This is a genomic window from Longispora albida DSM 44784, from assembly GCF_000379825.1.
Taxonomy (GTDB): domain Bacteria; phylum Actinomycetota; class Actinomycetes; order Mycobacteriales; family Micromonosporaceae; genus Longispora; species Longispora albida.
Window position 1 is genome coordinate 166954 of record NZ_KB903835.1, and the last position, 115343, is coordinate 282296.

Below are 115343 nucleotides of genomic sequence, written 5' to 3' on the forward strand. Positions count from 1 at the left end.
GTCCACGCGCCGACACCGGCGAGGAGAGCTGCGACCGGCCAGCCGGTAGCGACGCCGACTAGCACCGCGACCGCGCCGGTGACGCTGAGCCGGACCACCGGCAGCGGGCCGCGCGCCCGCAGACGCTCCGCCAGCCCCGGGCCGCGTTCGGCGGGGGCGGCGGGGCGGCGCAGGCCGGAGACGACCAGCAGGACACCTGCGGCGACGCCGATGCCGAGGATCGCTGCGAGGGGGCCCATGGTCACCACCCCTCGATCTGCTCGGGCCGGAACCCGGCGGCGACCAGCTCGTCGAACGTCGCCGAGCGCAACGGTGCGGCGGGGACGGCCCGGCGGTCGAGGCCGGGCTTGAACAGCTCGTTGGAGATGACGTCGGCGCCTTCGTGGTGCAGCACCTCGCGGATGCTGGAGACGACACGGCGGCGGTCGCCGGACCAGTCCAGGTGCACGACGAAGTGCACCGCGCCGGCGATCAGCGGCGCGGTCGCCTCGAACGGCAACCTCTCCACGGCCTGGGCGGCATACGTCTGCAGCCGCACGAACGCCTGCTTCGACGAGGAGGTGTGGATGGTGGCCAGCGAGCCGTCGTTGCCCTGGCTCATGGCGTTGAGCAGCGGGATGACCTCGCCGCCGCGGGCCTCGCCGAGGATGACCCGGTCCGGGCTCATCCGCAGGCCCCACCGCACCAGTTCGGCCTGGTCGATGGCGCCTTCGCCTTCGATGTTGGCCTCGCGGGCCTGCAGGGCGATGCAGTCGGGGTGGTCGGGGTCCTGGTCGAGGGCGAGCTCGTCGGTGTCCTCGATGGTGATCAGCCGCTCGTGCGGCGGGATCTCCCGGGCCAGCGCCCGCAGGAAAGTCGTCTTCCCGCTGTTGGTGCCGCCGCAGATGATGATGTTCTTGCGCGCCTTCACCATCGCCGAGAACAAGCTGATCATGCCCGGGGGCATGACGCCCTTGTCGTGGGCGAGCTGCTGCAGCGACGTCTGCAGGAGGGTGTGGCGGCGGATCGACACGCTGGGCTCGCGGGAGAGCATGGTGGCGAACATGCGGGATCCGTCGGGCAGCCGAACGGACACCTTCGGCACGCCGCGGTCGAAGCGGCGTTCGTCGGTGCCGGCTCTGGCGGCGATGTCGCGGATCAGCTCGATCAGCTCCTCCGAGCTGCCCGCGACCGGCGGCACCTGTTCTTTACGGCCGTCGACGCGGGTCACCCACACGGTGCTGCCGTTGATGAAGATGTTGGTGATCGATTCGTCGTCGAGGAGTGGCTGGAGGCCGCCCATGCCGATGAGGGAGTCGGCGATCGCCTGCGCGATGGCTTTCTCCACCGGCGGGGCGAGAGCTGCCCGTCCGCCGGCGAGTTCGCGCTGGGCGTGCTCGTCGAGGACGGCCTGGATGACGGTGTGCACGCGCTCGGCGCGTTCCTGCCCGCTGGGGGCGACGCCGGCCGCGGCGACGCGGCGGGCGACCTCGGTGCGCAGCGCGGTGGTCAGCGGATCCGTGCCCGCCGACCACGACGTGGCCGGGTTGGTGAGGGCCGCGGTCATCGGCTCGCTCCCGTCCGAGGTGCGGCGTGCCGGCCGGCGGGCGCGGCCAGGTCCGCGGCGAGGGCGGCGAGCTGCTTGGCCAGGCGCATCGACTGCCAGAATCGCGATGTCGTCCGGCCGGACAGGACACCGGCGGTGTTCTCGTGCCAGGACAGGTGCGCGTGCACCTGCAGGCCGTAGGAGTCGGAGATCTGCCGGGCGGTGTAGGGCCCAGCCCCCGACAGGACCAGGCCGAGGCGTCCGGCGGTGGAGTCGATCAGCCACGGCAGGCGCGCGGCGAGCTGCGCCTGCTCGTCGACGGTCGGGCGGATCACCAGCAGCAGCAGGTCACTCGCCGCCGCCAGGACCAGGCCGGGGCCGCCCTGGGTGAGACGGCCGACGTCGGCGATCACCGGATGCCCCGCTTGCGCGAGGACGGTCCGGCTCGCAGACGCCAAGGCTGTCGCCGCGGCGGTGGCGGTGTCACCGGGCGGGGCGAGGACCGCGTGCGCGCCGATCCCGGCGAGCTGCTGGGCGTGGTCGGCCAGGCTGGTGTGGGTGCCGGTGCGGCTGGCAGCGGCAAGTGTCGTCAGGCCCGGGTCGACGGTGCCGGCGAAGCGCGCCGCGAGGTCACCGCCCGCAGGGTCCGCCTCGACGAGCACGGCCTGCCCGCCCGGCCACAGCGCCGTCAGTCCGACCGCGACGGTCGTGGCCCCAGGGGAGCCCTTGAGGGATCCGATCGTCAGGAACATGGCCGTCTACCGCCCGGCGCCGAGCTGGACGACGGACACCTCGCCGGAGGCGGAGGCGATCCGGGGAGCGTCGTTGACACCGACGAGGACCGAGACCACGGTGGTGCCGGTCTGGTCGGCGGCGGCGTGCACCTCGGTCACGGTGCCGTCGGCGGCCACCACACCCGCGGCACCGCCCTGACCGCCGGGGCCTCCGGCGGGGACGACGAACACCGACACCTTCGCCCCGGCGGCAAGGCCCGAGGGAATCCGGCCCGGCTTGACCGGCAGGGCAACCACCGACTGCCCGGCCGGCGGCCAGGCCGCGGCACCCAGCTGTCCCGGCGCGAGCAGGGCGCCAGCGGCGACCGGCACCGACACCGTCTGCCCGACGACCGAGGCGCGCTGGGCGGCCGGCAAGGTGGCGACCTCCGAGCTCGCCGCCAGCTTCACGACCTTCACGTCCGCATCGGTGACCGTCTGCCCGACACCGAGCGGGCGGGCTGCGGCCAGCACGGGAACCCGGGTGTCGAGGGCCTTGGAGGCCACGACGCTGGCCAGCACGCAGACGAGCACCAGGCCCGCGCCGAGCAGGATCCGGGGCATGCTGATCCGCCGGGTCGCGCCAGCGCTCGCGACGCCGGGAATGCGCGTCTTGTCGGCTGCTGTGGCCGTTTTCTGGGCAGGCTGTGCCGCCATGGGGTACCCCCGTGCGCTTTCAGATCGAAGAGGTGGAAGGGACTACTGGTTGAGGGCCTGGGACTCGTTGACCGTCAGCCGCACCTGCGACGAGGTCGTCATCGCGGGCGCTGTGCCGCTGGTCCCGCCACCAGCCCAGGAGATGTTCCAGGTCACGGTCGCCGTCAGCGTGTAGACGCCAGCTCTGGTGTAGGTATGCCCGCAGGATGTGGAGGCTGCGCTCGGGTCGGTGCCCGGCGTCCACGCCGCTCCCGGCCCCTGGCAGGTAACCGTTCCGCCGTCGCCTGTCGTGAGCGTCATCGTCACCGGCTTCGCGATCGCGGTGACCGCGATGCCCCCGGCTGACGCGGTGGCCGGCTGCGGCTGCTTCCAGGACGAGGCGTCCGCCCAGATCCACGTCGGCACGTGCACCAACTGCGGGAGGTTCACCTTCGGGCTCGTCGAGATCGTCAACGCCGGGAGCGTCAGCCGGGCGATAGCCTGCTCGGCCAGCTGGGCCGGGGTGACCTGTACCGGGTCTGGGATGTAGTTCCAGTAGCCCATCTGCTCCCGGCCCCACGGCGCGGTGCAGGTCCGGAAGTACCAGGCACCGGCTGGCGCGCCTTCAGGCTTGGGGAACGGGGCATCGCTGCTCGGGCCGTCGTAGTAGCAGCCATCGGACCCGAGCCAGCCTCGGCCGGGGATCGAGCAGGGCACGACCGTGCCTGCCGGGTCCTGGCACTCGCCGGAGCCTGATCCGCCTCCGCCACCGTTCTTGCCGTCACGGCCGGGGAGGGTGACGGTCACGATGCAGGTCGGGCTGGAGGGGTTCTGCTGGCAGTTGACGGGGTCGCCGAAGTCAGCTGCTGCCGGGGCGCCCGCGGTGACGGTCGCCGCCAGGGCGGCACCGGCCAACAGCAGCGCGGCGAGTCTTACCCGCATGTGCCCACCTCACGGAGGGCAAAGTCGGTGACCTTCCAGCTGCCATCGACGGATTTTAGGGTCGCGGTCAGGGCGCGCTTGCCGCCCGGAGTGTCGCGGTACGGCGAGCCGTCCGCCTTGTACAGCTCGGTCTTCGAGGTGTCGACGCAGTCGCTGACCGTCGCCGCAGTCAGATTCCCGCCCGCGCCAAGTCCGCCCACGCTCGGTTGCAGAGCGACGTCGCCACGACCGCGTAGGCCGGCGTCCGCTGTCTGCTTGATCGCCTTCGTAATCAGCGCGAGAGCGTTGTCGGAGGCGAACCGCGCCAGATCCGGCTGCTGCGGGTCGGCCTGCTGCAACCCCTTGACGTACGCCGCCCACATGCCCCGGTAGGCGTCCTCCGCCTGCTTGCGGGCGACGGCCACCGGGTCAGCGGATGCCGAAGGTGTCGCGGCAGTGCTGGGCTTGCCGTCCGGCGTGTCCGCCGAGGTGCCGCAGGCGGCCAGTGCCGGCAGTGCGCCGATCACTAGTACCGCAGTGGCCAACTTGAATGCTGTACTCATACCTCACCCCGTCTGAGCTGCGAGTCGGACCAGTAGAGCGCACCGACCCCCAGTTACCGCAAGTGCACTAACTGCGGTGAGCTGGCACGGCATCCGGGCCGACGAACCAAGGCAAATCGGATCTCTGCATACATACCATCCGCGCTTTGCAAGGGACTGGTAAGCGGTGTCCGATTTTCGTTGCCCCAGTGCTGAAATATTGCTCTGCGTAGTGTCCGATTTTCCGAACCATTCGTAGGACCGTGCTCGAACCAATCGGCCGACGGCAGCGTGGAGTGGATTTCGGGAATGGGGGCCGGAACGCCGTCGCCGGCGAGAATTTCCCAAACAACTCAGGCGACGGAAAACTGCTCGCCGAGGCGGCAATTCCCTTGGGCTCTCTGGGGTGCGAGAAACATCTCCCTATGCGTATCTGTGCAGGTCAGATAGAGTCTGCGGCGCTGAGTAGCCTCGCTCGGCGAAGTCATGGGGGAGGTGCACATGCATGTCGTGAAATCAAATCGCAGCCCGATGCTCGATCTGTGCGGGCGGCGGCACGCGATGGAGATCCTGGCTGAACTCGCCGCCGGTCCGGCGCGCTACACGAGCGTGAAACGTGCATTGGATAAGCCTCACGCGAGGACGCTGACCGACACGCTGCGTTACCTACAGGGTGAGGGGCTCGTCGTGCAGTCGGAGTCGGTGTACGCGCTGACGGAGGCGGGCGTGGCGCTGGTTGCGATCCTCGCGCGGCTTCAAGCCGATCTGGACGCCTGGCACCGCGAGCACGGCCAGGTCCCCTTCCAGCTCCAGGCCGCGTAGCCGCGACACGACGATGATCTTCTCAGTCATGCTGGTCGCCGTCGGCGGGCTGTCCGGCGCGCTGTCGCTGCGGGTCGCTGCTCGCTGGTCGGTGCCTGCGGGAACGCCGGTGCGGGCGGCGTGCGCCGCGTGCGGGGCCTCCTTCGCCGAGGGCTGGCGCGGCTGGGTGGCGTTCACCTCCTGCCCGGGCCGTTGCCGGCCCGCTGCCCGCGACACCGCGCTCGCCGTGGCGGCAGGGATGGCGCTCGGGGCACTGCTGGGTTGGCGCATGCGGCCGGAGGCCGCGCCCGAGGCGCTCCTTGCGGCGGCGTGGTTCGTCCTGCTGGCCGCCGGGCTGATCCTCGTCCGAATCGACCTCGCGGTCCGCCGCCTTCCCACGCCGATCGTCTGGACGGCCACAGCCGGTTGCCTGCTGCTGGTTGCCGCAGCTGCCACGACGGCGGGCTCAGTCCGCCTGCTGCTGGCAGCTATCGCCGGCGGCGCCATCTACGGAGGGGTCTACCTGCTGATGGCCTGGGCCAGCGCCAAGGCCAGGCGGGCGCGGATCGGGCTCGGCGACGTCCGTCTCGCAGTGCTCCTCGGCACGGGCCTCGGCGCGATCAGCGGCACGGCCCTGTTCCTCGGAGCGCTCCTGCCCTACATCCTGGCCGTTCCAGCCTGGGTGTTCCTGCTTCGGCGGGGCGAGGGCCGCCACTCATTGTTCGCGTTTGGCCCGTTCATGTTCGCCGGCGCAGCCATCGCCGCCCTCACCTGACCCGCACTACCAGCTAGGAGTACCGGCACCATGACCACCCTGCCCGATCCCGTCCAGCTCGCCGAAGCCGCCAGCCAGGCCAAGGTCGACCTCGTCCGTGTGGCCGCCGAACGCCAGAACACCATCCGGGACCTCGCTGCCCGGCTGGCTGAGGCCCGCAGTGGGTACGCACCCGAGTACAAGGCCGTACTCGCCGCGTGGGGTGAGACCGAGACCAGCCGATTCGGGCTCCTCGACCCCGACAAGGTCGCCGAGGTCGCAACCCCCAAGCGTGCCCGGCCCAGCGGAACCCGCACCGTGAAGAAGCCTGCGGCCACCCCGGCCGCAGAGCAGTGAGATGAACATGGAAACGCCCGAGGAGATGGGCGGGCCGACCCCGGTCACGACACGCATCCAGGCACCCCGAAAGCTGCGGCCCACGGTCCGCCAGCTACCTGCCCTGGCGCACCGCTACGCCGCCGCGTTCCCCCGCCACGGCGACCGCGACGCCTACCGGCCCGGTCCTGCGGCGCGGTTCGCGGCGCTGATCACCCTGCTTCCCGGATGGCTGACGAACACGCTGGCCGCCGTCGGGGATGACGCGCTCCTGGACGTGCGAGACCTGTCCCGGCCAGCCCGGCGCCGGTGGGCGCTGGCGACGGTCCTGCTGCTCCTCGCAATACCGGCGATCGGTGTGTACATCGCCTACTTCGCCGGAGCGGACTTCGTCGTGATGGTGGGAGGCATCCTCACCCTGGGATGGCTGGCCTGGATCGCCTGGGGCCTCAATGCCCATCGCCGAGGTGAGCGCAGACTCGCCTCCGAGGTGGCCGCGGCCCGCCGCCTGGCCGCAGAACACGCGGTGCCGCTCGTCGAGGCTATGGCGCTCGCCGGCAACCCGGACGTCCCGCTCGCCTCCAGCAGCCTCCTGAAAGCCGTGCTCGACGAACCCGCGTGGCAGGACGTCGCGGTGCTGGCGTCACCGGCGAACCTGCGTGTCGGACGCTTCTACCAGCGGATGGGGTTCCGGCCCGTCAGCCCAGGTGCCCACCTGCTCATCCGACTGCCCGCCTGATACGCGCCCCGCGGCCGGCTCCTGCAGCGAGACGGCGCCCGCCAGCTCTCCAACACGACGCTCGCCGACCATCGGAGCCTCGGCTCGGGGGAGACGGCGAAGCTTTCTCGGGGCGGTACGGGGGATCCGCCCCGAGACAGCTTGAGCTGCAAAGATACGGCCATCATCGTTCTATCGCTACCGGCTTGCGTAAGACCTCAGACACTGGGCGGCAGACGTCAACCCAGAAGCCGATGCGTCAGCGGCTCCTACATAACCGTTCGAGCCGGGTTGCGGCCAGCGCGGACTTGCTCAAGCAGCCGGGGCTGGGTCGGGCGGGGGTGCCTCTGCCGTGGTGCCCTGCTGAGGACAGGCTCGCTCGGCGGCGCCGATGAAGATTCGGCGTGAAGGATCCCGCGTTCAGGGTGATCAACTAGACATTGTGGACGGACTACGCCTACGGTCAGGAGATGCTGGATTTCTCGCCTACGGGCTGGATTGCACTGTATGAGCCCACTGACCCGAACCGGGACCAGATTATGCCGGTGGAGTCATGGTCGGCAGACGGCCTGCCCCAGGTCGTGCACGGTAATCGGCTCGTCAGTGCCGACACAGTTGACGGGTTCGTGCGCCTGGAACGGGTGTCGCGGGTGGCGGTGGCGTTCGCAGCGGCGCCGGGCTGGAAGATCCGGATCTGGGAGAACACCGAAGACGACGCCTCTGCATTCACTGAGCCGATCGCTGCTTGGATCGTCGACGACGGCGGTGCGTTGCAGGCGGTGCCAGGCGGCACGAACGACGGATACCTGGAACCATTCGAGGGTCGGCGGCGAGCGAAGATCCTTCCTCCGGACGGACCCGCCGGAGAAGTCGGCGAGCGGCTGGCCAGCCTGGAATCGCTGGCGTTCCGGACCGGCAATCATCTCGCTTTCACCGACGAGCAGATTGCCGGGCTGTCCGCTGAGATCAAGCACCTGTCCGCAGGCGCGGAAAGGGCAGGCAGAGCGGATGGCCGGTAGGCCCCTGGATGGCCGACAACCTTCATCCCGGTCGGCCGGACACGGCCGATCCTCCGATTTCCAGGCTGGACCGTGGAGGCCGCGCCACGCCCATTGAACTGCAACAATATGACCAGGGCGGCGAATGCCAATGTCTGGCAAGAAAATGCTCGACATGGGCAAAGACACCCTCGCCGGCCTGGTTGCTGATATCACACGAAAAGCCAAGGCCGCAGACCTGCTGACCGTACCAACCACCCCGGAAGCCGAGAGTGGCTTCTTCGTCGAACTCACCGACGACGAACTCAGCGCGACACAGTTCCTCGAACTGGCCCGCGCTTCCGGCGCGCGGCTGTTCTACACCGAGGCAACCCCGTTCAGCGCCGAGCCATTGTTTTCCCACCTCGACCCCGGCGAGTACAGCGAAGAGTCCTGGTCGGCCATCGCCAAGCTCCGCGCACAGGCCGACCGCCAGACCGGCAAGATCTGCCACGTCGAACTCGCATTCGTCGCCGGATCAGTCCTCCATTCCTGGACAGCGACCCCGGACTGGTTCACTGACATCAACGAGCGGCTCACTGAACTCGAGATCGACGAGGACGGCGACGAGGACGACGACGAACCGAACGTGCGGGCCCGCGCTCAGGCCGACGCGGAAGGCCTCGCTCACCAGCTCGCAGATATCCCGGCGTTCCGGCCCATCAAGTTCCCGGCCCGCCTGACCATGGCCACCGACAGGCTGCCCGAGCTCCGGGCGCTCGCGAACACTGGCGACCCCGGCGACGCCTATGAGGTCCGGCGCGTGGTACAGCGGGCAAGCGAGCTTGTCATGGAGCGACGCGGCGCGGTGTACGAGAAACTGCGCCCGGCGTTTCCTGAGCTCGCCCAACTGCTGGCCGCGGACCCGGCCTGGGTGAACGCGGGCCGGGCGACACTGCGCAAAGAGGCCGCCGAGCTGTTCCTGGCTCGCCACGCCGATGGATATCCGCCCACGGAACTCGAGCGGGACCGGCTGATGGACATGCCACCCCTTAGGAAGCCCCGCAAGGTGCCGGAGCAGAGCCCGCCGGACTCGATTTTCGACTGAGGCCGGTACTGCCCACCAGATTTCGCGGACCCGGCGCCGCCTCGCCCTGCCTTCCGGTACGGGTACCGGTACCGGAAGGCTACGGCGGTGAACCAGGCAGGCAAGATCACAACTGCGCCACCTGCGTAAATAGTGATCACTTCGGATATGTCGTACCGTTCGGGTACGGTGCGCGGCATGGTCGAAGATGAGCCGCTCTTCCCTTTGGTGTCCACCCCGGCTGGGCTTGAGCTGCCAGAGGAGTTGCAGACGTCGTTCGAGTTCATCTCGGCGCGACGGTTTGAGTCCGCCGCAGTCGGGCGAGCCGTGGCTGTGGTGTCGCCGCTGCTGAAACATCTCCACGGTGTCGATGACAGTGACCGGGCACGTGAGACGAAGCTGACGGTGCTGGCCGTGCTGGCCGACCATGGGGGCGACGGCCTGACGTTCGTACAGATCTGCCAGACCCTGCATGGCCGGTTCACCCGTGGTGAGGTCGAAGCGGCATTGCGGGTGATGCAGGCGGCGGGCACGGTCCAGCGGGCACGGAAGAACGACACGCGGATCACGCCAACGATCCAGGCGGCGCTGTCGATCGCGCTGATGCCGACGCTCGCGGATCTCAGCGGCCACCGTGCGTTGCTGGAGATGTTCGACCGCACGCAACTCCTGGCCGGCGAGGACGTGTCAGCCCCCGTGCTGGCGGATGCGATGGTGCGGCTGCGGTACATGTTGTCGATCTACACGACCGACGCGTACCGGGTTGCCCAGACGGGTTCGGCGGAGGAAGTCCTGACGCACACTAGGGCTGATGACCACGTCCTGATCAGCCGGTTCAACATGCTCAGCGCCGCGACGCCGGAGGGCGAGCCTCTGCTGATGCGGGAATTGGAGGCGCTCAACCGGGCCGTGTACGGCTATGTGGACGCGGCGAAGGAGCTTCAGGCGCGGGTGCAGTCTTCGCGGCGGCGGCTGGCCGATGCCCGGCTGCTGCCGGTGGAGGACTACCAGCGGGCGGTGAAGGTGGCCAGCGTGGCGCGGCTGGCAGCGCTGTTCGACGGCATCTTGTTCGACACGCCGCCCTCCTGGGTCGATCCGGAGGTGGTGGAAGAGGTCACGGCCATGGCTGTCGGCGCCGCCCAGCCCGTGGTCGTGCCGGAGCCGGTGTCGGCGGACGGCGAGCACATGCCCGCTGCGCTGACGCTGCTGGAGCGGTGGCGGCTGCGCGCCGACGAAATGCTGCTGGCCGACGGGGGCGAGGTGGATCTGGTGACGGCGCTAGCCCCGGAGCCTTGGCCTGGACCGGCCGTGGTGGTGGCGGAGTTCGTGGCGTTGTCGCTGGCCGATAACCGCTACCACCTTGACCGGTCGGGCGTCGCATTGGCGATTTCGGCGGGCCGGGACGCAACCATCCTGAGCCCCGGCACGCTGACCTTCGGCAAACGGCCGATCCCAGCTCAGCGGGAGCTGCCCGACGACCAGCCCATGACGGCAGACGGGGTTGTGGCGTGACCGGCGGCGATCGCAAGGTGGCGATGGTTTTGGCTCTGGCCCGTCTGGAAGGGGCCGCCGAGCTGGGCGGTGCTGACCTTGCGGCCGTGGAGGATGCCGCGGCGGCGATCGGCCGGGAGGTATCGACCGTCGAACAGCCCTGGGGCAGTGCGGTGGCGCTGGGGTGGCCGACGGCGTGCGACCCTGAGCCGCTTGCCCGCCGGTTCACTCGCCGGGAGCTTAGTGAGTCTGCGGTGCGCACCTTCTTGGCGGCGTATGCCATGCTCACCGACCCAGCGACCCCCGATGTCACCGCCGTGGCGATCGTGGACGTGTCCGCTCGCTGCGCCCTGCTTTTCGGGCCGAGTACTCACACCGTCTCGGCGCTGCGGCGGACCCTGCAGGTGGCCCACCTGCTCACCGAGGCGAATCCGGGCGAGCTTGCCCTGGGGCCGGCGGCATTGGCCTGGGACCGCTACGACCTGGAGCGCATGGAGGCCGCAGCCACACGACTGCGGACATCGGCACTGTGGCGCGGGGAGGACGTGTGAGCGGGGCTGCGGAGGAAGAACTGCGTGAGCTCGCACGGCTGCTGGAGGCTTCCGATGCCCCGATGTCCCCAGCAGCGTATCCGCTGCTGGGCGACGAGCAGGTCCGAGCCGAGCTGGCCGTGCGGCTGCGCGCCGCGGGCCGACAGCTTGTGGAAGTCCGTGCGCCCGGCCAGGGCGGCGCGATCGAGGGATATGTGACCAGCTGGGACGATGAGATCGCCGAGGCGATCCTCGCCGCCGGACGTCAACCCCTGCCGGTGATCGACCAGGCGGTGCTGGCCCTTGTGCTGCTGCAGTCAGTGATCATCCCCCAGGCAGCCGGGATGGCATCCCCGCACGGGTTCCGTGCCGGGTTACCGGTGAACGCCCTCGCGCTGCGCCAGCCTGGCCCGGACGGCCAGGGAATCGACGTCGCCGACATCGACGACGCCCTCAAACGGCTCCGTTCACGCGGCATCATCACCCGCGACAACCGGCCCGGGCCGGCCTTCCTGCGGCTCAGCTCGGTCCAGCAAGCCCGGCTGTGGCAGAACCTGCTCCGCTTCGCCCGACCCGCCTTCGGCGGCCACACACCGCCCGCACAGGAGACGACCGCATGACCGACGCCTTGTTCTCGACTCCGCCGGCGAAGGCCGACGGCCTGCTCGATGGCAGGCTGCTGCAATCGGTGCAGCTGCTGCGCATCGCACGCCACACCGGCCACGTCATCCGCATAGCCGGCGGCGGGCTGACCGTGCTGACCGGCCGCGGCCCCGGAGGCGCCTCGAACGGGGCGGGAAAGTCCACGGTGGCCGAGTCGCTGCTGCTGCTGTCGGCCGACCGGCAATGGACCCGCGGCGGCGCCGGGGCCAAGGCCATCGGCATGCTGTTCAGTGAGAAAGACGCCCAGCAGCTCACCGGCAGCCTCGGCAACGCTCCCCACGGCTACATCGTGTCGTTCTGGGCTCCAGCGGACCGGCCGGCGTCCGCGCCGGTGACGGTATGGATGCGCGTGCAGAGGGAAGGAACCGGTCCCAAACTCCAGGTCCGGGTCGCCGAAGGCGAGCGGTTCGCCCGCGGCAACAGCGAGCAGGAGATCCTAACCTCTGCAGAGCGCATCTGGGAGGAGCTGAGAGCCACCACTACCTCCTACACCCCCGACAAGTTCGGGCTTGCTCTCTTCGGGTCGGCGCCTGGCAGCATCGGCTACGTCCGCAACCGTGGCGCCGACGACACCCCTGACACCGGCCTGCTGTCGATTGTGGACGGCCGAAAGTTCCACCCGGCGGCACTGGCCCGTGAGCTGATCGACTTGTGCGGGCTGACTGACCAGATCAGCCTCGAGCAATCCCACCGGCGCGCCCAAGCCGAACTCGACGCGCAGCTCGCCGCCGAAATCACCGACGCCGAAAGGCAGCACTCCTTCGAAGAGATCCGCCTCAACGACATCAAAGCCCGCGCGAGAGCACGCGAGGCCCGCACGACCGCTGAAGGAACCTGGAAAATCTACCTGGCAGCCGGGGTCCGTTACTACACCACCGAGCACGCCAAGCTCACCAGCCAGATCGACGCAGGCGGCTCCAAGCTCACCAGCCTCCGCGAACGCCGCGATCAGCAGCAGCGTATCGCCGACGGCACCGACCTGCGCGAAGCCAGCCGCATGGTGGCCGAAGCCAAAACCGGCTTCGAAGCAGCCCAGAAGACCCACACCGCTACCACCCAGGAATCCGCCAAAGCGGACATGCGCCTGTCGACAACCCGGACCCAGCTCGCGAAACTTGCGCCTGCGCTCGCCCTGGCGGGGACCACCACCACCACCGAGGCCGCCCAGCGCGTGCAAGCAGCACAAGCCGCGCGCGATGCCGCCATGGCCGGCAAACACCACACCGATACCCTCCTTTCGCGGGCACGCCAGGAACACGCCGCAGCAGCCAAGGGTCTCGACGGCGCAGCCGGACAGTACAAGGCCCGGCTGGCCGGCCACGGCATCAGCGCGGTCCCGCTGTCGGACCTCCTTGACCTAAGGGACGATCAGCGCGATCACTGGGAACCGCGGCTGGCACCGCTGGCCGACGCGGTCACGATCGGCAGGGACGATCTCAGCCGGGCGCTCGAAGTGCTGGGTGACCAGCCAGGAGCCGTCCTGGTCACCATCGACGACGCCGACCCTTCCCGCATTCCCGCCCGCCGTCCAGGCGGAGCCGGCCAGCACCCGCTCGACGCCCTGCTGGACGACCTGGCTCGCCGCTGGCAACCCGCCTCACCCGCGGCAGTGCAGGACCTCAGCGCTGGAATGGTCATTCTTGGTGGGTTCGACAAGCCCCAGACCGGGCGGGCCGCGCGCCTGGCCGCGCTGCAGGCACGGGTCCAGGAACTGGAGGCGGCAGCTGGCACGGCGAGCGCGAAGCTGTCCGCGGCCGAACAGACACTGGCCGCCGCAAGCAGGCTTGCCACCGCTGTGAAGCAGGCCGCCCAGCACAGCCAGCTCAAGGACGAGGAGTCTGAGCTGGCAGCCACGGCGGCAGCCCTCCAGGACAAACTCGCCGCCGAAGCTGAGGCTCTGAACACGGCACAGGGAGCACACGCCACCGCCGCCGGGCGTCTCCAGGCGCTCACCGGACAGCGTGAGTCCGCCCAGAAGGAAGTCCGCCGGATCGATGAGGAAATCGAGCAGACCGGCAAGGCACGCCAGCTCGCCATGCAGGCCCGCAGTGGACTACCCCTGGAAGAATTCCGCGTCGCGTTCGCCCGCCAGGCTGGCACCGGAGCTGACCCCGACCAGGTCCCTGGATCCGCGTCTTCCCCTCACCGCGCCCGCACGCAAGCAGCCCGCGAACTGCTGAGGACCATCGACCTGCTGCCCGACCTCGGCTCTGCCGGCGACTCCCCGCACGGCGCACAGCTGCTGGCGCTGAGGGCCTGGTGTGAGAACACTCCCGACGAGGAGACCATCACCGACTTCGACACCCATGCCGGGCCGCTGGACACGTGGCTGAAGCTGCGCAGCGCCGGCGACGAGGCTATCGCCGCCGACATCGCAGCCGTGCGCGCCGAGCGCGCAGAACACCTCGCAGTCGCGGCCCAGCGCAGCAGCCAGAACAAGGCCCTCGCCCGCACCGCCGAGGAAAACGCCAAGAAGATCATCCGGGCGAAGTTCCGCGACGTCGAACAGCAGCTGCAGGCGATGTGGCAGCGGGCCGGCAGGCACGCGATCAAACTCAAGGTCTCCGAGGGCAAGCCAGCCAGCCCAGATGAGCCCATCACCTGGCAATTGGGCATCACCTGGCAAAACGCCCGCGACGTCCCTGCTCGCTCCTACGGCGACAAAGCCAATACCGCCGAATACGTCCTCGTCCACACTCTGCTGGCCGCCTCAGCGCTGTCCAGCATCGCCAACCCCCGCGGCCGGCTCATAGTCATCGACGAGTTCGGCCAGAACCTCGACATGGTCAACATCCCGGCCGTCGCCGACGTCCTCAAGCAGATCGCCACCCAGTACCAGATCACCATCGTGCTCGCCTGCCAGGATGTCGCCGCCCCGCTCATCGCCGAGTACTGCGACGTGCTCATCGAGGTTCAGCACGTCAGCTCCGCTGAACCCCTCAACCGCCCGCCCATGATCACGGCCGGTCCCGCTCACCCCGAACTCATCCACCTCCTCGCCGACGCCTGGCGGGTCGGCAGGCCGCTGCTGTGAGCGCCACGGACCGCAGACCCGTTCTGCCTGCCGCCGAACCTGTCGAGATCGCAGGAGTTCCGGACGGCCTGGCCGCGTATCCCTTGCGGCTCTGGAAGGTCGATGCCGAAGGCGAGCCCACCGTCCCCGCAGATCACCGGGTCCGAGGCCTGCATCTACGCCCGCCCCGGCGCCCAGCTGAGCCCGATGTCCAGGCGTTTCTCGCCGAGCATCCGCAGGACCAGGCGATCGCCCGTGCGGGATGGGGCACGCTCAAGCGCCGCCAGCCGGCAGCCGCGTGGGATATCGCAGTCAGGCTCGCCCGAGCTGGTGTCATCGACCTGGTAGCGAAGCTGGACCCCGGCAACTCCGCGGCTATCGGAGCTTTGACGAAGTGGAGGCTCACGCAGCCTGCCCTCGATGTCCTCGCTGAGCAAGCCTCCGGCCGGAGGGAGGTTTCGGCGCGCACGGTGAGCCTGGCCGCCGAGGCGGCCGACCGGCTCGCACAATCCTGCCTTGATGCCAACGCCGCAAGTCTGGTCCAGGCACTGCGCCGCCTCGCCGCTGAGGAGCGGCCGTCACCGACAATTGCGGCGATCCTGGCCGCCTCGGCCGAAGCCATCATGACCGGTCAGCTCTACGCTGGTGGAAAGGCGTTCAGCCAACGCCACTTCGCGGACTCCAAGGCCGTCGACGCCGATAGAGTCCTCGAAGCCGCCGGCGTCGAACCCGCCATCCGCCAGCAGCTGGGGATTTACCGCTACGGCGACATCAGCATCGCCGGCCCCATCACCATCAGCAACCCGGCCGACCCCCTCGCACGCGCGAGCCTGCGTGGCTTTCCCGGCCCGTGGACAGTCCCCGCTGACCCCAATGAGATCGCCCTGTCCTGCCACGGGGCACCGCTAGTAGTGATCGAGAACAAAGATCCCGCACAGCACCTCAGCCGCACCCGCAGAGACCTGGCCATCTGGTTTCTCGGTGGCTACAGCGGCCCCACCCAGCTACACATGCTCGCCGCCCTGGCAGCCACGGCTACCACTACCGTCGTCATCACAGACTCCGACCCCCACGGTGTGAACATCGCCGGCCAAGTGGTGACAGCGATCCCCGACGCCCGCCTGATCGACCTCGGCGAGCATCCGCACATGCCCAGAAGCAGGCCCTACGACGCGACTCGAGCAGCACAGGTGCTGAAACCCATCCTCGACACCGAGGACTCACCCGAGCCCCTGCGCTCATTTGCCCAAGCTGTACTCAGCCGCGGATACGAAGTCGAACAAGACGACGTGACGGCACCAGTCCTCGACGGCCTCCTGCCTACGCCATACACGGTGCAGACGAAGGTCGAGCGACCAGAACATCTGGGCCTCCCGTAGCGAAAGGGCCGATATGATGAAGACCCGCCAGTGGGCTGTGGAGATTATTCTCAAAGAATTCCCCTGGGCTAAGCACCTCCACCCAGCAGAGCTCGCGTGCTTTGCCGATGAGCACTGGATGGCCCACTCCTGGGAAAAGAAGGAGATCGAATCCCACTGGAGTTACATTGTCACGGCACGACTCCGGGACCGCCGCGACGGCCGGAACTTCCAGCTCGTCAACCTCAACGACGGATACCTGCAAGAACAGCGCCTCCGCCGGAAGATGAAGCGCCACTACCAGTGGGACGGATTTCCCTACGAGCAGCCATTCATTACGGACAACGATCGCTGGCGCGAATTTCGATCCGACCTTGAAAAACTCGCTGGCATCTTATATGCACGGTGGCGCCACGACCGAAAGCTCCTCGGCGAACTGGAGCAGTTCCACTTCGTGGCCGAGATACTGAATGCACTGGGATGGGAGTATGCTCCCGAACCAGCACGACGGCACGCCAATCTGCTCTTCGGCGATGAGTTTCGGCGTGACTGGACTTACGAGATGATGGCTCTCCACGACGAATCACTCGACCTTGAACTGTGCCCCCGATGCTACAAGCGGCGCGACCCCGATGCGCCGCACCGGGTGTATTTAGCCCACTACCCCAGCTTTCGCGTCTACAAGATCGGCGTGACAACACAGAGCAGCGATCGCCGGTTGCAGACACATCGCAGCGCAGGAGCCAGCATCGTTGATGCTTTGCCTGCTGCGTCGTTTACGGCTGCTCTCTCGGTCGAGAAGATGATTCTCGAAAAGATGAAGCCGTGGAGGAGGTCCGTCCCATATATCTCCGGGGGGAGTGAATGCTGGTCGGACAGTGCTCGATACGTGGGGCTGCGGAATCTCGCAAAGGTCGATTGAAGGTGCCAGGGCGAGGTGCACGAATGAACGTCGGGAGGTCAGACGTGCTCACGCTGGCAGAGGTGTGGCCGTGGCGCTGGGAGTTGGGCGCATGCCAGGTACTCGGACCACGACGATCTTCCGAGGTGTTTCCTCACTGGAGACCTGCACGGTCTCGACCCAGACGCTGGAGAAGAGGTCGGGGTTGCCGGTCGGGTGGCTAGTGAGGTCGAGGACGAGGAGCAATCCCAGTGCGACGTTGGTGACGCTGTAGGCCCGTGTCTGCCCCAGGTATTTGTGCAGTCCTTGCCTGGAGGCGTCGTCTTGCTCGCGTTTGCACTCGACGTAGAAACTCATCCGGCCTAGGTCTATGACGACGTCGGCGCGGCCGGCGGCGACGTCGGGGACCTCAGCTCGGACGGTTGCGTAGTAGGGGCCTTGCTTGAGCCAGTCGAGGTAGTCGGACTGCAGGCGGTTTTCCTTTGGTACGGGCTCACCGGTTGTGGTGCCGAGGTAGGAGGTCCGCAGCCCGCCTGTGGTTGAGCCGATGTTGAAACACCGGTAGGCAAATAGGACAGTCTCTTCGACGAGCACCCGGAACTCCGCGCCGCCGACCGGCCAGTCCGGTGATGTGGCCAGCTGGGCTTCGATCTGGTCCAGAAGTGCTGCGACCTTGGGGTTCCCGTGCTCCTGGCGCGCGATCTTCTTGTCGTAGAGCACCGTCTCCAGCTCGCGTTGCAGCCAGGGTGGCGCTTGGAGGATGAGGTCGAGGCTTTCAGGCTTCAGGTATCGCCGGAGGGTGGGCACCCGGCTGCTGTCTTTTCCCAGATCGCCTCCGCCACCGCCTGGCGCTGGATGCCGGGTGGACTGGCTTGCTGCAGTGATCGCTTCGAGGAGCTGCTGGGCGTCTTCGTCGTGCTGGAAGCGTTCGTCACAGGCGAGGGCCTTGCGGAGCAGGGACAGGCTGTGGGAATTGTCGAGGAATGCTGACTCGATGGCTGGCCGGATGGCGGCCTCGACGCCTCCGGTCGTGTTCCTGCGGGCTGTCCAGCGAGTGATGGCGCGGCTCTCACGGTACGCGCTGACGAGAGCGCTGATGGCCTCGTCTGCGTGGTACCAGACGTCGTCAGCCAGCGATGGGGTCGCAGCGGCGAGATACACCGAGAGGTTGCCCCATGCCCGCTCCTCCTGGGTGCGGTGCACCATCCAGGGCGGCGTGTAGCAGCCTGATGTCCAAGCAGCCCGGCGGCGCAGAGCCTGGTTGAGACGAGCCGAGGCATCGGCAGCTTCCTCCGGTGCCGGCTGATTGAAGGCGAGGACCGCGTCGATGGCCGCGGCGTAGGCGTCGGCGTCGGGCCGGGTCTCGGAGACCTCGGAAGCGGCGGCGAACCCGCGCCGGGCGTTGAGAAGGCCATCCAGGATTCCGCTGAGATCCGCTCTGCTGAATGCTGTGCGCAGATCCAGCAGAGCGAGTTCGAAGGTGGCGTCGGCATCAAGGGCCTGGTCGTCGGCGAGTTTCCTGAGGATCTCGACGAGTTCTTCTTCTGGGTGCCATTCGTGTAGCAGCCCGATCAGACGGGGAGCACGCCGCCTGAACTCCAGGGGTGTGGTCTCAACCCGCTCGGCGAGATCCGCGCACAGGCCCAACAGCCGATGGGGACGGACCTGGCTGGTGGTGACAAGGTGGACCATGGTCTCCAGCGCCGTGGCCGCCATCGCTGCTGACCGCGGATCTGCCTGCGGTCCACTGCCGGACTCGATCTTGGAGATGAGCGCCTTCTCCAGCGGGACCTTGGCTTGTGCGACCAGCGCCGGATAGCGCAGCAGCCGCGCTGCCGCACTGGCGTACGAGGAAGCACGTTCATGATCGCGGAAGCCTTCGGTAATCGCCTCGATCACCGGTGCCGGTGTCGCTGGCCCATGACCGGCGACGTCAACGAGGTAGACGAACCATGGGCTCAGGGCCAGGAGTCGGGCGGCGGGCTCAACAGCGTCGAAGCCACCGAGGTCAGCCGCGGTGGGACCGTGTGTGAGCTCGCCTGGTCCCGCGCGGTCCGGCCAGGTGGTGACGGCGGCGGTGATCCCTTCGGGTAGCGCCGCCTGCCACATGGTGTCTCCACTCGTCTGCCGATCTCGCCAGCCTCAGAACAGGTGCTTGTTGTCGGGTCCGACAATAAGACGTTCTGGGCGGAATGTCTCCCAGGCCGCGTCGTGGCCGGTCGTCATGATCACCTGTAGTCCGTGTTCTTCTCCCAGGGCCGCGAGCTTCTCAAACATGATCTTCACATCGCCAGGGACGATTTCGACATCGGCCGGAGAGTCGATCAGCAGCAGCCCGGGGTGGGAGTGGATGCCGTGACGACGGCCGACGGAGATGAGGCTGACGATGATCGCGATGCGCAGCCGGACGCGCTCTCCCGGACTGAACAGCTTGAATGCGGTGGGTTTCGCGGCCCCGGATTTGCGGGCGTTGAGCTGCCCGCCCAGCGCCAGCTTGACGGAGTCGAGGTTGGCCACACCCAGCTCCCGTGCCAGGTCGACGATTTCCTGGTTGAGCTCGTCGAACAACTCCCGGGTGGTGTCAGCGGCCAGCTGGTTCAAGGCCGCCTTCGCCGCAGCGAGGATCACAGGAACGTCGTCGTACTCGACAGGCTGGGGTTCGGCTAGCTGGTCGAGGAGCTGCAGCGCACCGGAGAGCCGGGCAACTTCCAGCTCGGCAGCGGTGATCTGCTCCTGGACGTCAGGGCCGCCCAGCGCAGCATCGAGGGCGGCCTGGGCGGCCCGCTGCCGGTCCCGGGCGGACAGCAGGGCGGCCTGAGCGGCCTCCTCGTCCCGGGTGGTGGCAGACTCGGCCGCCCGGCTGGCCCGCAGTCGCTCGGATGCCTGCGACAGCGCTGCTTGCCGTTCCTCTTCGCTGGACTCACCGATGACCATCGGCGTGGTGCAGACCGCGCATTCGTGGGTGGCCTCTTCGCGGGCCTTACGCTCGCTGTCGATGGGGTTCTCGCAGCGCGGGCAGGCACGGGGGTTGAGGGCACCGAACATTGCCCTGGCTGCGGCACTTTCGGAAAGCTCACGGTGACGGCGTGCGTCTTCGATGCGGGCGGTGCGGGCCAGCTCCCGCAACCGGGACAGTTCGGAGGCCCGGCGCTCCAGGCGGGCTACCTCCGCTGCTGCCCCGCGTGCCGCCGTTCGCAGGCCGTCGACGGCGGGTACTGCGGCACGCAGTCCGGCAGCCCGCTCACGGGCCTGGGCCAGCTGCCCAGGCAGGTCACCGAACCGGGCGACACGGACCTGGGCGTCTTCCCTCGCTCTGCGCTCAAGGTGGCGCACGTTCTGGCTGGCCGTCTTCTCGCTGGTTCCGGCGGCGACCACGTCAGCGACGAACGGCACGTCGAGGAATACCTGCATGAGCCGGGTCGGGAGCTGGTCGACGGCAGTCTTGCCGAACAGCACTGAGTCGCCGGCCGAGCACAGGGCGATCATCGGGAAGTAGGCGGGCCAGCGGTGAGGCTGCACGACCCCGTCACGCACACCGTTTTCCTCCACAGGAGCCGTGCCGCTGGCAGCGAAACTGTCCAGCGGGCGGAGGCCGAGCCGTTCCATCATGAAGCGGCTGACCAGTTCCGCCACGGCGCCGGGACCGTCGGCCCGGTCGGCCACCCGGACACCGGCACCTGTTGTTGCGTCCGCGTCCAGCGCTGTCAGCTGGTCGATCGACTCGGCCGTGAGCAGGATGACGCTGTAGTCCCGGGCATCGTGCACGGTGAGGCGGATGGAAACAGGGACCCCTGAAACTTCAAGGTCCACACGGATGTAATCGAACCAGTCGAAGGACTCGGCCCGCCGGTAAACGTCGTCGGATTCTCCGCGCAGCGCGAACACCAGCGCCCACAGCAGGCTCGACTTGCCGGCGGAGTTCTTGTCCTTGCTCGCGATCGCCCACGTCCCGGTGCCGAGACGCACGTCCTTGGCGAATGGGCCGTCAACCCCGTCACGAGTGCCAGACTTCACGCCGCGGACGAAGTAGCGGTGAATCAGCAGCTGCCGGCGAGCAGGCAACGGCGGGCGCAGGCCCACGCCGGCCTCGGTCAGCACGGCACGTGCGCGATCCTCCGTCACGCCGGCATCCTTGGCGATGGCAGCCAGCAACTCGTCTTCACCCGGCAACTCGTCGATCATGAAGTCACTCCCGCTTCCGCGCGCAGGTCGGCGAGGCGCTTGCGTGCCTTAGCCGCGATTGAGCCGATCTCCTCGTTGAGGCCTGTGTCGGCGTAGTCTCCGACCAGGTACTGGCGCTTGCGCAGCGCCGTTCCGGTCAGCCCTGTCGCATCGGCCAGTGCGACGACGATCTTCATCCGCTCCCCGTACCAGGACAGTTCAGGGAAGTCGGCCACCACCGACCGCGCAACTTTGCGCCCCAGGCCGGTGAGGAAGTAGTTGTTCCTGCGAATCCGGCGACCGCCGATCAGCGGATCACGGGCGACGAGCCCTTCAGCGACCAGGATCGACAGCGGCATGTCGAGGGGCTCGAACGCTCCGAACTTGTACCGCAGCATCGGGATGGACCTCAGCTCCGGCTCCTCGGAATCGAGGATTTCGCCCGCTAGCTCCAGCAGGAACTCCTCCCGGCTGGTCTCGTAGTCCGCGAGCAGCTCATAGGCGAGGTAGTCGGGGTAGCGCAGCCAGAAGTCGAGCTTCTGAAGGCGCGTCTCACCTTCCAGCACCGCGACTGCGCCAGCGGGCACTCCTTCCGCCGCCGGATCGGCGATCGGGCGCGCTGCCGCTTCAAGTAACAACAAGATTCGTACCGCGTCGAAGTACGGATCTCCCTCACCACCCGTGGCTGTCACACGTCACAGGGTATCGAGACGCATGCTTCCGAGATACCCCGTAACGCACGGTGGTCGCCCGGCCGCGTAGCGCGCGATTCAGGAGGAGCCACAAGACGGCCGGAACTGTCGGTTCCCCGACAAAACGCGAGCAGGGCATCCAAAGATGTCGGCGCCTGCTGATAGATGAATGTCATGCCAAAAACGGGTAAGCGCAGACCTGCCGTGAGGAAGCGGAGCAAGCCGAAGTCCCGGGTCGATCGGGTCCTGGCGCACTTCGAGGACCACATAGGACAAGCACTCGCTTGGCTGGCGGGGTTGAGCCTCATCCTGTGGTGGGCTGTGGCTGAAGTGACGGCATGGGCCCGACGGCACCCGGTCATGGCGACCCTGCTCGTGATCGCCCTCGCGGCAGCGGCCACGCTCGCGATCCGGAAACTGCTCGCGCGGCGCGCGGAACGCCAAGCCGAGGCCGCAACCATCGCTGCGACGGACGGCATGAGCGGGACGGCATTCGAACACTGGACCGCGAACCTCCTGCGCCGCAGCGGATGCGGCAAAGTCGAGGTGCGCGGCGGCAGCGGCGACCTCGGCGCCGACATCACCGCCCGGCTACCCGACGGGCGCAAGCTCATCGTCCAATGCAAACGGTGGGCGAAGCCAGTCGGCAGCGGCGAAGTCCAGAAGGTAGCCGGCACCGCCCGAGCCGTCCATGGTGCTGATGTCGCCGTAATTGTGACGACTTCACGATTCACCGCCGGCGGCATCGACCTAGCCAGCCGCGTCGGCATCGACCTCATCGACCGTTCCGCTCTCGCCACCTGGGCGGCGAGTGGAATGCTCCCGCACTACCTCGCTGCCGCAAAGTCGCCCAGGTAGGCAATACACAGTCGTTCGGGGCTGGCACTCGCCGCCGCCGGCCTCAACGATCACCCCACCGCCGGGTTGCCCAGCGGCTGTGGGGGATCGTGTATGGGCTCATGGATTGTCAGCCGGGCACCGGAGTCGCAGTATGTGGCTGGCCGGAGCGCACGAACGCGGCTTCACTACCGATATCGATCCCGATCGGTCAGAGCGTGGCTGCGATCTGCACGCCGTGTCATGCGGTTGACAGTACGATCGCGTCAGATACGGCTACAAGTTGTTTCCGCACCGCCCAGTGCCATATTGCCCACAGTGTCTGCTTGCGCGTGGTGCCCAAGGTCGGCAGGTTCGGTTCAGCGATGGTACGAGGTGAGCCGCCAGGCCAAGTCCCGAAGGTGTAACCATTCGTGAGCGAAGCCGCCTTGGGAGAAGCCGAAGTCGTCGAACTCGGTCGGGTACACGGCTTCGGCTTTCTCGTGAGCAATCGCGGCGAGATCTCCGATGATGGCCGCCAGGTCCCCGATGATCGGGTCCGGGATCGCCTGGCTCCGCTCGGCGGCCAGGCGCAAATACTCCACTCTTTTGGCCATGACCTGCTGAAGTTTACGAAGCCTTGAGATATCTTCGAACTGTTGCGGGTAATTACCCGCAAGGCCAGCCCATGCCCTCGTAATGTCCTCGAGTAGCTGGGCGCATTGGCGAGCGCGTGCCCGCTGGCGGCGGCCTACCCCGTTGGCGAGCTGACTGATGCCGTTGAGCTTGTAGGACTCGTAGTAGTCAAGCATCGCAGCCGGATGCCGCTTGCGGTAACGGACGAACGCGAGGCGAGTGTCAGCCCAGGGTCTGCCTTCGACATGGTTGCAGCCTTGGCAGAGGTATCCCCGGACCAAACCGCTCCAGTGATCGTGATCGACGACGAGCGCGTCGTCCTTCTTGCCGCAAACGGCGCACCGGCCGCCATGGAACTCAACGAATCGCGCAACAGCCGTTGCTCCTCCACCGGACAGCAGGCGTTGCGCACGGCGGGCGATGTCCGGATCAGCGGAGCCGGCCAACCCGGTCGCCACCGCCTCGTGGCCGGCGATGGAATCGCGCAGTGGCGGAATGGCCCAGCCCCAGCATGCGGGCTCTTCGAGATTCTTGGTCATCGGCTGCACACGCCGTCGAAATGGGAGCAGGTGCCTCGCCTCGACGGGTGGTCGAGGGAGAGCGGTCCAAGTCGCAGGAACACGGGGTGAGTGTGCCCGAACGGTACGACACAATGACCCCTAGCGTGCCCGTCCGGGTTCAGCGGATTTCTCTTCTAGGCCGCCAGGACCTGCCCGAGTTCGTCCCTGGCCAGTCGCAGGAAGTCGGGCATGGAGTGAGCGGTGATTCGCTGGCCGCGCCAAGGCTCGTCGTGGGTGAAGACAAAGCCGAGTGACCGCCCGGGGAGATAGGTGCCTAGCGCCCCGAAGGTGTCCTGAGTCCCTACGGCCATCAGGTAGCCTCCGTAGAACGCGGTCGGCTGGCCGGTTAGCCTGGCCTCTCCATCCGCTGGGGCGAGCTTCTTCGCGAGGCTTCCGCCGAGGAGCTGCGTTGGTGTGGCCACGAACTGTGTGGCCTGTGTGCTGACGGTGACCCGCAGGGTGTAGCCGCCGACGAACTCCGCCCGGTAGACATTGATCACGCCCTGCATCGAGGACTGCATCAAGAACTCGGTATCCATGCCCGGCGGCCATTGGCGATAGAGCCTGCGGTACACGTCGTAGGCGGGCTCGTGGCCGATCCACGCCGTGCCCACAGTAGTGCGATCATCGACCTCCCGACGGGAGACCCTCCACAACCGAGGACCTGCGGCGCTCACAGAGCCCAGTACGAAGTCGACCTCGTCGAACTCGGTCAGGACGTCGAGGATGTTCTGGGGATCTGCGCCGCGCATCGCGACAAGTTCGCGGGCCGCCCAGCCCAAGTCCGCTCCGGCCATGCCGATCACGAGGTCCTTGCGGAGGATGATCAGCTTCGGCAGCGCGTTACCGAAGACGTCCTGGGTCTTCTCCTCGTCGAAGGCACCGGTCGCCTCGTCCAGGCCGAACGTGATCATGGTGTCGGAGATGAGCGAGATCCTGTCCTCGACCACCTGAGCAACAACGAGAGTCACGGGCTCCAGTATCCCAGGGGCCACGGCAAACGACCGCAGTGGCTAGCCGAGTGCAGGAAACGGTCCGCGTTCGCTAGGGGCCAGGCCAGACAGCACGGCGAGCATGCTCTCAAGACCCCAGCGCGGATCCAGGATCGGCCGGTCCGCCCAGAGCGGTGCCTTCTGCTGCAGGTCTCTGCGAAACCTCTCGTGGTCGTATTCGGGAGCCAGGATGGCGAACGTCTGGGCCGGGTAGATGCGGTAGTCGCCTATGTGGCGCCACTCCCGCTCCCAGAAGAACTCCTTCCTGCCTCCGTCGGTCAGTGGCCCCATCTGTTCGAAGAACGGGGTCAGCTTGAAGATCGGCTCCCCGGCCAGAAGCGCTGCGTCGATCCCTCCTGAGGTTCGCGCGCGATCTTTCGCCTCGGTGACGAGCTCGTTGATGCCCTTGGCCGGCCAGTCCCTTCCGCCGCGAGTCGTGATGTCGGTGTACCAGACCGGATTGACATGGCTCTTGCGGCCGGTGGTCTTGGTGATCGCGATCCCGTAGGGCTGGAATCGCTCCTGCCTCCCCGTGATCTCCTCAACCATCATCCAGGCGTGCTCCAGCGGGGTTTCGGTGAAGCAGACAGCGCGCTGTGTGGCGCCTGTGGCTGCGAGGTAGCTGTCGAGATCCTTGGCGGGGCCGAACGGGCTACGGGCGAGAATGCTGCCCGTGGATGCGATCGACAGCAGGTTGTCACGTGCCACCGGCCCGCCAGGCGTGTCTTTGGTCAGGTGGATCAGGAACGTGGAGAGATCGGTCCGGCGATGGAGTAGATCTTCGATCGTCTTCGGCGGCACCAGGTCATCCTGAGTCATTGCGCGAACCCGGCCATACGAAGACACGCCGTTGAGCTGGGATAACAAGGATTGAGCATCGAGCCTACTGCCCGCCATCCCCTCCCGCAGCCCAGCTGCGCTCCTGGCTCGCACGCGGCCAGCGGCAGAAGGTCACCGGACGAAGCTCAGCTCCCAGCGAGCGCCTTTCGGATACGGTGGTCGACCTCAGGCTCATCCGCCAGCGCCTGGAAGTGCGGGATCGAGCCAGAATGGGCCTTCAGCGCTCGGGCGGCAAGGGATGCGGCATCACCTCTGAGCGAGGTCAGCCAAGCGCGGATGTTGCGCTGGGGCGTCCATTGATCCCAGCTTTCGTCGAGGTCGAACAGGACGTCGGCAGTCCCTTCGAAGAGGTCCCATTCACTGAACTCGCTGGCTTGATGGGCCACGCGAAGCAGCCAGTACAGGAACTGGTCGATGTCGGTGTACTGCAAGCTGATGTAGCCGCCACTGCTGACCTGGAGGACTCCCTTGACCACGTCCAGAACAGTGGCGGCGTCGGCGTCGATCGCACGCCGGATGGCGTCGTCGTCGAGTTTGACGAGGACCTGGGTGTAGAGCTCGTGGTCACTGTCGCTTGCAGCGGCGAGACGAAACAGCTCCACAGGTGCGGAGGTGTCGCCAGCCTCGGCGGCGGCCAGCAACCCCGCGCCCCGGCTCGCGGGCTCCTCGGGCAGGGGGTCGAGTTCGTGGCTGATGAGTGCCAGCAGCTCGGTGATCGTGGCGGGCCGCTGGCCTGGTTCAGGACGAGTGGCGGCGCGGGCGATGGTTCGCCACGGACCGCTGTCGGGAAGAAGGGCGATGTTGGCTTGGGGTTGTTCCTGGCGGATCGCCCAGCCGATGATCTGGCCGACGGCGTAGATGTCGGCTTGTGGCCCGGCTTCGTGGGCGTCAACGGACAGTTCCGGGGCGGCAAAGCCTTTGGTTCCGTACTGCTCGCCGATCCGGGTGCGCCCCGGCTTGGTGGTCTGGCCGCGTGGGCGGCGGACGAGCCCCCAATCTGAGACCACCCAGCGGCCGTCGAGCCAGAGGATGTTCTCCGGCTTCAGGTCGCGGTGCACCACGTCGAGCTGGTGAGCTGCGTCCAGCGCCGCGCAGACCGCGGTGACTAGCTCGCGGAGGTTGCCCGTATCGCGCAAGCTGAGAGCCACAGCTTCCGCCGAGTGGGCGGCGCGGGGCATCACCATCCAGTTCTTCACGGCCGTGAAGCTGGAGTCCAGGACGGGCATGACGTTCGGGTGCCCGCGCAGAAGGCTGCCGACATACACCTCCCGGCGGAGCCGGGCGACGCTGTCGGGGTCGTTGAACCGGAGTTCCTTGAAGGCGATCGGCAGGCCGGTCTGCTTGTGGACACCGGCGAGGACCTTGGCCTGGCCGCCGGTTCCGAGCCGATGCCCGCCGTCAAGGCGGTAGTCCCCCCGCTGCCCGCGCCCTGCGAACTGGACGGCGTCGTACGGACTGAGGTCCGCGTCCGGTCGTGGCTCAGGAGTCGGGCCCTCCGCGCTGGTGACAGCCTGGCGGGGCACCTGCTGGTCGGCGGGCGACATCGCTTGAAGCGGGGCTTCCCGGAGGTTCCCCTGAGTGAGCTTGATGAGGACAGGGCGGGGGTGCTTGAGATCGTTACCTCGCACGTCGCCGAGGATCAGTAGCGGCCCGGTGGGTGTCGCGGCCAGGCCATCGATGCGGTTGACCTGGAGGTTGGCGATCAGTTCGCTGGTCCCGGAGTCGATGGTTGTGCGGAAGACGTCGCCGCGGATCCCGGTGTGGTTGCCCGAGGCGGTGATCACCTCATTCGGGCCGACGATGACCAGGTGGTGCGGCGCGTTGGGGGAGACGATCCAGTCTTCTTGCCGAACCAGGGTGCTGCGGGTGAGGTCGATGACTGCCGAGTGGCCCTGAGCGGCGAGGAAGAATCGCAGGTCGCCGAGCCATCCGGCGTTCAGGACATCAGCGTGGAAGGAGATCGGATGACGTTGCTGTTCACCCACCACCCTGCTCAGCTGAGCCAGCCCCAAGGTCGCGCCCTCCGCTTCCAGCGGACCGCCTCGGCCGCACAGGACCCACGGCTGTTCGCCGGGCCCCCAGAACAGAGACCGCGCGTCGTCGAGTTCCCCCGCGATAGCCGACAAGCGTCCGTTCTCCCATTCGAGGACAGCCGGACCCCGGCGGATCAGCACGCGACCGTCAGACGCGATCAGCGGGGCGCCCGTGCACCCAGCGACCTGGAAGACCCAGCGGGAAATCCCGCTGCGCCGGTCGATCTCGAAGACGCCTTCCTCAGACGACACCAGGATCCGGTCGCCGTCCACCGCGATCCCCGACAGACGCGCGGGCAAGCCACGCTCGCCGCTGAGCACATGGCGCACCTCCACGTCCTCTGGGCTGGAGACCTCCAGATCCCACGGTGCTGGATACCGCGTCGGTGAAACGAAACTCGGTGGCTCGGAGTCGGAGAACTCCGTCAGCAGCTCCGTCACCGAGGTCAGTCCTGTGCCCTGGAAAGCAGCCCGCCCTGCGGACTTCTCGATGATCTCCGGCAACGACATCAACCCGCACAGCGCCGCTTCCACATGCGAGCGATCCAGCAGCACCAGACCAGGGCCGGCTGCTGCTGCGCATTCAACAGCGTCGGGCGCGAATTCGGACATGGACACGACAGCGACCAGCAGTCCAGACCTGTCCGCGGCGGCCCGCCTCCACTCCGTGACCTGTTCCACCGACATCGCCTCGTCGGACCACGCCACGCCCAGCAGCGTCCTGCCCCCAGGCACCTGAAGGCCGATGCAAGGGGTCGCTCCGACCAGGGGTCTTGCCGGGCGTGGGGTGGCCCCAGCCGCCCCTAGAAGATCATGGACGATGTCCAGCAGATGGTCGTCCCGGTCGCCTCGAGGGAGATCGTCATCGCGGAGCTGCCCGTACCGCGCGATCAGCGAGGAGGCCAGCTCCGGTCGAGCCACTTCTGATGCCACCTAGCCCCCTCCCTCGGACCTGCCGCTGGAACGATTCTCCCGCACATGCGGGACTACCTCGGGTACGGGACCAGCCGGGTCCATTCGCGCTACGGAACCTGGGCTGCCAGGTCAGCCGCTCCGACCTGTGATAGCCGAATCTCCCATCGCTCGTTGGGCTCGATAGGCCAGTACGCCCATCGAGGATCTGAGTGGCGGAACTGGTCGGTGTAGCGGAGAGCCCTGAGGCCGAAGGGCCGCTTCGTGCCTTGTCTCAGAACAAAGGCGCGTTACGGATGCCGGACCAGCTTGCCCAGACCGAGCCGCCGACCACGATGACGAGTCCCGCCGTCGACAGAGAGTCCCAGAACGTCCAGAGATACAGAAGCAAGACCCCCAGGACCAGGAGCATCCCCTTGCCCATACCGTTGTAGGTGGCCGTGACCGTGTCGACGACGGCCGTCAAGACGAACACCGTGCTCCACAACAACATCGCCCACAGACCCAGGCTCCACCAGTGCCAGCCCGCCGAGCCCCACTCGGGCAGGCCCATGAACCAGTCCGTCACGCCCTGCATCCGCTCACCCAGAGCCGTCGAATGCTTCGAGGCAGGCGCGGACTGGACCGGGGCCGGCACCGCGACTGCCGAAGGCGCGAGCGGATCCGACGGACCCTTCTTGTCCCAGCCGAAGAACGTGGCGACCGCGAAACCGAGTCCGCAGATCGTGGCGATCTCACCAAGCCGCGTCAGAAACGGCCGACGTGCCGCACCATCACCAGCGCTGTAGATGTCGTCACCATCCGTCACCCGGTTCACGATGACAGTCGATGCCTTTCGCCACAAGGCCCAACGTTTCGGAAGCACTGGGCAGCCGTGAGCGCAAGCTGCTGCGCAGCACGGAGGGCTCCAGTCCGGATCAGCGCTCGATGGGAGCCGCTGGGTCGAGCTGGATCGCATCCGGATCGCTGCTGATGCGATAGGCGACTTCGAACCGGCCGGTCAGCGCGGACAGGTCCTCCAGCGTCAGGCTGATGGCGGTCGAGCGGTTCTTGAGAAACATGACCAGTTCCCAGACGGGCCACGCCAGCCGATCGGTGTACATCGGGAAGTCTCGCCCGCTCGCCTCCGCGTAGTCGAGCGTCCTTTCGATATGACGCCATCCATCGCAGTCTCTGCGGTAGACCGTTGCCGCCAGATCGAGATCTCCGAGCTGTTCCACGGAGTCGTCGAGGTAGCTTCCGAACACGGCAAGCTCCCCAACAGCGAGCAGGTGACTCGGATCCCGGTTGTAGACACGGACCCTGCTGACCGTTTCGTTGAGTAGCCGGTAGGCGGTTGCCCGGGTGATGGGCTTGCTGAATCTCGCTCGCGCAAGCGAATTGCCTTTGATCGTCGTCCTCCACTGGTGTTCACCGCCTGCCCATCGCTGAGAAGGCTCGAGGAAGCCGTCGGCACAGAACCGTTCAACGACCCTGCGTGCCGTAGCCTCGTCTAGCTCCAGGACTGCGCGCGCAGTCTTCAGCGGCCTACCACGTGACTGGTAGGCGCGCATCAATTCCCGGGCCAGTGGCGCGGGAACCCCGCAGACAACAGCTGCCTTCGCGATTCGCATGGACCGCTCCTTCGCATGCTTGGCTTCCCGCCTGCAGGAGGCTTGAGCATCGCCCTCGCCTCAATTGTCAGGCACTGGCCCACTCGTGCGCGCTTGCTGCTTGCTCGACCAGAGGTGAATCACCGGCGACATGGAAGCAAACGCTCGGTGTGGAAAAGATCCTCTGCGACGGAAGTTGACCACCGGACGGCCAGGGAAACAAAACGGACACCATTAGTGCCGCCTGACGAGCAGATAATGCCAGCTCAGAACATGTTTTTTATAGATGGCGATCACGGTTTGCGGGTCCAGGCCGGGAACCTTTTAATCCATTGGTTCAGGGTTCGAGCCCCTGGCGGCCCACCACCCGCGTCATTGCGGAAACCGTGTTTGTGCTGGCCCCGGCGGAGGTTGTGTCCTCTGCCGGGGCTTCGTCGTTGCCGTGGGGGATCTTGAACATGGGGATGATTCCTTCGTCGGTGATGCGGATTTCGTCGATGAAGCTTTCGATCATGGCTTTGCGTTCTCCGGGTGTGCCGGCGGTGATGGCCTGGCTGATGTTGGCCTGGATCTCGCCGAGGAGTGCTGGTGCCGGGGCGGTGGGTTCCGTGGCGATGGCGTGGGTGAGGTCGTCGTGCCGGTTGGTGAGTTTGTCGATGTCGGTGCGGAGCTGGGTGAGCCGCTGGCCGGTGGTGGTGCCGTCGAGGGTGCCGTTTTCGAAGGCGGTCAGGTAGCGGTTGACTGCGGCGTTCTTGGTGTGGATCTGGCTGGCGATGGCGTCGCGTTCGGCGCGCAGGTCTTGCTGGCCGTCTTGGTGCTGGGTTCTGGCGTGGGTGATGGCTTCGGCGATGAGTGTGTGGTGGCGAGTGAAGAAGTCGTGGAGGGCGTGCAGGACGGCGAGGTCAAGGTCGTCGGCGGGGAGGCGGGGTGCGTCGCAGCCGGCGGTGCCGTAGCGGTTGCGGTTGTGGCAGGTGTAGTACCGGTAGGTGCGGCTGCGGCCGTTGGCTGCGGTGCCGATGTAGGCGCCGCCGCATTTGGGGCAGGTGAGCAGTCCGGTGCAGTGGTAGTCGGAGCCGCTGGCGGCGCGGTGGGTGGTGGCGCTGGCGCGGGCTTCGGCGATGTCGTTGGCTTGGCGGAACGTGTCGCGGTCGATGAGCGGCTCGTGGGCGTTTTCGACGTACACGTCGCGGTAGGCGATGTCGCCGGTGTAGGCGGGGTTATCGAGGATGCGGTTGATGGTGTGCCCGGACCAGGGTTTGCCGGTCCGGTTGGGGATACCACGCCGGTTGAGTTCGGCGGCGATGGCGCGGGTGCCGATGCGGTCGCGGGTGTAGAGGGTGAAGATGTCCTTCAGGACGGGCGCCTCATCCGGGTGAGGGATGAGTTTGCTGGTGGTTTTGTCGACGAGGTAGCCGTAGGGCCTGGTGCCCCCGGCCCATTTGCCTTGGCTTGCTTTCATGGTCATTCCGTTGATCACCCGATCGATGATGGTTTCGCGTTCGAATTCGGCGAACGCGCCGACGAGCTGGATGAACATCCGCCCGGCGGGGGTGGATGTCTCGAAGGGTTCGGTGGCTGACGCGAAGGCGACGCCGGCCTGATCGAGGGCGGCGAGGAGTGCGATGACGTCGGCGACTTTGCGGGAGAGCCGGTCGAGGCGGTAGACGAGGAACACGTCGTACCGGCCCGCGGCTGCTGCGCGGAGTGCGTTCTGGAGTCCTTCCCGGTTGGTGGTGGCACCGGACGCGTCGTCGGTGTAGGTGGCGGCCAGTGTCCAGCCGGGCTGGGAGGCGATGTAGTTCTCGAGTGCCTGGCGCTGGGCCTCGATGGTGTAGGGCTGGTGCTCGTCGTCGGTGGAGCGGCGCAGGTAGATCGCGACCCGGCGCGGGCCGCCGGTAGCAGACGCAGTGGCTGGGGTGGCGGGTTTGGGCTGGCCTCGCCGGCGGAGGCGGGGTCTGGGGCGGGAATCGGGCGTGGACAAGAAGGACTCCGGAGGGGCAGGGTGATGGCGGGTGCCCGGGTGCGGGCACCCGCCATCGCTGGAAGGGGTTATTCGGGGGCGGCCGGTTCCGGAGCCGTGTTCATGTACCGGTTGATGAGTACCGCGAGTGCTTGCACGGCGTCGCGGTGCTCGGTTTCGGTCATGGGACGGGTCTCGATCCGTACCACCCGCATTGGGATGGACGTGCGGGCACGCACCTTCGCCTTCGTGCTGCGGCCAGGGGTTTTACCTGTGGCCTGGGCTGCGGGGGTACCGGGCGCGGCGTGACGATAGCTCGACTCCGCGCGTGGTGCGTCATGTTGCGGTGGGGGCTGGGAGGACATGGATCTCCGGTGAGGGACAGGCGGGGACGGACGGGCGCGCACATGGCAAAGGGCCTCCTTCAGGCAGGACGGATTGCTGACGGGATAAAGGTTTCCGGGGACGGCACGAGGCCGGGCCGGATCGCGGAGTGAGCCAGGCGGGCTGGTTCACGCTCCTGGGCGGGTACTGGCGGGACGTGCTGGGGACGGCCGCTGTTCAGCGGCGGGGGTCTGCGGACGGGAGTTCGATCAGCTTTCTCCGGTGCCCTGTTTCGCTGCCGGCGACCTGCCAGACGGTGCCGGCGGGGTGGCCGTCCTCGCTCATGGTCGCGACGGTGAGGAGCCCGCTGGCGACGGCGGGATGAGCCGCGAGTCTTTTGGTGAGTTCGGTTTCCTGCCTGCGGGTCTGCATCTGGTAGCAGATGACGTGGCCGAGCCCGGTGGCCCGGTGCAGGCGGGCGTAGCCGTCGAGTTTGGCGACCACCCGGCTGGTGTCTTCGGTGGCCCTGTCGTACTCGAGCCAGAACTCGCGGACCTGTTCGCCTTCCCGCCATGCGCCGTGCCCGTCGGGGCGGACGAGTTCCCCGGTGGCGTTGCGGCGGCAGGCGTTCTCTGACCACCACACCTGCAGTTCCGCGTCACCGCCGGTGGTGCGGGCGTGGATGGCGAGATCGGTGAAGAACGCGTTCACTCCGAGGAGGTGCGCGAGGCGGGGTGAGGTGGAGAGCCGGTCGGCGCGTTTGAGCGTGGTGGCCCTGGTGGGTACGGGCTGCCCGTCGCGGTTGGCGATGTAGGCGGCGCCGATGGGGCCGAGGCACCACCGCCAGGATTGCGATCCGGGGCGGACGAGGTCCCGGAACCGGATGAGGACGTCACGGGAGTGCAGGAGCGCTAGGCGGTTGCGGGCGGTGTGGGGGTGGCTGAACCCGAGCCCGGCGATCTGGGCGGTGGTGAGGACCTGGTGCTCGGCGAGAAGGCCGAGCAGCCACCGGTCACGCTCACCGAGCCGCCGCAGCTCACCGGCCACGGACGGCTCGGACGGCCTGCGGGCAGAAACGGCAGGACTCCCCGGACCTGGGCGGGAAGAACCGCTGCGGGCGGACGCGGAATCAGGTTGCCCAGCGGGGCTGGGGAGACGGTTTGCGGGATGCATGTATCAGTCACTCTTTCCAGGGGTGTACGCGGCAGGGGCACTGACCTGCGCTGTTAGAGGCGGGCGGGCCGGAGGTTCAGCCGGATGTTCGTGCACGGGGGACGGTCCGGATGAGGTTCCGGGTGAGTGTCCGGGTCCATCGGCGCGGCGATCGCGCTGCTGGGGGACACCGAAGGCGACCGGTAGCCCGGGACTGGCTGCGGGCTGGCTGCCGGAGCCGGCTTGATCGGGCCGGCCCGCAGGGAGCAGCCGTGCCGCGGCCAGCGCCCTGCGGGTATCGGCGGGCAGGCCCCGGCCCCGAGCCGCAGTCCGGAGGAACTGGTCGCGGCCGGGGGATGGTGGCGGAGCTGGCCGGGTGGTGAGGCTGAAGGGCTCTGCGTCGCGTCCGTCGATGACGAGGCGGGTGACGATGCCGTAGGCCTCACGCCGGGCCAGGTCTTCCGGCTCGAAGTACGGGGCGGTGTGATGAGCCCAGGCCTTGGCGTCTGCGGGGGCGAGGGAGAAGTACACCTTGTTACGGGCGTTGGCGTCGATCGCCGCCGCCATAGACGGTGTGAGCTGGGCTCCGTGCTGGTGCGCGAGGATCCACGACAGCCGCAGAGCCCGGGTCTCGGCGAGCGCTTCGTCGATGGCGATGGGCAGATTGAGGAAGTTGTGGCACTCGTCGATCACGACAGTGGCGTCCAGCCGTTCATGTTCGGGCAGGTCACCGCGTTTTCCCGCCGCACGCAGCACCGACGCCAGGAGCAGCGACCCGGTCAACCGGACCGTGTCATCACCCAGGGTTCCCTTCGGCAACCGCGCCAGGAGAATCCCTCCATCAAGGACATCCGTGAGGCTGAAAGTGGAAGCGGCGGTGCCGAGCAGGTCAGCGGCGAAACGTCGTGACAGCACCGCGCGGAGTTTCGACAGCAGAGGGCCCGCGTGGCGGTTCATCTCGCCGGGTGACTGCTGGTCATGCCACGCCCAGAAGGCCTCCAGGCTGGCGATGTCCAGGGGATCTGCGGTACGGCGGACCCTGGCGCGGACGCTGTCGCGGAACGTTTTTCCGGTGAGCAGCGGCGGGATGTCGGCGAGGGTGGAGCCTGGTACGTGAGCGAGGGTGGCCACGGCGTGGCGGGCGAGGTCTTCGAGCCTGCCGCCCCACGACGATGCCCACACTTTCGCCATCACCCCGACAAGCTGATCGGCCGTGTCAGCTGGATCGTGGCCGAGGTCGAACAGGTTGAACGCGGGCGGTGCTTCCTTCTCGTCAGGGTCGATCAGGACCAGCCGGCCAGCCGCCTCGGCGGGAAGGCGGTGCAGGGCGTCGCGGATCAGGTCACCTTTCGGATCGAGGACGATGATGCCGCGCCCGGCGCGGGCTTCGGTGATGATCAGGTTCAGCAGCAGCGTCGACTTACCCGTGCCCGTGGGGCCGGGCACGTGGAGGTGATGACGGGCGTCAGCCACGTCCACGCACACGAGGTCTGCTTTCGGCTCGAAGGGCGGGAACCCGAGCGGTTTCGGGTCGGATCGGCGCGGGGACGATGCCGGGACGAGGTCCAGGGGGACGGGGACGGGCCGGGACGGCCCCGCCGGCGGGGACGAAGTGGCAGAGGAGCGGGACGGCCGCACATCGGCGCGGCCGTCCATAGCAGAGGGATCGTGGAGGTGTCGCATCAGGAAGAATCCTTGTCGGTAAGGGTTTCAGGGGTAGTGCTGGAATCGGCCGGGCCAGCGGGCTGGGTCCAGCCGCCGTCGTGCCAGTCCGGATCGGCTCCGCTGCCGGTGGCGGGCTGGCCGCTGCGGCGGGCATCAGCGGCGACGGGCCGGTGGGCGGCTGCGGTGGTGATGCCGTAACGGGCGGGGTCCGCGGGCAGGCGGGCGAGGCTGCCGAGTTCCCCGGCCGTGACCAGGAACCAGTCGGCTGGCCGGGCACGCCGGTACCGGATCCATCGCCCGGCACGGCGCATCCTCACCGGGGTGAGGGCCCGGGTGACGGAGACGAACCCGTCGGCTGCCCGCCTCGCTTCCGCACTGCCTGCGGGGCCTGGGGTGCTGATGCGGATGGTGGCCAGGAAATGCGGGCCGGCCGCGAGCTTGCGGCGCGAGGCCTCCATGCCTTCCTTCTCCCACGGCTGCACGGGGCGCGGCCCCGCGTTCCGGGAGGACGCGGGGGCGCCTTGGCCGGGAAGGAAGATCGACAGCAGCCCGCGGATACCTTCCGCCAGCAGACCGATCGCCCCGGTGGCCAGACGTTCGAGAGGGCGGCGTGGCCTCACCGGATGGCGAGACGCCTGCCGCAGCGCCCGCAACCTGCGTGCCGGTGCTGGCCGGACGAGGACCTGCACCATCACCGGTGCTTCCGCCTGGGTGATCGCGGACAGCACCGGGCGGAGAAGATCACCGTCGGCACCACCGCGTTCCGAACGCAGCCCCGGTGGGCTGTCATCGTCGGTGAGCGGGCCGTGGTCGGCAACGGTGGCCCGTAGCCGCCACGCCACTGTCCCGCCGGCGAACACCGGACCGGATGCTGCTTCGATGCCGGCACCCGGCCATACCCGGCCCAGCTCGGCGGCAGCCGCGGCCTGCGGAACCCCGGCCGGCAGCCACACCCCAGCAGCCATCCGCCCGCTCACAGGATCACGGCCGAACTCGAACGCCAAGGGCAGCGTGACGAGTTTCGAGGTTTTCGCCGCGCGGGCCGCGAGTGCGGCCAGGAGCCGCCACGCGGTTACTGCCCGGGCGGGGTCGGTGGCCCTCGGCGGGGTGACCTTCAGCCAGTAACCCCGTGCGGCGGCTTTCTCATGCACCGCCCGGCGGGCGGCCCTCACGCCGATCCGCACGGCCAGCAGCCCGCACACCAGCGGCGGTACCCACGGCGACCACTCCGCCGCGAACGACTCGAGCGCAGGGAACACCGACTGTTCCCACCACTCGCCCGTACCCGGCGCAGGACTCGCGGCCATCATCGCACCGGAGTGGTACGCGGCGGGAAGAAGAGCACCTCCTTGCTGAACGAACAGTGAGGGCGCGGCAAGTGCCGCGCCCGGGACGAGAAACATCAGGGACAGGGATTCAGCCAAGAGAAGAGTCCTTAGTGGAGACAACCGCAGCGGGTAACACCGCGGCGCGGGCAATAGAGACAGCGGGATCGGGCAGGGGCATGAGGGCTCCGGGTCGAAGAGAGGAAAGGGGCGCGGCGAGTGCCGCGCCCCAGGACGGAGGCGAGAAGGTGACAGGCGTCAAGGTTCGATCTTTCTGGCGGACGTTGCCGTGCCGCGGGTGCGGCACAGCGGGAGGGGCTGCGTTTCTCCCCTTCACATACAGAAGGGGAAGCCGGCCCCGGGTTTCATCACAACTTCCGGGAAAGAACCTCCAGATTCATCCGTCCGGCTGATCAAGGGCCGGTGATTGTGCCCGGTCTGCTACCGGACGCCGGTTTCCTCGCCGCGCAGCACGGCCAGCAGCGCCGACGCGCGGGCGTTGCGGACGGTGTGCCCGTCGGTGCGCATCTGCGCGACGAGACTGTCGCGCGTCAGCGGAGCACCTCGGGCGCGCAGCCGGGCGGCTGCGACTCTCGCGGCTGGCAGCAGCTCCAGCTCCCGGCCGCCTTCACCTGGTGGCGGGGTACCAGGACGGGCCTGTTCCGGCGGTGCTGGGGAGGGGCCGGCCTCCTGCGAGCTGGCAGGTTGGGGGTCGAGGATGCCGGTGAGGAGCTTGACCGCGATCAGCAGCGCCAGGGCGGGCCAGCCCGCCACGACCTTCCCTACAAGGCCGTGCCCGCCGACCGCGACGTTCGCGGCCATGCTCGCCGCCGTTCCCGCGGCCAGGGCCGCCCACGGCAGCCAGCCGGAGATGCGGCCTGCCCGTTTGTCGGCGAACAGGACCAGGGAAGCGACGACCTCGATGCCGTCCACCGAGACGGGAAAAGCGTGCGACCGCCAGCCGCTTTCGCCGTGCGCGACCGCCAGGGTCCGCATGTGGTCATAAGAGATCGCCGCAGCGACCCCCGCGAGAACGGCGACCGTCGCGGTCGCCGCGATCCGCACACCCCGCGCCGGAGCAGGCGGCGAGCCATCACCGGGAGGGCGGGTTCCGGCGTTCATGAACCTCCCGCACGATCAGAGGAAACCGGGCGATAGGCGTCAGCGGCCATCGCGCCGGTGAGGGCAAGGGGAAACAGCAGGCAGCGCATGGGATTCCTTCACGGTGTGCGAACGGGAACCGCCCCGCAGGGAACACCTGCCACCAGGGCAGGGACACGGGGACGGCAGGGCCGGTTCTCTCAGCCCTCACCTACAGAAGGGGAACCCGGACCCCGCAATCATCACAACAACCCGGAAACTACTTTCCGTGACCGGGCCGGTACGGCAGGCCGTACGCTCGGAATTGCCGCCTGCCGGACGCCCTGCCATGTGCCTGCGGTCTGGCTGACGCGGCTGGCGACGCGGGGAAAGGGGAGTGCTGCTGGTGACCGCAGAGCCCGCGCCCGCTCCCGCTGAGCCGGAACCGGGGAATGAGCCGGACGGGGCTGCGGGGGCCGATAGCGCGCCGGGTCCGAATGCTCTGCCGCTGGTGGTGACGGAGCATCAGGCCCTGCAGGTCAGGGGTACCGGTGTGGCGCGGGGCTGGTTCGGAGGCAGTCCTCCCGGGGAGCTTCTGAAGCCCCTTGAGCTGCGGGCGCTGGTGCTGGACGAGAGCACCCCCCTGCAGGTGCGGGACACCGTGTGGCGTCACATCGTCGAGCGGGTCCGCGATGAGGGAGAAGACTGGTACCTCGTCGCGTTCGCGGCGGCCTACCCGGGCCTGTACCGGGCGGCGTGGAGACTACGGCCCGGCAGGCTGTGGCCCGCATCGGTGATCCGGGACGTGCACCGGCGGATCACCATCGAGTTCTTCGGCGTGCTGTCGGAGATAAAGCCCGATGGCGCACACCGCCTCGACATCACCCGCCCGCATGTCGCGTCCCGCGCGATCGGGCAGGCCCGCGACCACACCAAGGCATACTTCGAACGGCAGGTCGAAACCCGCCCCGCCGAAGACGACTACCTCGAGAAAGCGATCGACGCCGCCTGGCAGGCGTTCCGGCGCCGCGACCACACCTCCGCCCCGCCCCGGCACCCAGCGGCAGAGCACCCCGATGTCACCCTCGCTGACCTGGTCGCTGCGACCGCCGGCAACAAGGGCGGGTCTCGGCTGACCGCACAAGACGCCGAACTCGCTGCCCGTACCCGCTACGAATACACCGACGCAGCCGCAGGCGGCCTGAAAACCCGCACCATCCCCGCCGTCGCCGACGAACTCGGCATCCCCCGCACCGCCGCGATGATGCGCCACAAACGCGCCCTCGACCTCATCGCAGCACTCCTCGGCCACACCCGAACCCCCGCCACGGCACCAGAACCGCCAGCGGGAAACTAGACAAGCGGGCCTGCGGCACTCGCCCGGGGAAGGCCGCCTGACCTGAGCCGGTCCAGCAGCACACGCCGCTCAGCATCACCAGACCGGGCGCGGGCTTCAAGAATCCCCGAGACCATCAGCGCGACCCGCCGTGACCCGTCCCCGGACAGATCCTCATCCACGCGCACCGCGAACCCCGGAATGCTGTCCGTAAGAACCAGGACCGGTGCCCAGTCCGGGACGAAGCGGAACACCACCGAGAACTCCTCGCCCTGCACCAGTACGACGTTCCCGCCAGGTCCGGCGGTCACCCGCACCCGGTGCGGCAACCTGTCCGCCAGCCCCGCAGCACCCTCCACCGCCTCACGCACCGCAGGTGAGGACATCACCGGCAGCGCCACCGACACCGCCGACACCAGATCATGACCTGCCACAGCCGCAACCACCCCGCTGGCCAGTTCCTCGGCGAGTTCGGCCGCCAGAGCCCACCGCTTCCGCGCCGCCTTCCCCAGCCGGGGCGGCGCGGCCAGAGGCGGTCTCGGCCACGCCAGACGCGGGTCATCCACCGGAACCAGCAGCAAGCCCACGTCAGGCGCGGCAGGCTGTGCCTTTTCCTCCCGGGCAGCAAGCCATTCCTGGCGAGCATGAGCTGTCCGCGCTAGCCACCCCGTCCGTGTTCGCGGTAAACCCGCACCGTGCAGCACCAGCCCGCCACGGCGCGCGGCCACTCGCGCCCGCTGGCTCCGGGTCCATCCAGCTCGTGCCACCCTCACAGCCTGCCACCTTCACGTGCTGTCCGGGAGTTTTCGCGACCGCTGGCAACCCCTCTGACCTGCGGATGACGGCAGTGGAGACGATGAAGACGGCTGGCAGGTACGGGTCGCTGAGGGCCTGCCGATCATGACTGGCGGACAAGGCGGCAGCGGGAGATCACCTAAGAATTGATCATGTGTCAGCATGTCGGGCATCTGTACTGTGCTCGGCTATGTCGTCTTAACAATCCGGTTGTATTCTGTCTAATCCGCGTGAATCTGCCGAAGAAGGGGTCGCGTGTACGTCTCGGCTTCCTTGTCTAGCTGTTCCGGGCCTTCACAGTGGATGGTGGATCAGCTACGTTCGGTGCTCAGATGTCGAGCGGGGGGATCGATGAGCGGTCTGACCTTCACCCAGAAGATGTACGTGAAGGCGATGTTCCGAGACCGGATGGCCGACCTGCACGGCACCGCGTTCGAGACGTTCTTCCATCAGGTCATGACGCTCCGCTATCCCGACTTCGTCGCCGTCCGGACTCACGGCAACATCGGAGACCTTTCCGCGGATGGCCTGAGCCTTCATGATCGCAAGCTCTATGCGTGCTATGGACCCGAGGTCTTCGACGCAAAGGGCGCTAAGGACGTGGAGAAGAAGTTCGCTGGCGACCTGGCCGGAGCCCTGGCGAAGCGCAAGGCGGAGTTCGAGACCTTCGTATTCGTCTACAACGACCCACGGCAGGGCCTGCATCCGGTGATCGCTGGTCTTCTCGCTCAGGCCCGTGCCGCTCACCCGCAGCTGCGCTTCGAACCGCTTGGCCCTGAGCGCCTGCTTCGCAGGCTGTACGAGCTGCCCAGAGGACAGATCGAAGAGGTCTTCGGAGCCGAGATCCCTGTCAAGGAGGTCGTCCACGCCATCGGCCTCGCTGACTTGGAGCCGCTACTTGAGCACCTCGTTGCCAACCGGACCCCCGCCAACGGGCAGCACCGCCCAGCGCCGCTGCCCGAGGTATCCGGGACGAAGATGGACTACAACCAGCTCACCGAGGACGACCGCGAAGTACTGCTGCGCGGGATGAGGCACACCTACCTCCTCGACGAGTACTACGCCGGACGCGCGGACGTGACCGCCCGCGACGAGACCGCAAAAGGATTCAACGCCTACTACCGCCAAGTCGCACAGGTCTGTACGACTCCCTCCGAGATCATCTACGAACTCGGCAGCTACGTGCTCGGCAATCAGCGCCCTCCTCGACCCCGCGAGATGGCCCTCGGCGTAATCCTCGCTTACTTCTTCGAGAACTGCGACATCTTCGAGGCACCTCCCGCCGACTGGGTATCACACGTTAGGGAGGTGGCCTTGTCATGATCGTCCCGACCAAAGGCATAGCCCCACAGCGGTCGCTGCTGGCTGTCGGTGCCCAGATCCTGGCGGTCATGGACGGCCCGTTGACGGTGAGCCAGGCGTGGGCGCGGCTTCGCAGGTGGCGTGACGATCATGGGCACTCCGCGCCGGTACCGTTCTGGTGGTTCGTCCTCGCACTGGACACCCTGTACGCGCTGGGTGTGGTGGAGATGGACAACGACGTGCTGATGAAACGGAGGGCGGATGCTGCGGCAGCTCAGCGCCAATGATCCACGGTTCAAAACCCTCCGCTTCCACGAGGGGCTCAACATCCTCGTAGCTGACACCACCGGGGCGTCAGCCGACACTGACAGCCGCAACAGCGCCGGCAAGTCCAGCATGATCGAGCTCTTGCACTTCCTGCTCGGCGGCAGCGGCGACAAGAGATCCCTCGCCGGGCAGCCTGAGCTACGCGACACCGCCTTCCGCCTGCACCTGGACTGGCCTCGCCTTCCCGGCGGACTGACCGTGCAGCGGTGCGCGACTAGCGCCAACGCCGTCCGGCTCTCCCCCCGCCCGCACGGTGCGGCAGCAGGCCAGCTCGATCTCGGCACCGAGGTCGAAGTGCCCATTGACGAGTGGCAGCACCTGATCGAACGGGACCTGTTCGGCCTGCCGCCTGAGCACGCGGGCATTTCCGGGCGCACTCTTCTCGGGTTCCTCATGCGCCGGGCCCGCTCGCACGCGTTCAACGAGCCCACGAGCACCTTCCCGAAGCAGTCCGCCGCCGAGGCCATGACTCACCTGGCGTATCTGCTCGGCATCGACTGGCAGCTCGCCGACCGGTATCGCGCGCTCACGGCCCGGGAGAACGTCAGCAAGCAGCTCGGCAAGGCCGCCGCTGATCCTGTGCTGGGAAAGGTCATTGGCCAGGCCGCCGAGCTCCGTGGGCAAATCGCTCTCGCAGAACACCGTGTCGGCGAGCTGCAACGCCAGATTGCCGCCTTCCGGGTCGTGCCCGAATACGACAACCTCCGCGACCAGGCGGACGAGCTGGATCAGCGAGTCCGCCAATCGCGCAACGACGATGTGATCGACCGCGCCAACCTGGCCGACATCGAACGTTCCGTCAACGAGGCCAGCGACCCCGACATGGACTATCTCGAGTCCGCCTACAACGAACTCGGCATCGTGCTCGGCGACCAGGTGCGCCGCAGCTTCTCCGAGGTCCAGGCTTTCCACGGGTCCGTGGTGCGTAACCGCCGCCAGTACCTGGCCGACGAAGCCTCCGTGATCAAGGATCGGATCCGGCAGCGCGACGAGGACCGTAACCGCCTTGGAGAAGAGCTGGCCGCCATCTTGCGAGCACTTGACGAGGGTGGGGCACTCGACGCGCTAACCACCCTCCAGCAGTCCCTCGCCCAGGAACGCGCACACCTGGGGGCACTTCGGCATCGCTTCGAGGCGGCGCAGGCTCTGGAGACGAACAAGCGGCAGATCAAGCAAGAGCGCGTGGTGCTCCAGCAGCAGATGGAAGTCGACCTTGATGAGCGCCGCGGGATGGTCGACGAAGCGGTCGTTCTCTTCAACAGGTTCGCCAAAGGCCTATACGGCCCCGAACGCGAAGCCTACCTGCTCATCGGAACGTCAGAGCGAAGCCTCAAGATCGAACCGCACATCGACAGCGACGACAGCGGCGGCATCGGAAACATGGTCATCTTCTGCTTCGACCTGACCATATCCGTCCTCGCTCACCGTGCACGTCGGGCACCGGACTTCCTGGTCCACGACAGCCACCTGTTCGACGGCGTGGACGAACGCCAGGTCGCCCGAGCACTCACGCTCGCCAGCGAAATCTGCCGCGAGGAACAAATGCAATACATCATCACCCTCAACTCAGACGAACTGGCCAAGGCATCCGGCCGCGGCTTCGACCCAGCCGGCCGGACCATCAAGCCGAGGCTGACAGACGAATACGAAGGCGGAGGCCTGTTCGGCTTCCGATTCGGCTCGACAAGATAGGCCACAGTCGATGTGATGCGCGGGAGGGCATTTTGGCGCAGCGTCCGAGCGAGTTGCGGCCTGAGCTGTCGCCGCTGCACCTTTTCGGCGCGCGTCTGCGGTTACTTCGTGAGCAGCGGGGCTTGTCCCAGGCCAGGCTTGGTGCAGAGGTGTTCGTCAGCGGAGACTTGATCGGAAGGATCGAGAAAGGGGAGCGGCGAGCACAGCCTGACCTGGCCCGTCGCTGCGATGAGGCTCTTGGAAGCGGTAATGAGCTCAGCGCACTGCTGGCCTGGGCCACAACGCAACCAGGCGAAAATCGCGCTGACGTTCTTGATCATATTCCAGCGTTGCGGCGGGTCCTGGATATGCACGACCTGCCCGAAGAAGGCCTCCACTTGCCGCAGGCGTTTCTGGAGGCTTCGGTCCGGAGGATGGTGGACGATCGCCTGAACTCCCGATATCTCAGCCTCGCGGTGAGTCTTCCTGCCGTGATCGCCGGCTTGCATTGCGCGGTCCGGGGGCCAGAGCGGCAGCGGTGCAGGGTGCTGCTGGCGCAGGCGTATCGTGCTGCTGATGCGATTGCTGACAAGTTCGGCCTGCATGACTTGTCGGCGCGCATCATCGGCTTGATGGGCGCGGTCGCGCTGGAGTCAGGTGATCAGGCGGTGATCGCCGCCAGCTCCTATGTGCGTGCGGAAACGTTCTTCGCTACTGGTGATTGGGGTAGCGGCAGGCGGATGCTGGAGCGTGCCGCTGACACAGTCGCGCCCAGGAACAAGCTTCTCTCCGCTGGCTACGGGGCGCTGCACATGCGAGCCGCCGTCCTGGCCGCGTGCGATGGGAAGACTGACGTGGCAGCGGCTCACATTCAGGAAGCCGCGAGTGTGGCACGGAAGATTCCGGAAGGGATGTACTGCGGTACTGCGTTCGGCCCGGACTCGGTACGGATTCATCACCTGGCACTGGCCGTTGAGAGCGGTGATCCCGCCGGCGGCCTGGCCATTGCCGGGGGCTGGATTCCCCCGGTGACGATGCCCGCAGAGCGCCGCTCGCACTTTTTCGTGGATCTCGCCCGCGCACAGGTGCAGGCCGGCTTCTCGGAAGACGCGACGGAGTCTCTCGGGATCGCCCGGCAGATCGCTCCCGAGCACATCCGCCAGCACCCGCAGGTCCGGGCAGCTGTCGCTCAGCTTCTCGGCCGCCGCGTGTCACCGCCCGGGGCACTGGCCGAGCTGGCGCGCTGGGCGCGGGTGCTGCCGGCTATCGCTGGGTGAGCAGGTCTGGCAGCTCGGCCAGCGATGAGATGATCCAGTCTGCGGTTGCGGTGACTGCGGGATCATCGGCCCACAGGTGACCCCAGGGGCCGCGGCGGATCAGGACGGTGCGCATTCCCGCCGTGTGTGCGGGAAGCACGTCGTTGTCGCGGTGGTCGCCGACGTAGACGATCTCGGAACGATCGCCAGGGGCGAACTGCGCGACCTGGTCGAAGAACGCTGGATCGGGTTTTGCCACTCCCCATTCACCAGACGTCGCGATGGCATCAGCGGGAAGCTTGAGATCGCGGAGCAGCCTTGCCGCCTTGACGGTCTGGTTGCCCGCGACGCCTACCCACAGGCCCCTGTCCTGTAGCTCCCGCAGCGCGGGCCGGACGTCGGTGTAGAGCTCGGTGTCGGTGATCTGCTCCCCGAGTCCCGCTGCCTCGCGGAGCTGGCGTTCGGCGTGCAGGTCGAACCCTGGTTTGAAGTACTGGAATGTTTCGGCGTTGTCCCGGCCCGCGGCGGTCACCGCGCCGAGGACGGCGGAGAAGGTATGCCGGGGCACGCCGATCCAGTCGGCCCATACCCCGAACTCCCGGGTGTCATCCAGCAGCGTCTCGCCGACATCGAACACCACGGACCTGATCACTGCGACCTCCGCACGGCAGGTGGTTCCGGCACTGCATTCCCGACCCTATCGGTAACGTGAGCGTTCCTGGCAGAGCCGGCTATCTGGTGTGCGGCAGGTCAGGGCAGCGGACGCACGAGGGCTTGCTTCGCAGGCGCGGGGGCCGTTTCCCCGCACCGTTCGCGGGTGCGTGTCCCCTTGCAGTTAAAGCCGGGTCCGCGGGCTGTCGATAGAGATCCGGAGCCGAGTCCCCGCGCTTACTCTGGCCATTCCCCGGTGGCGTGTGCTGGGCATGCGGACAACAGCGATGTCGGCATCGGCCCTCTAACCTGGGAGTCCGTGATGCGGGTCAATGGAAGCAGGCCAGGAACAGGATCCTGGCTTCTGGAACCGGACTGCGAATCCGAGGGCCGATCCGGGTGAGAAGCCCGGGACGGGGACCTGCGCATTCGCGGCCAGCCAGGCAGGACGTGAAGGCGGGAAGCTGGCACAGGTACAGATCAGATGCCTGGCTTCCCGGTCTCCCCGGAGGGCACCTTGCTGAACTCAACTCCCGCGCAGCGCGAAGAGCTTGGCGCGAAGATCGTCTCCTTCATGGAGTTCTACGCGCCGGACTGCGATGGTCCGCTGATCTACCGGGATCGCAACGGCCGCTACGGCTTCGGCCCTGGGCCAGGCGCTCCCGGAGGCTGCACCGTGATCGTGACCCGCACCGGCCTTGAGCGGTTGATGCTGCATCACGGTTACCTGTCCGACGACCTGCACGACCCAGGTGTGCTCGATGCCTTCGCCGAGCTCGTCATCGATCACGCGAGGCCGGCGTGATCGGCCTGTCGATCAAAGTCACCTGCTCCGACGTGAACGGGTGCCGTGATGAGCTGGGCGAACTCAAGCCCAGACTCCAACGGCACGAGGTCAAGAACCACTCCTACCAGCCGTGCAGTGTCTACATCGGCCTGTATCACCGGCTATGAGAAGCCGAGCCAGGCAAGGCTGACTGTGCCGCAGCCCGGCTCACCGGTTGCCCGTGGCCCGGCGAGTCTCCTGTTTCACGGCTGTGCTGGAACCTCGGCCGCCTGGTAGCGGCCGGCGCGGGTGGGTTGTGTTTTGGGTCACGTCCGTCACGCAGGGTGCCGCTACCCGTGAGGGCGGCACGCGACTGGTGTAGCGCTCCGTGAGGGCCGGAGGGCTGCCGGTTCATGCGGGGCTGTGCGCTGGGGTGGCCTGGTTTAGGGTGCCGAGGCAAATTTATCAATGGGGAGGGTCCATATGCGACATTCCGTGCGGGCTTGGAGCGCCCGATGTGTACTAACCGGGTTAGTGGCATCGCTTCTAGCGACACTGCCCGTTCTTGCTCCGGTTTCGGCGGATCCTGGGGCGGCCCCGGGTGCTGGCCGGGCGCCGGTGCAGAAGGAGGGGTCGGCGGCCGGGGTGCCGCATCGTGCGGCGGGTCGTGCTCCGGCGGTTGGGAAGTCCTCTGCGGAGGTTGCGGGTGCTGTGGGGCCGGAGGTGACGCACGCGAGTGTGCTGCCGCAGGCCGCGCAGCCTTCGGGTGTGACGGCGCCTGTGGCGGTGCGGCAGGAAGGTCCTGTGGTGCAGGGCTTTTCCGAGGGCCGTTCGCGGGAGCTGAAAGCGGACCGGACGGCGACGTCGACGGTGTTCGCGAACCCTGACGGGTCGAAGACGCTGCGGACGTATTCGTCTCCGCAGTTCACGGCGAGCCCTGATGGCCGGTCGATGGTCGCCTCTGATCTGACGTGGCGGCAGGACGCCTCGGGCCGGTGGGTTCCGGTGGCGGGCGCGGATGTGAGCGTCGCGGCGCGGGGTGATGACCCGGCGCTGGAGACGATCGGGCTGGGCGGCGGGCTGAGCGTGTCCCTGCGCCTGGACGGCGCGGCGGGTGTGACGGGTGCCCCCGAGGGGCAGGTGATGCGTTACGCCGGTATCCGCCCGGGTGCTGATGTGCTGCTGACGTCGGCGTCGTGGGGCCTGAAGGAAGAGCTGGTCTTGCAGTCGGCGGATGCCGGGGCGGGCTGGCTGTTCCCGTTCACGGTGTCGGCGGGCCTGGTGGCGATGGTGGATCCGGACACCGGTGGTGTGCGGTTCATCGACGGCCAGGGAACGGTGCGGGGTGAGATCCCGGCCCCGTACATGACGGACTCGAAGATCGACCCGCGTTCCGGTGCGGGTGCGATGTCCTACGACGTGCGGTACACGATCGTGGATCACAACGGCGGCAAGGCGCTGCGCATCGACATCGACGATGCGTGGCTGCGGGACCCGGACCGGCAGTATCCGGTGATCGTGGACCCGTCGCTGCGGATCGGCGCGGACACCGATGACACGTTCGTGTCCACGACGAACAACGGGAACAACGCCACCGCGTCTGATCTGACGGTCGGCACGTGGAACGGGGGCCGGGAGAAGACCGCCTCGTACGTGTCGTTCGCCAACGACATGGGCGGCCGGCTGGCCAACAAGTATGTCCTGGGCGCGTCGCTGAATCTGTACAACACGTGGTCGTGGTCGTGTGACGCGCGGCCGGTGACGGTGTACCGGGCAACGGAGTTCTGGGACGGGCACAAGCTGCGCTGGCCCGGCGCCGCCTACGACTCCTCATCGCCTCTGGCCTCGAAGTCGTTCGCGCATGGCTACAACCCGTGCGGCAGCGCCGATGCGTGGGAAAGCTTCCCGATCGACGCGCAGCGGTTCACCACCTGGGCGCACGGCACGGAGGTCAGCCACGGGTTCGTGCTGCGTGCCTCCGACACCGACTCCAAGGGCTGGAAGCGTTTCGCATCCACGCAGACCACGATCCGCGGCGCCGCCCCGTACCTGGACGTCACCTACGCCGACAACGGCGCGCAGTACTCGCTGCCCAGCCCGCAGTTCAGCCCGGCGCTGACCGGCACGCAGGCCGGTGGGCTGGTGGTGCGGGCGACGAACTGGGGTTCGTCGACATGGACGCCGAAACCCGCAAACGGGGACAGCTATCACCTGTTCTATCGGGTCCTGAACGCCGATGGGTCTCACCGGGCGTGGAGTTCCTGGTTCTATCCGTCCTGGAACATTGGCCCGCACCAGACGGGGGATATCCCGATCACGGTGCAGCCGCTGCCGCCGGGCAGTTACAAGCTTCAGCTGCAGATGGAAGACGCCTCCAGGAACTGGTTCGCCAGCCCGGTCGCCGAGATCCCGATCAAGGTCGAGAACGGGCCGCCCCGGATCACCGGCTACGCCCCCGGGCAGGACGGGATCGTCTCGACGCTGCGCCCGGCGCTGTGGGTCGGCTATGACGACCCGGACGGGTACGGCACGGCCCGTCAGTACTGGTTCAGGATCTGCAACGGCACACCCGCGGCCCCGTCAGGCTGCCAGGAGTCGGGCACGATCAATTCGGCCTCCTGGACGATCCCGGCTGGTGTCCTGTCCTGGGGTAAGCAGTCGTGGTGGCAGGCGCAGGTCGGTGACGGCATCGCCTCAGGCCCGGTGTCCGATCCGGTCTATCTGACGCCGATCACCGCACAGCCGGAAATCACCGCCCACCTCGCCGGCGCACCCGACGGCGCCGACGTACCGGGCATCAACCCCCAGGCCGGCAACTACACAGCGACATACACCGACGTGAGCGTGGCGGTGACCGGACCGCCGCTGGCGATCACCCGCACCTACAACTCCCAGGACCAGCGGACGAGCGGCGTGTTCGGCTCCGGCTGGTCATCTCCGCTGGATCAGCGGATCGTGCAGGAAAACGACGGCAACGCCCTGGTCACCCTCGCATCAGGCCGTGAGGCCCGGTACGGCCGTAACCACGACGGCACATTCGTGCCTCCGCAAGGCAGCAACAGCACCCTGGTCAAGAACACCCCCGCCGGCGGCGGGGCCGTGACCTGGTCGCTGCGGGAACCCGGCGGCGTCCTGCGCACGTTCGACGCCGCAGGCAGGCTTGCGGGTGTCACTGATGCATCAGGCCGTAAACAGGTGCTGATCTCCGGCCCGGACGGCATCAGCGAGATCATCGACGTCGCCTCGGGCCGCAAGCTGCGCCTGACCTGGGCGTCCGGGCGCATCGCCACCGTGACCGACGACGCGGGGTCGGTGTGGCGCTATATCTACGGCGGCCCCCAGCTGGCCCAGGTGTGCTCACCGCTGTCCGCGCAGTCGTGCGTGTCGTTCGAATACACCCCGTCGTCGTTCTACCGTTCGCTGGTTGCCGACAGCAACCCCTACGCCTACTACCCGCTGTCGGAAACGTCCGGCACCACTGCGGCGAACATCGCGGCCCGCTCGGCGGGCAAGAACGACGCCTTGTACGCCAATGTGTCCTTGGGACAGCCGGGCGCACTGCAGTCCTCAGCGGACAAGGCTGCCGGTTTCGATGCGGCACGCGGCAGCTCCGTTGCGCTGCCGGTCGGGATGCTGCAGGCCACAGGTGCGGTGAGCCTGGAGGCTTGGTTCAAGACCGAGCCTGGCAAGGGCGGGGTGATTTTCGCTGAGCAGGACCAGCCCGTGCCAGCCACCCCGGCTCAGCACACGCCGATGTATGTCGGCACCGACGGGATCCTGCGTGCGGAATGGTGGACCGGTTCCACGACCAGCCTGATGAAGTCCGCAGGGAGGGTCGACGACGGGTACTGGCACCACATGGTCCTCTCCGCCGGCGTGGACCGGCAGGTCCTCTACGTCGACGGCGTGCAGGCCGCGGCGAAGAACGGCGTGTTCACCCACATGGCCATGACGCACGCGGCGATCGGCAACGGTGCCGCCTTCGACTGGCCCGGTGCCCCGGCGACCGGCAACTTCCCGTTCACGGGCAGCATCGACGACGCGGCCGTGTACCGGTATGAGCTGTCCGCGCAGCAGGTCGCCGCACACTACGCAGCCCGGGTCACCGGTACTCGCCTCATGAAGGTCACCGAACCCGGCCCCAGCACCGCCGCGCAGCTCACCTACGAGCCGGTCACCGGCCGCGTGTCGACCTTCAAGGACCGCGACGGAGCGCAGTGGACTCTGGGCATGCCGGCCACAGGCGACAAGACACGGACAGTGACGCTCGGTGCCCAGGGCCGCTCGCAGATCACGTACACCTACGACACTGAGCACAACGGCCGCATGACCCAGCGCGCCGACGGTCTCGGTACCCGCAGGTGGGAGTACAACGCCGCCGGGTTCGCCTCGAGGATGACCGACCCCGCCGGGCAGATCACCGACTATGCCACCGACGCCCGCGGCAATGTCCTGGCCGTCAGTACCTACCGCGACCAGACGGCGGCGACACCGGTTGCGCAGACCAGCTACCGCGGCTACTACCTCAACACCACCGACCCGCTCGACCCGCGCAACGACCAGGTGATCTGGCAGGCAGACGCACGCTCATCGTCAGCGGGCGACACCCGCTACCGGGTCGCGTTCGACCTCAACGCCGCAGGTCAGGTCACCCAGACCTCGGAGCCGCCGTCGCCTCCGTACCCGGTCCCGGTCGGGGAAGAAACCGTGTACTCCACGGGCACCGAGGCCGCAGAAGGCGGAGGGACCGTGCCAGCGGGGCTGCCGTTGCAGCACGAGCCGCGCGACCGGTACGACCCGGTGATCTACAAGTACAACTCCAAGGGCGACCTCGTCTCCTCCACCGACCAGGTGCAGCTGACGACGTCCTACACCTACGACATGCTCGGCCGCGCCACGGCGAAGACGCTGTCGTCGGGCGGAACCGTGTACGGGACGACCACGACGTCCTACAACGCGCTGGGCCAGCCGGTCACCGTGACCGAGCCCGGCGTCACCAACACCGTCACCGGTGTCGTCCACACCCCCGTGACGACGTTTACCTATGACGCCATGGGCCGGGTGGCCACCCAGGTCGTCTCGGACTCCACCGGCGGGGACACCGCCCGCACCACGAGCTACACCTATAACCCTGCCGGCCGGGCCGCGGAGGTGAAAAACCCCGACGGCACACTGCACAAGCAGGTGTGGAACACCTTCGGTGACGTCGTGAAAACGACTGACCCGTCGGGGCTGGTGCGGGAGTACCACTACGACGACAACCACCAGCTCACCGAGACGATGGCGACCGGGGCCGGAGTCGATCCGCAGAACCCGGCCGCGACACGCCTGATCCTGGAGTCACGCGCCTACTACGACAACGGGCTCCTCGCGTCGGTCACCACCGCGGGGGGCCGCAGCACCCGCAGCACCTACTACACCGACGGGCTGCTCAAGACCGCAGAACGCGGATTCTGGGACGGCACGGACTTCACCGCCCACGCCACCACCCAGGCCGAGTACGACAACGCCGGCAACCTCACCGCCCGCACCGACCCCGGCGGCATCAGGCGCACCTTCGCCTACGACCCCCACGGTGTCCTCATCAAGGAAACCCTCGACCCTGACGGCCTCAACCGCTCGACGGCTTATGGGCTGGGCATCTTCGGGACGCCGGTCAGCGTGGACTACTACGCCGGGACGCAGGGCTACGGCGGCAGCCGCTGGGTCAGGGACTGGGCAGGCCGGATCCAAGAAGTCACCACCACCGAACGGCGTGACGGCTCGGTGAGCACCATGACCGACGCGGTCACCAAATACGCCCGCAACCCCCTCGGGCACATCACGTCGATCACCGACCCGAACGGCAAAGTCACCGACCTCACCTCCGACATCAACGGCCTGCCGGTCAGCGAAACCGGACCGGCCCGTGACGTGTGGACCGCTGGTGTGCTCAGCCAGAGCGCGAGGCCTGTGACGGTTCTCGGATACAACACGTTCGGGGAGCTCACCCACCACAAGGACCCTGAAGGCAACATCACCCGCGCCGATCTCGACCAGGCGGGCCGGGTCACCACTATCACCCGCCCGTCCTACACGCCTCCCGGCGGGCAGGCAGTCACGCCGGTCGAGCGGGTGGCCTACACGCCGGGTGGCCAGGTCGCCTCGCATACTGACCCGCTGGGCCGCACCACCGCCTATGTCTACGACCCGCACGGCCGGCCTACCAAGCTGACCGGGCCTGATCCTGATGGTGCCGGAAGCCTCACCTCTCCGGTGTGGTCGGCGGCGTACAACCGCAGCGGCGAGCAGACCCAGATCACCGACCCCGCCGGCGCACTTCAGCAGATGGCCTTCGACCCGCTCGGCCGCCTTCAGAGCACCACCGTCGCAGAACGGTCTGGCGGTCAGACCTCGTACTACACGACGACCCGCGAGTACGACACCGCCGGATATCTTTCGGCGATCACCTACCCGCGGGGCGGCAAGACGGGCCTGAAGCACAACAAGGCCGGCGAACTCGAACTCCTCACCGACCCAACCGGCCGGCGCACCGAAACCGCCTACTCCCGGGGCGGGCTGACGTCCGTCACCTCGATCTATGGAACAGCCAACCGCTGGTCGAACAAGAAAACGGTCACCACCGACTTCGCGGGCAACGAGCTGTCCTACGCCGAGCAGGGCTACGGCACCGGAGCGATCAACCGCACCCGGAGCAGCAAGTACGACCTGAACGGCCAGCCCATCCAGATCACCGGCTTCACCGGTGACATCAGCGCCTACGGATGGAACCCTGCCGGGCAGCTGGCCTCGATTACACAGAAAGCCGACGCGTCCACGCCGATCACCGTGGAGCTGGGCTACGACGCCGCCGGGCGCCGCAGCCGCATGCAAGACGGCAACGGCAACGCCACCACCTACGGGTACAACACTCTCGGGCTGCATTCCTCCACAGTGGAGCCCGCAACACCCGCGCACCCCCAGCCCGCAGACCGGACCTGGCTGACCGAGTACGACGCGGCCGGGCAGCCAGTGAAGGAAACCCTCCCCGGCGGGGTGATCCGCACCCGCACCTTCGACGCCCTCGGCCGCCTAACCAGGGAAACCGGTACAGGCGCAGACGCAACTACAACAGACAAGGCTTTCGCCTACGACGCGGCGGGCAGGCCGACCTCGATTAGCAGCCCCGCCGGTGACATCACCGTCACCTACAACGACCGCAGCCTCATCACCGCCCTCGCCGGAGGGCAGCAGGCCACGTTCGGCTACGACGCCGACGGCAACCTCACCACCCGCACAGGACCGGCCGGAACGCAGACGACGACCTACGACCTCGCCGGGCGCATCACCACCGTCGCGAGCCCCCTGACTGGTACCGCCACCTACAGCTACAGTCCGGCGGGCGAGCTGGCCGCGATCGGCTACGGCGGCACGGCGAAAGCGTCGCAGTCGTTCACCTACGACGCGTTCAGCCGCCTCACCTCACAGAACGTGCTCCAGCCCGGCAGCACCACCGCCACGGCAAGCACGGCATACACCTACGACAACGCCGACCGCCTGCTCACCAAAACCACCACAGGTACCACCGGGGCCGGCGCCAGCAGCTACGCCTACGACGGCCTCGGCCGCCTGACGTCCTACACCAGCCCCGCAGCGCAGGTCACGGGGTACACGTGGGACAAGGCGTCCAACCGCACCACCGCGGGCGCTCGCACATACACCTACGACGCCCGCAACCGCCTCCAGACCGCCACCGGCGGCACCGACCCCGCCGAGTCCTGGATATGGACAGCACGCGGAACCCTCGCCACCCACACCAAGGGCAGCGAAACCCGCCAGGAAACACACGACGCCTTCGAGCAGCTCCGCCAGGTAACAACAAGCAGCGCCACGACGAACTACACCTACGACGCGCTCGGCCGCATCAGCCAGCGCAACGGAACGCCCTTCACCTACGCCACCCTCGCCAACGACCCCATCATCACCCCGGGACCTGCAGGGGAAACAGTCACAGCAGACCGTGACCCCGAGGGACGGATCATCGCTCAGAAGACCGGTACCCAGCCAGGACGCGGCGTCTACACCGAAGGCGGCCACAACGACACCACCGCAACCTTCGACCCTGCGACAGGAGCCCTGACCGGCTCTGCGGCCTTCGACCCGTACGGTCAGAACACGGGCAAGGCAGGCGACAGCCTCACAGCCGGATACCAAGGAGGCTGGACCGATCCCGCTACCGGGCAGGTCAACGCCCACGCCCGCTGGTACACGCCCGCCACAGGAGCCTTCACCTCCCGTGACACGTGGACCCTCGACCCCGACCCGGTAACCCGGGCCAACCGCTACACCTACGCCGACAGCAGCCCCCTCAACGCCACCGACCCAACCGGCCACTGCGGCTGCAGCGGATCGGGCGGACGGCGCGGAATGAGCCAGGGGACCAAAGACGAGTTCGCCAGGCTCGCCGAAGTCGCGTTCTGGGAGCGGGTCGCCCAGATCGTCTGGGACCTCAACGCGGCAGAACGAGGCCAGCGGCGAGCCGACCACTGCTCCAGGAACTGGTGGCACGTCAACTGCGGCGGAGACGGACAGCGCCCAGGCCCGCAACCACAGCCGCAAGCCGAGCCAGTTCCCGGAGCCGGACCGGCACCAGTGCTGGTTCCCGGCGGTAGCAAGCCGGCATACACCCCGCCCGCAGCCGTTAGGCCAGCGCTCACCGAAATCATCAGTCCCACCCGCCTGGTCGCCCAGCAACTGCTCGCTCCTGGCGAGGTGCTGACGACGGGTGGCATCGCGCTCGCGAACGCCGCACCAGAGCAGGCAGGTGCAGAAACTGCACCGATCGCAGCAGGGCTGGCGGCTGCGGGAGCGCCTACACCACCGGGAGGGGAAGACAGCTGCCGTCGCAATTCGATGTTCCAAGACCTCCTTGGGCAAGGGCTTGAAAGTACCTTCGAGGGGGACTCGCCGGGTATCGCCGGGAGCGTGCCGACCCCTGCCGGTGACTGCCGATCAGCCAAAGAGAAGAGGAATTCTCCCGGCATTGCCACCGGCAAAGGCAGCAAAATCGGAAACACGTGGCTTCGAGGTACGGAGGGCAACGCCGGAAGGTTCCCGAGTCAGATCGCAGACCAGCTCCGTGGGCAGAGGTTCAGCACATTCGACGACTTCCGGAAGGCCTTCTGGGTAGCCGTTGGCAACGATGCGGGCCTCTCGTCAGGTTTCTCCCCGGGCAATATCGGGCGCATGAAGAACGGCCACGCGCCAATCGCTCATACCTCCCAGTGGAATGGGGGGAAATCCTACGTCCTCCATCATGTGCAGCCGATTCAGCGCGGGGGCGGCGTGTATGATATGGATAACCTGGTCATCGTGACGCCGCTCTACCATAGCCAGATACTTGACGGCGCGTATCATTTTGGGAAGTGAACGATGCAGATCGACGAAACGACTCGCGAGCGAGCTCGCGTGCTTATCGGAATCATTCGCGATCCCACGCTACCCGAGGAATTGATCGACGAGCCGATGACAGAACTTGCGCGGATACTTTCCTGCCCGCATGTTTCGGATTACTTGTTCCACGAAAACCCCGAACTCTCCGTTGAAGAAGTAATCGATAAGGCTCTCGCGTACCGGCCCATTGCCCTGTAGGTAATCGGTGCTTGCCGCAGCCGCAGCCGCAGCCGCAGCCACATTCGGCACATCGGCTGCGGCAAGCACCTGACCTCACTTAGGTAGTCACGATGGTATCGATGCTGACGGCAGAGTTCCTGCTTCCGTCGGCGTGCCAACTCCGGCCAGCAGTGGAAGAAAGGCCGGTGAACTTGCATCACCGGGCTGACCGCTGAGATCATTCAATCAGTGCGCCAAGATCACTATCGAGTCCTTCACTGGGAGCCCCGGGCAGTCCCAGTCCCCGAGCGGAATCGACAGGCCGTTGTTTAATGAATGGAAGAAACACTACTGGAAAGATCGCGCCGCTGGCTTCTTGCGGGGGCCGTGATCTCTGATGACCGCTCTGGAAAACGCGCAGCGATTCATTGACACAGTCCGGGCAGACGAAGGCGCCAAATTTGCGGGTCCGTGTGCTGTCGAAGTTATCAGCGAGGCTGAGGCTCGCCTTGGCCTCCGGTTCCCGCCTTCATACAGGCTCTCCCTGGAAGAGCTGGGAACCTGCGATATCAACGGAGAAGAGATCCTTGGACTCTTCGAGCAACCAAGCACCCCCGGCACCATCTGGGGCGCACTCAAGGAAACTCTCGACGCGCGCGGTGATACTGCCCTGCCAGATTCGTGCATAGTTTTCTACTACGACGGCATGGGTGGTTCCTTCGTCCTCGACACAGCCAAGGCGGACTCGGAAGGCGAAGCGCCCGTCTACCTTTGGATCGGCGGAGCATCGCAGCCCGGCGATGACCTAGAAATGATCTCAGCCGACTTCGGGGCCTGCGCTCTAGGCCTGGCGACAGGCAGCCTTTACTGAAGCCGATAGCTAAGCGGGCCGTGTACCTCATTGTGAGGCGCACGGCCCGTTAGTTGCATGAGTGCCCGTCGCTTAACGGTCGCTCTGTCCCCGGGGCTGCAGGCTCCGGAGGACCTTGAGTGCATATTGCCGGTCACGTTCGTCCGATCGTAGGGACCATATCGTCACCACGAATTGAAGGACGCACTTCAGTGCTATTCCGGCGCCAATTGCTGCGCCTCCGAAAGCCAATTCGCTGATCATCTCCAGTCTCCTTTCGCGATATGGGGCGCCGCCTCAGCACGCTTGGAGATCTCTGGTTTGTGATCAGCTTTGGATGTCAGGTGACTATTGTCCGGACTCCCAAGCTGCCTGGTCAATGCGATTTTAAGGACAGTGGCTTACCGGAAAGATTGCGAAGATTTGACGATAAGAACCTTGAGCAGGCTTATCTGGCAGCTTGGTGGCTAAGGATGTTTTAGTATTATTTCGATGCAATGAATGCCTTACTGAGGAAAGTGTGGCTTGTGCGTCTTGTCGAAATTTGAAGTGCGTGAGAAAATAGTGCTTCTTGACTTCTGGTCGACAGGGGGATGGCGTGGAGGGTCGACCTGATCAGCTTGCAGGTCTTCTGTGGTCGGTCGGCGACCTGCTGCGCGGCGACTACAAGAGGTCCGAGTACGGGCAAGTGATCTTGTCATTTACGACATTGCGCCGTATGGAATGTCTCCTCGAGCCGACGAGGCATGCGGTCCTTGAGAGGTTGGCCCAGCTCCATGAGGAGCAATCGGGCAAAGATTCGATCCTTCGCCAGGCTGCTGGTCAGGCCTTCTACAACACCAGCACACTCAGCCTGCAAGCCATCGCAGCTGATCCGCAGGGTGCAGCTCGTTCCACGCTCGCTTACCTGGATGCGTTCTCTGCCAATGCCCAGGAGATTCTTGAGCAGTTTGACCTGCGCCGTGAGATCGAGCGCCTTGACCGGGCGAACCTGCTTCATCCAGTGGTGGCGAAGTTCGCGTACCTTGACCTACGGCCGGAGGCGGTCTCCCGGCACGACATGGGAGCCGCCTTCGAGGAACTCCTTGATTTCGTTGTTCAGTCGAATGAGTCCGCGGCTGAATATTTCACACCCCGCGAGGTGGTCAGACTCGTAGTGGACGTGGCGGTTGCGGGCGACCCTGACGCCACAGCCCCGCCGGGCGCGGTGGTCGACATCCTCGATCCTGCATGTGGCACGGGCGGGATGCTGAGCGTAGCCGACGCGTATTTTGCGGACGTCGACCCGTCGGCAATTCCGCGGTTGTACGGCCAGGACATCAATCTGGAGTCTTGTGCGATCAGCCGGGCAGATCTGCTGATCAGAGGCCGGGCCTCTGAGAATGTTCGGCTTTGCAACACCTTGACTGAAGACGCCTTTGCGGGGATGAAGTTCGACTATATCCTGAGCTGCCCGCCCTTTAGTAACAGCTGGCAAAAGGCTGCACACGCCGTCATTGAGGAGTACGAACGCGGTAGCTCCGGCAGGTTCCATGCCGGGCTGCCAAGGAAAAGCGATAGTTCGCTGCTGTTCTTTCAGCACATGCTCTCGAAGATGAAGCCACCGGAGGAAGGGGGCGGCAGGGTCGGGGCTCTGGTCAATGGCTCGCCGTTGTTTTTCGGGGGCGCAGGTTCTGGCGAATCCGCCATCCGCCAGTGGATCGTTAGCAATGACTGGCTAGAGACGATTATCGCGTTGCCTGGAGGGCTTCTCTACCGGACGAGCATCCCAACCTATCTCGTGATCATGTCGAACAGGAAGCCTCCGGAACGACAGGGCAAGGTGACCTTCCTGGATGCTCGCGGCTATGGGCAGAGGGAACTCAGGTCCCACACGGCGAAACATACCTATCTTACTTCGGGAGAGATCGCTGAGATCGTCCATCTCTACAAGAATGCCTTGACTATTGTCGGCAACGACGACCACCCGCTGAGCAAGAAGGTGGAAGTAGTCGATAACCAGCAGCTCCAGTACAGGCGGATTACCGTCGAACGCCCATTGAGGCTGCGCTTCGAGATGACGGAAGAGGCGCTGGGCCGGATTTCCTCTATTGGGATGCTGGCCTCGCAGGGAAACGGTGGACCTATTGTCGAGGCTCTCAAAACCCTGGCTGGACGGGGCTGGGCGAGTAGGGCTGATGCGTGGGACGCGATGAAGAGCGCCGTGAAGAAGGCTGGCTTGTCGCTCCCGACGACTGCTTCCTTTGACCAGGCCCTCCGCAGTGCCATAGGTGTTCGAGACCCGGAGGGCGAGTGGCAGACGCAAGACGGAAAGCCTGTCCCCGATCCTGAACTCCGCTTGACCGTCGATCTGCCGATCACGCAAGACGTTGCTGCATACATCCGGGACGAGATCACCGCAGCTCATCCAGACGCATGGGTAGACGAGGCCAGAATTGCTGTTGGATGCGCCGTGCCACGCAATCTGTTCTTCGCGGATTGGAACGGAATCGGTGAGCCGCTCCGGAATTTTGCACGCCTCGTGCCTGCCCGGGCGCTCGGGGGGAAGGAAAGGTCCGCACTTCCCATCTTGCGGGGTCAGGATCTGCGTGGCGTGGATTCTGCTGCTGAGCTGGACGATGCCGTGTCAGTGTCGGTGCCTCTCGCACAGTGCGGCGGAGGCGATCTTGTCGGGCGACCGGGTAGCTGGCGACTGCTTCCTCCGAATTTCGGGGCAGCGCTTACCCCACTGACTGTGCTGCGGGTTAATCCGGGTAGCGGGAGAGTGCTGTGTGAGTGGCTCAACTCGAACAAAGCAGGAAAGTCCAACTGGTCCATCGTTGACCTGCTAGGGCAGCCCGTTCCTGCGGAGATCATGCAGGACAGTGGTTTGGACCTCATGCTCGCCGACGTACATCTAGGCCGTAGACGCCTGGATGAAGCGACGTCTGGGATGCTGCCGAACGTCTTCGACGGGCCCACTGATCCAAGCAGCCTCCGTCGTCAAGCCCGCAGAGTGTCGGCGGAGGCCCAGCTCATCGGAGAAGTCGTTCGCCCGCTTGAGGACCCGTTCCTCCGAGCGGAATGGAGCTATCCATTCCACATCGCGGCGCTGTCCCGCCAGTATCGGATCGCGGTGCACCCGGCCGAACGCAAGGACAGCCTCCTGAAGCTGGCAGAAGGCATTGCTAGAGTGATGGGTATCACTGCCTTGGCGCTGCTGGTCGAGCATAACCCCTCGGGCTTCAGCAACGGGATGCGCAAGCTCTTCAGTGCGGGGGCTTCGTTCGGTACCTGGCTCGGGCTGATCGAAGAGGCCGGAGAGAAGGTCGGCGACTCAGGGCTCGCAGAGCTCGCTCTAGCTGGTGATCCTGACGGACTGCTGCCGATCCTGAAGGAGCTGGTTGATTTCCGGAACGGATTCGCCCACGGACACGCCAGCACCCCAAGTCATGAGATTGATGCAGAGGTCGACGAACTGGAGCCACGCGTTGCCGCAGTGCTTGAGGCTACCCACTGGATGATCCGTGTTCAGTGGGAATTCCTGGAGAGGTGCGAGTACCTTGATCCCGGTTCATACAGGCTGGTCGGGCTGCGCCTGCGTGGCAGCCACCCAGGCTGGGAACCATTCGAGCGGTTCAGCACGCAACCCCTCAGCCCCCATCGGGTCTATCTCATGGGCATGGAGCGTGCAGATCCTCTGGATCTATCGACCTTCGTCAGGGTGGCCGTCTGCGAGGAATGCGGGACTAGGGAGTTGTTCCTCCTCGACAAGATCAAGAAGAATGCCAGGCTCCTGTGCAGCCTGGCCGCCCACACCCTCCGCCTCGACTTCGAGGATGCGTCGCTGGCCTGAACCGACTTGATCGGGTTTTGGAGGTACTGATTGCAAAAGGGCCGCTCCGGCCAAGGTGGAGCCTTGGCCGGAGCGGCCCGATAGGCAGGGCGGTTAGCGGCGAGGTTTCTCGGTCACGAAGGCGTTCAGCATCCGGATAGCCCGGCTGAATGCTTGCTGTCGGGTATCGGAACTCAGCCTGGTGTCATACAGGACATCGAGCAGTGACTCCAGCAAGTTGATGACGTGGCGGCTGCGAACCGCCAACGCGGGAGGGTCGACCAATGCCCCGCGCGTCTGCCGGCGTTCTTCATCGGATGTCAGGCGGTCCATCACGCACCTCCCTGCGCCCGTGAGGTGGTGAAACGTACCGGCAGCGGGTCGCCCGCCACCGTCACCGCCCGGTTCGTGCGGCGGTCCGTCCGGCCCACCGAGACAACCAGCGCGTATAGCCGAGTGGCTATACGCGCTGGTCGCGTGTTGGGGCTGGGTCAGCGGGTGCGGTAGGCGCGGGTGAGTTCGTGGGTGGCTGAGGTGCCGTTGTCGCCGGTCGCCTCGATGCGGAGTGAGGTGTGGCCGGCGCGCGTGGCGGGGGCGATGGCGAGCCAGGAGCCGCCGGTGTGGAGTACGGGGACGCGGTGCCAGGTCGCCCCGTCGTCGGTGGAGAAGCTGGCTGTGACGCGGCGTGCCCCGCTGGCGCGGATCTCGATGGGTACTGGCAGGCCGGCCGGGGCCGAGTTGCGGTCGTCGAGGGTGAGCGCCGTGTATCCGATCATGAGCAACCCGGCGGGGGCGGGTTCGGCGGTGTGACCGGAACGGAAGGTCCAGCTTGCCCGGAGCCGGGTACCGAGGGTGATCTGCGGGCTGTCCCGGTCGGCGGTCAGGTCGAGCCGGTAGTCGGCGACGTCGGCGGGAAGTTCCCAGCTGCCGGTACCGGGAGGCCCGGACGGGCTGCTGCCAGGCGAGGCAGCGGAGTTCCGTGCGGTGGTTCCCTGGAGCGGCTGGCCGTTCCTGGACAGCGTCAGGGTGCTGTTGCCGGACACCCTGCCAGTAATGGGCATTCCGGGTCCCGTCCCCGTCCGGAGTGAGCCGAAGAGCGAGATGTTCGCGTCGAGTGTGTTGCCCGTCCGGGTCACCGCGTACGGCGGCTGTCCGATGTAGATGCCCGGTGCGAGTACGGGGCCGAGGATGGAGTCGCCGAACACTGCTGTCTGGCGGCTGCCCGCCGGGTATACCGTCGGCTGGGTGTCCCATATGCCAGCGACCGGTTCGACGTCGCCGGCTCCGAGGAACCTGCCGACCAGGTAGCCGCGGATCCACCGCACGCCGGGCGTGTAGTACTCGGTGCGGACGGCCGGCGTGCGGATCGGCTGCGGCGTGAAGATGCTGGGTACGTCGAGGGCTGTCAGGTCGAGCCTGCCCAGTTCGTCGGTCCCCTGTGAGCGGTAGTGCGCCTCGACTGTGCCCAGTTCGTGCCGCCGGGGTGCGTGCGTGTCGCCGGTCGGGATCCGCCCCGGGATGCTCCTGACCAGGTTGTACGAGACCGGGCTGTACCCCACGCCCCGGGTCCTGATCGTCTGGCCGGTCTGCGCGCCGGCGACCAGCGGCGCGCCGTCGGTGGTGCTGACGGACAGGGTGGGCAGGGGATAGCGGTCGGATTCCCAGTACCCGGCGTTGCCGGCGAACAGGATGGCTACGGCGCCGCCCGCTGCTGCCCGGTTCGCGGCTTCCAGGCCCGAGTCGCTGGCGCCGAGGCCGGTGACCACGACGAGCTTGCCGCGGACGTCGGCGGCGTCAGCGGGTACCAGGGAAAGGGTTTGGTCTCCGGGGAGCTCGCCACCGGTCAGTGCGTGGTATCCGATCGGGATGTCGGCATCGAGGATCCGGATGCGCGGGCTGCTCAGGGTCGTGGCCATCGTGTAGCCGAACTTGGTGTCCTCGCCGCCAGCCGACCAGGAGTACCACTTCGTGGTCGGCGCGGTCGTGTAGCTGCTCAGCCCAGCTCCCCGGCCCTTGCCAGGGCCAGAATCCCCGCCCAGCGGCCGGACCTGGAGGTTGCTGGCCCGGCTGGATGGCCGCAGCCCCGGGTCGTCCGGCGCGCTGACCGTGACCGGCTTGCCTGCCCGGGCGTCCAGCGTGACAGCTGTGTCCGCGCGCAGCCCGACCTTCGGCCGGATCAGCTCGGTGATCGACACCGGCCGGTTGTAGTCGTCCCTGGCTGGGTTCTCGACGGCGCTGGTGTAGACGGCGTAGTCACCGGCCGGCAGCCGGAACGTGACCTGCCCGGCCCCGTCGGCCCGCGCGAAGGCGGTCTTCTCGTCGGCCAGGTTCGTGGCGAGCGCGATGCCGTTGCCGTCCGGCTGCCCGGCCCGATCGAGCAGCGTCACGGTCAGCGCGTACTTCTCCTCCTCGCTGTAGCCGCCGACGGAGGTGCGCACACTCACGCCCGGCCCGGTCGCGGTCAGCACACCCTCGAACCAGCCCGTGCCCTTGGCCGGGTCGAACGTGATGTCCACAGTGGCCGATCCGCCAGCCGGGATCACCAGGTCGGTGGCCGAGAGCCGCCACACAAGCCCGCTCGGACCAGCCAGGGCCACGGTCACGGAAGCCGGGGAGTCGTTGCGGTAGGTCAGCGTGCGCGTGACCGGCGACGGATGCGGCCACGTGACCAGGCCGAAGCTGACGCTGCCCTGCTCGGCCATGACCGGCTGGGTCGTGGCCCGCGCCAGGTCGACCCGTCCGGCGCCCGAGGCGATCGGGCTGCCGGCCTGCGCGGAGGTGCCCATCAGCGCCGCCTTGACCCGCGCAGGGCTCCACTCTGGATGCTGCTGCCTGAGCAGCGCCGCTGCCCCGGCCACATGCGGTGCAGCCATCGAAGTGCCAGACATTTTCGTGTACCCGGAAGCAACCGGCTCCCCCATCCACCCGTCCTTCGCCCGGGCGGCCACGATGTCCTCACCAGGCGCGGCGATGTCGGGCTTGAGCCCCTCGTCCCCGTACCCCGGCCCGCGCGACGAGAACTCGCTCGGCTGGTCGGTCCGCCCGACGCTGGCCACGGCGAGCGCCGCGTCGGCGACGGCGGGGCTGCCGACCCGCGCGCGGGTACCGGAGTTGCCGGCCGAGACGACGAACAGCGTCCCGTACCTGGCCGTCAGCTCGTCGACGGCTCGCGACAACGGGTCGCTGACGGTACCGTCGGGCTTGCCCAGGCTCAGGTTCACCACCTTGGCTCCGGACTCGGCCGCCCACTCCATTCCGGCGAGGACCGCGTCGTCGGGGCAGGAGTAGTCGTCGCACACCTTGCCGATCAGCAGGTCGGCGTCGCGGGCCACGCCACGGTACGCCGCACCGCGACCGGCCACTGTGGACGCAACGTGCGTGCCGTGGCCGACGGTGTCGTTGATGCCGGTACCGCTGAAGTCCTTGCTGCCCACGACCGCGCCCGCGAGATCCGGGTGTGTGGCGTCGTAGCCGGAGTCCAGTACCGCGATCCTGATGCCCTTGCCCGTGAGGCCGGCCTGCCACGCGGCGGGGGCGTTGATCTGGCCGGCGCTGCGGTCGAGGTTGAGCCGGGACCGGCCGACGAGCGAGATCCGCCCGGCCGTGCCGGCCCTGAGTCCCTGCGCCCCGCTCGCGCGCAGGCCGGCCCACGTTCGCGTGGCGTCCTTCTTCGGCGCCTTCACGGCACGCAGCCCGGCCGCTGGCAGCTCGCGGGTCACGGCCAGCCCGCCACCGGCCCCGCCGGACACGAACAGCGGCAGGTCGGCGCGTCGCGCGTCGTCGTAGCCGTATTCGGCGAGCGCCGTCACGTCGAACAGGTCGCGGTCGAGTCTGGTGTCGAGCTGGGCGAGCGCGTCGGCCGGTACGACATAGTGGTGCCCGCCAGCCGTGAACTGGCGGAACGTCATCCCGTCCCGCCCGGGGCCAGCCTCGACGCCGAGTACCCGGCCTTCCTTCGTCGCCGTGACCCGGTCACCGGTCAGCAACGTGAACGTCAGTTTCGCTGGCTGCCCGACGGCCGGCGGTGGCGCTCCCGCCTGCGCCGCGACCGGGGCGGGTATCACCACACTGGATATCAGGATCGCTGCCGTGAGGGTACGACGCACGATTCCTCCCATGATCGAACGGTGTCGTCAGGGAGAAGACGGCCTGGAGCACCAATGCGGTTGACATCGGAGGCACAGTGACAGCATGTGCGTAACCGAAACGACGGAACCGGGCCCGGCCAGGGACCTCATCGAGCTGACCGCGACGGACGGCACCGCCTTCTCCGCGTACCTCGCCGAGGCCGCCGACCCCACCGGCGCGCAGCTCATCGTGCTGCCAGACAACGGCGGGCTCCGGCCGTTCTACCAGCAGCTGGCCCGCCGCTTCACGGAAACCGGGGCAGACACCCTGGTTATCGACTACTACAGCCGGACGGCGGGCACCGCTGGCCGCCCCGACGACTACAACCCTGTGCAGGACTGGGCGGAGTTCAGCCGGGTCAACGTGCTCGCCGACCTCCAGGCGGCCGTCGCGTACACCCGCGCCCGCAGCACCGGACCGGTGTACGTCGCCGGCTTCTGCGTCGGCGGGGCGAACGCGCTCTGGGCAGGCACCCTGGGCCTCGGCCTGGCCGGCGTGATCGGCGTCTGCCCGTACGTCGGCAACGCCGGGCGTGACGCCGCCCTGCCGGACGACTTCGCCACAGCCATCACCAGCCCCGTCCTGGGCCTCTTCGGCGGCGACGACCACGCCGTACCCCTCGACGTACCGGAGGCCATCGAGCGGAGTCTCAAGGCCACCGGCCAGCCGCACGACATCGTGGTCTACCCGGGGCAGCCGCACGGCTTCATCGAGAAGGACTTCCGGGGCCAGGCCGGCCACGAGGAAGCCGCAGGCGACGCCTGGCAGCGCATCACCCGGTTCCTCGCGAACTAGCTCTTCGACCGGTCCCAGGTGCGCTGGCAGAGCACCAGCCGGTACCCGTCGGGGTCCATCACCGTCACGCCACACTTGTCCCAGTACGAGGACGGCACGCGCTCGCCCCCGGCAGCCAGCAGCGCCTCGACCAGGTCTTCGGGGACCGGCCCGCCCAGGTACAGCACGAACAGGTCGTCGGCGGTCGGGGCCGGGCCGCCGTGCCCGGCCGGGTCGCGCGTCAGCTCGAAGTGCCAGGTGCCGCCCGGCCAGCCGACCATGAGGACGTCGTGCTCGCCGGGCCCGCCGGCCGCCGCGCTGTACAGGACACTCAGCCCGAGTCCGTCCACATAGAACCGTCTGGCTGCCGCGAGGTCCCGGCTGGGCCGGGCGATCCGCACATGGTTCTCAGGTCCTGCCATCGTTCGTCTCCCCGTATTGCCGTTACGTGTCGCAGTTCTCTGGACAGTAACAACGTTCCGGGAGCACCTGGCTAAGCCGGGTTCTGCGGATCGACGGTGCTCGCAGCCTTGTACGCCTCGTACAGCGGCTTGCCAGTACCGTCCTCGCGGAGCAGGTCCAGCGCGCCGCCGTGGTGCGAGGCGATCGTGAACTGGCACGACAGCCACACCCCGTGCTCCCGCATCATCTGGAACATCGCCGGCACGTAGAAGCTGGTGAAGGCCACGTCCTCGCCGCGGGTGCTCTGGTTGTCGACGGTGAAGTTCCACTCGGTACTGGCCATCTTGATCTGGGGGCCGAGCGGCCGTCCGGAGCGGTCGGTCACGCCACGGTACGTGGTGTCGATCAGCGCCCGCAGCGAGTCGAAGTACCCGCCCCACGCGTCGATCCGCGCCCGCGTCGCCTCGATGCTCGCGTTCTCGGTGTCCGTCAGGTACGTGTGGCTGGACACGAAGTCCGGGACGTAGTCGCGGTCGCCCGTCGCCTGGTACAGGGACCGGGTGGTCTTCAGGAACGTCGCCATGTACGCGAGGTCAGCGGTGTGGCTGTCGGCGAGCCCCGGCCCGCCGAGCAGGATCTCGAAGCCCTGTGACCTGGCGAACCGCTTGAGCTGGGGCGCGACGCGCAGCCAGTGCGCCGTGTACTCGGCAGCCTTCCACCCGCAGTAGTGGTCGGGCTCGTTGCCGAACTCGTAGATCAGCACGCGCGGCCCGGCGGCCCGGACGATGTCCTTCAGCCAGCTGATGCTCCACTGCCGCTCGTCGCCGAGGCACTGGCCCTCCGTCATCGGCGGAAGCTTGATCATCGGTACGGCTCCGAGGTTCGCGATTCCGTCGAGCGTCGCCCCGAACTCCGGCTTGAGTACCGCCTCCCGGTCGAGCACACCCCACCGGACAACCTTGATCCGTGCCGCCCTGACGTTGTCCCGCGCGACCTGGTTGTGGATGGCCGTGCCGCCATTGGTGTCCCACGCGCCGATCTCGCTGCCGTAGATCAGGTCCTGCCGGTCGCGCAGCGTCTCGGCGTCGGCGGCCGGGACGCACGCGGCGAGCTGGCAGGCCAGCACGGTCGCGGCCATCAGGGTGCTCAGGATGCGCACCCCGACAACGTAACCCGACCAGCCCCCTCAAAGTTCACGAAAGCCGTAAACGGCCTGGGACCGTGCCGCACACGATCCCAGGCCGCCGGCACGGGGTGCTGCTACTTGCCCGGCCAGTCCGGCGAGCACGGCCACTCGTCGAACTCGCACTTGAGCTGGATGACCACCCGGTCGCTGGCCTGCGCCGCGACGGTCTGCGCCTGCGCGGCGAGCAAGGCGACGCCCGTCAGCACGGTAACGGCGATCAGTCTCTTCATCATCGATGGCTCCCTTCTCTGGCCGGCCTTCGCCGGCCGCCGAAGACAGCTAAATCGGTCGATGAATTCCTGGGCAATGGCTGCCCGCGAAAGTGCGACCCGAGTGAGACTCGGCCCGTGCGGCCCATCCCTCCCCGCACCCATGTTGACCACAATGGACTCGTGCCAGACGAGGCGATGCACGCCACGATCGATGCGCTGCGGGCATGGCTGGCCGATCCGGGCCGCTGTTCCGTCAGCCTGGTCGGGCCGGTTGGCTCAGGGAAGACCACGCTGCTCGCCGGGCTCTTCCCTGACCTGCCGCGCCTCCCGGCCAGCCTGCCGCTGCCGCCAGCCGGTGGGCAACTCCTGATCATCGATGGGGTCGACACGCCTGCGCTGGCCCAGGCCCTCAGCGAGCAGCTAACCCCAGATCGCCTGGTACTGGCAGCAGGCCGGTTCCCCGCCACGCCAGCCTCAGTGATCGCGATGCGGCCGGAACCCGGTGCCCACCAGCCTCTCCTGGAACCGGTAGCGCGCCTGGCGCAAGGGAACCCGCTGCTCACCTCCGTCCTCTGTGGAGAAAACAGCGGAATCCTGGGCGCCATGGCCGACCGGGCAGCCACCGTGCTCAGCGCCCGCCTCGGAACCGAATGGCCCGGCGATCCGGCCAGCCTGCCCCGCACCCTCCGCCTGCTCGCCGCCGTCGGAGAGTGCGACGCCGAGCTACTGGCCAGCCTGACCAGTGAGCCGGAACTCTTCTCCGCCGTACGCGACCTCAGCGTCACCACCGCGACCGAGCTGGGCGTCACGCTCGCCGAGCCGTTCCGCGCCGTGTTCGACGAGTCGTTCCGCTGGCGGGAGCCTCTCGCGTACCGGACGGCGCTGACCAGGGCCGCCGCGTACCGGCGCACCCTGATCGACGTGACACCGGACCTGGGCCAGCGCGCGATCCTGGTCAGCAACGCCGTGTACCTGACCGGCGACCGGGTCATCCGCGACAGCCTGTTCACCCGGGACGGGGCTGAGCCGCTGATCCGCCCGGCCGGCCCGGCCGACTTCGACGCGATCGGAAGGCTGGTCCGGCGGTGGGCCGAGCGGGGCGGGCTCGACCCGCGGACAGCCGAGCGGCTCCTGGACACCTGGTTGCGTACCGCGCCGCCCGGTTCCTTCCGCCTGGCCTGCGATCCGGAGGGCCGCCCGGTCGGCGTCGCCAGCGCCATCCCGATCACCGGCCGGACGATCGGCAGCCTCGAACCGGTGCTCCAGCAGTACACCACCCAGCTGGGAGCCGGAGCGGAAAGCGGCGTCTTCGTCGGCCTCGGGTACTGCGAAGAGCGCTACCCGGCTCTGCACTCGGCTCTCCTGCGCGGCATCCTCCGGTCGGCGATCCAGGGTGCCGAGGCGGTGGTCGTGTCGACGCCCTGGCCCGGCTACCAGCAGCTCGTCGAGCACCTCGGCTTCACCCGCCACGGCGGCACGGCCGACGACGTGTACCGGTGCGGCAGGCCACCGGAGGTCTACAGCCACAGCTTCGCGCCGGCCGGCCTGACCACCTGGCTGGAGGACCTGTCCAGCCGGGGTATCCGGCTCCCGGTCACCGACTCGGTCAGCCGGACGGCGGCCAGCGTCCGCCAGGCCCTCGAACGCCTGCACGACCCGCCGGCCCTGGCCAGCAGCCCGCTCCTCGCACTGGCCGGGACCGGCGGCGTGGCAGCCCTCCACGCGATGCTGGTCGACGCCGTGACCACACTCGCGCTCTCCCCGGACCGGATCGACGCCGAAGCAGGCCAGACCCTCATGATCTGTTACGTCGAGGGGGACAACCGCCGCCGGGAACGCATCGCGGAGGCACTGCACCACAGCCGGGCAACCCACTTCCGCCGCATCCAACGCGGCCTCACCGCCATCGCCACCCGCTTCCTGACGCTGGAGCCACAGCGCGAAGGGTCTCCCGGGCGCACCCAGGAGACCCTCAACAGCCATCACTCAACCGACGGCGGCTAGCTCAGCGCTCGCGTCCCGCCGCCCCACACCGGCCCGTCCCAGCGCAGCACCGGCACGTCCTTACCCGGCGTGACGGTGAACAGCGCCTGGTGCGCACCGCCGTAGTCGTAGAACAGCGCGAGGTCGTCCCGGCCGCCCTTGGCGGAGTACCCGCCGGCCGCCAGGAACTTTGTCCCGCCGCCCCACACCGGCCCGTCCCACCACCGGGTCAGGGTGCCCTCGGCGGACAGTACCCAGATGCTCACGTGCCCGTTGCCGTAGTCGTACAGCAGGGCGGTGTCGGCCCGGCCGTCCCCGGCGAAGTTCCCGGCCTGGACCAGCTTCGTCCCGCGCCCCCACCTCGGCGCGTCCCAGCTCAGAGCAGGCCCCGCGAACCCGCCATCCCCGGTCGCCGTCATCGTGAACTGCGAGACGTGCCCGTCGCCGTAGTCGTAGAACAACGTCAGATCAGTCTTCTTGTCCCCGTTGAGGTCGCCGCCGCTCACGGCTCTGGTCCCCGCACCCCAGGAGTACGCGGACCACCAGGTCACCGGGTCGCGGAGCGTGGCCCGATCGGTGGCCAGCAGCACGCGCACCTGGGCACCAGCGTCGTTGAACTGCCGGAAGATGGCCAGGTCGACCCGGCCGTCCCCGTTGAAGTCCCCGGGCACGACCTGCCGGACACCGGTGTCGGCCTGCTTCGACGACCACCGGAGCCTGGCCTGCCCGAAGTCACCGCTGGCCGTACCGGGCAGGGTGACGAAGGACGCCTCCTGGCTGTACCTCGGATCGGAGTAGTACAGCCCGACATCAGACCTGCCGTCGCCATCGAAGTCGGCGGCCGTCACGAACTGGGTACCCCGGCCGAAGCCATTGCCCTGCCAGGCCAGGCGCGGCGCGGCCGGGCCGGTGTCGTACTGCCCGGTCATCGTCCACAGTGCGATATCGCCGTTGCCGTAGTCGTACAGCATCGCGGTATCGCCAAGCCCATCACCGTTAAAGTCGGCCTTGAGCTGCGTCGTGTTGGGCTCTGTCGCGACGACGGGACCCGTGCGGGGGCCAGTCACCAGCTGGCGCGTGGTCCTCTTCTCCACCATGCCATCGGAGATGACGGCCGAGACGGTGTAGGTGCCGGGCGCGGCGTACAGATGCCGCGTGGTGAGCAAGCCGGTAGCCTCCGCGCCATCGACCAGGGGAGCTACCGGGTACCCCGTGTCCGACTTGGTCCCGTCGCCCCAGTCGACCGTGGCCGTGATCGAGTGCGCGCCCCACTTCGTCCGGAACTCCTGGCTCCAGACCGCCTCCACCGCCGGCCCTGGTGGCCACGCGCTGGCGCCGCCCCAGTCGCCGAGCTCGAACGGTGTCTGTACGGCCTCGTACGCGCCCCGGTCGTGGTAGCCGACCCCGGTCCCCGTCGCGGCGACGTTGGGGTTGCGGACGCGGGTGTTGCCGTTGATGTCGGTGGGGAGCTGGCCGGGAGCCAGCGCGTCGGCCGAGTCGATCAGCTCCTTCGGGATCACCGAGATGCCAGTGTTACTGGCCAGGACGTCGGCCTGACCCTGGCCGGTGCCTGTCTGGAACGCCGCGATCGTGGTGTAGCTCCTGTCGCCCCATCGGTACAGCGGCTCTGCCCAGGGATCCTGGGTCGGCGCGTTGTACTTGGCGGTCGTGCCGGGAACGCTTTGGATGTCGACGGTCAGGAAGGGCGCGGTGAGATGGTCCGGCGTGGAGTGGCGGAAGTGGTTGTTCTCGATGAAGGTTTCGGTGACTGGGCCATTCACCGCAACCGCCCCGGAGGACGAAAGGATCGTGTTGCCGGTAATCGCGATACCCGAGCCGCCGACGATAGTGACCGCTGGACCTGATTCGCTGCTCAACCGGCTGGCCGAAACCACAGCCCCGGTGGACCTGCCGTCGATGACGAGCCCTCGCGACGTGGTCGACCGCAGGATGCGGACCCGCTGCGTGTTGGCGAGTCCGATATGGACCAGGAAGGTCACCGATTCGAACGTGATGTCCTGCGCGTCGTCGACCCTGACCGCAGCGTAGTTCCATGCCTGCTGCCTGAAGGCGAGCTGCCGGAACTGAACGTGGTGCACGCCCTCCACGATCCTGAACCTCTGCCCGTCCGGCAGGAAGAGGGTCGCGCGGGCGGTCGGCGTCGTGCTGTCCGCCTCGAAGACGATCGGTGCCTCAGCCGTGCCCGACCGGGTGATCGTCAGCCCAGGGCTGGCGATGGTGTGCGCCGACGCGCTGAGCTTGACCGTCTGGCCCGGACTCGCCACGTTCGCGGCGGCCTGGACGGTGCAGAAGGGCTGCTCGCGGCTCGTACCCGGTCCCGCGTCGGAGCAGGCGGTGTTGCTGGGTGTGACGAACAGTTCATTGCCACCGGCTGGTCCGGCGTGTGCGACCCCGGCAGGCAAACCCGCGACGGCGACCGCTGTGACCAGCGCGAACCTCAGTAACCTCATCCGGCATCAATCCCCCGTGAATGACATAGAGTCCGATGAGTATCGCCGTTGCGGGGGCCGGGCCGCTGCCCCGCCGCCCGCGAACCGGACATCCGGCCCATGTCGCCGTTCGCTCCCCGGCGTCCCCGGAGAGGATCACCCTGGAGGCATGAGCAAGACGGATCACAAGCACCTGTTCCTGGAGCAGGAAGAGCTGACCTGCACGCAGTGCGGTCACACCGGCCTGACGGAGTGGTTCAGCGTTGACCCGGAGGAACGCCGGTTCACCTGTCCCGAGTGCGGCTTCGACAACCACTTCGACAAGCACTCACTCGAACTCGAGGACACCGGCCTCTAGGCGGCTCGCTGGGGGCGGTACCCAGCGCGCAGGGCAGCCACAATGGACGGTGGCGTCAGCAACTCGGCGACGCCAGCCGGCAGGGCGACCGCGTCCCCGTACCCTTCCGGCGACCACGGCAGCAACTGTCCACTCCAGACCAGCCCAACCACACCGTCCGTCCCTGACCGGATCATCGCGCCGTCGGGCAGCGTGCTCGCGTCGACGGGCCGGGTGATCTGCCTGCGCGTCCGGGATTCGACCCGCTCGGCGTGCAGGATCGTGTCCATGTGCGCGGCGCGTGGCCGTTCCGGCAGGCCAGCCGCCGCCTGCCACGCCTCGGTGAAGGCCACGTAGTCAGCGCGCCGGCAGTACGCGCAGGGCCGGTGCCCGGCGGCCAGGGCGGTCACCTCGTCGAGGAAGAACAGCGCAGTCCACCGGCCGGGCGGCATCACGTCGCGCTGCCAGCCCTTCCAGTCGAGGACGCAGCAGATCCACAACTTGGAACGCCAGCGGGTGACGCCCAGCTCGCTACCCGAGCCGTGCAGGCAGCCACGGTTGCCCATCATCGTGCCGCGCGCCGGGTGGGCGAGGATCTCGCCGGTCGGCCACACCCGGTTCTGCAAGGGGCTGGGGCGGGACATGCGGGTCATGTTAACGCCTGCCGACCAGGGAACGGCTCGCCACATTTGTCCTTAAACTCTAGGCATGGGCACTGAGGCGGCCGGCGAGCACGGTTCGTGCGAGGTACTTCTCGTTCGCGGGAACGAGCGGCGGCGGTGCGCGCTGTCATGGGAGCACGCCGCTCACCGGTACACAATGGAGATTGTGACCCCGGAGGGCCGGTGCGCCGGGGCAGGACCCGACCTGTTCGCGGCGCTGTCCGAGGCCAGGCACCGGATCGCCCTGAACGGCTGGCTGATCGCCGTGCAGGGCAGCAGGCTCGACACCTACCGCAGCCAGGGCTGCGACCTGGAGCATGTCTGCGTCCTGCACCCTGGCGAGCCGGCCGACGGCACCGAGGTCGTCGGCGTGCTCGACCCGGCGGAGCCCGCCCAGGCCGCGTCGACCAGCGACCAGGAAGCCTTCTACGCCCAGTGGCAGGCGAGCGTCAGATAGCAGTCCCCTGGATCACGCGAACGACCGGCGGTAGTCCTGCGGCGCCACGCCCGTCACCCGGTGGAAATGGTGCCTCAGCAGGGCCGAGCTGCCGAAACCGCAGCTCTGCGCGACCTCCTCGACGCTGAGCTGGGTGTCCTCCAGCAGCTGCCGCGCGTGGAGCACCCGCTGCTGGTTGAGCCAGCGGTGCGGCGTCGTCCCGGTCTCCGCTGCGAACCGGCGGGCGAAGGTCCGCTCCGACATCCGCGCCTGCCGGGCCAGGCTGGCCACGGAATGCTCCTCGCCGAGCCGGTCGAGCATCCAGGTCAGCACCGGCTGGAGTCTGCCGCCGCCGCTCACCTCCGGTACCGGCTGGGCGATGAACTGCCGCTGCCCGCCCTCGCGCTGCGGAGCGGTGACCATGCGGCGGGCGATGGCGTTGGCCGTGGCCGCGCCCAGCTCGCGCCGCACGAGGTACAGGCAGGCGTCGATCCCGGCGGCGGTACCGGCGCTCGTGACGATCGAGCCGTCGTCGACGAACAGCACGTCCGGGTCGACGATCGCCAGCGGGAACCGGCGCGCGAAGTCCTCCGCGTACCGCCAGTGTGTCGTGCAGGGCCGCCCGTCGAGCAGCCCGGCCGCGCCGAGGATGTACGCGCCGTTGCACACCGACATCAGCGTCGCCCCGTTCGCAGCGGCCTCGCGGAGCGCTTCCAGCACCGCCGGCGGGTACCCCTCGCGGATGGTGTGGGCGGGGACCGCGACCAGGTCGGCCCCGGCCAGGCCCTCCAGTCCGTACTGCGTGATGACCTGCATGCCGACCGGTGACTGGATCGGCTGCCCGGCCACCTCCCCGCACACCCGGAACTCGAAGCGCGGCACGCCGTCGTCGGTGCGGTCGATGCCGAACACCTCGCACACCACGCCGAACTCGAACGGGGCCAGCCCGTCGAGCAGGATCACAGCGATCGTCCGCAGCATGCCCCCAGCCTAACTGGCAGCTTTTTGCGGGACAATGGCAAAGCTGCCACTGTTGGCGCCAATTGGTTCAGCGAAAAATTAGCGCCATGATCGAACTTCTGACCGCGATCCTGCTCGCCGCCCTCACGGTGTACGGCCTGGAGCGCCACCACCACCGCCGTCCCCGGCTGGAGTCCGAGGACACCCGCATCGCCGAGGACCTGCGCTGGCTGCCCGCCGAGGCCCGTGCTCCCAGGCCGGCCAGCCGGCAGCAGCTGGTCCTCACCGGCCACCGCCGCCCGTCCTGACTGCCTCGCGGTGGTTCAGCGGGAGCTGCCGGTAAGCCGTTTGCTGAGGATGACGGCAGGGCCCAGCCGTTCCTCGGCTCGCCAGCCGCACCGCTCGTAGAACCGGCCGGCCCGCTCGGTCGCGACCCACAGCCGCTCGTACCCGTGCCTAGCCGCCCATCCCTCCAGTTCCGACATCAGGGCCTGTCCGATGCCGGTGCCGCGCAGGCTGGGGTCGACGACCGTGCCGAGTACCCACGGTGACCGGTCCCGTAGCTCCTCAGGGTCGTACTCACCGAGCCCGACGGCCCCGGCCACCACGCCGTCCACAGTGGCGGCGAAGGTGACCGGCAGCGCGTCCCGCCCGGCTTCCCTCCGGGTCGCCTCCACCCAGAAGCCCACGTCCGCAGGTTCGGGGGGACGGCCCCATTCCCGCCACCGCAGCTCGCCGACCGCCTCGATCAGCTCCGGCCGGTCGGCGAGCATCTCGATCGTCATCACTCCCATGCCCGCGCATCCTATGAGGACCCCCGCAGGGCCGCCCGGGTTTACGCCAGTGAATCCCGCCGGCCAGCCCCGTGCAGGCAGACGAGGATCTACGCGCCCCGTGACCCGGCCGAGGCGGTGCCGAGCCAGGTGTGCGGGTTGCCGGCCCAGCACCAGCCGAGCTTCGGTGCGTTCTCGCTGATCCAGATCGCTGGCACGCGCCGGTCGCCGCACCGCGAGCCGCCGAGCATGAAGCACTTGTTCTTGACCAGGATCTCGGGGAAGGCCCGCACGAGCGCGACGCCTTCCTGGATGGTGATCGGCGTGCGGCCCCGGCCCGCGATCGTCTCCATCGCGTCCTGCGGCGGCACGTTGCAGAACTCCTCGCCGCGCTGCACGTCGAACAGCACGTACGCCGGGCCCTCCGGTATCAGCGCCTCCACCTCCTTGATTGGCACGAAGTTCGTGACCTCGCCTTCCTTGTAGTTCCGGTCGACGACCCCGGGCTTGGTCTTCCGGCCGCCGAGGGTCAGCGTCGGCACGGACTCGTACGGGTCCTCGGGCACCACCAGCACGAACGGCACCCAGCCGTCGGCGGGTGGCTCGGTGTGGCCCAGTACGGAGGCCCGCAGCGTGGCGAGCACGTCCTGGTCGAGGGCCGGGTAGGCGAGGGCCTGGCGGTCGAACTCTGCGCCGGCGTCGAACATGGGCTCCTCCTCGGGTCAGGAAACGCGAACTCCGGATCAGGAACCGCGATCTCCGTACAGTGTACGCAATAATCCGGGTTGCGTCCCGCCGCTACTTTGACCCGGTGGAATTCCGAGCGCTCGGCCCCCTGGAGATCGGCCCGCCCCACCGGCGGGTCCGGATCGACGCGGCCAAGCACCGGATCCTGCTGGCCGCGCTGCTCGCCAGGGCCAACGAGCCCGTGCCGCTGCCGGACCTCGTCGAGATGATGTGGGACGGCCAGCCGCCGGGGCACCCGCGCGCGGCGGTGCAGACCTACGCCGCCCGGCTCCGGCAGGCGCTGCGCGAGGCTGGCAGTTCCGCGCAGGTGCTCAGCCAGGGCAGCGGATACCTGCTGGCCATCGCCGAGGGCAAGACCGACCTGGGCCAGTTCGCCGCGCTCGTCGAGGCCGCTGACACCGCGACCGACCCGGCGGCAGAGGCCGACGCGCTCCGCCGCGCCCTGGCGCTCTGGCGGGGCGAGCCCTTCGCCGACGTGCCCTCACCCGTCCTGCACCGCGAGGTCGTGCCCAGGCTCCGCGAGTGGCAGCTGGAGGTGCTCCAGCGCCGGATCGAGGCAGACCTGCGGCTCGGCAGGCACGCGGATCTGGTCACCGAACTCCGCGAGCTCACAGACCGTTTCCCGCTCCGCGAAAAGCTCTGGTTGTACCTGATGAGCGCCCTCCACCGCAGCGGCAGGCGCGCAGAGGCCCTCGAAGCCTTCCGCACCCTGCACCGCAGGCTCACCACGGAACTCGGCATCGAGCCAGCCGCCGAGCTCGCGGAGCTGCACCTCGCCATCCTCAACGGCGAGCACGTCCTCACTGGTGAGCCCACCGAGACGGTCCAACCCCCCGGCTGGCATCCCCAGTGCCGCCTGCCCTCCGATGTGGACCTCGTCGGCCGCGAGGCCGACGTCGCGGCCCTGCTCCCGGCCCGGCTGAGCGTGATCTCGGGCCTGCCCGGCGTGGGCAAGACCGCCCTCGCCCTGCACCTCGCGCACCGGCTGCGCCCGGAGTACCCGGACGGCCAGTGGTACGTCCGCCTCGGCGACCGCGCCCCCGCCGACCTGCTCGCCGAGCTGCTCCGCACCGCCGGTACCAGCGCCTTCGGAGTGGCAGCCCTCCCCGACAGCGCGCACGAGCGCGAGGGCCTGCTCCGCGCCCGGCTCGCCGACCGCCGGATCCTGCTCGTGCTCGACGACGCGACCTCGGCCGGGCAGGTCATGCCGCTGCTGCCCGGTACGCCGGGCTGCGCCGTCATCGTCACCAGCCGGGCACCGCTGACCGGCCTGACCGTCCTGGCCGGGGCGCAGCCGCACCGGCTCGGCCCGCTCGCCCCGCGCGACGCCGCCAGAATCGTCCCGCCCGACGTCGCCCGGCTCTGCGGCTACCTGCCCCTCGCGCTCCGGATCGCGGCTGCCCGGGGCGTGACAGCAGCCGAACTGGCCCGGCCCGGCCGCCTCGACCAGCTCAGTACCCCCGGGGAACCCGAGATCTCCGTCCGTGCCGCCTTCGCCCCGGCCTACCGCGCGCTCCCGCCCGACCAGCGTGCTGCGCTCGCCCTGCTCGGCGGCATCCCAGCCGCCGACTTCACTGTGGACCAGGCCGAGGCAGCCCTCGGTACTCCGGCCGCGGCGCGGCTCCTGGGCGGCCTGATCGCCTCCGGCCTGCTCGACCGCGACGGCCACCGGTACCGGCTGCACCCCCTGCTCCGCCTCTACGCCGCCGAACAGTCCACACCGGACGGCTGCCCCATGCCCCGCCCGGTCCTCGTCGCCTGACCCGGCAGCAGCCTTCTACTGTGTACTGATGAGAAAAGCGGGCACCCTGCTCGGCACACTGGCCCTGCTGGCCGCGTGCTCCACCCCGGCAGCGCCCAGCAAAGCCGCCGCTTTCGCCTCTGACGAGACCAGGGACGCCAGCACCAGGCAGCTCGACGGGAAGATCTGCCGTTTCCTGAAGCTCACCGCGCTTCAGGCGGCCTTCCCGGGCGAATGGCGTGACGTCCCGATGCGTAACCCTGACAAGGACTGCCACACCGTCTCGCCCGCCACCGCGACGCTGTCCGTCCGGGTGACTGCGGCAGCGGTGGTCAACGAGAACGGACGTCAGGCCCGCACGCACATCCGGGACAGGTACACAGAAACCGTGGGTAACGGAAAGAAGGCCGAGCCGGTGTCCGGCGTCGACTTCCCGGCCTTCATCACCTCGCTGCCCGGCGACACGGTCGCGACTGGCGACCCCGCCACGCAACGTGTCCAGTACCTCGTCCAGGGCCAGATCGAGAACCTCACCATCCAGATGAGAGTGACGCTCTTCGGCCCGCAGCCGATGGCCGACGGTGACTTCAAGAAGGAAGCCCTCGCCGTCTACGCTGACACGGCCCGCGCCATCGTCACCGGCTGACGAGGGCTAGCTGAGCACGTACAGTGCCTGGCCATCGTTGGCGCCTTCCGTTTCGGTGAAGCCGCAGCGTTCCAGCAGCTTCACCGAGCCGGTGTTGGTGACAACCGGGTCCGCGTACAGCGGGCGGACGCTGAACTCGGCGAGGTACTGCTGGAGAGCTTTCGTGCCGATGCCCCGGCCCCAGAACTTCCGGCCGTACCAGTAGCCGACCCACCACCGGCCATCGTCCTCCCACGCGACGATGTTCCCGGCGACCTCGCCGTCGGCCAGCACCGTACGCGCGCCGACCGCAGGATCGCCGAGGATCCGGGTACGCCAGTGGTGGAGGAAGACCTCGCGTTCACGTGACGGGAAGCGGGCGCGGCGGCTGGCCTCGGGATCCGCCTCGTACTCGAAAAAGGTTTCGAGGTCCTCGTCGCGCACCTCGCGGAGCAGCACGTCAGTCATGCCCCGCATCATGAACCACACCTACGACAGAAACGTGCTGAGCGCGGTGACCAGGGCCTCCGCCGTCTTCTGCCGGAACTCGGGGCTCTTGAGCATCGCCGCGTCGGAGGCGTTGCGCATGTTCCCGCCCTCCAGCATCACCTTCGGCACGGTGCTGAGGTTGAGCCCGGCCATGTCGACGCGCGGGTTGAGCCCGTCGGTGCCGATGTAGCTGGCTGGCCGCATCCCGGCCGCCCGGTACGCGTCGCGCACGGCGATGGCGAGCCGGTGGGACTCGGCCTGGATCGGGCCAGGCAGGCCAGGCTCCATGACGTGGAACCCGGTACCGCCGGCCGTACCGCCGTCAGCGTGGATGCCGATCACGACAGCGGCCTTGGAGGTGTTGCCGATCCTGGCCCGCTCGGTGATGCACGGCCCCCACGGCGTGTCGGCGCCCAGCGTCATGACGACGTTCGCCCCAGCCGCGCGCAGCAGCCCGGCGAGCCGCTGGGCGACGTCCCAGGTGTACGCGGCCTCGGTGTAGCCGTCGTTCGTCGACGTACCGGTCGTGTCGCAGGTCTTCTGGCCGCCGTTGCCGTCCGGGACCTGCTTGCCGATCTCCGCGGCGTGCTGGAAGTTGTTCCGGTTGTGGCCGGGGTCGATGACGATCGTCTTGCCGGCCAGCCCAGCGGTCCGGGGCCCGGCGCCACCGGCCCGCGTCGCTGCCGGGCTCGCCGAGGCCTTCTTCGATGGCGTCGCTGACGGGGACCGGGTGGGCGTGGGCACCAGGGACGGGCTCAGCTCCGGCGTCGGGCTGGGGCTGACCGCAGCCTCGCTCACCGGCACGCTGCTCGCGGGAACAGGCGCCGCGACAGGTGCCGCGCCGCCGCATCCGGAGGTCGCGGCCACTGCCATGACAACAGTCAGGGCCACGGCTGGCAGCCGCACATCACGGACACGCATCCTGGCAGCCTAGCCGAGAGGCACCCTGCGTTACGGTTCACCGATGTCCTACCGCCCGCAGGCCGACCTCGACCAGGTAGTCCGGGACCGGCTGCTCCTCCGCAGCGTGCCGGGAGCCGTTGACTACCTCTTCGAGGACATCAGGCATCTCGACGTCACGGTGCTGCGCCGGCGCCGGGACAGCCTGCTCATCGAGTACACCGGGCCGTTGCGGGCCCTGGCCGGTATCCGGTACTTCTCCAGCTGTGCTGTCTTCCTCGGTACCGAGCCGGAGCCGGCCCTCGCCGCCTCCCGGGCCTCCGGTGCCCTTGCCGCGCTCCGGCCCCAGGGTGATCTGCGGTTCCGCAGCGGCGAGGTCGAGGACCGCTGGGAGCTGACCGAGCGGCTGGCCGCGACCCCGGGCTGGGCCAACGACCCCGGCAGCTGGGACGTCAACCTCGAACCGGACGAGGAGGGCACCGTCGCCGAGATCGGCGCGCTGTTCCTCACCCAGCGGCTCGGCGAGCTGCACCGGATGCCGGCCTCGACGAATCCGCTGATCGCAGCGGTACTCGTCCGGCTGGCCAAGATCGAGGACGGTCAGACGGTGCTCGACCCCTTCTGCGGGGCGGGCACGCTGCTCGTCACGGCGGCGGAGATGGCCAGGCCGGGCCTGCTGGTCGGTACCGAGCTCCGCCAGCGCTGGGCCGAGCTGGCCGAGGCGAACCTGGCGGGCCGCGACCTGCCCGGTACCGTGCTCCGCGCCGACGCGCAGGCCGTCCCGCTGGCCGGCGACAGCGTCGACCGGATCGTGGCGAACATGCCCTTCGGGAAGAGGGTCGGCTCGCACACCGCGAACCTCGACCTCTACCCGGCCGTGCTGCGTGAGGTGGCCAGGCTGCTCCGGCACAACGGCCGGGCCGTGCTCTTCACCGACGACAAGCGGCTGTTCAAGGAGACTGTCCAGCGCACGCCCCTGCTCCGCGTGATTAAGGAAATCATGCTGGAACGGGGCGGACTCCACCCAACCGCTTATGTCATTACTAAACGGGGTAGTGCACGCGCATCGGCCCGGCGCGCCGGTTCAAGGTACAAAATGGGCTAAAGTTGCGCAGCGCAAAAGGGGGACGCTGTGCACAGAAAACCAATAATCGCCCTCGCCCTGATGATTGCCGGAACGTTGCTGGCCGCACCGGCCAGCGGCGGTCCCGGCCGGGCCGACGGTGTCTGCGATGACGAGGGCTACCAGGTCAGGGCCGAGGAGGACAACTCTCCGTCGACCTTCTACCGGTACGACATCTCGGAGAACATCGCATACGAGATCACCAAGTTCACCCAGACGGTGAACGGGATCGGCTATTCCGAGCCGCAGAAACTCTTCTACGGCTTTTCCCGGCTGAACAACGGCCAGCCCTACTCGGACAGGCTCGGCCGGATCCTCACCATCACGCCCGGCGGCCAGGTCACCGACATGGGCGGTGTCCGCAACCTCAAGGCTCTCGGCCTGCCGAACTACGCACTCAACGGCGTCTACAACGGCGCGATCGACTCGAACAAGTACTACCTGCGCGACGACACGACGCTCTACGTCGTCGACATCGACCCGCAGAGCCCGACCTACCTGAACCTGCTCGACAGCAAGGTCATCCAGGGCAAGGGCTACTTCGGCGACTGGGACTGGAATCCTGTCGACAGCAAGCTCTACGGCGTGTCGACGCTGGACCCGAACGACCCGCGCCTGGTGAGCGTCGACCCGGCGACCGGCGTGCTCACCGACCTCGGCCACCCGGCCGGGCTGACCTCCGGTGACCAGCACGGCTCGATCTACGGGGCGGTGTTCATCACCCCGGACGGCACGATGTACGCGATCAACAACGACGAGGACGGTACCGAGCGCAGCCGGATGTTCCGCATCCAGCTGACCGTGGTCCCGTACGTCGCGACGCCGCTGGCCACCGGCCAGGTCGTCTACCACAACGACGGCGGGGACTGCCTCCAGGCGGAGGACTTCGGCGACGCGCCCGACAGCTACCACACGATGTACGCGAACGCCGGTCCCCGGCACCAGATCACCGAGCCGAGCCGCCCGGAGATCGTTCTCGCCCTCGGCGACAAGATCGACTCGGAGCGGGACGGCCTGCCGGGTACCGGTGCCGACGGCGACGACAACCAGCCGCCGGACGACGAGGACGCGTTCACCGCGCCGCTCAACATCCCCTCGTACGCGCCTGCCACGCTGGACGTCCCGATCCACAACTCGGCGAAGCTCGCTGGCACCGTGGCCGGCTGGATCGACTACGACCGCAACGGCACCTTCGACGCGGGGGAGCGCGCGATGGGCCCGGTCTCCGGTGCCGAACGGGAGACCGTGAAGCTGACCTTCACCCCGCCGCCAGCCAAGCGGTCCGGGGCCAAGGAGGCCGACGGGCCCTCCTACGCCAGGTTCCGGCTGTACCCGGGCACGATCGCCGACCCCCTGCCCACCGGGCCGGCCTCCGGCGGCGAGGTCGAGGACTACGCGATCACGCTGCTGCCCCCGGTCGTGCCGGGCGGTAACCCGCCTGGCGGTAACCCGCCGGCCAATCCTCCGGCGGACCCGCCCGGTAACGAGCCCCCGGCTCTCCCGGTCGGCAGTGGCCCCGCACCGGCAGGCGACCCGGACCCGTCGTCCGGCGGACCAGCCGCGATGGGGCCGGACGGCCTCCCCGTCACCGGCCGCCGCTCGGCACCTCTCCTTCCGATGGGCGCCGGATTCATACTGGTGGGAGCGCTTCTCCTCGGCTCGACGGTGCGCAGGTCGCGCAGCCCCTTGCGGAAGATGCTTGCTTGAGGGATAGTTGCGTAGTCAACTACTTCAGGAGGTAGCCATGCCAGCCATCACCGCCGACACCCTGGCCCTGCCGCGGGTGCCCGTGCTCCCGCAGCAGGAGACCAGGTGGCGTCCGGTGACCCAGGTGGTCACGGCGCACAGCCAGCTGGAGGGCGGGGGCTTCCGGGTCCGGCGGCCCTTCCCCGGCATGGACCTGCCGCTGGCCGACCCCTTCCTCCTGCTCGACCAGATGGGTGCCACGGACTACGCCCCCGGCGAGGCCAAGGGCGCGCCGTGGCACCCGCACCGGGGCTTCGAGACCGTCACGTACATGATCGACGGGGAGATGCGGCACGACGACACCCACGGTGGCGGCGGCCTGATCACCGACGGCGGCACCCAGTGGATGACGGCCGGATCGGGCATCCAGCACCAGGAGATGCCCTCGGACCGGCTGCTCCGCTCCGGCGGCGTCATGCACGGCGTGCAGCTCTGGGTCAACCTGCCGAAGTCCGCCAAGTGGGCCAAGCCCAAGTACCAGGACATCGGGCCGGGCGACATCACCCTGCTGTCCTCACACGACGGTTCCTCGCTGATCCGGATCATCGCGGGTGAGGTGGCCGGGCACTCCGGCCCCGGTTCGACCCACACCCCGATCACGTACCTGCACGCGACCGTCGCACCCGGCGCCCGCCTCGACCTCGCCTGGCCGGAGGAGTTCAACGCCCTCGTCTACGTGCTCGGCGGGCGCGGCCACGCCGGTACCGACGGGCGCCCGCTCGACGAGGGGCAGCTCGCGGTGTTCGGGCCGGGGGAGGCCATCACGGTACGGGCGGCCGACAGCCAGCCGCAGGCCCACCAGGCCGGCTGGGAGATCCTGGTCCTGGGCGGGCTGCCGATCCGCGAACCGGTCGCCAGGTACGGCCCGTTCGTCATGAACACGCGCGAGGAGATCATCCAGGCCTTCGAGGACTTCCAGGCCGGGCGGATGGGAGTCATCCCGGCCGAGAAGATCCCCCACCTGGGCACGACGGACGAGAACCTCTAGTTTGGCCTCATGGAGATCACGCGCGAGGTGGCCGTCATCGTCCTGACCAACGCGAACGGACAGGTGCTCATGCAGCACCGCACCGAAGACGCCCACGTCGACCCGGGCCGGTGGACCCCGCCGGGCGGCCGCCTCGAGCCGGGCGAGACCCCGCTGCTCGCAGCCCAGCGCGAACTCTACGAGGAGACCGGCCTGGCCGCGTACCTCAAGGCAGGCCAGGTCGTCGAGCGGATCGCCTCCGACGGTGCCGGAGTCAGGTACCACATCTTCTCCGGCACCACGGAAGCCGAGCAGCACGACGTCGTGATGGGCGAGGGTCAGGCGATGGTGTTCCTGACCCGCGCGGAGATCACCACCAAGCCCCTGACCGGCATCGCCCAGACCATCTTCGGGACGCGCTGACCGGCCCGGCCGGGGGTCGGAATCGTCGTCCTTGACGCACCCGCGTCGTCGCTGCCTTCCGGCTGTGGAAAACCTCTCCTCTCTGGGGGGACAAAAGCCTGCAACTTACCCACAGCTACCCCACAGCCTGTGGATAACCCTGTGGACAACCTGTGGATAAGCCTGTGGGTAACTCGCGGAAGCTGTGGATAACCTGTGGATAACCCGGTGCGAGCCGACGGCGGTCCTACACTCGGCAGGAGCCGGCAACCGGGAGGATTTATGGCTGACGGTACAAAAACCTTCGGCGGCAGGACGCCGTTGTACGCGGTGCTGCTCCTGATCGGGTTCGTGGCGCTGATCGGGGGCCTGGTCTGGGCGTTCGGCGGAAGCGGAGGCGGAAGCGGGAGCGCCAACAAGACACCGCAGGCCCAGCCGAGCGGCTCGCCCAGTCTGACGGGGCCGCCGTCCGACGGCGGGTTCGAGTTCACGCCCGGCGAGGTGAGCTGTGGCGTGGCACGAGTGGGCGACGACAAGCTGAACAAGGCGCCCCAGGGGCAGTACTGCCTGGTCACGGTGAAGGTGAAGAACGTGACGGCCCAGCCGCTCGTGTTCTCCGACTCGCTCCAGCAGGCCGTGACGGCCGCCGGTGCCGAGATCCGCAGTGATCCGGTGGCCGGGGTCTACGCCAACGGGCAGAACCAGGGGCTCGTGCGGGACATCCCCGCCGGGGCCGAGGTGACCGGGATCGTGGTCTTCGACATCCCCAAGGAAACGAAGATCGCGAAGCTGGAGCTGCACGGCGCGCTGAACAGCAAGGGCGTGACGGTACCCGTGGGCTAGGTGTACTGACCCGTGAGGTTGGGGACGCGGCTGGCGGGTGGTTTGCCTGCTAGCGCGGTGTGGCCGCGGTGGTGATTGTAGGTGTGGAGCCAGGGACCGAATGCTTCGCGGCGTTCGGTTTCTGTCGTGTAGGGGCGTGCGTAGGCCCATTCGTCGGCGAGGGTGCGGTTGAAGCGTTCAACTTTCCCGTTGGTCTGGGGCCTGTAGGGGCGGGTGTGTTTGCAGGTGATGCCGGCCGCTGTGAGGGTGTCGCGCCAGAGGAACGACTTGTAGCAGGAGCCGTTGTCAGTCAAGACGCGTTCGACGGTGATGCCGCAGCTGGTGAAGAACGCGTTCGCCCGGTGCCAGAACGCGACGGCGGTTTCCTTGGTCTCGTCAGCCAGGATCTCGCTGTAGGCCAGGCGGGAATGGTCATCGACGGCATTGTGGATGTAGCTGTAGCCGATTTTCGGTTTGCCGTGAGGGTATCGGGCGGTAGTGGTGCGTTTGCGGTTCTGCAGCCCGGCGCTGCGGTCAGTGACGCGATGGCCTCCGCCATCGGGAATGTTGCCCAGCTTCTTGATGTCAACGTGCACCAGCTCGCCTGGCCGGTCGCGTTCGTAACGGCGGACAGGCTGTGACGTGGACCGGTCCAGGTGACTGAGCCTGGCCAGCCGGTAGCGGGCCAGGACCCGGTGAACCGTGGCCGGGTTCAGGCCGAGCAGGAACGCGATCCGGGCCGGACCCCATCGGCGGGCAAGACGGACCTTGATGATCCGCCGTTCAACGCGTGCCGGGAGTCCGTGACGGGCTGGACGCGGGCCGGCTCGACCGGTCGGCCATGCCCGCTTCGCCGAGCAGGCGGTACCGGCCAGCCCAGCGGCCCGCTGTCGTCGCCGACACTTGAAACCGCTCCGCCGCCCGCCGCAACGGCCAGCCATCATCCACAACACAACGGGCAAGCCGCAGCCTGCCCAGCTCCGACAACGGTGCATTAGCGTGAACCACTGAAGTCTCCTGGCCGAGGGTGTGCTGTCTGGTAGCTCCACACCTCGCCAGGAGACTTCACCCACGTCAAGCCCCAGCCACGTCACCAACCTCCATGGTCAGTACACCTAGGCGGTCCCAGCTCGACGGTGGTGGTGTCGCGTGAACGACGGAGCCGCGTGCCTGAGGTGTCAGGCGCGCGGCTCCTTCGCAGGTACAGAGGAAAAGGTTGTGCTCTAGGAGATCTTGTAGCGGGGGCGGGCGTAGGCGGTCGGGGTCTCGCCGCCGATGTCCAGCTGCGCGATCTTCACGACGTCGCCGGGTTGCGGGGCGTGGATGACCTTGCCGTCGCCGATGTAGAGCGAGACGTGCCGGTCGCCGCCGTAGAAGACCAGGTCGCCGGCCTTCAGCTCGGAGCGGGTGATCCGCTGCGAGGCGTCGCGCTGCCAGCCGGTGTAGTGGCCGAAGCTCACGCCGCCCTGCGCCCAGGCCGCCAGGGTCAGGCCGGAGCAGTCGAAGGAGTTCGGGCCGGCCGAAGCCCAGACGTACGGCTTGCCGAGCTGGGCCATCGCGAAGGCCACTGCCTTGCCGGGCGGGCCGCCGATGAACGGCGGGACGTAGTCGATCCGCTGGCCGTTGCGGCTGGCCCGGTCCTTGTAGGCGGCAGTGCGCTGGTTCTGCAGCTGCTCCATGTCCCTGGTGATCGAGACCTTCTTGGCCGACAGCTCCGACTCCATCTTCTGCTGGGAGTCCAGCAGGCCCTGGATCTTCTTCCGCTCGGCCTCGAGCGGGGCCTTGAGCTTGTTCAGCTCGTCGATCTGCTTGCGCTCGCTGCCGCTGATCGCGTCGAGCAGGGTCAGCTGGTCGAGCATGATGGTGGGCGATCCGCCGCCGAGCAGTGCGTTGGCCGTGCTGGCCGAACCGCCCTTGTACGCCGCGGCGGAGATCTGCCCGATCCGGGCAGCGGCGACGTCGACCTGGTCCTGGAGAGGCTTGACCCGCTTGGTGGCCGCCTCGACCTCAGCCTTGGTCTTCTTCAGCTCGCCGGATGTCTTGTTGTACTGCTCGACCGTGGTCTCCAGCGCCGCCCACTTGGCGTCGAGCTGGCGCTCCAATTCGTCGATGTCGTCGGCGTGGGCGCTACCGGTCAGGCTCAGCACGAGGGCTGCGGTGGCTGCGACCACGGCGGCTAACACTCCGCGGGAAGCTCTCAACGGGTCTGCGGCTCCTTCTTCCTCTCACCGCCTACCGGGTTAGCTGACGGGTTCGGACGGGAAGATCGCCCTACAGGCACTGCTTACTGAACGCAGTGCCCGACTCACCCCAACTAGCTCTGGGTCCCCGATTCGTACCGTGACGACTCGGCGGTGCCCGGCCGGTGGCTCCCCTTGCGGAGCGCTGAAACCGGACGAACGAACCCCAGGCTAGAGGCTCCGCGACGGGATTAACAAGTTATGTGGCCGTGGTACTTCGTGCAGTAGCTATCCAGCTACATAACGATGTGTCCCATCTGGTGGTTACCGTGGTGTTCATGGAACTGGTCACTATCGGTGAGATCGAGGCTGCTGTTACAGCGATTGCGGGCACCGCCGTGCGTACTCCGCTGCTGCCCAGCCCGTGGGCCGACGCCGATCGCCTGCTATGGCTCAAGCCGGAGAACCTCCAGCCGGTCGGCTCCTTCAAGATCCGTGGCGCGCGGAACGCGATCCGCCCGGGCGTGCCCGGCGTTGTGACGCATTCCTCAGGCAATCACGGGCTCGCTGTGTCCTATGTGGCCAGCCGGCTGGGCATCCCGGTGATCATCGTCGCCCCGGACACCACGCCGGAGGTGAAGCTCGCGGCGATGCGCGACTCGGGGGCGACCGTGCTGACCGTGCCGCCGGAGGAACGGCTGATCCGGGCGGAGGGCGTGGCCGCCGCTCGCGGGTACCCGATCATCCCGCCCTTCGACCATCGCGACGTCATCGCCGGCCAGGGCACCATCGGCCACGAGATCGCCACGGACCTGCCCGGCGTGCGGGTCGTCCTCGTACCGGTCAGCGGCGGCGGGCTGGCCTCCGGCGTCGGTACGGCGATCCGGGCCCTCGCCCCGCAGGCCACGATCCTCGGCGTCGAGCCCGAGCTGGCCGCGGACGCGGCGGAGAGCCTGCGGGCCGGCCGGATCGTCGCCTGGCCGGTCGCGGACGTCCAGCGGACCATCGCGGACGGCCTGCGCAACCCGTCGTTGTCCGACCTGACCTTCGCGCACCTGCGCACGGTGCTCGACGGCATCATCACCGTCACCGAGGAGGAGATCCGGGCGGCGATGGGCGTGCTGGCCCGCCGGTCACGGCTCGTGGCGGAGCCGAGCGGCGCGGTCGCCACCGCCGCGTACCTCTACCACCGGGAGGAGATGCCCACCGGCGACACGGTCGCGATCGTGTCGGGCGGCAACGTCGACCCGGCACTCCTGAAGTCCGTCGTCTAGAACCCGCCGCCGATCCGGATCACCGCCTGGTACACGGCCTGGGCTGCGTAGCTGAAGCTCAGCGGGTCGCTGGCCAGGCCCTGACTGTGGATCATGACCTGGAACGAGTAGCCGCCGCCGTCGGGGCCGCCGCCGGCCTCCACTGTCGCGTACCGCTGGGAGCCCGTCAGGTGCAGCTCGACGACGAGCGGGTCGGCGCCCGTCAGCGGCTGGGCCACTTCCACGGCCCAGCCGCCGGCGTTGTAGACCTCCCGCTGGCGCAGCGCCTTGACCAGCTCCTCGGCGGCCAGCTCGTTCCGCAGCATGGTTGTGAGGATCAGGCCAGGCCCACAGCGTCGAGCACCCAGGCCAGCACGAACGCCTCTTCCTTCCACGCGTCGTACCGGCCGGACGGCCCCATGTGCCCAGCGCCCATCTCCGTCTTGAGCAGCACCTGCCCGCCCTTGCCGGTCGCGCGCAGCTTCGCGACCCACTTCGCGGCCTCGTGGTAGCCGACGCGCGGGTCGTTGAGGCCGGCCGTCGCGAGGATCGGCGGGTAGTCCCTGGCCGCCACGTTCTCGTACGGGGAGTAGGACTTCATGTACGCGTAGACGGCCGGGTCGGCCAGCGGGTTGCCCCACTCGTCCCACTCGACGACGGTCAGCGGCATGGTCGGGTCGAGGATCGTGTTGAGCGCGTCGACGAAGGGCACCTCGGCGACGATGCCGCCGAAGGCCTCCGGGGCGAGGTTCGCGATGGCGCCCATCAGCAGGCCACCGGCCGAGCCGCCGCGCGCCACGGTCTTCCCCGGTGACGTCCAGCCCGCGGCCGCCAGGTGCCGGGCGCAGGCCACGAAGTCGGTGAACGTGTTCTTCTTCTTGAGCAGCTTGCCGTCGTCGTACCAGCGGCGGCCCATCTCGCCACCGCCGCGCACGTGCGCGATCGCGTACACGACGCCACGGTCCACAAGGGACAGCCGGGCGATCGAGAACCACGGGTCCATGCTGGTCTCGTACGAGCCGTAGCCGTACAGCAGCAGCGGGGCCGAGCTGTCCCGCACGGTGCCCTTCTTGCACATGAGCGAGATCGGGATCCGGGTACCGTCCTCGGCGACGGCCCACTCGCGGTGCTGCTCGTAGTCGGCCGGGTCGAAGTCGCCGAGCACCGGCTTGCGCTTGAGCAGGGTCAGCTCGCCGGTGGCCACCCAGCAGTCGTAGACGCTGTCCGGGGTGGCGAGGGAGTTGTAGCGCAGCCGGTAGGTGTCTGCGGCGTAGCGCGGGTTGGCGTCCGGCGAGACGGTGTATACCGGCTCGGGGAAGGTGATCTCGCGGGCCTCGCCCTCGTTCGGCACGATGCGCAGCCCGGACAGGCCGTCCCGGCGGAAGTGCACGACCAGGTGCCCGTCGAAGGCGTCCACGTCGAGCAGCCGGGTGTCCTCGCGGTGCGCGATCAGCTCGTGGAACTGGTTCGTGTCGGTGACCGGCGTCCAGCCGATCGTGAAGTTCTCCGCCTGGTCGTTGTGCAGCACGACGAACCGGTCGCCCTGGTGGTCGACCGAGACCTCGACACCTTCCCGGCGGCCTGTGCCGAAGACGACCGGCTCCGCGGTGGGATCCGCGGCGGGGATCAGCCGGATCTCACTGGTCACCTTGGAGTGCAGATCGATGATGATGTACTGCTCGGAGCGGGTCAGCGAGATGCCCGTCCAGAACCGCTCGTCGGCCTCCTCGTGCACGACCACGTCCGGCTGCTCGGAACCGAGGGCGTGCCGCCACACCCGGTACGGCCGCCACGCCTCGTCGACCGTCAGGTAGAACAGGTGGTCGCCGGCCGCCGACCACGCGGTGCCGTAGAAGGTGCCCGGGATCTCGTCCGGCAGCACCTCGCCCGTGACCAGGTTCTTCACACGGAGCGTGTAGCGCTCGTCGCCAGCGTAGTCCGTCGAGTAGGCCAGCAGGGTGCCGTCGGGGCTCACGTCGAACGCGCCCATCGAGAAGAACTCGGCCTCGCCGGCCAGCTCGTTCTCGTCGAGCAGCACCTGCTCGCCCGGCAGCGCGGTACCCGGCGCCGGCACCGGAGGCACGGAACCTTCGGCGGGCACGCGGCAGTGGATGCCGTACTGCTTGCCCTCGACGGTGCGGGTGTAGTACCAGAAGTCGCCCTTGCGGACCGGTACGGACAGGTCTGTTTCCTGGGTCTTGTTCTTGATCTCCGCGAACAGCGTCTCGCGCAGCGTCGCCAGGTGGGCGGTCTGCTGCTCGGAGAAGGCGTTCTCCGCCTTCAGGTATGCCAGGGTGTCCGGGTCGTCCTTGCTGATCAGCCAGGCGTACTCGTCGGTGAAGGTCTCGCCGTGGTGGCTGCGCTCGGACGGGACACGCTTGGCGAGCGGCGGCAGTGCGGATGTCATAACGACAGACGCTACCCGGCCTCCGGCGCGTTCCGCAGCACCAGAAGTGCGATGTCGTCCCGGGGCTGCTCAGGCGACCAGGCCAGCGCGGCGGCCCTCAGCCGGGCCGCGACGACCTGAGCTGGGAGGCCGGTCAGCCCGGCGAGTTCCTGCCGGAGCCGGTCCTGGCCGTAGAACTCGCCCTCGCGGCGGCGTTCCGTGATGCCGTCGGTGTAGAAGACCAGCGCGTCGCCGGGCGCCAGCCTGATCCGGGTCAGCCGGGAGGTGATCGTGTCGAGCAGCCCGACCGCCGTCCCGCCCTCACCGACCAGCGCCGTACCGCCGTCCGGGTGCACCAGCGCCGGCTTGTCGTGCCCGGCCAGGCACAGGTCGACGTTCAGGTACTCGCCGTCCCGGCTGACCACGGCGGCGGCCAGCGTGCAGTGCTTGCCGTCGCCGCGTTCGAGCATCGTCGTGTTGAGCAGCTCCATCACGCGCGGCAGCTCCCGGCCGTCGCGCACGAGTACTCGCAGGACATCGCGGACGAGCCCGGTCAGCGCGGCGGCCCGGGCACCCTTCCCGCACACGTCACCGATCGAGACGAGGAGCCTGTCGCCCTCCAGCGGCAGCACGTCGTAGAAGTCGCCGCCGACATCGGTACCGGTGCTGGCCGGCACGTACTCAGCGCCCAGCTCCATCCCCGCGACCCTGGGCAGCGCGACCGGCAGCAGCGCCCGCTGGAACGCCTGCGCGATGCTCTCCCGCTCGGCGTGGATGCGGGCGTTGTCCAGCGCCAGCGCGACCCGGCGGGCCAGGTCGGCGATGATGGCCACATCGTCCGGACTGTGCAGACGGTCGACGTGCCGGCCGACGGTCATGGTGCCGAGCAGCTGGCCGCGCGCGATCAGCGGTACGGCGACGCCATCGAAGGGGCGGGGCAGCGTGACGGCCGACCGGCCCGTGGCAGCCTCGCGGATCCGGGGCGCGACCTCGTCCAGCTTCGCCCGCAGGAGCGGGAGGGCGGACTCGTCGCGGTGCAGGTACGTGGCGAGGGTCAGCGCGCCCCACTCGCCGGCCGTGTGCACCGCGCACCACTCGCCGAGCCGGGGCACGACGAGCTGCGGGATCAGGGCCAGGGTCAGCTCGGCGTCCAGCGACTGGGCGAGCAGCTCGCTCGTCTCGGCCAGGAACGTCAGCCAGTCGCGCTTCTCCGGGGCCGCGGGGGCTGGGCGGGGCGGCGGCTTGTCCAAGCGGAACCACACCCCCTTACTGCCTTCGCCGTGCGTCGTACCCCACGCGCTCGCGAACTGGTCGACCAGCAGCAGCCCCCGGCCGCCCTCGGCGAAGTGATCGGGCGCGCGGGCCGGGCCGATCGCCGCACCGCCCTGGAAGTCCGTGACGGTCACGGTGACCCCGGCCTCGTCCACCTGCACGTCGACATCGATGTCAGTTCCGGCGTGCACGACGCCGTTGGTGGACAGCTCTGTCGTCAGCAGCAGAGCCTCATCCAGCAGTTCTGCGAGTCCCGCCTCCGCGAGGACCTCGCGGACAGCGGCACGCGCGTGCGCCGGGGACTGGTGGTCGGCGGGCAGCCGTAGCGTGCGCCGGGCGTGCGTGGGCACGGGAGCAGTCTCCCCTGCCAGGTACCTGTGGCGCCAGCCACCCCCGGGATACTCGCCGTGCGTCACATATCAGTGACCCACTGTCGGTCTCGATGGTGAACCAGCTCACGCATCGTGGACCGTCCCGCCCGGATTGTGGGCTTAGAGTTCCCAGGCGCTTACGGGCCGTGCCTGTTTCTCGCCATTTGCGTGATGGGAGTGCAGGATGGGCGCATGGACTCCGCGCTGCTGACTCTGCTCGCTGACGCGCTAGGCCGCGTGCAACAGGGCGACTTTCAGGTACGAATCCCGCAAGCCACCGCCTCCGACCAGGAGGAAGAGGGTGTTATCGACCGGTTCAACCAGGTCGTGGAGCAGTTGGGCAGGCGCAACCAGGACCTGATCCGGATCGCGCAGATCGTCGGCCGGGAAGGTGAGCTGACCGAGCGGCTCCCCATCAACGACTATCCCGGCGAGTGGGCCGGCGGCGTGCAGGCCGTCAACTCCCTCATCGACGACCTGGGCCGCCCGACCACCGAGATCGCGCGCGTGATCGTCGCCGTGGCTGACGGCGACCTGTCCCAGAAGATGGCCCTGGAGATCGACGGGCAGCCGATGCGGGGCGAGTTCCTCCGGATCGGCCGCACGGTGAACACGATGGTCGACCAGCTGTCCTCGTTCGCCGACGAGGTCACGCGGGTGGCCCGCGAGGTGGGTACGGAGGGCAAGCTCGGCGGCCAGGCGAAGGTGACCGGCGTGTCCGGCACGTGGCGCGACCTCACGTACAACGTGAACTTCATGGCCTCGAACCTGACAGCGCAGGTCCGAAACATCGCCTCCGTCGCGACGGCGGTGGCCAAAGGTGACCTGTCGCAGAAGATCACGATCGACGCGCAGGGCGAGATCCTCGAACTCAAGTCCACGATGAACACGATGGTGGACCAGCTGTCCTCCTTCGGTGACGAGGTCACGCGAGTGGCCCGCGAGGTCGGTTCCGAGGGCAAGCTGGGCGGCCAGGCGCAGGTGCGCGGCGTCTCCGGTACCTGGAAGGACCTCACGGAGAACGTGAACCAGCTGGCCTCCACGCTGACCACGCAGCTGCGGGCCATCGCGCGGGTGTCCACGGCTGTGACCCGGGGCGACCTGACCCAGCGGATCACGGTCGCGGCGCAGGGCGAGGTCGCGGAGCTGAAGGACAACATCAACCAGATGATCGTCACGCTCCGCGAGACCACGAAGAAGAACGCGGAACAGGACTGGCTCAACTCCAACATGGCCCGCGTGTCCGGGCTGCTCCAGGGCCAGCGCGACCTCAACGAGGTCTGCCGCATGATCATGGACGAGGTGACCCCGCTGGTCGACGCGCAGGTCGGGGCGTTCTTCCTCCAGCAGGAAGGCCAGGACGGCACGGTACGCCTCCGCCTCACCGGCTCCTACGGCTACGTCCCCGAGGGCTACTCCGTCGACTTCGCCCCCGGCGAGGGCCTGGTCGGCCAGGCGGTCGCCGCGCGCAGGACGATCCGGATCACGCAGACCCCGCCCGGGTACCTGACCGTCCGCAGTGGACTGGGCAGCGCCCCGCCTGCCGACGTCGTCGTGCTGCCGGTGCTGTTCGAGGGCCAGCCCCTCGGCGTGATCGAGTTCGGCTCGCTGTCCACGTTCTCCGAGCTGCACCTGACCTTCCTCGACCGGCTGGTCGCCACGATCGGCGTCGCCCTGAACACGATCCGGGCCAACCAGCGGACGGAGGAGCTGCTCTCCCAGTCCCAGCGCCTCGCCCTCGAACTCCAGGAACAGTCGGGCGAGATGTCCCGGACCAACCTGGAGCTGGAGGAGAAGGCGGCGCTGCTGTCCGAGCAGAACCGCAACATCGAGATCAAGAACCAGGAGATCGAGATGGCCCGGCTGGGCCTGGAGGAGAAGGCGCAGCAGCTCGCGCTGGCCAGCCAGTACAAGTCGGAGTTCCTGGCGAACATGAGCCACGAGCTGCGCACCCCGCTGAACTCGCTGCTCCTGCTGGCCCGCCTGCTCGCCGACAACACCGAGCGGAACCTGTCGGAGAAGCAGATCGAGTTCGCCCGCACGATCCACAACGCCGGCTCGGACCTGCTCTCGCTGATCGACGACATCCTCGACCTCTCGAAGATCGAGGCCGGCCGGATGGACGTCGAGGCCAGCAACGTCGAGCTGAGCGAGATCTCCGAGTACGTCGAGCGCGCCTTCCGGCCACAGGCCGAGGAGAAGGGCCTCAAGCTCCGGGTCGACACGATCGGCGAGACCATGCCGATGGTGTACACCGACGCGCAGCGCCTCCAGCAGATCCTCAGGAACCTGCTGTCGAACGCGGTCAAGTTCACCGACAGCGGCTCGGTGACCCTGACGATCGGCAACGCCGCCCCGGCCGAGCCGTTCGGGGTGCCCACTCTGGACAGTGCGGCGAAGGTCGTGGCGTTCGCGGTACACGACACCGGCATAGGTGTACCCGCCGAGAAGCTGTCGCTGATCTTCGACGAGTTCCAGCAGGCCGACGGCACGACGAGCCGCAAGTACGGCGGTACCGGCCTCGGGCTCTCCATCAGCCGCAAGCTGGCCCAGCTGCTCGGCGGCACGATCCTGGTGGAGTCCACCCTGAACGAGGGCTCGACCTTCACGCTGTACCTGCCAGACGTCCTGCCCGGCCTCCCGGCCAACCGCCCGGCGCAGTTCGCCACCCGCCCCGCGCCGTTGCAGGGCATGCCAGTCACCCGGCCCAACCCGGCGATCCTCCGCCCGGTGAGCCGCCCGGAGCCGGTGCAGACCCCGAGCACCCGGCGGCTCGACGGCGCGTGCGTGCTGATCGTCGACGACGACGTGCGTAACGTCTTCGCCCTGACCAGCGCCCTCGAACTGCACGGCATGACCGTCCTCTACGCGGACAACGGCGCGGAGGGCGTCCGCCTCACCACGGAGCATCCCGAGGTGGACATAGTGCTGATGGACGCGATGATGCCCGACATGGACGGCAACGAGACGACCCAGGCGATCCGCCGGATGCCGGAGTTCGCCGACCTGCCGATCGTGTTCCTGACCGCCAAGGCCATGCCCGGCGACCGGGAGAAGGCCATCGCCGCCGGGGCCAGCGACTACATCACCAAACCCGTCGACCTCGACGACCTGCTGGAACTCATGGCAGGGTGGGTGCAGTGACGGCTACGAACGACCGGGTGCCAGGCGCGCCCAAAGTGCTCATGGTCGACGACCGGCGGGAGAACCTGGTCGCGCTGGCCGCGATCCTCCAGGGCCTGCCCGTCGAGCCGGTGACGGCGGCCAGCGGGGAGGAAGCCCTCAAGCGGCTGCTCGTGGACGACTTCGCGGTCATCCTGCTCGACGCCCAGATGCCCGGTATGGATGGCTTCGAGACGGCCGCGCACATCAAGCAGCGCGAACGTACCCGGCATGTGCCGATCATCTTCCTGACCGCCGTGGACCGCGACGCCCACCTCGCCTTCCGTGGCTACGCGGCCGGAGCGGTCGACTATCTGACTAAACCGTTTGACCCGTGGGCACTGCGGGCAAAGGTGTCAGTGTTCGTCGACTTGTGGACAAAGAACCGGCAGCTCAGCGAGCAGGCGGCCACCGCTGCGCGGTACGCGGCGCTGGCGGCCACCGTCGAGGAGGCCCTGGGGCATCTGGACCAGGGCTCACCGGAGAAGGCAGCCGCCGTGCTGCGGAGTGTGGGGTAGGTTGAGACTGTGCTGCCGCCGGAGCTGAGTATCTCCGTCCGCCACGACACCAGCGAGACTGTCGTGGCGTTGATCGGCGAGATCGACATCAGTACGGTCCCGCAGCTCACCGAGGCTGTGGAGCAGGCGCTGGCCGAGACTTCGGCCAGCCGGCTCGTCCTCGACCTGGAAAAGGTCACCTTCTGCGACTCCCAGGGCCTCGGCACCCTCGTCGTCCTCAACCGGGCGGCCGCCCGCGCCCGCAGCGCCCTGGTCCTGGCCAACGTCGGCGAGTTCCTGCACCGTCTCCTCGACGTCACGGGCCTCAAGCAGGCATTTCTCATCAGGGAATAAGTGCCGTAGCGAAAATGGGAACCCGGGGCGTGGCAGCGGGCAACAACCGGGCATGAACAACCTGACCGTGAGCCGGGAGGCGCCGCAAGACGCCGACCTCGTCACCGGGCCGCCCGAGCGGTTCGGTGAGCTGTTCGAGCGGTACGCGGCGTCACTCTTCGACTTCGCCGCCCGCCGGGTCGGCCGGGTTCTCGCCGAGGACCTGGTGTCGCAGACCTTCCTGGCGGCGTTCGCCCATCGGGGCAGATACGACGTGACCGCGCCGAGCGCCCGGCCCTGGCTGTACGGGATCCTGTCCAACCTGCTCCGCAGGCACCACCGGACCGAGGCGCGCGGCTGGCGTGCCCTGGCGAGGGCTGGCATGGATCCCGGCCCCGGTACCGAACCGCTGGCCGAGGCCGCCACCGGCCGGGTCCACGCCGAGCTGGCCGTGGGCCACCTCTCCGACGCGCTGGCCGCCATGCCGCGCAAGCAGCGTGAGCTCCTGCTGCTGCACGTCTGGGCCGGCCTGGACTATCCGGAACTGGCTTCGGCACTCGGCCTGTCGCCGGGCACGGTCCGTTCACGCCTGCACCGGGCCAAGGCCCGGCTGCGCGCGGCCCTGCCCAGCCACTTCGCACCCTCCACAGCCGACTCTGGAGACCTCTCATGACCAAGAACGGAATGGAACTGCTCGCCGAGCTGCGTTCCGGCGAGGGCGACGCTTCGCCCGACACGATGGACCGCATGCGGCACGCAGTCCTCAACGGCACCGTGTACGCGGACGCCCGCAAGCTCTCCTTCACCCGACGTCGCCCGGTGCTGGCCGGCTCGCTGGCGACTGTCCTCGCGGCCGGCCTGATCGCCGGGGCCGTCGCCGTGACCGGTGGCTCCCACAGCCCCAGCCAGGACAACAGGCCAGGGGCAGCCGCACCGGCGGTACAGGTCACCGGCATCCAGCTCGCGGCGGCCACTGTCGCCAAGGGGACGCCGGTGGCTGTGCAGCCCGGCCAGTACGTGTACCGGAAGTCGCTCGGCAACAACGCGTTCACGACCAGCGGCGTTTCCGTCCGCGTCGAGAACCGGTACGAGATGTGGTTCGAGCCCCAGGGCATGATCCTGGTCTGGGACAAGCGGACGGAAGGCATCAACCCGACCCCGCTCACGCCGGCCGACGCTGGCCCGGCCGAGGCGGCGGGCCTGCTCTCCAGGCCGCCGGGTTCGTCCACTCAGGACCTGCGGAACGACGAGTGGACGGTGCAGGAGCGGCAGGCTCTCGCCACCCAGGGCCCGAGCCTGGAACGGCCGACACCCGAGTTCCTGGCCGGCCTGCCGGTGAACCCCGACGAGCTGCTGGCCTTCCTCCGCCAGCAGCGGGCCGGGTCCTCGGACATCGCGGTCTTCGGCACGGTCGGCGCGCTGCTCCACACGCACGACGAGATCGTGCCGCCGCAGCTGCGCGGCGCGCTGTACCTGGTGCTGCCCAAGCTCGGCACGGTGACGCAGGTCGAGGGCTACACGCAGGTCGGCGGCCGGACCGGGATCGCGTTCCGGGTGACGCCGAACGGCGGCAAGGACCCGTCGGACCTGATCCTGGAGCCGGGGACGTACCGCTACATCGGCAGCCGGAACAATCCGGGCCAGACGAAGGAGACCTGGACCGTGGTGACCGAAAGCAAGATCGTCAACGGGCTGCCGGGTCAGTAACCTCGGAGGAGTTGTATCCCGGGGCTGGGCGCGCCGCCCGCGCGCCCAGCCCCGGGCTTGTTACCGGTGTGCCCAACCCGCCCGGAAGGGAACACCGGAACTCTGTGTGGTCACAGCGCGTTGAGCGCCGCGACCTCCTCGGCGGTCGGAGTCCAGGCTCCGGCCGCCACGTTCGCCTTGATCTGCTCCGGCCGGGTCGCCCCGGCGATCACGGAGGACACGGCAGGCTGGGCGGCCAGCCCGCCGATCGCCACGTCGAGCATGCTCGCGCCGCGCTCGGCGGCGAAGGTCGCGATCCTGCTGATCAGGTCCCAGTTGGCGTTGTCGTGGACGTGCCGCCGGTTGGCCAGCCTGGTACCGGCGGCGGGCTCAGCGTCCCGCGCGTACTTGCCGGTCAGCAGCCCGGAGGCCAGCGGGAAGAACGGCAGGATGCCCACGCCGAACTCGGTGCACGCCGGGGCCAGCTCGGCCTCGGCCGACCGGTTGAGCAGCGAGTACTCGTTCTGCGCGCTGACGAACCTCGCGCCACCCGAGCCCCGGGCCACGTACTCGGCCTCTGCGACCTGCCAGCCGGCGAAGTTCGAGCTGCCGATGTAGCGGACCTTGCCCTCGTCCACGAGCTCGTTCAGCGCCGCGAGGGTCTCCTCGATCGGCGTGATCCCGTCCGGCTCGTGGTACTGGTACAGGTCGATCCAGTCCGTCCGCAGCCGCCGCAGCGAGGCCTCGACCGCGAGCCTGATGTACCGGCGGGAGCCACGCGCGCCCCAGTCGGGCCCGTTCGCGCCGCCCATGTCCATGCCGAACTTGGTGGCGAGCACGATGTCGTCCCGCCGCTTGCCCAGCACCTCGCCGAGCAGGGTCTCGGACGTGCCCTGCCCGCCGTAGATGTCGGCGATGTCGAAGAGCGTGATGCCAGCCTCGATGGCGGCGTCGACGACGGCCCGGGTGCCTTCCAGGCTCTCGGTCGCCGAGCCGGTCCGGCCGAAGTTGTTGCAGCCGAGGCCGACGACGGAGACCATCAGCCCTGATCTGCCCAGAGTTCTGTACTTCATCTCAGTCACACCAGCGACCGTAGCGCGTTGATCAAGCGGTCCACGTGCTCGGCGGTGCTGCCCAGGCCGAGGCTGGCCCGGACGGCCGTCTGCGGTCCGGAGCAGTCCGCGGCCCGCTCGCCGATCAGCCGGCGGGTCAGCGGGTGGGCGCAGAACAGTCCATCCCGGACGCCGATGCCGTGCTCGGTGGCGAGCTTGGCCGCGACCTGCGAGGACGCGTACCCGTCGACGGTGAAGGCCACCACGCCGATCCGGGGGTGGTCCGGGCCGAAGATGGTCAGCTCGCGGACGTACGGGAGCGCGCGGATGCCCTCCAGCAGCCGGGCGGTCAGCGACTCCTCCTCGGCCTCGACGACGTCGCGGTCGGCGGTGGCGAGCGCGTCGCACACTGCGGCCAGCGCCACGGCGCCCAGCAGGTTCGGGGTGCCGCCCTCGTGCCGGGCCGAGCCGGTCGACCAGCGGATGTCGTGCGTGGCGTCGCCGACGTGGGCACTCGCGCCGCCACCGGCCAGGTACGGCTCGGCGGCGTCCAGCCAGTCGGCCCGGCCGGCCAGCACCCCGGCACCGAAGGGCGCGTAGAGCTTGTGGCCGGACAGCACGACGTAGTCGAGGTCGAGGGCCGCGATGTCGACCCTCCGGTGTGGAGCGAGCTGCGCGGCGTCCACGCAGATCCGTGCGCCGTAGAGGTGCGCGGCGGCGGCGAGCTGCTCGATCGGCCACAGCTCGCCGGTCACGTTGGACGCGCCGGTCACCGAGAGCAGCAGTGGCTCCTCCGGGCCGGAGCGGCGGAGTTCGCGGAGGGCGGCGTGCACGGCTGTGATGGCGGCGGCGGGGGATGCCGGTACCGGCAGGCGGACCGCGCGCTGCCAGGGCAGCAGGTTGGCGTGGTGTTCCGTGGCGAACGTGACCACGGTGGTGTCGGCGGGGAGCGCGTGGGCGAGCAGGTTCAGCGCGTCGGTCGTGTTGCGCGTGAAGATCAGGGCATCGTCGGTACGGCAGCCGAGGAAGTCCCGCAGCGACTCACGAGCCTGCTCGTAGCGCTTGGTACAGAGCTGGGAGAGCTGCCCGGCCCCGCGGTGCACGCTCGCGTAGTGCGGCAGCAGCTCGTTCACGGCGCGGGCCGCGGCCTCGGCGCACGGTGCGGTGGCGGCGTAGTCGAGGTTGACGTACGGGACCTCCCGGCCGTCGGCGAGCCTGACGGTCACGTCGGAGCCGAGTACGGCGAGATCTGTGCTCAGCAGCGCTGACACGGGTACCCCCAAAGAAGTCCGCTCTTGCCCGGCGGCTCTCGCCGGACCTGGTCTTCACCCGGGGCACCCCACCGCGGAGGAGGGTTGCCGGCCAGCGAGCCGGGGCTTGTCGCTGGCACTCATGACCTGTGGAGCAGGCTAGCGCATAAGCTCGTGGCATGGCAGAGCTCCCACCGAGTGAGGTCCGTTACTCTCCGGAGAGTCACTCTCCCGAGGGCGGCTCCTTCGTCGCGCCCGCGGTGAAACGGTTCGACTGGAAACGGTTCGTCGTCGTGTGCGGCGCGATCGTCGTCATCGCCGCGTGCGGGATCGGGATGCTGGCCTTCCTCGGTTTCGGCTACGGCCCGGTGCCGACCCTGATCGGCCTGGCCGCCGCGATCCTGCCCGTGCCGGTGCTGGTCTCGGCCTTCCTCTGGCTCGACCGCTACGAGCCGGAGCCGTGGAAGTACCTGATCTTCTGCTTCGGCTGGGGCTCGTGTGTCGCCACGGCGCTGGCCCTCGCGGTGAACACCGGGGCCTCGGTCGCGTTCAACGTGGCCGGTGCCTCCGACAGTCACGTGGCGACGCTGGTCGCTCCGTTCATCGAGGAGCTGGGCAAGGCGATCGGCCCGGCGCTGCTGTTCTTCTTCCGCCGCAAGGCCTTCTCCGGCCCCGTCGACGGCATCGTCTACTTCGGACTGTCGGCCGTCGGCTTCGCCATGATGGAGAACATCCTCTACATGGGCCGCGTCTACATCCAGGGCTCTGACCAGTCGGGTCTGGCGTCCGTGGGCGTGCTCAGCGTCTTCATGCTGTTCATCGTGCGGGTCGTGCTCTCCGGTTTCGCCCACCCGCTGTTCACGTCGATGACAGGAATAGCTTTCGGGTACGCCGCGCGCAACGCCTCCAAGGGCGCCCGCACGTTCCTGCCGCTGTGCGGGCTGATGCTCGCGATGATGCTGCACGGCTCGTGGAACCTGATCGCGACGCTCGCCCAGTTCGAGGGGCTGGTGATCCTCTACGGGTACTTCGCCTTCATGATGCCGGTGTTCTTCGGTGTCGTCGGGTTCGCGCTGTGGCTGCGGGCCCAGGACGGCCGGATCGCGGGCCGGGTGCTCCCGGTGTACGTGAAGGCCGCGTGGATGAGCCCGCCGGAGGTCGCCTCGCTCGTGACCCTGGGCCGCCGGCTGACCGCCCGGTACTGGGCGCGCCAGTTCGCTGGCCCCGAGGGCGCGCGGGCGATGAGCGGGTACCAGGCGACGGCCACCAAGCTCGCCCTGCTCAGGGACGCGGCCGAGCGGGGGATCGTCCCGGCGGACTTCGCGGCCGAGGAGCTGCGGCTGCTGCACGAGCTGGCCGGGTACCGTGCCGTGTTCACCGGGCGCGATCCGCGTACGCCACAGGGCATGTGGACCGGCTCCGTCTACCGGCTCGTGTTCCCGGACCGGTCGGTGCGGGAGGTCGCGGCGCCCGAGAGCCCGGTCGTGCCCATGCCGCTGGCCCCGCCTCCGCCGCCCCCGCCGATGCCCTACGGGTACGGCTACGGGTACGGCGGCCCGCGGGGCTGACGTCCGCCCATGTCGGCGCACCAGGTGCTCGCGTTCCTCGAACTGCTCCAGAGCTCGCCGGGGCTGGGTGGGACGGCGCTGGCCGCCCGGCTGGAGGTCGACCCGCGGACCATCCGCCGGTACGCCGACCAGCTCCGCGACCTCGGCATCCCGGTCGAGGCGGCGAGGGGGCGGTACGGCGGGTACCGGCTGCGGCCCGGGTACAAGATCCCGCCCTTGATGTTCTCCGAAGCGGAAGCGACAGCGGTCGTGACGGGCCTGCTCGCCGCGCGGCAGCTGGGCCTCGCGGCCGGTGACGCGGAGTCGGCGCTGGGCAAGGTGCAGCGTGTCCTCCCGGTCGCGTTGCGGGAGTCGACCCGCGCGGTCGCCGACACGCTGGCCTTCACCCTGCCCTCGGTATCGGCCGCTGCCCCGCCCGACGCCGGCGTGCTCCTCACGCTCGCCTCAGCCGCCCGCGAACACCGTCGCGTCCGCCTCGGCTACGTCTCCTGGAACGGTACGGAGACGGAGCGCGAGCTGGACCCGTACGGCATGGTGTTCCACTCCGGACGGTGGTACGCGGCAGGCTTCGACCACCGCAGCGGCGAGGTCCGGACCTTCCGCATCGACCGCGTCGTGTCGGCCCGGCTGGCCCCGGACGCCTTCAAACCGGTCGAGTTCGACACCGTCCAGCACGTGACATCCTCGCTGGCCAAAGTCCCGTACCAGCACGCCGTCACGGTCCGGTTCGGAGTACCGGCCGAGGTCGCACACGCCCGCGTCCCAGCCACGGTCGGCACCCTCACGCCGGACGGCGACGGCGTGATCCTCACGGCGCGCGCGGAACGGCTCGACGGCATGGCGCAGATGATCGCCGGGCTCGGCTGGCCCTTCGAGATCCGCGAACCGGACGCGCTGCGAGCCGCCGTCCGCGACCTGGCGGCCCGCCTCCTGACCGGAATCGGCGAAGCACCACAGCGCTAGCTGTGGTGCTTCGCGATGTCCTGCTAGCTCAGCTTGGCTAGCAGGTCCGCCAGGTCGTCCGGGCGGGAGAACATCGGCCAGTGGCCGGTCGGCAGCTCGTGGATCGTCCACTCCGGCCCGAGGACGGTGGCGAAGAGCGGGTTGCCCGCCTCGGCCAGTTCCTTGATCAGGGGCAGCGGGATCGAGCAGGCGACCAGGTCACACGGCATCGCGCCGCGACCGGGGCCCGGCAGCTCCAGCGGGTCGGTCATCGCGCGCCACGGCAGCGCGACAGCCTTCTCGCGGAACTCCGCCAGCATCTCCTCGTCGAGCCCTTCGAGGCTGTTGCCCATCGCCGCGACGGTGTCCCAGTCCGGCAGCGGGTACATCCCGTCCACGACCAGCTGCTCCATCGCCGCCCGGCCCTCCGGCCCGGCGAAGTCGGCGGCCGCCATCCCGGCCGGGAGCGGAGCGCTCTCCACGAACACCAGCCGGCTGATCCGCTCCGGGATCCGGTCGGCAGCGCCCGTGACCGGGGTGCCGCCGTAGCTCTGGCCGACGAGGACGACGTCCTCGCGGTCACCGATCGCCTCGATGACCGACGCGATGTGGTCGTTCAGGGACTCGCCGGTCAGGGTCACGCCGATCGCTTCGTGGCCGCCAGCGCGCAGCTTGTCCGCGACCTTGTCCCATGCCCAGCCGCCGAGCCATCCACCAGGTACCAGCACGTATGTCGTCATGGGAAAAGCGTATGAGCTTATGCGGACAGATAGCGTCCGGATAAAAACTTAACTGGTATCGGACTGCGCGGCCTCGGTCGGCACGACGTTGCGCCCGATGACGTAGCGGATGCCCGTGTTCAGGGTCGCGACCAGCGGCACGGCCACCAGCGCGCCGACGATCCCGGCGAGGACCAGGCCAGCCCCGATCGCCACGATCACGGCCAGCGGATGGATCGCCACAGCCTTACCCATGATCAACGGCTGGAGGACGTGCCCCTCGAGCTGCTGCACCGCGATCACGGCCGCGAAGACCAGCAGCGCCGTCACCGGGCCCTTGATCACGAACGCGACCAGCACCGCGACGGCCCCGGTCACGGTGGCACCGATGATCGGGATGAACGCGCCGAGGAAGACGAGCGCGCCGAGCGGCAGGGCGAACTGGGTGACGCCCAGCAGGTACACGGACAGGCCGATGCCGACCGCGTCGATGAAGGCGACCAGGACGGTGGCCCGGACGTACGCGACGAGCGTCCGCCACGCCGCGTGCCCTGCGCCGCCCAGCGACTCGCGGGCCTTCACCGGGAACAGCCCGACCAGGAACGCCCAGATCCGCTGCCCGTCCCGCAGGAAGAAGAACGTGACGAACAGCACCAGCAGCATCCCGGTCAGCACGTGCGCCGTCGTGACGAACGTGGAGACCGCGCTGTCGGTGATGTTGGCCTTGTTGCCGACCAGCCAGTCACGCATGGTGTCCAGCACCTGGTTGAGCTGGTGGTCGGACATCTTGAGCGGCCCGTTCTTCAGGTACTCCTGAATCCGCTCGATGCCCTCGGCCGCCTTCTTCGACAGCACCGGGATCCCGGCGACGAACTCCCGGATCACAGCGGTCAGCACGCCGGCGATGGCCGCGATGCCGCAGATCAGGACGATCGCCGTCGCCAGCGACCCCGGCACCCGCAGCCGCCGCAGCCAGCCGACGGCCGGGCTGAGCAGCGCGGACAGCAGCAGCGCCACGATCAGCGGGATGACCACGGCCGACAGCAGCCCGATCATGTACAGGATGAAGTACGCCGCTGCCCCGATCACCAGCAGGCGCCAGGCCCACGCGGCGGCGACCCGCACCCCGCGCGGCACGTCGTGCTCCGGGTCCGGATCGGGATCCGGCACGGCATCCGGCTCCGGCTGCGGGGCCGGAGGCGGAGTGAATTCCTGGTCGCGGCGCTCGGCCGCGGCCCTGACGGGTGCGCGGACGGCCTCCCACGCGTTGCGAGCGCGCACGCCGAACCGCCTCATCCTGGTCAGTGGGCACCCCCCGGGTCCATCGAGCCTGAACACCACCATAGTCGCGCTCGCAAGGGGCCAGGTAGCGTGAATAGGCGTGACCGACACCGAGACCAACGATGGGCTGCCCATCCGCCTCCTGCACGACCGGCTGCTCGTCCAGCTTGAGGGCGGCGACGGTGAACGCCGCTCCGCCGCTGGCATCGTGATCCCGGCGACCGCCTCGATCGCCCAGCGGCTGTCCTGGGCCACCGCCGTGGCTGTCGGCCCGAACGTGCGCGCGGTGTCCACGGGTGACCGGGTGCTCTTCGACCCCGAGGACCGCTCGGAGGTGGAGCTGCACGGCCGTGACTACATCCTGCTCCGCGAGCGCGACATCCACGCTGTGGCGGCCAAACGGGTAGAACCCGACGCCACAGGTCTCTACCTCTAGCAGGGAAAACGATCTCGGTCCCCCGTGCCGCATACTCGAATACATGTATGCGCCGCACGGGGGCCGTCCACGGCCCGAAAACGCCGCCGACAGCTATCCGGGCCTGCCTCAGACCCGGACCAGCCCCCTGCTGATCGAGGGGGAGCTGGAGCAGCTCGGGAAGGTCGCCAGCTCGGCGTCCTCCCTGCCGCCGGGCAAGCGGCTGGCCGTCCGGATCCTCGCCACGCTGGCCCTGGTGGGGATGGTCGCGGGCATCCTGTCCAGCGCGGCCACGATGTTCGGCTGGCTCTGACCTACTTCTCGTTGCTCTCCTTGAGCCGCTTCAGCGCTGACCTGGCCACGCCCGGGTCCGTCGTGTACCAGAACGGCGGCAGCGACTTCCGCAGGAACGGCCCGTACGACCGCTGCGTGTGCAGCCGCGAGTCGAGTACCGCGACCATGCCCTTGTCGCCGAGTGTCCGGATCAGCCGGCCGGCGCCCTGAGCGAGCCGGACGGCGGCGTGCGGGACGCTGACCGAGGCGAACCCCGACCCGCCTGCCGCGTCGACGGCCGCCGACCGGGCGGCGAGCAGCGGCTCGTCGGGGCGGGGGAAGGGCAGCCGGTCGATGACGACCAGCTGGCAGGCGTCACCGGGCACGTCGACGCCCTGCCAGAGGGACATCACGCCGAACAGGCAGGTGTCCGGCTCGGCCTTGAACCGCTTGACCAGCAGCGGCAGCGACTCCTCGCCCTGGAGCAGCACTGTGAGGTCGGTGCGTTCCCTGACCACCTCCGCTGCCCGTTCGGCGGCCTTGCGCGAGCTGAACAGCCCGAGGGACCGGCCGCCGAGCGCCTGCACCAGCTCGACCAGTTCCTCGGCCGCGGCGTCCGGCAGGCCGGACATCTGGGGCCGTGGCAGGTGGGAGGCGACGTAGAGGATGCCCTGTTTCGGGTAGTCGAAGGGCGAGCCGACGTCGAGGGACGTCCAGCGCAGCCCGGCTTCGGGCTTTTCGTCGAGCGGCAGGCCGAGCGAGCGCGCGACGGCCTTGAACTCCCCGCCGAGCGCGAGCGTCGCCGACGAGGCGATGACGACCCGCTCCGGGTACAGGGTCTCGGTGAGGGTGCCGGCCACCGACAGCGGGGCGACGAGGACGGCGCGCCGGTTGCCCCGGTCGTCCTTCTCGACCCAGGCGACGTCGTGGGCGGCCTCTTCGAGGAGCCGCTGGGCCGTCTCGGTGATCTGCGTCAGGTTGACCTTGGCCGGCTGCTTGTCGACGGCGGAGGGGTCGTCGTTCTTGATGTCCCCGATCGCCTCGATGGCGAACCGGCAGGCCGAGTCCACAATGGTCAGAGCCTCGCGGAGCTGCCCGTGCAGCTGCTCGATCCTGCCCGGCCTGGCGTCGCCGAGCGCGACGGCCAGCGAGTCGGAGGCCTCGACCAGCCGCTCGTACGCCCCGGCCTCGATGTGCTGACGGGCACGCCGGGCCGCGGTGTCCAGTGCGCTGGTGGTCAGCTCGGCCTGGGTGGCGCTGGTGACCCGCTCGGCCAGTTCGTGCGCCTCGTCGATGATCAGGACGTCGTGGTCGGGCAGGATGTGCCGCCCGGCCATCGAGTCGAAGGCCAGCAGGCTGTGGTTGGTGACGACGATGTCGGCGGCCCTGGCCCGCTCGCGGGACTGCTCGGCGAAGCACTCCGGCCCGAACTGGCACTTCTGCGCGCCGATGCACTCGCGGGCCGGCATGCTCACGGCCCGCCAGGCCGTGTCGTCGACACCCGGGTCCAGCTCGTCGCGGTCGCCCTCGGTGGTGGTCTGTGCCCAGTCGCGGATCCGCTGGACCTGCTGGCCGAGCTTCCCTGCCTGGCCGAGCCACTTCGGCCCGTCGTCGGCCCCGGCGGAGAACAGGTCCGGCTCGTCCACTGTGGAGGAGTCGAGCTTGGCGAGGCAGAGGTAGTGGTGGCGGCCCTTGACCAGCGCGTACACCGGCTTCTTGCCGAGGACGGGCTCGACGGCCGCTGCCAGCCTCGGCAGGTCGCCGTTCACGAGCTGGGCCTGGAGCGCGAGCGTGGCGGTGGACACCACGACGGGGGTGTCGGAGAGCAGGGCCGGGACGAGGTAGGCGAGCGACTTACCGGTACCGGTGCCGGCCTGCACGAGCAGGTGCTCGCCCGTCTTCATCGCGTCGGCGACCGCGAGGGCCATCTGCTTCTGGCCTGGCCGTTCGGCACCGCCCGGTACGGCTCCGACGGCGGCGGCCAGCAGCTTTTCCACGTCGCGAGTCACGGTTGACTACCGTACTCGCCACGTACGACAGGACTTCAGGCGGCGACAGGTTCCACGGCGGACGCGACGGCGCGGCGCTCGACGTAGAACGAGACGAACGGGACGGTGCCGCCGAGCATGTAGCCGATCGTCCGGCCGAGCGGCCAGCCGGAGCGGCGGCCCAGGTCGAAGGTGAGCACCACGTACACCATGTAGCAGAAGCCGTGGATCGGGCTGATGATCGCGGCGGGCTCGGGGATCTGCGCGAGGTACTTGAGCGGCATGGTCACGACGACCAGCGCGATCAGGAAACAGCCGACGACGTACGCGGCGATCCGGAACCGGGTGATGGCGGCGCTCATGACTTCTCCAGTTTCGGTGGTCCGGGGTAATCCGACGGCTGGCGGTGCGGGTTGGCGCTGAGCCAGGCCAGGTAGTGGTTGTACTCGGCGGTCTCCGGGTCAGCGGCGCGGGCGGCCTGCCTGGCCTGTGCGCGCTCGGCTGCCAGCCTGGCCACCGGGTTGTCCGGCTCCTCGGGTTCCGGCTCGGCCAGCAGGGGGTTGCGCTGCAGGTCCTGCCGGATCGCCTTGATCCAGAAGTAGATCGTGAACGCGGCGAAGACCGGCCACTCCAGCGAGTAGCCGATGCTGAGCGCGTTGCCGCCCTGGGCCCGGCCGATCTGCCACCAGGCGAGCCCGAGCATGACCGCGACAGCGGCGGCCACGAGCAGGTGCACCAGCAGCCACCGGGGGGACAGGAACCGGCGCATGCCCAGCAGGCTACCCGCGCCGCCATCGGCGCCAGCCGCTGCCCGCCACGAGGCTGACCCAGATCACGATGGCGGTGTGGGAGGGGGTGCGGCATGAGAGAGTAGTGGGCGTGACTGCCCTGTACCGCAAATACCGGCCGAGGACGTTTGACGAGGTCATCGGACAGGACCACGTCACAGTGCCGTTGATCCAGGCGCTGAGCAACGGCCGGATCAACCACGCCTACCTGTTCTCCGGCCCGCGCGGCTGCGGCAAGACGTCCAGCGCCCGCATCCTGGCCCGCTCGCTGAACTGCGAGAAGGGCCCGACCCCGCACCCGTGCGGCGAGTGCCGGTCCTGCCGCGACCTGGCGCCGGACGGCGCGGGCTCGATCGACGTGATCGAGATCGACGCCGCCTCGCACGGTGGGGTGGACGACGCCCGTGAGCTGCGGGAGAAGGCGTTCTTCGCGCCGGTCTCGTCCCGGTACAAGGTGTATGTGATCGACGAGGCGCACATGGTCTCGTCCGCCGGGTTCAACGCGCTGCTGAAGCTGGTCGAGGAGCCGCCGGACTACGTGCGGTTCGTCTTCGCCACCACCGAGCCGGAGAAGGTGCTCGGCACCATCCGCTCCCGGACCCACCACTACCCGTTCCGGCTGATCCCGCCGGGCATCCTGCGGCCCTACTGTGAGCAGCTCGCCGCCGCAGAGGGCGTGAAGGTCGAACCTGCGGTCTTCCCGCTGGTCGTCAAGGCCGGCACCGGCTCGGCCCGTGACACACTGTCGATCCTCGACCAGCTCATCGCCGGTGCCGGCGAGGAGGGCGTCACCTACCAGCGGGCCGTTGCCCTGCTCGGCGTGACCGACGCGGCCCTGATCGACGAGGCCTGTGACGCGCTGGCCGACGTCGACGGCGCGAAGCTGTTCGCCACGATCGACAAGGTGGCCGAGGCCGGGCACGAGCCCCGCCGCTTCGCCACCGACCTGCTCGAACGCCTCCGCGACCTCATCGTCCTGCACCAGGTCCCCGACGCGATCACCAAGGGCCTGCTCGACGTGCCGGCCGACGAGGTCGAGCGCATGACCCAGCAGGCGCTGCGCCTCGGCCCCGGCGAGCTGTCCCGCCTCGCCGACCTGGTCCACGACGGGCTGGCCACGATGCGCGGCGCGACGGCACCCCGGCTCACCCTGGAGCTGATCTGCGCCCGGATGCTGCTCCCGGCCGCCGACCAGTCGTCCGCGGCTCTCCTCCAGCGCGTCGAACGCCTCGAACGCGGGCAAACCAAGATCCAAACCTCTGATTTTGTACCTGCGACGCCGCCCCAGCCTCCCGTCGCACCGCCCCCGGCCGCCCCGGTGCAACCCGCCCCCACCCCGGCCACGCCACCCCCGGCCCAGACCCCGGCCCCCGTACAGCCGGCCCCCGCGCCGGCCCCGCCTGTCCAGGCCCCGGCTCCCGTGCAGCCCACACCGGCCCCGGTCCAGCAGCCCCCGGCTCCGGCGCCTGTCCAGGCCCCGGCTCCGGCCGCTCCCGCAGCCTCCGGTGCCCGGGACGTCTCCACGGTCCAGCACGCGTGGGACCAGGTGCTCACCCAGGTACGCAACCGCAGTCCCCGGGCCGCCGCGCTGGTCAGGGACGTGACGGTCCGCGCGCTCGACGGGGACACCCTCGACCTGCTGTGCCAGAACAAGTTCCACGCCGACGCGGTGACCAAGGCCGCCGAGATCGTGCAGGAGGCCGTCTACCAGGTACTCGGCTGGAAGCTCACCATCCGCTGCGACATCGGTGGCGCGGGTACCCGCCCGGCGGCCAGCGCGCCGGCGGCAGCTCCCAGGCCCCAGCCGGCCCCCGCCCGGCCCGCCCCGGCTCAGGCGCCCGCGCCACGGTCGGCACCGGTCGCGGCGGCTCCGCCGGTACACGATGACGAGCCCTGGCCGGACATGCCGCCGCCGGTGGACGAGGACGAGCCACCACCACCTGCCCCGATGCAGGCCCAGGCCCCGCAGCCACCCGCAGCCGAGGCACCGGCCGCGTCCACTGTGACCTACGAGGGCTTCGAGCCCGGCGACGAACCGGGCGACGAGATCGTCGACAACGCCGTGGCCCACCAGACCGTCGAGGAACAGGCCATGAAACTCCTCTCCGAGCACCTCGGCGCGGAGAAGCTCTCGTAACCCACTCTTGACGGTCGATGTGTCGCGGGCCACACTTCTGGTCTCATGGCGAAGAAGTCCCGTGGTCAGCGGGTTCCCGCGCACAAGCTGCCCAAGTACGCGAGCTGGGGCCGCAGGGCCGCCGGGTACGTGATCGACAGCCTGCCTCTCGGCCTGGTGATCGCGGCCCAGCTCTCCGGCAACCAGCCCGCCTATCTGAGCGCGCTGGCGGCCTGGGCCGCGTTCGTGGTGGTCAACCGCTGGGTCTTCGGCGGCCGGACCGGGCAGACCATCGGCCGCAGGGTACTGCGATCGCGGCTGGTCTCGGTGGATTCCGGTGAGCCGATCGGCGTCGGCCGGGCCTTCCTGCGCGACCTCGCCCACGTCTTCGACACGGTGCCGGTGCTGCTCGGCTGGTTCATGCCGATCTGGGACGCCCAGCGCCAGACCTTCGCCGACAAGGCCATGCGAACTCACGTGACCCGCCTGTAGGTACGCCACGCAAGCCCCCGGCGCGCACCCCGATACGCTGAGGGGCGACGTACCTACTCCAGGGGGATCCCGCCGTGGCGAACATGCAGAAGATCATGCAGCAGGCCGCCCAGATGCAGCAGCAGATGGCTGCCGCGCAGGCGCAGCTGGCCGAGGCGGAGGTGTCCGGCAGCGCTGGCGGTGGCCTGGTGACCGCGACCATGACCGGGGCCGGCGTGCTCACCGCGATCAAGATCGACCCGAAGGTCGTGGACGCCGACGACGTGGAGACCCTGGAGGACCTGGTCGTGGCTGCGGTGCACGCGGCTGGCGCCGAGGCGCAGAAGCTCACCGAGAAGACGATGGGCCCGATCGCCGGCGCGCTGGGCGGCCTCGGCCTGCCGGGGATGTAGGGGCACGTGTACGAGGGCGCCATCCAGGACCTGATCGACGAGCTGGGCCAGCTCCCGGGCATCGGCCCGAAGAGCGCGCAGCGGCTCGCGTTCCACATTCTCTCCGCCGACCCGGCCGACGTGCACCGGCTGGCCGGCGCGCTGAACCGGGTGAAGGAGCTCGTCCGGTTCTGCAACCTGTGTTTCAACGTCGCCGAGTCCGACACCTGCCGGATCTGCCGTGACCCGCGGCGCGGTACCGAGGTGATCTGCGTGGTCGAGGAGCCGAAGGACGTCGTCGCGATCGAGAAGACCGGCGAGTTCCGCGGCAGGTACCACGTGCTCGGCGGCGCGATCAACCCGCTGGAGGGCATAGGCCCCGACCAGCTCCGGGTGCGCGAGCTGCTGACCCGGCTGCGGGACGGCGAGGTCAAGGAGCTGATCCTGGCCACCGACCCGAACACCGAGGGCGAGGCGACCGCCACGTACCTGGCGCTGCTCATCAAGCCGATGGGCCTGTCGGTGACCCGGCTGGCCAGTGGCCTCCCGGTCGGCGGCGACCTGGAGTACGCCGACGAGATCACCCTCGGCCGGGCCTTCGAGGGCCGCCGGGCTCTCTAGAACCCGCGTCATCGTCCATCATGGATGCATGGTGGACCTGGCGCGCTGGATGGGCCGGCTGAGCATGCTCGGCATGGCTGCGTCCCTGGTGTTGTTCGCTCTGGCAACCGGGGACGAGCCAGCCGGCTCCTGGTACTGGCTGGTGCTGCTCTGCGCCGCACTGCTGGGCGGTACCGGCTTCTACATGCAGCTGAGCGTGCAGCCGGAAGGCCAGCGGATCCGGCCCTGGCAGCTCGGCTGGATGTCACGGACGGTCACGGCGGTCTCGGCCGTCCTGCCGTTCGCCGTCATCTTCCTGGAGTACAGCGACCTGCTGACCGGGCAGGGGCTCCTGGCCTGCCTCGCGGCGGCACTCTTCGGGATCGGCGTCGTCAGCACCGCCGCGTACGAGGAGTACCTGGAGTTCCCCGAGTCGTACACCTGACCGCGGATCCTTTGATCGGCCGCTGGCGATCCTCCACTATGAGCGGATGACGTCCTTCGCGCGCTGGGCCTACATGGCCGGCTGGTGTGGTGCCGCGTGTGCCGTGGCCCTTTACGGTCTGCTGCTGGCTGGTTCCGCGCCGTCGCGTCTCGAGATCATCCTGGCTTTCCTGGGGCTCGTGCTCGCGATGGCCACGGCTGCCTGCGTCCGCGTCTACGGCGGCGGGCTGCCGCAGATGTTCCCGCGGGTCGCCTGGCGGGTGAGCGTGCCGGCCCGGGCCGCGATGATCGCTGAGGCCGTGCTCCTCCCGGTGTCGCTGTACCTCTTCGTCACGGCCGATGTGGACGGCTGGCGGTTCCCGGTGTGCTGGGCGGCGCTGGCCGGCTTCACCGGCGTCCTGATGATCAGCGCCGCGTACCTCAGCGGAGTCTCCGGTCCAGTTCAGAGCGATGATCCACAGTGACCCGGGGCACAATTTGGTTCCGGCCGATCGCGAGGTGTTCCCACCCAGTGCGAGACCCATTAAGGTGCGGCTATCGAGTGACCCCAGTCACAAGGCCGAGGTGGGACAATGCAACGGAGCAGGTTGAGGACCGCGATCGCGCTCACAGCGATCGCCGCGCTGGCGGTTGGTGCCGCCGGTTGCGCGGAGAGCAAGCGCGAAGAGAGCAAGGGCGACAAGAGCAAGGACAAGACCCTCATCTTCGGTACCGCGGGTGAGCCGAAGGTGCTCGACCCGTCCCTGGCCACCGACGGCGAGACGTACCGGGTGCCGCGCCAGGTCCTGGAGACCCTGATCGGTAACGAGCTCGGCTCGGCGAAGCTGGTGCCACGGCTCGCGGAGAAGTGGAGCGTCAACGCCGAGGGTACGGTGTGGACGTTCAACCTGCGGGAGAAGGTCAAGTTCCACGACGACACGGACTTCAACGCCGAGGCCGTCTGCGCGAACTTCGACCGCTGGCACAACTACTCCGGCCTCTTCCAGAACGTCGCCGAGTACTGGCTGGACACGTTCGGTGGCTTCGCCAAGAACGAGAGCGCGACCGCCCCGGCCTCCAACTACAAGGGCTGCAAGGCGACCGACGCGAAGACCGCCGTCCTGACGCTGAACAAGTCGACGAGCCGCCTGCCCGGCGCGTTCACCCTGCCGGCGTTCTCCATCCAGAGCCCGAAGGCGATCGCCGCCTACGCGAGCGACAAGATGGAAGGCACCGCCGCCAACCTGACGTACCCGAAGTACGCGCTGGAGAAGATGGTCGGCACCGGCCCGTTCAAGCTGGACGGCTGGGACCGGGCGAACAAGCGGGTCACCATGAGCCGCTACGACGGCTACTGGGGCGACAAGGCCAAGATCGCCAAGCTGGTGTTCCGGGCCATCCCCGACGAGAACGCGCGCCGCCAGGCGCTGGAAGCCAACGAGATCCAGGGCTACGACCTGGTCGCGCCGGCCGACGTGCCGAAGCTGAAGGAAGCCAAGTTCAACGTCCCGGCCCGTGACCCGTTCAACGTGCTCTACCTGGGCATCGGCCAGGACAACCCGAAGCTGGCCGACGTGCGGGTCCGGCAGGCTATCGCCTACGCCGTCGACCGCGAGGCGCTGGTCAAGTCGAAGCTGCCGGCCGGCGCGAAGGTCGCCGACCAGTTCATGCCCGACTCGGTCGAGGGGTACTCGCCGGACGTCAAGAAGTACCCGCGTGACGTCAACAAGGCCAAGTCGCTGCTCGCCGAGGCCGGCGCCACGGGCCTCGAGGTGAAGTTCTACTACCCGACCGAGGTCACCCGCCCCTACATGCCGAGCCCGAAGGACATCTTCGAGATCGTCAAGGGCGGCCTGGAGGAGGCCGGCTTCAAGGTCACCCCGGTGCCGGAGAAGTGGTCGCCGACCTACCTGGACGACGTCCGGGCCGGCAAGCCCGACCTGTGGCTGCTCGGCTGGACCGGTGACTACAACGAGGGCTACAACTTCGCCGGTACCTTCTTCGGCCGCCCGAAGGCCGAGTGGGGCTTCAACAACGCCGAGATCTTCGGCGCGTTGGCGAAGGTCGACGCCGAGCCCGACCGCGACAAGCGGATCGCGCAGTACAAGGAGATCAACAAGCAGCTGATGGAGTTCCTCCCCGGCCTGCCGCTGTCCTCGTCTCCGCCGTCGCTGGCCTTCGCCAAGAACGTCACGGGTGTCAAGGCGAGCCCGCTGACCGACGAGAAGTTCTTCACGGCCGAGTTCACTTCCTAGTACGGCCTGCGCGCGGCGCCCCCGGGGTGGTCATCCCCGGGGGCGCTGTGGGCGAACCGAGAGGTGCCCATGCTTCGATTCATCGTCCGCAGGCTGCTCCAGCTGGTCCCGACCATGTTCGGCCTGTCGCTGCTGCTGTTCGTGTGGCTGCACCGGCTGCCGGGCGGCCCGGAGACCTCGATCCTCGGCGAGCGCGCCACAGAGGAGCGCCGCGCCCAGATCCGCGAGTCCCTCGGCCTGGACCAGCCGCTGTACGTGCAGTACGGCCGGTTCATGCGCAAGCTGATCCAGTTCGACTTCGGTGACTCCATCCAGACCGGACGGTCGGTGACCACGGAATTCCTCCAGCGCTTCCCGGCGACGGTCGAGCTGACCGTGGTCGGCCTGACCATCGCGATCGGGCTGGGCATTCCCCTCGGGTACCTGGCGGCCCGGCGGCGCGGAGGCTTCCTCGACAGCGCTGCGGTCGGCGGTTCCCTGATCGGCATCTGCATCCCGATCTTCTTCCTCGCGTACCTGCTGAAGCTGGTCTTCGCCGTGCAGCTGCACTGGTTCCCGTCCTCGGGGCGGCAGGACGAGCTGCTCGACGCGACCCGGGTCACCGGCTTCTTCGTCCTCGACGGCATCCTCACCCAGGAGTGGGACGCCTCGTGGGACGCGCTGATGCACCTGATCCTGCCGGGTATCGCGCTGGCCAGCGTGCCGTTGGCGATCATCGTGCGGATCACCAGGGCCAGCGTCCTGGAGGTACTCAGCGAGGACTACGTGCGCACGGCAGAGGCCAAGGGTCTCACCGAGCAGACGGTACGGAGCCGGCACGTTCTGCGTAACGCGCTGCTGCCGGTGGCGACGACGGTGGGCCTGGCGGTCGGCGGCCTGCTGTCCGGCGCTGTGCTCACCGAGACGGTGTTCGCGTTCGGCGGGATCGGCTCGTTCCTCAAGGACGCGATCGAGTTCCGGGACTATCCGGTCCTGATGGGCTTCATCATGATGATCGCTCTCGTGTACGTCCTGGTGAACCTGGCCGTCGACGTCTCGTACAGCCTGATCGATCCGCGGGTGAGGGTGCGATGAGCAAGAAGACCGACAAGATCGACGCTCTCGCGGCCCTGTCAGCGCAGCGTTCGGAGACCGGCGAGACCCTGTGGAAGGCTGCGTTCAAGCGGCTCCGGGGCAACCCGATGGCGATCACCGGCGCGATCATCATCGCGATCTTCCTGGTGGTGGCGGTGATCGGGCCGTTCCTGGTCCCGTACAGCCCGACGGCGACGACGTGGCTGGGTGAGGTCAGCGAGTCGCAGGCCCTCTTCCCCGGTCCCAGGGCCGAGAACTGGCTCGGCATCGACCACCAGGGCCGCGACGAGTTCAGCCGCATGATCGTCGGCGCGCAGCAGTCGCTGCTGGTCGGCGTCGTGGCCACACTGTTCGGCCTGGTGTTCGGTGCGCTGCTCGGCGGGATCGCCGGTGCCTCCGCTGGCCTCGGCGGCCGGATCGGCGTCTGGATCGACTCGATCATCATGCGCCTGATGGACATGATGCTGTCGATCCCCGGCCTGCTGCTCGCGATCAGCATCGCGGCCATGATCGGCCAGAGCGTCGCCACCGTCATGATCGCCGTGGGCACGGTGCAGATCCCGATCTTCGCCCGGCTGCTGCGTGGCTCGATGATCGCCCAGGCGC

General features: G+C 68.5%; 99 protein-coding genes, 1 pseudogene and 2 riboswitches (2 of these 102 only partly in view). Of the genes and pseudogenes, 54 read left to right on the top strand and 46 right to left on the bottom strand.

Annotation, left to right across the window (positions count from 1 at the left end; translation table 11 throughout):
* The 6 genes in view from A3G1_RS0124120 to A3G1_RS41900 are tightly spaced (at most 42 nt apart) and all read right to left on the bottom strand, a layout consistent with a single transcriptional unit that may run on beyond the window.
* Positions 1–239 carry the 5' portion of a type II secretion system F family protein gene (locus A3G1_RS0124120; RefSeq protein ID WP_026212457.1) on the bottom strand. It extends 622 nt beyond the left edge of the window, so 239 of the gene's 861 nt are visible here — the first part of the coding sequence; its start codon is at positions 237–239; its stop codon lies off the left edge, out of view.
* A gap of 2 nt (positions 240–241) precedes the next feature.
* Complete coding sequence (locus A3G1_RS0124125; RefSeq protein ID WP_018352069.1) at positions 242–1546, bottom strand: TadA family conjugal transfer-associated ATPase; 1305 nt, start codon at positions 1544–1546, stop codon at positions 242–244.
* Positions 1543–2277: a hypothetical protein gene (locus A3G1_RS0124130; protein ID WP_018352070.1), complete on the bottom strand. Its 735-nt coding sequence runs from the start codon at positions 2275–2277 to the stop codon at positions 1543–1545. The genes A3G1_RS0124125 and A3G1_RS0124130 overlap by 4 nt, the downstream gene beginning before the upstream one ends.
* Before the next feature lie 6 nt (positions 2278–2283).
* Positions 2284–2955 carry an SAF domain-containing protein gene (locus A3G1_RS0124135; RefSeq protein WP_018352071.1) on the bottom strand — a complete coding sequence of 224 codons (672 nt, stop codon included), beginning with the start codon at positions 2953–2955 and terminating at the stop codon, positions 2284–2286.
* A 42-nt stretch (positions 2956–2997) separates the two neighbouring features.
* Positions 2998–3876 (bottom strand): hypothetical protein, encoded by an 879-nt coding sequence (locus A3G1_RS0124140; RefSeq protein WP_018352072.1) that lies wholly within the window; start codon positions 3874–3876, stop codon positions 2998–3000.
* Positions 3867–4418: a hypothetical protein gene (locus A3G1_RS41900; protein WP_157641361.1), complete on the bottom strand. Its 552-nt coding sequence runs from the start codon at positions 4416–4418 to the stop codon at positions 3867–3869. The genes A3G1_RS0124140 and A3G1_RS41900 overlap by 10 nt, the downstream gene beginning before the upstream one ends.
* 480 nt (positions 4419–4898) lie before the next feature.
* Between A3G1_RS41900 and A3G1_RS36590 the strand changes: the two genes are divergently transcribed.
* From A3G1_RS36590 to A3G1_RS0124205, 12 genes are all read left to right on the top strand, one after another.
* Entirely contained in the window at positions 4899–5219 is a 321-nt protein-coding gene (locus A3G1_RS36590) for a winged helix-turn-helix transcriptional regulator (protein WP_245563584.1), read from the top strand.
* A 13-nt stretch (positions 5220–5232) separates the two neighbouring features.
* On the top strand, positions 5233–5973 hold the full coding sequence (locus tag A3G1_RS36595) for an A24 family peptidase (protein WP_157641362.1): 741 nt from the start codon (positions 5233–5235) through the stop codon (positions 5971–5973).
* Between the two features lie 30 nt (positions 5974–6003).
* The gene (locus A3G1_RS0124160) at positions 6004–6309 is read left to right on the top strand and encodes a hypothetical protein (RefSeq protein ID WP_018352076.1); all 306 of its coding nucleotides are present in this window, start codon (positions 6004–6006) and stop codon (positions 6307–6309) included.
* Positions 6310–6316: 7 nt separating this feature from the next.
* Entirely contained in the window at positions 6317–7027 is a 711-nt protein-coding gene (locus A3G1_RS0124165; protein WP_018352077.1) for a hypothetical protein, read from the top strand.
* Positions 7028–7476: 449 nt separating this feature from the next.
* Complete coding sequence (locus A3G1_RS38985) at positions 7477–8025, top strand: hypothetical protein (RefSeq protein ID WP_157641363.1); 549 nt, start codon at positions 7477–7479, stop codon at positions 8023–8025.
* Positions 8026–8155: 130 nt separating this feature from the next.
* A complete protein-coding gene (locus tag A3G1_RS0124175; protein ID WP_026212462.1) occupies positions 8156–9091 on the top strand; it encodes a hypothetical protein in 936 nt (311 codons plus the stop codon).
* Between the two features lie 177 nt (positions 9092–9268).
* A complete protein-coding gene (locus A3G1_RS0124180; protein ID WP_018352080.1) occupies positions 9269–10582 on the top strand; it encodes a hypothetical protein in 1314 nt (437 codons plus the stop codon).
* Positions 10579–11112, top strand: a complete 534-nt coding sequence (locus A3G1_RS0124185; protein WP_018352081.1) for a hypothetical protein — start codon at positions 10579–10581, stop codon at positions 11110–11112. Before A3G1_RS0124180 ends, A3G1_RS0124185 begins: the two co-directional genes overlap by 4 nt.
* Positions 11109–11711 (top strand): hypothetical protein, encoded by a 603-nt coding sequence (locus tag A3G1_RS0124190; RefSeq protein ID WP_018352082.1) that lies wholly within the window; start codon positions 11109–11111, stop codon positions 11709–11711. Before A3G1_RS0124185 ends, A3G1_RS0124190 begins: the two co-directional genes overlap by 4 nt.
* Entirely contained in the window at positions 11708–14788 is a 3081-nt protein-coding gene (locus A3G1_RS0124195; RefSeq protein ID WP_020539682.1) for a coiled-coil domain-containing protein, read from the top strand. The genes A3G1_RS0124190 and A3G1_RS0124195 overlap by 4 nt, the downstream gene beginning before the upstream one ends.
* The gene (locus A3G1_RS0124200) at positions 14785–16146 is read left to right on the top strand and encodes a hypothetical protein (RefSeq protein ID WP_157641364.1); all 1362 of its coding nucleotides are present in this window, start codon (positions 14785–14787) and stop codon (positions 16144–16146) included. Before A3G1_RS0124195 ends, A3G1_RS0124200 begins: the two co-directional genes overlap by 4 nt.
* 13 nt (positions 16147–16159) lie before the next feature.
* The gene (locus A3G1_RS0124205; protein ID WP_026212464.1) at positions 16160–17047 is read left to right on the top strand and encodes a hypothetical protein; all 888 of its coding nucleotides are present in this window, start codon (positions 16160–16162) and stop codon (positions 17045–17047) included.
* Positions 17048–17095: 48 nt separating this feature from the next.
* Here A3G1_RS0124205 and A3G1_RS38990 read toward each other — a convergent pair whose 3' ends face one another.
* The 3 genes from A3G1_RS38990 to A3G1_RS36610 are packed head-to-tail and all read right to left on the bottom strand — an operon-like array spanning position 17096 to position 21879.
* Entirely contained in the window at positions 17096–19135 is a 2040-nt protein-coding gene (locus A3G1_RS38990) for a hypothetical protein (RefSeq protein WP_018352085.1), read from the bottom strand.
* A gap of 33 nt (positions 19136–19168) precedes the next feature.
* Positions 19169–21208 (bottom strand): hypothetical protein, encoded by a 2040-nt coding sequence (locus A3G1_RS0124215; protein ID WP_018352086.1) that lies wholly within the window; start codon positions 21206–21208, stop codon positions 19169–19171.
* Positions 21205–21879 (bottom strand): hypothetical protein, encoded by a 675-nt coding sequence (locus A3G1_RS36610; protein WP_040479484.1) that lies wholly within the window; start codon positions 21877–21879, stop codon positions 21205–21207. The genes A3G1_RS0124215 and A3G1_RS36610 overlap by 4 nt, the downstream gene beginning before the upstream one ends.
* Before the next feature lie 360 nt (positions 21880–22239).
* Between A3G1_RS36610 and A3G1_RS38995 the strand changes: the two genes are divergently transcribed.
* On the top strand, positions 22240–22737 hold the full coding sequence (locus A3G1_RS38995; RefSeq protein WP_018352088.1) for a restriction endonuclease: 498 nt from the start codon (positions 22240–22242) through the stop codon (positions 22735–22737).
* Between the two features lie 338 nt (positions 22738–23075).
* Here A3G1_RS38995 and A3G1_RS39855 read toward each other — a convergent pair whose 3' ends face one another.
* The 11 genes from A3G1_RS39855 to A3G1_RS0124295 form a co-directional block, all read right to left on the bottom strand.
* The gene (locus tag A3G1_RS39855) at positions 23076–23870 is read right to left on the bottom strand and encodes an endonuclease domain-containing protein (RefSeq protein ID WP_083937082.1); all 795 of its coding nucleotides are present in this window, start codon (positions 23868–23870) and stop codon (positions 23076–23078) included.
* Positions 23871–24025: 155 nt separating this feature from the next.
* Positions 24026–24862, bottom strand: coding sequence for a hypothetical protein (locus A3G1_RS0124235; RefSeq protein WP_018352090.1), 837 nt, complete (start codon positions 24860–24862; stop codon positions 24026–24028).
* Between the two features lie 42 nt (positions 24863–24904).
* Positions 24905–25702: an abortive infection system antitoxin AbiGi family protein gene (locus A3G1_RS0124240; protein WP_157641365.1), complete on the bottom strand. Its 798-nt coding sequence runs from the start codon at positions 25700–25702 to the stop codon at positions 24905–24907.
* A 146-nt stretch (positions 25703–25848) separates the two neighbouring features.
* Positions 25849–28464, bottom strand: coding sequence for a serine/threonine-protein kinase (locus A3G1_RS39005; RefSeq protein ID WP_051110641.1), 2616 nt, complete (start codon positions 28462–28464; stop codon positions 25849–25851).
* A 478-nt stretch (positions 28465–28942) separates the two neighbouring features.
* Positions 28943–29485, bottom strand: a complete 543-nt coding sequence (locus A3G1_RS0124255) for a hypothetical protein (RefSeq protein WP_157641366.1) — start codon at positions 29483–29485, stop codon at positions 28943–28945.
* Positions 29486–29585: 100 nt separating this feature from the next.
* Positions 29586–30281 carry a hypothetical protein gene (locus A3G1_RS41515; RefSeq protein ID WP_026212465.1) on the bottom strand — a complete coding sequence of 232 codons (696 nt, stop codon included), beginning with the start codon at positions 30279–30281 and terminating at the stop codon, positions 29586–29588.
* Positions 30282–30597: 316 nt separating this feature from the next.
* Positions 30598–32241, bottom strand: coding sequence for a recombinase family protein (locus tag A3G1_RS0124265; protein WP_018352095.1), 1644 nt, complete (start codon positions 32239–32241; stop codon positions 30598–30600).
* A 540-nt stretch (positions 32242–32781) separates the two neighbouring features.
* Positions 32782–33591, bottom strand: a complete 810-nt coding sequence (locus tag A3G1_RS0124275) for a replication-relaxation family protein (protein WP_018352097.1) — start codon at positions 33589–33591, stop codon at positions 32782–32784.
* Positions 33592–33720: 129 nt separating this feature from the next.
* Positions 33721–35181 (bottom strand): type IV secretory system conjugative DNA transfer family protein, encoded by a 1461-nt coding sequence (locus A3G1_RS36630; RefSeq protein ID WP_245563585.1) that lies wholly within the window; start codon positions 35179–35181, stop codon positions 33721–33723.
* Positions 35182–35378: 197 nt separating this feature from the next.
* Entirely contained in the window at positions 35379–36785 is a 1407-nt protein-coding gene (locus A3G1_RS36635; RefSeq protein WP_245563586.1) for a hypothetical protein, read from the bottom strand.
* Between the two features lie 342 nt (positions 36786–37127).
* Positions 37128–37808 (bottom strand): DUF2637 domain-containing protein, encoded by a 681-nt coding sequence (locus A3G1_RS0124295; RefSeq protein WP_051110643.1) that lies wholly within the window; start codon positions 37806–37808, stop codon positions 37128–37130.
* A 469-nt stretch (positions 37809–38277) separates the two neighbouring features.
* Here A3G1_RS0124295 and A3G1_RS0124300 point away from each other — a divergent pair, with 469 nt between their 5' ends.
* Positions 38278–39123, top strand: coding sequence for a hypothetical protein (locus A3G1_RS0124300; protein WP_018352100.1), 846 nt, complete (start codon positions 38278–38280; stop codon positions 39121–39123).
* On the opposite strand, the gene A3G1_RS39015 is transcribed toward A3G1_RS0124300, so the two are convergent.
* A complete protein-coding gene (locus A3G1_RS39015) occupies positions 39120–39668 on the bottom strand; it encodes a hypothetical protein (RefSeq protein WP_157641367.1) in 549 nt (182 codons plus the stop codon). The two genes, A3G1_RS0124300 and A3G1_RS39015, sit on opposite strands and share 4 nt — an antisense overlap.
* A gap of 580 nt (positions 39669–40248) precedes the next feature.
* Here A3G1_RS39015 and A3G1_RS0124310 point away from each other — a divergent pair.
* The 4 genes from A3G1_RS0124310 to A3G1_RS36650 are packed head-to-tail and all read left to right on the top strand — an operon-like array spanning position 40249 to position 44474.
* Positions 40249–41220, top strand: a complete 972-nt coding sequence (locus tag A3G1_RS0124310; protein WP_018352102.1) for an ABC-three component system protein — start codon at positions 40249–40251, stop codon at positions 41218–41220.
* Positions 41217–41486 (top strand): ABC-three component system middle component 6, encoded by a 270-nt coding sequence (locus tag A3G1_RS0124315; RefSeq protein ID WP_018352103.1) that lies wholly within the window; start codon positions 41217–41219, stop codon positions 41484–41486. The genes A3G1_RS0124310 and A3G1_RS0124315 overlap by 4 nt, the downstream gene beginning before the upstream one ends.
* On the top strand, positions 41461–43218 hold the full coding sequence (locus A3G1_RS0124320) for an ABC-three component system protein (RefSeq protein WP_018352104.1): 1758 nt from the start codon (positions 41461–41463) through the stop codon (positions 43216–43218). Before A3G1_RS0124315 ends, A3G1_RS0124320 begins: the two co-directional genes overlap by 26 nt.
* 32 nt (positions 43219–43250) lie before the next feature.
* The gene (locus A3G1_RS36650; RefSeq protein ID WP_157641368.1) at positions 43251–44474 is read left to right on the top strand and encodes a helix-turn-helix domain-containing protein; all 1224 of its coding nucleotides are present in this window, start codon (positions 43251–43253) and stop codon (positions 44472–44474) included.
* Here A3G1_RS36650 and A3G1_RS0124330 read toward each other — a convergent pair.
* Entirely contained in the window at positions 44461–45105 is a 645-nt protein-coding gene (locus tag A3G1_RS0124330) for an HAD family hydrolase (protein ID WP_018352107.1), read from the bottom strand. The two genes, A3G1_RS36650 and A3G1_RS0124330, sit on opposite strands and share 14 nt — an antisense overlap.
* A 483-nt stretch (positions 45106–45588) precedes the next feature.
* On the opposite strand from A3G1_RS0124330, the gene A3G1_RS0124335 reads away from it, so the two are divergent.
* The 5 genes from A3G1_RS0124335 to A3G1_RS39025 all read left to right on the top strand — a co-directional run bounded on the left by A3G1_RS0124335 (position 45589) and on the right by A3G1_RS39025 (position 60146).
* Complete coding sequence (locus A3G1_RS0124335; RefSeq protein WP_018352108.1) at positions 45589–45909, top strand: hypothetical protein; 321 nt, start codon at positions 45589–45591, stop codon at positions 45907–45909.
* Between the two features lie 729 nt (positions 45910–46638).
* Positions 46639–55278, top strand: coding sequence for a LamG-like jellyroll fold domain-containing protein (locus A3G1_RS0124345; RefSeq protein ID WP_169437610.1), 8640 nt, complete (start codon positions 46639–46641; stop codon positions 55276–55278).
* A gap of 3 nt (positions 55279–55281) precedes the next feature.
* The gene (locus A3G1_RS40810) at positions 55282–55500 is read left to right on the top strand and encodes an e9imm peptide (protein WP_157641369.1); all 219 of its coding nucleotides are present in this window, start codon (positions 55282–55284) and stop codon (positions 55498–55500) included.
* Between the two features lie 358 nt (positions 55501–55858).
* Positions 55859–56332: an SMI1/KNR4 family protein gene (locus A3G1_RS0124350; protein ID WP_018352110.1), complete on the top strand. Its 474-nt coding sequence runs from the start codon at positions 55859–55861 to the stop codon at positions 56330–56332.
* Between the two features lie 577 nt (positions 56333–56909).
* Positions 56910–60146, top strand: coding sequence for a type I restriction-modification system subunit M (locus tag A3G1_RS39025; RefSeq protein ID WP_018352111.1), 3237 nt, complete (start codon positions 56910–56912; stop codon positions 60144–60146).
* A 93-nt stretch (positions 60147–60239) separates the two neighbouring features.
* Here the strand turns inward: A3G1_RS39025 and A3G1_RS0124360 are convergent, their stop codons facing one another.
* Together A3G1_RS0124360 and A3G1_RS39030 are read right to left on the bottom strand one after the other, a co-directional pair.
* Entirely contained in the window at positions 60240–60458 is a 219-nt protein-coding gene (locus tag A3G1_RS0124360; protein ID WP_018352112.1) for a hypothetical protein, read from the bottom strand.
* Positions 60459–60616: 158 nt separating this feature from the next.
* Positions 60617–64231, bottom strand: a complete 3615-nt coding sequence (locus A3G1_RS39030; RefSeq protein ID WP_157641370.1) for a S8 family serine peptidase — start codon at positions 64229–64231, stop codon at positions 60617–60619.
* An 85-nt stretch (positions 64232–64316) separates the two neighbouring features.
* Between A3G1_RS39030 and A3G1_RS0124370 the strand changes: the two genes are divergently transcribed.
* Positions 64317–65048 carry a dienelactone hydrolase family protein gene (locus tag A3G1_RS0124370; RefSeq protein ID WP_018352114.1) on the top strand — a complete coding sequence of 244 codons (732 nt, stop codon included), beginning with the start codon at positions 64317–64319 and terminating at the stop codon, positions 65046–65048.
* Here A3G1_RS0124370 and A3G1_RS0124375 read toward each other — a convergent pair.
* The 3 genes from A3G1_RS0124375 to A3G1_RS40815 all read right to left on the bottom strand — a co-directional run bounded on the left by A3G1_RS0124375 (position 65045) and on the right by A3G1_RS40815 (position 66848).
* Positions 65045–65449: a VOC family protein gene (locus tag A3G1_RS0124375; RefSeq protein ID WP_026212469.1), complete on the bottom strand. Its 405-nt coding sequence runs from the start codon at positions 65447–65449 to the stop codon at positions 65045–65047. The two genes, A3G1_RS0124370 and A3G1_RS0124375, sit on opposite strands and share 4 nt — an antisense overlap.
* A gap of 71 nt (positions 65450–65520) precedes the next feature.
* Positions 65521–66588, bottom strand: a complete 1068-nt coding sequence (locus tag A3G1_RS0124380; RefSeq protein ID WP_018352116.1) for a hypothetical protein — start codon at positions 66586–66588, stop codon at positions 65521–65523.
* Between the two features lie 101 nt (positions 66589–66689).
* Entirely contained in the window at positions 66690–66848 is a 159-nt protein-coding gene (locus A3G1_RS40815; RefSeq protein WP_018352117.1) for a hypothetical protein, read from the bottom strand.
* Positions 66849–67007: 159 nt separating this feature from the next.
* On the opposite strand from A3G1_RS40815, the gene A3G1_RS0124390 reads away from it, so the two are divergent.
* Positions 67008–68831, top strand: coding sequence for a hypothetical protein (locus A3G1_RS0124390; protein WP_018352118.1), 1824 nt, complete (start codon positions 67008–67010; stop codon positions 68829–68831).
* Here A3G1_RS0124390 and A3G1_RS0124395 read toward each other — a convergent pair.
* Positions 68828–71281, bottom strand: a complete 2454-nt coding sequence (locus tag A3G1_RS0124395) for an FG-GAP repeat domain-containing protein (RefSeq protein ID WP_018352119.1) — start codon at positions 71279–71281, stop codon at positions 68828–68830. The genes A3G1_RS0124390 and A3G1_RS0124395 overlap by 4 nt on opposite strands.
* A gap of 148 nt (positions 71282–71429) precedes the next feature.
* Here A3G1_RS0124395 and A3G1_RS0124400 point away from each other — a divergent pair, with 148 nt between their 5' ends.
* Positions 71430–71618, top strand: a complete 189-nt coding sequence (locus A3G1_RS0124400) for a hypothetical protein (protein WP_018352120.1) — start codon at positions 71430–71432, stop codon at positions 71616–71618.
* On the opposite strand, the gene A3G1_RS0124405 is transcribed toward A3G1_RS0124400, so the two are convergent.
* Positions 71615–72241, bottom strand: coding sequence for a hypothetical protein (locus A3G1_RS0124405; protein WP_040479673.1), 627 nt, complete (start codon positions 72239–72241; stop codon positions 71615–71617). The two genes, A3G1_RS0124400 and A3G1_RS0124405, sit on opposite strands and share 4 nt — an antisense overlap.
* 64 nt (positions 72242–72305) lie before the next feature.
* On the opposite strand from A3G1_RS0124405, the gene A3G1_RS36665 reads away from it, so the two are divergent.
* Positions 72306–72716: a hypothetical protein gene (locus A3G1_RS36665; RefSeq protein WP_018352122.1), complete on the top strand. Its 411-nt coding sequence runs from the start codon at positions 72306–72308 to the stop codon at positions 72714–72716.
* A 12-nt stretch (positions 72717–72728) separates the two neighbouring features.
* Here A3G1_RS36665 and A3G1_RS0124415 read toward each other — a convergent pair whose 3' ends face one another.
* On the bottom strand, positions 72729–73676 hold the full coding sequence (locus A3G1_RS0124415; protein ID WP_018352123.1) for a GlxA family transcriptional regulator: 948 nt from the start codon (positions 73674–73676) through the stop codon (positions 72729–72731).
* An 86-nt stretch (positions 73677–73762) separates the two neighbouring features.
* Here A3G1_RS0124415 and A3G1_RS0124420 point away from each other — a divergent pair, with 86 nt between their 5' ends.
* Positions 73763–73963 carry a hypothetical protein gene (locus A3G1_RS0124420; RefSeq protein ID WP_018352124.1) on the top strand — a complete coding sequence of 67 codons (201 nt, stop codon included), beginning with the start codon at positions 73763–73765 and terminating at the stop codon, positions 73961–73963.
* A gap of 15 nt (positions 73964–73978) precedes the next feature.
* On the opposite strand, the gene A3G1_RS0124425 is transcribed toward A3G1_RS0124420, so the two are convergent.
* Entirely contained in the window at positions 73979–74449 is a 471-nt protein-coding gene (locus A3G1_RS0124425; RefSeq protein WP_018352125.1) for a GNAT family N-acetyltransferase, read from the bottom strand.
* An 89-nt stretch (positions 74450–74538) separates the two neighbouring features.
* A complete protein-coding gene (locus tag A3G1_RS0124430) occupies positions 74539–75135 on the bottom strand; it encodes a DUF5701 family protein (RefSeq protein WP_018352126.1) in 597 nt (198 codons plus the stop codon).
* A 104-nt stretch (positions 75136–75239) separates the two neighbouring features.
* On the opposite strand from A3G1_RS0124430, the gene A3G1_RS36670 reads away from it, so the two are divergent.
* Both A3G1_RS36670 and A3G1_RS0124440 read left to right on the top strand, forming a co-directional pair.
* The gene (locus A3G1_RS36670) at positions 75240–76937 is read left to right on the top strand and encodes an AfsR/SARP family transcriptional regulator (RefSeq protein ID WP_018352127.1); all 1698 of its coding nucleotides are present in this window, start codon (positions 75240–75242) and stop codon (positions 76935–76937) included.
* Positions 76938–76965: 28 nt separating this feature from the next.
* The gene (locus A3G1_RS0124440) at positions 76966–77562 is read left to right on the top strand and encodes a hypothetical protein (protein ID WP_018352128.1); all 597 of its coding nucleotides are present in this window, start codon (positions 76966–76968) and stop codon (positions 77560–77562) included.
* A gap of 6 nt (positions 77563–77568) precedes the next feature.
* Here the strand turns inward: A3G1_RS0124440 and A3G1_RS0124445 are convergent, their stop codons facing one another.
* Together A3G1_RS0124445 and A3G1_RS0124450 are read right to left on the bottom strand one after the other, a co-directional pair.
* Positions 77569–78009 (bottom strand): GNAT family N-acetyltransferase, encoded by a 441-nt coding sequence (locus tag A3G1_RS0124445; RefSeq protein WP_018352129.1) that lies wholly within the window; start codon positions 78007–78009, stop codon positions 77569–77571.
* A gap of 21 nt (positions 78010–78030) precedes the next feature.
* Entirely contained in the window at positions 78031–78951 is a 921-nt protein-coding gene (locus tag A3G1_RS0124450) for an N-acetylmuramoyl-L-alanine amidase (protein ID WP_026212470.1), read from the bottom strand.
* A 43-nt stretch (positions 78952–78994) separates the two neighbouring features.
* Here A3G1_RS0124450 and A3G1_RS0124455 point away from each other — a divergent pair, with 43 nt between their 5' ends.
* The 5 genes from A3G1_RS0124455 (at position 78995) to A3G1_RS36675 (ending at position 84011) form a co-directional block, all read left to right on the top strand.
* The gene (locus tag A3G1_RS0124455; protein ID WP_018352131.1) at positions 78995–80035 is read left to right on the top strand and encodes a TRM11 family SAM-dependent methyltransferase; all 1041 of its coding nucleotides are present in this window, start codon (positions 78995–78997) and stop codon (positions 80033–80035) included.
* Positions 80036–80095: 60 nt separating this feature from the next.
* A complete protein-coding gene (locus A3G1_RS0124460; protein ID WP_157641371.1) occupies positions 80096–81760 on the top strand; it encodes a DUF6923 family protein in 1665 nt (554 codons plus the stop codon).
* Between the two features lie 37 nt (positions 81761–81797).
* Positions 81798–82787 (top strand): pirin family protein, encoded by a 990-nt coding sequence (locus A3G1_RS0124465; RefSeq protein WP_018352133.1) that lies wholly within the window; start codon positions 81798–81800, stop codon positions 82785–82787.
* Between the two features lie 9 nt (positions 82788–82796).
* Positions 82797–83189 (top strand): NUDIX domain-containing protein, encoded by a 393-nt coding sequence (locus A3G1_RS0124470; RefSeq protein ID WP_018352134.1) that lies wholly within the window; start codon positions 82797–82799, stop codon positions 83187–83189.
* Between the two features lie 261 nt (positions 83190–83450).
* The gene (locus A3G1_RS36675; protein ID WP_018352135.1) at positions 83451–84011 is read left to right on the top strand and encodes a DUF4352 domain-containing protein; all 561 of its coding nucleotides are present in this window, start codon (positions 83451–83453) and stop codon (positions 84009–84011) included.
* Here A3G1_RS36675 and A3G1_RS36680 read toward each other — a convergent pair.
* Together A3G1_RS36680 and A3G1_RS0124485 are read right to left on the bottom strand one after the other, a co-directional pair.
* Positions 84008–84998: pseudogene (locus A3G1_RS36680) on the bottom strand (IS481 family transposase). The gene A3G1_RS36675 and the pseudogene A3G1_RS36680 sit on opposite strands and share 4 nt — an antisense overlap.
* A 215-nt stretch (positions 84999–85213) precedes the next feature.
* Complete coding sequence (locus A3G1_RS0124485; RefSeq protein ID WP_157641372.1) at positions 85214–86191, bottom strand: C40 family peptidase; 978 nt, start codon at positions 86189–86191, stop codon at positions 85214–85216.
* A 13-nt stretch (positions 86192–86204) separates the two neighbouring features.
* Positions 86205–86354: riboswitch (cyclic di-AMP (ydaO/yuaA leader) on the bottom strand.
* 154 nt (positions 86355–86508) lie between these two features.
* On the opposite strand from A3G1_RS0124485, the gene A3G1_RS0124490 reads away from it, so the two are divergent.
* The gene (locus tag A3G1_RS0124490) at positions 86509–87444 is read left to right on the top strand and encodes a threonine ammonia-lyase (protein ID WP_026212471.1); all 936 of its coding nucleotides are present in this window, start codon (positions 86509–86511) and stop codon (positions 87442–87444) included.
* On the opposite strand, the gene A3G1_RS0124495 is transcribed toward A3G1_RS0124490, so the two are convergent.
* The 3 genes from A3G1_RS0124495 to A3G1_RS0124505 are packed head-to-tail and all read right to left on the bottom strand — an operon-like array spanning position 87441 to position 91452.
* Positions 87441–87749, bottom strand: a complete 309-nt coding sequence (locus tag A3G1_RS0124495) for a hypothetical protein (protein WP_018352139.1) — start codon at positions 87747–87749, stop codon at positions 87441–87443. The genes A3G1_RS0124490 and A3G1_RS0124495 overlap by 4 nt on opposite strands.
* An 11-nt stretch (positions 87750–87760) precedes the next feature.
* Entirely contained in the window at positions 87761–89830 is a 2070-nt protein-coding gene (locus tag A3G1_RS0124500) for a S9 family peptidase (protein WP_018352140.1), read from the bottom strand.
* Positions 89831–89841: 11 nt separating this feature from the next.
* Positions 89842–91452 carry a SpoIIE family protein phosphatase gene (locus A3G1_RS0124505; RefSeq protein ID WP_157641400.1) on the bottom strand — a complete coding sequence of 537 codons (1611 nt, stop codon included), beginning with the start codon at positions 91450–91452 and terminating at the stop codon, positions 89842–89844.
* Between the two features lie 192 nt (positions 91453–91644).
* Between A3G1_RS0124505 and A3G1_RS0124510 the strand changes: the two genes are divergently transcribed.
* From A3G1_RS0124510 to A3G1_RS0124530, 5 genes are read left to right on the top strand one after another with little or no spacing between them, the layout of a single operon-like run.
* Positions 91645–94596 (top strand): ATP-binding protein, encoded by a 2952-nt coding sequence (locus A3G1_RS0124510; RefSeq protein ID WP_018352142.1) that lies wholly within the window; start codon positions 91645–91647, stop codon positions 94594–94596.
* Between the two features lie 41 nt (positions 94597–94637).
* Entirely contained in the window at positions 94638–95132 is a 495-nt protein-coding gene (locus A3G1_RS0124515) for a response regulator (protein ID WP_040479683.1), read from the top strand.
* A 9-nt stretch (positions 95133–95141) separates the two neighbouring features.
* Positions 95142–95465 carry an STAS domain-containing protein gene (locus tag A3G1_RS0124520; protein ID WP_018352144.1) on the top strand — a complete coding sequence of 108 codons (324 nt, stop codon included), beginning with the start codon at positions 95142–95144 and terminating at the stop codon, positions 95463–95465.
* A gap of 52 nt (positions 95466–95517) precedes the next feature.
* Positions 95518–96117, top strand: coding sequence for an RNA polymerase sigma factor (locus tag A3G1_RS36685; protein ID WP_018352145.1), 600 nt, complete (start codon positions 95518–95520; stop codon positions 96115–96117).
* Positions 96114–97151, top strand: a complete 1038-nt coding sequence (locus A3G1_RS0124530; RefSeq protein WP_018352146.1) for a CU044_5270 family protein — start codon at positions 96114–96116, stop codon at positions 97149–97151. Before A3G1_RS36685 ends, A3G1_RS0124530 begins: the two co-directional genes overlap by 4 nt.
* Before the next feature lie 110 nt (positions 97152–97261).
* On the opposite strand, the gene A3G1_RS0124535 is transcribed toward A3G1_RS0124530, so the two are convergent.
* Together A3G1_RS0124535 and A3G1_RS0124540 are read right to left on the bottom strand one after the other, a co-directional pair.
* Positions 97262–98203, bottom strand: coding sequence for an aldo/keto reductase (locus tag A3G1_RS0124535; RefSeq protein ID WP_026212474.1), 942 nt, complete (start codon positions 98201–98203; stop codon positions 97262–97264).
* A gap of 5 nt (positions 98204–98208) precedes the next feature.
* On the bottom strand, positions 98209–99408 hold the full coding sequence (locus A3G1_RS0124540; RefSeq protein WP_026212475.1) for an aminotransferase class V-fold PLP-dependent enzyme: 1200 nt from the start codon (positions 99406–99408) through the stop codon (positions 98209–98211).
* Between the two features lie 60 nt (positions 99409–99468).
* A riboswitch (SAM riboswitch) is annotated at positions 99469–99580 on the bottom strand.
* Between the two features lie 31 nt (positions 99581–99611).
* On the opposite strand from A3G1_RS0124540, the gene A3G1_RS36690 reads away from it, so the two are divergent.
* Together A3G1_RS36690 and A3G1_RS0124550 are read left to right on the top strand one after the other, a co-directional pair.
* On the top strand, positions 99612–101000 hold the full coding sequence (locus tag A3G1_RS36690; RefSeq protein WP_083937088.1) for a PrsW family intramembrane metalloprotease: 1389 nt from the start codon (positions 99612–99614) through the stop codon (positions 100998–101000).
* Positions 101001–101009: 9 nt separating this feature from the next.
* Positions 101010–101963 carry a helix-turn-helix transcriptional regulator gene (locus A3G1_RS0124550; protein ID WP_018352150.1) on the top strand — a complete coding sequence of 318 codons (954 nt, stop codon included), beginning with the start codon at positions 101010–101012 and terminating at the stop codon, positions 101961–101963.
* Between the two features lie 23 nt (positions 101964–101986).
* Here A3G1_RS0124550 and A3G1_RS0124555 read toward each other — a convergent pair whose 3' ends face one another.
* Both A3G1_RS0124555 and A3G1_RS0124560 read right to left on the bottom strand, forming a co-directional pair.
* Positions 101987–102682 carry an alpha/beta fold hydrolase gene (locus tag A3G1_RS0124555; protein ID WP_018352151.1) on the bottom strand — a complete coding sequence of 232 codons (696 nt, stop codon included), beginning with the start codon at positions 102680–102682 and terminating at the stop codon, positions 101987–101989.
* Positions 102683–102730: 48 nt separating this feature from the next.
* Positions 102731–103942 carry an AI-2E family transporter gene (locus tag A3G1_RS0124560; protein WP_245563587.1) on the bottom strand — a complete coding sequence of 404 codons (1212 nt, stop codon included), beginning with the start codon at positions 103940–103942 and terminating at the stop codon, positions 102731–102733.
* Between the two features lie 100 nt (positions 103943–104042).
* Here A3G1_RS0124560 and A3G1_RS0124565 point away from each other — a divergent pair, with 100 nt between their 5' ends.
* Together A3G1_RS0124565 and A3G1_RS0124570 are read left to right on the top strand one after the other, a co-directional pair.
* Positions 104043–104378, top strand: coding sequence for a GroES family chaperonin (locus A3G1_RS0124565; RefSeq protein ID WP_018352153.1), 336 nt, complete (start codon positions 104043–104045; stop codon positions 104376–104378).
* A 43-nt stretch (positions 104379–104421) separates the two neighbouring features.
* Positions 104422–104670 (top strand): hypothetical protein, encoded by a 249-nt coding sequence (locus tag A3G1_RS0124570; protein WP_018352154.1) that lies wholly within the window; start codon positions 104422–104424, stop codon positions 104668–104670.
* A gap of 1 nt (position 104671) precedes the next feature.
* Here the strand turns inward: A3G1_RS0124570 and A3G1_RS36695 are convergent, their stop codons facing one another.
* From A3G1_RS36695 to A3G1_RS0124585, 3 genes are all read right to left on the bottom strand, one after another.
* Positions 104672–106558 (bottom strand): ATP-dependent DNA helicase, encoded by a 1887-nt coding sequence (locus tag A3G1_RS36695; RefSeq protein ID WP_083937104.1) that lies wholly within the window; start codon positions 106556–106558, stop codon positions 104672–104674.
* Between the two features lie 116 nt (positions 106559–106674).
* Entirely contained in the window at positions 106675–106980 is a 306-nt protein-coding gene (locus A3G1_RS0124580; protein WP_018352156.1) for a DUF3817 domain-containing protein, read from the bottom strand.
* Entirely contained in the window at positions 106977–107387 is a 411-nt protein-coding gene (locus A3G1_RS0124585; RefSeq protein WP_018352157.1) for a hypothetical protein, read from the bottom strand. The genes A3G1_RS0124580 and A3G1_RS0124585 overlap by 4 nt, the downstream gene beginning before the upstream one ends.
* Positions 107388–107455: 68 nt before the next feature.
* Between A3G1_RS0124585 and A3G1_RS0124590 the strand changes: the two genes are divergently transcribed.
* From A3G1_RS0124590 to A3G1_RS0124630, 9 genes are all read left to right on the top strand, one after another.
* Positions 107456–109543: a DNA polymerase III subunit gamma and tau gene (locus tag A3G1_RS0124590; protein ID WP_051110647.1), complete on the top strand. Its 2088-nt coding sequence runs from the start codon at positions 107456–107458 to the stop codon at positions 109541–109543.
* Between the two features lie 45 nt (positions 109544–109588).
* A complete protein-coding gene (locus tag A3G1_RS0124595; RefSeq protein WP_018352159.1) occupies positions 109589–110014 on the top strand; it encodes an RDD family protein in 426 nt (141 codons plus the stop codon).
* A gap of 83 nt (positions 110015–110097) precedes the next feature.
* Positions 110098–110406, top strand: a complete 309-nt coding sequence (locus A3G1_RS0124600) for a YbaB/EbfC family nucleoid-associated protein (RefSeq protein WP_026212476.1) — start codon at positions 110098–110100, stop codon at positions 110404–110406.
* A gap of 6 nt (positions 110407–110412) precedes the next feature.
* Entirely contained in the window at positions 110413–111006 is a 594-nt protein-coding gene (gene recR / locus A3G1_RS0124605) for a recombination mediator RecR (protein WP_018352161.1), read from the top strand.
* Positions 111007–111034: 28 nt separating this feature from the next.
* Positions 111035–111430 carry a hypothetical protein gene (locus A3G1_RS0124610; RefSeq protein ID WP_018352162.1) on the top strand — a complete coding sequence of 132 codons (396 nt, stop codon included), beginning with the start codon at positions 111035–111037 and terminating at the stop codon, positions 111428–111430.
* 46 nt (positions 111431–111476) lie between these two features.
* Positions 111477–111893 (top strand): hypothetical protein, encoded by a 417-nt coding sequence (locus tag A3G1_RS0124615; protein ID WP_018352163.1) that lies wholly within the window; start codon positions 111477–111479, stop codon positions 111891–111893.
* Between the two features lie 108 nt (positions 111894–112001).
* A complete protein-coding gene (locus A3G1_RS0124620; protein WP_026212477.1) occupies positions 112002–113663 on the top strand; it encodes an ABC transporter substrate-binding protein in 1662 nt (553 codons plus the stop codon).
* Positions 113664–113732: 69 nt separating this feature from the next.
* Positions 113733–114737, top strand: a complete 1005-nt coding sequence (locus A3G1_RS0124625) for an ABC transporter permease (protein ID WP_018352165.1) — start codon at positions 113733–113735, stop codon at positions 114735–114737.
* Positions 114734–115343, top strand: partial view of an ABC transporter permease gene (locus A3G1_RS0124630; protein WP_018352166.1) — the 5' portion only. Its footprint extends 341 nt past the window's final position; 610 of the gene's 951 nt are visible here — the first part of the coding sequence; its start codon is at positions 114734–114736; its stop codon lies beyond the right edge, outside the window. Before A3G1_RS0124625 ends, A3G1_RS0124630 begins: the two co-directional genes overlap by 4 nt.

Excerpts from the sequence above, each read along its gene's own strand:
- A3G1_RS0124570 (WP_018352154.1), top strand. The coding sequence starts at position 104,422 with ATGTATGCGCCGCACGGGGGCCGTCCACGGCCCGAAAACGCCGCCGAC.
- A3G1_RS0124415 (WP_018352123.1), bottom strand. The coding sequence starts at position 73,676 with ATGCTGCGGACGATCGCTGTGATCCTGCTCGACGGGCTGGCCCCGTTC.
- A3G1_RS0124445 (WP_018352129.1), bottom strand. The coding sequence starts at position 78,009 with ATGACTGACGTGCTGCTCCGCGAGGTGCGCGACGAGGACCTCGAAACC.
- A3G1_RS0124610 (WP_018352162.1), top strand. The coding sequence starts at position 111,035 with ATGGTGGACCTGGCGCGCTGGATGGGCCGGCTGAGCATGCTCGGCATG.
- A3G1_RS0124215 (WP_018352086.1), bottom strand. The coding sequence starts at position 21,208 with ATGATCGACGAGTTGCCGGGTGAAGACGAGTTGCTGGCTGCCATCGCC.
- A3G1_RS40810 (WP_157641369.1), top strand. The coding sequence starts at position 55,282 with ATGCAGATCGACGAAACGACTCGCGAGCGAGCTCGCGTGCTTATCGGA.
- A3G1_RS0124140 (WP_018352072.1), bottom strand. The coding sequence starts at position 3,876 with ATGCGGGTAAGACTCGCCGCGCTGCTGTTGGCCGGTGCCGCCCTGGCG.
- A3G1_RS0124430 (WP_018352126.1), bottom strand. The coding sequence starts at position 75,135 with ATGTTCGACGCCGGCGCAGAGTTCGACCGCCAGGCCCTCGCCTACCCG.
- A3G1_RS0124620 (WP_026212477.1), top strand. The coding sequence starts at position 112,002 with ATGCAACGGAGCAGGTTGAGGACCGCGATCGCGCTCACAGCGATCGCC.
- A3G1_RS0124135 (WP_018352071.1), bottom strand. The coding sequence starts at position 2,955 with ATGGCGGCACAGCCTGCCCAGAAAACGGCCACAGCAGCCGACAAGACG.
- A3G1_RS0124515 (WP_040479683.1), top strand. The coding sequence starts at position 94,638 with ATGGTCGACGACCGGCGGGAGAACCTGGTCGCGCTGGCCGCGATCCTC.
- A3G1_RS0124125 (WP_018352069.1), bottom strand. The coding sequence starts at position 1,546 with ATGACCGCGGCCCTCACCAACCCGGCCACGTCGTGGTCGGCGGGCACG.
- A3G1_RS0124625 (WP_018352165.1), top strand. The coding sequence starts at position 113,733 with ATGCTTCGATTCATCGTCCGCAGGCTGCTCCAGCTGGTCCCGACCATG.
- A3G1_RS41900 (WP_157641361.1), bottom strand. The coding sequence starts at position 4,418 with ATGAGTACAGCATTCAAGTTGGCCACTGCGGTACTAGTGATCGGCGCA.
- A3G1_RS0124530 (WP_018352146.1), top strand. The coding sequence starts at position 96,114 with ATGACCAAGAACGGAATGGAACTGCTCGCCGAGCTGCGTTCCGGCGAG.
- A3G1_RS0124315 (WP_018352103.1), top strand. The coding sequence starts at position 41,217 with ATGATCGTCCCGACCAAAGGCATAGCCCCACAGCGGTCGCTGCTGGCT.
- A3G1_RS36590 (WP_245563584.1), top strand. The coding sequence starts at position 4,899 with ATGCATGTCGTGAAATCAAATCGCAGCCCGATGCTCGATCTGTGCGGG.
- A3G1_RS0124580 (WP_018352156.1), bottom strand. The coding sequence starts at position 106,980 with ATGAGCGCCGCCATCACCCGGTTCCGGATCGCCGCGTACGTCGTCGGC.
- A3G1_RS38985 (WP_157641363.1), top strand. The coding sequence starts at position 7,477 with ATGCTGGATTTCTCGCCTACGGGCTGGATTGCACTGTATGAGCCCACT.
- A3G1_RS36690 (WP_083937088.1), top strand. The coding sequence starts at position 99,612 with ATGGCAGAGCTCCCACCGAGTGAGGTCCGTTACTCTCCGGAGAGTCAC.
- A3G1_RS0124130 (WP_018352070.1), bottom strand. The coding sequence starts at position 2,277 with ATGTTCCTGACGATCGGATCCCTCAAGGGCTCCCCTGGGGCCACGACC.
- A3G1_RS0124420 (WP_018352124.1), top strand. The coding sequence starts at position 73,763 with ATGATCGAACTTCTGACCGCGATCCTGCTCGCCGCCCTCACGGTGTAC.
- A3G1_RS36595 (WP_157641362.1), top strand. The coding sequence starts at position 5,233 with ATGATCTTCTCAGTCATGCTGGTCGCCGTCGGCGGGCTGTCCGGCGCG.
- A3G1_RS0124335 (WP_018352108.1), top strand. The coding sequence starts at position 45,589 with ATGCCTGGCTTCCCGGTCTCCCCGGAGGGCACCTTGCTGAACTCAACT.
- A3G1_RS0124425 (WP_018352125.1), bottom strand. The coding sequence starts at position 74,449 with ATGGGAGTGATGACGATCGAGATGCTCGCCGACCGGCCGGAGCTGATC.
- A3G1_RS0124615 (WP_018352163.1), top strand. The coding sequence starts at position 111,477 with ATGACGTCCTTCGCGCGCTGGGCCTACATGGCCGGCTGGTGTGGTGCC.
- A3G1_RS0124320 (WP_018352104.1), top strand. The coding sequence starts at position 41,461 with ATGCTGCGGCAGCTCAGCGCCAATGATCCACGGTTCAAAACCCTCCGC.
- A3G1_RS0124400 (WP_018352120.1), top strand. The coding sequence starts at position 71,430 with ATGAGCAAGACGGATCACAAGCACCTGTTCCTGGAGCAGGAAGAGCTG.
- A3G1_RS0124550 (WP_018352150.1), top strand. The coding sequence starts at position 101,010 with ATGTCGGCGCACCAGGTGCTCGCGTTCCTCGAACTGCTCCAGAGCTCG.
- A3G1_RS40815 (WP_018352117.1), bottom strand. The coding sequence starts at position 66,848 with ATGATGAAGAGACTGATCGCCGTTACCGTGCTGACGGGCGTCGCCTTG.
- A3G1_RS0124165 (WP_018352077.1), top strand. The coding sequence starts at position 6,317 with ATGGAAACGCCCGAGGAGATGGGCGGGCCGACCCCGGTCACGACACGC.
- A3G1_RS0124360 (WP_018352112.1), bottom strand. The coding sequence starts at position 60,458 with ATGGACCGCCTGACATCCGATGAAGAACGCCGGCAGACGCGCGGGGCA.
- A3G1_RS0124510 (WP_018352142.1), top strand. The coding sequence starts at position 91,645 with ATGGACTCCGCGCTGCTGACTCTGCTCGCTGACGCGCTAGGCCGCGTG.
- A3G1_RS0124240 (WP_157641365.1), bottom strand. The coding sequence starts at position 25,702 with ATGACTCAGGATGACCTGGTGCCGCCGAAGACGATCGAAGATCTACTC.
- A3G1_RS0124175 (WP_026212462.1), top strand. The coding sequence starts at position 8,156 with ATGTCTGGCAAGAAAATGCTCGACATGGGCAAAGACACCCTCGCCGGC.
- A3G1_RS0124465 (WP_018352133.1), top strand. The coding sequence starts at position 81,798 with ATGCCAGCCATCACCGCCGACACCCTGGCCCTGCCGCGGGTGCCCGTG.
- A3G1_RS0124595 (WP_018352159.1), top strand. The coding sequence starts at position 109,589 with ATGGCGAAGAAGTCCCGTGGTCAGCGGGTTCCCGCGCACAAGCTGCCC.
- A3G1_RS0124495 (WP_018352139.1), bottom strand. The coding sequence starts at position 87,749 with ATGCTGCGGAACGAGCTGGCCGCCGAGGAGCTGGTCAAGGCGCTGCGC.
- A3G1_RS36675 (WP_018352135.1), top strand. The coding sequence starts at position 83,451 with ATGGCTGACGGTACAAAAACCTTCGGCGGCAGGACGCCGTTGTACGCG.
- A3G1_RS0124470 (WP_018352134.1), top strand. The coding sequence starts at position 82,797 with ATGGAGATCACGCGCGAGGTGGCCGTCATCGTCCTGACCAACGCGAAC.
- A3G1_RS0124310 (WP_018352102.1), top strand. The coding sequence starts at position 40,249 with ATGAGCGGTCTGACCTTCACCCAGAAGATGTACGTGAAGGCGATGTTC.
- A3G1_RS0124600 (WP_026212476.1), top strand. The coding sequence starts at position 110,098 with ATGCAGAAGATCATGCAGCAGGCCGCCCAGATGCAGCAGCAGATGGCT.
- A3G1_RS0124205 (WP_026212464.1), top strand. The coding sequence starts at position 16,160 with ATGATGAAGACCCGCCAGTGGGCTGTGGAGATTATTCTCAAAGAATTC.
- A3G1_RS0124350 (WP_018352110.1), top strand. The coding sequence starts at position 55,859 with ATGACCGCTCTGGAAAACGCGCAGCGATTCATTGACACAGTCCGGGCA.
- A3G1_RS0124160 (WP_018352076.1), top strand. The coding sequence starts at position 6,004 with ATGACCACCCTGCCCGATCCCGTCCAGCTCGCCGAAGCCGCCAGCCAG.
- A3G1_RS0124455 (WP_018352131.1), top strand. The coding sequence starts at position 78,995 with ATGTCCTACCGCCCGCAGGCCGACCTCGACCAGGTAGTCCGGGACCGG.
- A3G1_RS39855 (WP_083937082.1), bottom strand. The coding sequence starts at position 23,870 with ATGACCAAGAATCTCGAAGAGCCCGCATGCTGGGGCTGGGCCATTCCG.
- A3G1_RS0124295 (WP_051110643.1), bottom strand. The coding sequence starts at position 37,808 with ATGAACGCCGGAACCCGCCCTCCCGGTGATGGCTCGCCGCCTGCTCCG.
- A3G1_RS36685 (WP_018352145.1), top strand. The coding sequence starts at position 95,518 with ATGAACAACCTGACCGTGAGCCGGGAGGCGCCGCAAGACGCCGACCTC.
- A3G1_RS0124370 (WP_018352114.1), top strand. The coding sequence starts at position 64,317 with ATGTGCGTAACCGAAACGACGGAACCGGGCCCGGCCAGGGACCTCATC.
- A3G1_RS0124375 (WP_026212469.1), bottom strand. The coding sequence starts at position 65,449 with ATGGCAGGACCTGAGAACCATGTGCGGATCGCCCGGCCCAGCCGGGAC.
- A3G1_RS0124500 (WP_018352140.1), bottom strand. The coding sequence starts at position 89,830 with ATGACATCCGCACTGCCGCCGCTCGCCAAGCGTGTCCCGTCCGAGCGC.
- A3G1_RS0124180 (WP_018352080.1), top strand. The coding sequence starts at position 9,269 with ATGGTCGAAGATGAGCCGCTCTTCCCTTTGGTGTCCACCCCGGCTGGG.
- A3G1_RS0124395 (WP_018352119.1), bottom strand. The coding sequence starts at position 71,281 with ATGAGGTTACTGAGGTTCGCGCTGGTCACAGCGGTCGCCGTCGCGGGT.
- A3G1_RS38990 (WP_018352085.1), bottom strand. The coding sequence starts at position 19,135 with ATGTGGCAGGCGGCGCTACCCGAAGGGATCACCGCCGCCGTCACCACC.
- A3G1_RS36665 (WP_018352122.1), top strand. The coding sequence starts at position 72,306 with ATGGGCACTGAGGCGGCCGGCGAGCACGGTTCGTGCGAGGTACTTCTC.
- A3G1_RS0124585 (WP_018352157.1), bottom strand. The coding sequence starts at position 107,387 with ATGCGCCGGTTCCTGTCCCCCCGGTGGCTGCTGGTGCACCTGCTCGTG.
- A3G1_RS38995 (WP_018352088.1), top strand. The coding sequence starts at position 22,240 with ATGGCGACCCTGCTCGTGATCGCCCTCGCGGCAGCGGCCACGCTCGCG.
- A3G1_RS36695 (WP_083937104.1), bottom strand. The coding sequence starts at position 106,558 with ATGGCCCTCGCGGTCGCCGACGCGATGAAGACGGGCGAGCACCTGCTC.
- A3G1_RS0124535 (WP_026212474.1), bottom strand. The coding sequence starts at position 98,203 with ATGAAGTACAGAACTCTGGGCAGATCAGGGCTGATGGTCTCCGTCGTC.
- A3G1_RS0124195 (WP_020539682.1), top strand. The coding sequence starts at position 11,708 with ATGACCGACGCCTTGTTCTCGACTCCGCCGGCGAAGGCCGACGGCCTG.
- A3G1_RS0124460 (WP_157641371.1), top strand. The coding sequence starts at position 80,096 with ATGATTGCCGGAACGTTGCTGGCCGCACCGGCCAGCGGCGGTCCCGGC.
- A3G1_RS0124440 (WP_018352128.1), top strand. The coding sequence starts at position 76,966 with ATGAGAAAAGCGGGCACCCTGCTCGGCACACTGGCCCTGCTGGCCGCG.
- A3G1_RS0124405 (WP_040479673.1), bottom strand. The coding sequence starts at position 72,241 with ATGTCCCGCCCCAGCCCCTTGCAGAACCGGGTGTGGCCGACCGGCGAG.
- A3G1_RS0124555 (WP_018352151.1), bottom strand. The coding sequence starts at position 102,682 with ATGACGACATACGTGCTGGTACCTGGTGGATGGCTCGGCGGCTGGGCA.
- A3G1_RS0124490 (WP_026212471.1), top strand. The coding sequence starts at position 86,509 with ATGGAACTGGTCACTATCGGTGAGATCGAGGCTGCTGTTACAGCGATT.
- A3G1_RS41515 (WP_026212465.1), bottom strand. The coding sequence starts at position 30,281 with ATGCGAATCGCGAAGGCAGCTGTTGTCTGCGGGGTTCCCGCGCCACTG.
- A3G1_RS0124590 (WP_051110647.1), top strand. The coding sequence starts at position 107,456 with ATGGCGGTGTGGGAGGGGGTGCGGCATGAGAGAGTAGTGGGCGTGACT.
- A3G1_RS0124450 (WP_026212470.1), bottom strand. The coding sequence starts at position 78,951 with ATGCGTGTCCGTGATGTGCGGCTGCCAGCCGTGGCCCTGACTGTTGTC.